This window comes from Paenibacillus sp. 01T47 (genome assembly GCF_056398245.1).
In genome coordinates, this window is record NZ_JBFTPA010000012.1 from 57,672 (window position 1) to 173,014 (window position 115,343).

Below are 115,343 nucleotides of genomic sequence, written 5' to 3' on the forward strand. Positions count from 1 at the left end.
GAAGCTATTGAACGCTTGCTGAAAGCGCGAGACCAATCCGTTTGGATGCTGTTCGGTACACTTCCCTTTTATCCATGCAGTGACAGCAAATCAGAACGTGAACTGCTGCGAAGATTAGCGAATGAGCCAAATGTAACGGTACGCAACGATCCTGACGGCCGCAATCGGCTGAACGTAAACTTGTTTACAGGCGATGTATTTGTAACCGACTTTTCTGACGTACCCGCTTTTGGCAACATCGGTTCGTCCAAATTGGAGGATTTATTTGATAAATGGCTGGACCATTCCCTTGCGCAAAGTGTGAATTGTCACTGCCCGGTCGCTTCATGCTGCGGACCTAACCTCCTTGTTAAGGATATGTACTATAAAGATGTTAATTTTCATGAGCGCAGCGCAGTGCTGGATTAGTATGAAAGAGCTGGTTTAAGAGTGGCGTAAAGTGCATATAAAAGAATAGAGAGGAGGAGAAGCTGTGTCTATTAAGACAATCGTATTTATCGCTTTAGGGTTATTGTTGCTCTATCTGTTTTTTACGGTAGGTGCTCCTTTCTTGCTTGCGCTTGTTGTAGCTATTTTTCTTGAGCCGCTTAATCAGCTGTTTATGAAAAAATTCCGAATGAATCGGCTGGTGGCAGCTACAATATCAAGCAGCCTGTTTACGGTTATTCTCATCGGACTAATCGCGCTGCTTGGCGTGAAAGTGGTAGCCGAATTAATAGCCTTTTTCAAAAAAGTGCCCCAATACTTCGAAAATGCCAATGGGATGGTAGACGATCTCATGTTTCAGGCACAATCGTTATATCAAAACTTCCCTCCTGACGCCATTGAAACGTTAGAGAAATGGCTAATGGAGCTAACGAGTACATTAACGAAAATGGTGGGTACGTTATCGAACACCGTTATCGCTTTCGCTTCGAGCATCCCGGGCATGTTCATCTTCTTTATCGTTTTCTTGGTGGCGGTATACATGATGAGCTTTAGTCTAAATACGATGAAGGCAACGGTGCTTTCATTATTTGAAGAAAAATCGCAGCCTCAGGTCAATGATGTGCTGAACAATCTCAAAAAGTCAATTTTTGGTTTCTTGCGTTCGCAGTTTATTTTGAGTGCACTCACCTACATCATTTCGTTGATCGGTTTGCTCATACTTAATGTCAAATATCCGCTTGCTATCGCGCTGCTTATTATCATTGTTGATATTATGCCGATTCTTGGAACAGGTTCTGTACTTGTGCCATGGGGAAGTTATTTGCTGCTGACGGGCAATGTATTTGTAGGGGTAGGGCTAATTATTCTATTTCTAGTTATTACCGTATTCCGTCGTATCGTAGAGCCTAAAATTCTCGGTGATTCAGTAGGGATCGGCTCATTGTCAGCGCTTGTAAGTCTTTATGTCGGCTTCAAACTCGTCGGTGTTATTGGTGTATTCATAGGACCGCTTGTCGTGATCATCTATATGGCAGCTCGAAGAGCTGGACTATTCCAAATGAAATTCAAGCTATAGCCTTGGAAAAGCCGTGCCAAAGCCGTTGCTAGATACGTATGATACTGCAAAAAAAGCAGATCATGCAGGAGGCATACGAATAAATGGCACCTATTAAAGTTGCAATTGTAACACCAGGCTCCTTCCCGATTCCTTCATCAGGGAGCAGCTCGGTTGAGCGAGTGGTAGAGAAATTTGCCCCGCTGCTTAAGCCTTACGCAGAACCTCGTATTTTTGGAAGACTGAGCAAGCGATTGCCTCGTCAAGGACAATTTAACGGTGTTGTTTGTGAACGGTTTGCAGCGGGCAATAAGCAGCGATATATTCAAGAGGTAGGACATGCGGTTCACCGTTTTTCTCCTCACGTCATCGACGTCGAGAATCGTCCCCAATTTGTGCTAACGATGAAGCGATTGAATCCTGGCAAACGAGTCTGGCTTTATTTGCATTCCTCCACCTTTATTTCACCCTCCTATATTTCTTCTGCAAACTTGCATAAGTGCTTGCAGGCCGCAGATAGAATCATCGTAAATAGCGAGTTTCTAAGGCGAATTGTAGTGTCGAAAGCGCCAGAGGTCGCTTCGAAGCTGCGAGTCATTTATCCTGGCGTAGATACGGCCAGGTTCCCTTCACAATATTCCTCCGAAGGAGCCGCTAAACGGGAGAGTTTAAGGCAAAAGAGAGGATTGAATGGTAAAAAAGTGGTGCTTTTTATGGGGAGGCTTATTCCGCTTAAGGGCGTTCATCATCTTCTCAATATCGTGCCGCAGCTTGCCAAAAGCCACCCAGAGCTCGTCGTTATCATCGTAGGGAGCCCATTTTATGGCTCGCATCGCAAAACGGCTTATGCGCGCAAGCTTGAACAGCTTGGACGCAAATGTCCGGGTCATGTTCGTTTTGTGCCCTACGTGCCACATTCGGAAGTGCCCAGCTGGATGCTCGTTGCCGATGTAGCGGTCGTTCCATCTGGACAGAGGGAGGCGTTTGGGCTCGTTAATGTCGAGGCGATGTCCTGCGGCGTTCCGGTAGTCGCGACACGTGCAGGCGGAATGAAAGAAATTATCCGTAATGGCGAAACAGGCTATTTGGTCAATCAGCTTCATATCGAGCGAGAGCTGCGAGAAAAGCTGCATCTGCTGCTTCGCGATAAACAGCTCAGGCAAAAGCTGGGGCGACGCAGCCGCGAGCGTGTGGAGCAGACATTTACATGGCGTCACACCGCTGATCGATGGGTAAGGCTGCTGAAGGAAAGCGGACTGTAGCAGGCTGTATTTTTCCGCGGTTTGGAAAATAGAGGGTTGACACCCTTCTTTACTAAACGGTATAGTCAAACAAGGAAATCCACTAGGGGCGCCGTAATGGCTGAGATAAAGCGAATCGCTTTGGTCCCTTTGAACCTGATCTGGGTTATGCCAGCGTAGGAAAGTGGGATTGTGCGTTTATGCTTTGCGCGTGAAAGCTCTGCCGGAATCTGCTGAAGCCTCAGCTTATGCGGCATGACTTTATCTGCTTAGGGGAACCCTTGCAAGATAACACTCGCATGACGACACTCTTCGACCGCTCCTTTGCTGGAGCGGTTTTTTTGTTTGGCGCCAGTGAATTGATATAGCTTTGTGGCCGCCATGCACGCTCCAGCGATTGCAGCTCTTGTAGCAGCCTAGCTACTTGTATAGCAGCGGTGTTTTAAACTTTCTCATATGCTTGCGTATGCCTCCAGGAGGAATTCTATTATTCCATTAGGAGGTTTTTGTGATGTCTATTTTTTCTACTCCGCTTCCGGGCAGCCGCAAGGTGTACGTTGAGGGCTCAAAGGGAAACATCCGTGTTCCGATGAGAGAAATTGCACTTGAAGCTAGTACTGGCAGAAATGGTGAAGAGCTGCCGAATGAACCTGTAAGAGTTTATGATGCAAGCGGTCCTTATACCGATGAAACGTATGAGGCAGATGTTCGGCGCGGTTTGCCCGGTATTCGCAGCGAATGGATCTTGGAGCGTGGTGATGTAGAGCCCTATGAGGGCAGGGAAATCAAACCGGAGGATAATGGATTTATTTCTGCTGAAAAAGCAGAGCAGCGAGGCGCGGAACGATTCCCAGGGTTAACGAGGAAACCGCTTCGTGCCAAAAGAGGGCAAAATGTTACGCAGCTTCATTACGCCCGCAAAGGGATCATTACCTCTGAGATGGAATACATCGCTATTCGCGAAGGGATGAGTGCAGAATTTGTTCGCAGCGAGATCGCAGCCGGCCGTGCCATTATTCCGACGAACATCAACCATCCTGAAAGTGAGCCGATGATTATTGGGCGGCAGTTTCACGTTAAAATCAATGCTAATATCGGCAACTCTGCTGTAGCTTCTTCGATTGAAGAGGAAGTGGAGAAGATGACTTGGGCGACGCGCTGGGGAGCCGATACAATTATGGATTTGTCCACGGGGAAAAACATCCATACGACGCGGGAGTGGATCGTGCGAAATTCACCGGTTCCGGTTGGCACAGTACCCATTTATCAGGCGCTGGAGAAAGTGAATGGCAAAGCTGAAGACCTTTGCTGGGAAGTATTCCGCGATACGCTTATTGAACAAGCCGAGCAGGGTGTCGACTATTTTACGATTCATGCAGGTGTACTGCTGCGCTACATACCACTTACGGCAAAGCGCGTTACGGGTATTGTCTCGCGAGGCGGATCAATTATGGCAGCTTGGTGCCTGGCACACCATAAGGAGAATTTCCTATATACGCATTTTGAAGACATTTGTGAAATTATGAAAGCATACGACGTATCATTCTCGCTCGGTGACGGCCTGAGACCCGGTTCTATAGCAGATGCCAATGACGCTGCTCAGTTTGCTGAGCTGGATACGCTTGGTGAGCTAACGAAGATCGCATGGAAGCATGATGTACAAGTGATGATTGAAGGCCCTGGCCATGTGCCTATGCATTTGATCAAAGAAAATATGGACCGTCAGCTAGAGGTGTGCGATGAAGCGCCTTTCTATACATTAGGACCGCTAACGACCGATATCGCGCCAGGTTATGATCATATTACTTCGGCAATTGGTGCTGCAATGATTGGATGGTTCGGCACGGCGATGCTTTGTTATGTAACACCGAAGGAGCACCTTGGCCTTCCGAATAAGGAGGATGTGAAGGAAGGCGTTATTACGTACAAAATTGCAGCGCATGCGGCTGACTTGGCGAAAGGGCACCGGGGAGCTAAGCTGCGTGATGATGCATTGTCCAAAGCGCGATTCGAGTTTCGTTGGCGTGATCAATTCCATCTATCGCTTGATCCAGAGCGTGCGATGGCTTACCACGATGAGACGCTTCCGGCTGATGCTGCGAAATCCGCTCATTTCTGCTCCATGTGCGGGCCGAAGTTTTGCAGCATGCGAATCACCCAAGATATAAGAGAGTATGCCGCGCAAAACGATATGGAAACAACGGAAGCCATTGAAGCGGGAATGAAGGAAAAATCAGATGCATTCAAGGCGGCAGGGAGCAAGATTTATGGTTGATTCTGTTCTTGATGCTTTTGCAGATCGTTATTCGAGGCAAACGAGATTTGCTTTCATTGGAGAGGCAGGCCAGCGGAAGCTGGCCGATGCCTCGGTGCTTATCGTCGGTGTTGGCGCATTAGGCGCTTCACTTGCGCAGCATATGGTAAGAGCCGGTGTCGGGGAAGTTAGGCTGGTAGACAGGGATTTTGTTGAGCCGAGCAACTTGCAGCGCCAAATGCTTTTTGACGAGGCGGACGCGCTGGCTGTGATGCCCAAAGCAGTGGCCGCTGCCAATCGGCTTCGCCAAATTAACAGCAGTGTAAACATTATGGCGACAGTAGCGGATGTGAATGCACAGAACATCGGATTTCTCGCCGGAGGAGTCCATCTCGTCCTTGATGGGACGGATAATGCAGCGACAAGGCTGCTGGTCAGCGACCAATGCTTTAGACAGCGAATCCCATTTGTTTATGGCGGGGTGGCCGGGGCGCAGGGCATGCAGGCAACATTAATTCCTGGAGAGACTTCTTGCTTACGCTGTTTAATCGGAGCAGATGATATGGAGCAGGAGGCGGATACTTGCGATACGGTAGGCGTACTCGCTCCAGCGGTTGAATGGATCGCATCAATGCAAGCAGCTGAGGCGATAAAATGGCTCACTGGCAATGATTCGGCGCTGCGTAAAACGTGGTTGAGCATTGATCTATGGTCATTTCGAATGCGGGAATCGGAGCTGCCGGCATTCAGTACCGAGTGTCCATTCTGTGGTCAAACGCCTGATGGAGCAACTGACGACAAGCGTTGTTTTGAAGCTGATAGAGCGGAAGACACTCAAATAAGCTCTACCGTATTATGCGGTAGGGATACGGTTCAGGTGACGTTAGGCAAGCCGTTTGATTTAAAAGAGGTAGAGCAAACTTTGAGAGCGCTTGGCTGCACGCTCACCGTGAATCGGTATTTAGTGAAAGCGATGATCTCAAGCGGAGAGCAGCTGATTCTCTTCCCAGATGGACGGGTGCTTGTGCAAGGCACAGCGGATGCGGAGAATGCAATTAATCTCGTTAAAACGTTTTTATGAAATGGAAACAAATGATTTGTTTGATGAAAGGTTGTGTTTGAGAATGAGTAGACAAGGCTGGCGGAACTTCAAGCTCTACGCCATTACAGCAAAATCTAATCACCCTGGCAGATCAGTCGTTGAAGTGATGGAGCAGGCGCTGATTGGCGGAGCTCAAATGGTTCAGCTTCGCAACAAAACGGGGACGAGGGAAGAGGTGCTTGAAGAGGCCAAAGCCCTTCGAATACTAACGCGAAAATATAAAGTGCCTCTTATCATTAATGATTATCCTGATCTTGTTCTTGAGACGGATGCTGACGGTGTTCATTTAGGTCAGGATGATATGCCAATTGCCAAAGCAAGAGAATGGCTTGGTACTGACCGCATAATTGGCATATCCACGCATAACCTGCAGCAAGCACTAGCTGCTGAACAGGAGGGAGCCGATTATATCGGCGTTGGGCCAGTGTATCCTACCGAAACAAAGCCGGGCCGTACGGCTGTTACTACGAGTTATGTCAGGGAAGCAGCGCATCATATATCGATACCGTTCGTGGCTATTGGAGGTATCACACTTGAAAATGTTGATGTCGTACTAGCGTCGGGAGCGACACGAATATGCGCAGTTTCAGCCATTGTTGGCCATAATGACCCGGCTAGTGTTTGTCAGGCTTTCTTAAAGAAAATCGATGCCCACCGTTCTGAATATGTTCCTCCCTTTAAGATAGTGAAGATTAATGGCCGCGAGGAGCAGACCAGCGCTAAAACAGTGGAGGAACTGGTCGTCCAGCTGGGACAACAACATAAAAAGCTCGTTATTGAGCTTAACGGTATGATCGTACAACGTGCAAGGTGGGCTGAAACTGAATTACTTGGCGGAAGCTCTATAGAACTTGTACATTTTGTTGGAGGGGGCTGAACATTTTGGGAAATTGGGATCATGAAGATACCCTTCTTATTGGAGGACATGCGCTGCGGTCGCGTTTTTTGTTCGGTACGGGGCGATTTCCAAGTCCTGCTGTTCTGCAACAAGCGCTTGAAGCGTCGGGCTCGGAGGTTATTACGTTCGCGGTTAGAAGGGTTAATCTAGAGAGTGTGGAGGATGATTCGGTACTTCAACACTTTGAAGATAGACAAATGCAATATTTGCCGAATACATCTGGTGCAAGAACAGCGGAGGAGGCTGTTCGAATCGCGCGTCTGGCTAGAGAAGCTGGGCTTGGCAACTGGATTAAGGTTGAAATCAGCGGAGACCATCGAACACTTCTGCCTGACCCTATAGAAACGCTGCGTGCTACGGAGCAGCTTGCGAACGAGGGTTTTATCGTTCTTCCTTATACATCCGATGACCCAATCCTATGCCGGAAATTAGAGGAAGCAGGAGCTTCAGCAATCATGCCTGGAGGATCGCCAATTGGATCCGGGCTCGGATTGCTCAATCCCTATAACCTCGGACTTATTGCGGAGCAGTCGAGGGTTCCAGTCATCATTGATGCGGGTATTGGATCGGCGAAGGATGCTGCGGAAGCGATGGAGCTGGGCGCGGACGGCATTTTGGCTAATACGCCTATCGCTAAGGCACAGGATCCAATTATGATGGCTCGCGCATTTCGATTAGCGATTGAAGCAGGGCGGCTGGCATGGCTGGCTGGCCGCATACCGAAAAAACGTTATGCATCTGCAAGCAGTGATTGGGCAGGTTCATTATTTGAAACAGGAGTTAGCGCAGGAGGGGAACAATAATGCCCCAATCGGTAATTATACTTGGAGGCGGCATTATTGGTTTGTCTTGTGCCTTCGAGTCGGCGCGTAGAGGCATTAACGTAACACTCATTGAGCCAAGCGCACTCGGAGGGCAAGCATCCGGCGCTGCGGCAGGCATGCTTGCTCCATTTTCAGAAAATACGGAGCAGCCCGATCAATTTTTTCAGCTGTGCCTAAGCAGTCACCGCAGCTACCCGGCGTGGATTAAAGCGATCGAGGAACAATCAGGCATGTCGACGGATTGGGTGCAGAGCGGCAGCATTAACGTTTTTATGCATGAAGCAGACGTCTTACCCATACAATCCAGATTGCAGTGGCAAAATGAATGGGGAGCCGAAGCTCAGCTTATTGATGCAGCTCAGCTTAGGAAGCTGGAGCCGAAGCTTGCTCATTCGGCAATTGCTGGCGTATTTACGCCAAGAGAGAGCCATGTGTACGCGCCAAAACTTGTTGCAGCGCTTGAAGAAGCTTGCCGGAGGTTAGGTGTCGTCATCCTATCCCATGCGGGTAAAATTGAAGAGGTTGCAGTTCAACAGAGCGGGGGAGCGTCTGTCCGAGCAGAAACGATGATCAAGAAGGTTCATGCTGATCGGCTAGTCGTCTGCGCGGGCGCTTGGTCGGGCGAATATGAACGATGGTTCGGACTTTCTGTTCCGATCCATCCCATTCGGGGCCAAATCTGTTCTTACGAGCATCAAGAAACTGAAGTTCGCCATATGATCTTCTCCAGTCAAGCCTATTGGGTCGGAAAAAGAAATGCTCGGCTCGTATGCGGTGCTTCTGAAGATGTTGCGGGCTTTGAGACGAGTGTGACAGAACGAGGCATCGGCCGCTTAATTCGCAGCAGCAATCAGCTTTTTCCATTTCTTAAAGGCAAAGAAACCGCGCATCGGTGGGCAGGCTTGCGTCCCGCAACGCGAGATGGAATGCCAATGCTTGGGCAAGTAGAGGGAATGCCAGCCGTTATTATGGCCGCAGGTCATTATCGCAACGGTATTTTGCTAAGTCCAATCACAGCTCATATTGTTGCTGATCTATTGGAAGAAAAACAGGGAGAACCGTCGATCAGCAGATTCTCTCCTAACCGCTTTACGACTATTGCTATGAGAGGAAGACTTTCTACTTGATAAGAAGCCGCATGAAGGCAGCACGATATATCTAAATTATTGCATTGAAAACATATGAAAAATCTGCTATATTGAAAACGAGAATCGTTATCAGTTGAGTGGGTTTTTTTTTATGTCTGGAAACAGACTTCCTTTATGAAGCATTTTTTATCAACCAAAGTATACATACAGAAGGGTAGTATTCAAATGTCTTCTCTATCAAGCAAGAAAGCGCTGGCAGGCACAAAGCTGCGCACACGGCCGCTAGTGGCTACGATTATTTTATTTGGCGGGTTTGCAGCACTCTTATTATCGCTCGCATTATCTATCTCCGTCGGTGCAGCAGATATCAGTCTCTCAACGGTGTGGGATGGTGTATTTCACTTCAATGAGGAAAACATTCAGCATCAAATTATTAAAGAGCTTCGTATGCCGCGTGCGTTAGCCGCTGCTTTGGTGGGAGCAGCTTTCGCTGTCGCAGGTTCTGTTATGCAAGGCATGACTAGAAACCCATTAGCAGACTCGAGCTTGCTTGGAATTAACGCAGGAGCAGGTTTTATGTTGGCGCTTTGCTTCGCTTTTTTCCCTTCGATATCTTATCTTGGACTTATGTTTGTGTGTTTTGCGGGTGCAGCAGTTGCAATGGGACTCGTATACGGAATCGGTTCATTAGCAAAAGGCGGCCTAACACCTGTGCGGCTTACACTGGCTGGTGCGGCTGTAGGGGCATTGCTGCTAGCTATAACAGAAGGCATAGCGATTTATTATAAAATTGGTCAGGATTTGGCTTTTTGGTATGCTGGCGGGGTAGCCGGAACGAAATGGCTGCAAATTCAAATTGTATGGCCATGGGTAGTTGGCGGACTGCTTGGCGCCATTGTGTTATCGCGCTCCATTACATTGTTAAGCTTAGGCGATGATGTTGCTGCAGGTCTTGGACAACGAACTGGTCTAGTTAAAGCAGCAGGCGTCATTATTGTCTTATTGCTGGCAGGTACCGCAGTTTCAGCGGTAGGCTCTATCGGTTTTGTAGGCTTGATTATTCCACATATCTCACGATTCCTTGTTGGTGTCGACTATAGATGGATCATTCCATGCTCGGCGGTTTTGGGAAGTTTACTTATGGTGCTGGCTGATATTGGCGGGCGATTGATTAATCCGCCTCAGGAAGTGGCTATCGGTATTATAATCGCGGTTATCGGCGTTCCGTTCTTCCTCTATCTTGTAACAAGAATGAAGGGAGAATAAGCATGAATACTTACTTTATTACCGAAACCGAACAGCGTAGAAGAAAACGCGCAGTCCTTGTAATGACTGTGCTTAGCGTACTTATTGTTTTATCCGTTATCATCAGTATGAACACAGGATTTATTCGCTTAGCGCCGCTTGACGTATTCAAAACGTTAATTGGATCGGGAACGGCTAAGCAGGAGCTAATTTTATTTGATTTCCGCTTGCCGCGGATTGTCATCTCTATATTAATTGGTGCAGGTTTTGCAGTATCGGGCTGTATTATACAAGGATTATCGCGCAACCCGCTTTCTGATCCAGGGCTGCTGGGTATAAACGCGGGCGCAGGGCTTGCAGTTATCTTGTTTATTTCTTTTTATCCGACGACGGAAAAGGGCTCTATTTTTTTGATGCCGTTTCTTGCATTAATCGGAGCATCGTTTACCGCATTGCTCATTTTTGTACTTTCGTATAAGAGACATCGAGGGTTATTGCCAACTCGGATGATATTGGTAGGTATCGCTGTAGCGGCGGGTATTAGCGCAGCAATGCAGCTTCTGATTTTGCGTCTAACCCCTGAGAAATATCAGTTTTTTGCAGTATGGATGGCCGGGAGCATTTGGGGAACGAACTGGAAGTATGTACTTGCACTGCTCCCATGGTTAATCGTTATTTTTCCAATCGTGCAATATAAGGCGAAAGCATTGAATACATTAAATTTAGGCGATCAATTGGCAGTTGGACTTGGAGCTCAAGTGAACAAGGAGCGGGCATTGCTGCTTGCTGCAGCGGTAGGCCTAGCTGGTTCTTGCGTTGCTGTCGGCGGGGGCATCGGATTTGTCGGACTCATAGCTCCTCACTTGGCAAGAAGACTTGTCGGTCCACAGCATCAAGTATTATTGCCAGCTTCAGCATTTGTAGGCGCGCTGCTCGTTATTGTGGCGGATACACTTGCCAGATGGGCATTCCAGCCAAACGAAATTCCAACAGGCATTGTTGTTGCTGTTATTGGAGCACCTTACTTCTTATACTTATTGTCCAGATCGAAATAGTTAAAACAGTTGAAACAGAAACCGCGGAGAGCAGCATGCTCCCGCGGTTTTTTGTTTGTTAAAAGCCGCATATGTACATTTGTCTGTACTCCTTGTAGCGAGCCCATGGGTACCTGCATATATTACCTATGACATTTCAGGTGGAAGAAGGAGAGGACTATGACAAAAAACAGAAAAGGGAAAAGCCCGAAGGGGCGAAAGCCGCTTTTTTATGTTGATAATCCGAATGCTTCCGAGTTAAAGTGGCTAGATGATTTGAACAGGAAGAAGGCCGCTGTTGCACAAGCACATGCAGCTAAAACATTGATTAAAAAAGAGGAAGAAGAGAAGGAGAAAGCGAGCATTAACGCACTCGCTCTCATCCTTGAGAATCCATCAGAGCAGATGGATTTGGCAGTTGTCACGGTGGAGGACTCTGAGGAGATTGAACAGTTAGAACAGCTTATTCAAGTGGAATTAGAGGAGCAAGCAGAACAGCTGGAACTAGAAGAGCAGCAGGAACAAGTGGGGCAAGTAGAACTGTTGGAGCAAGGGGAACAGCTGGAACAATCGGAACAATCGCAAGAAGAGCAGCAGGAGCAAGCAAGGCTGTTGGAGCTTGGGGAGCAGCTGGAACTAAATGAACAATCGGAACAATTGGAACAATCGCAAGGAGAAGAGCAGCAGGAGCAATTAGAGCATTTGGATACGATGGAACAGCTGCACCAGATTGAAGAGCAAGAGCAGCTCGCTGTCGAAGAGCTTGCCCAGCAGATTGCTCAGTTAAGCTTGGAAGAAAAGTTTGAGAAACTTGATGAGAAATTGGCACCGGAAGGTCCTCCAGCATTTATATACACGGATGATTTGGTAGACTTTTCGGTTACATCAGAGAAAATTGCACCTGGGTCGATCGATAGCAGCAAGCTGGCAGCAGGCAGCGTGCAGGCAAGTATGATTGCCGATTATTCCATTCAGACCATACATTTAGCTGACGGCACAATTAAATCCGCTAAAATTGCGAATGAATCGATTATGGGCGAGCATTTGGTAAACCACTCGATTACTGGAAACAAAATTTTGGATTATTCGATTTCTGGCAATAAGCTTCAAGATGGCAGCATCTCATCAGAGAAGCTTGCGGATCGTACGATCAGCATGGACAAAATTGCAGATGGGTCAATCGAATCCAGGCATTTGAAGTCATTGCTCATTACAACAGACCTGCTTGCCGATCAAGCCATTACTGGCGAGAAAATTAAAAGCGGAACGATCCGACCGGAAAATTTGGCTAATGAAGCCATTGACAACTCAAAGCTTTCTGAAGGAGCAGTGACACACTCCAAGCTTCGTGACTCAGCAGTTACGAGTGAGAAGATAGCCGCAGAAGCGATTGAAGCGGAGCATTTGAAGCCTGGATTGCTGCTATCTGAGCATGTCGCAGTTGGTATTATTCAGGGAAAGCATTTGGCACTCGGAGACATAGCCGCGGAACATCTAGCAGAAGGAGCAGTCGGAACAAGGGAATTGCAGCCAAGAGCGGTAAAAGCAGAACAATTAGCGGACGAATCGGTATCTTCATCTCATCTGCAAGCAGCGGCCGTTCTAAGCTCCCACATTGGAACAGGGCAAATAACAAGTGAGCACATCGCGGATCAGTCCATTAACTCTAGGAAGCTTGCGGATCAATCGGTATCCACCATTAAAATTGTTGATCATTCGATAACCATTTCCAAGCTTTCTGATCAATCCGTTAATGCTCAGAAGCTCGCGAATGACTCCGTTCACAGCCGTCATTTGGGCTCTGGAAGCATTACATCCGACAAAATTGCTGATGGGCAAATATTGCAGGCGCATCTGACAACAGATGCAGTAAACATGAAGCATATTGCAGCAAATGCAATTAAACGGGATCATTTGCAAAGCGGCATTGTTAATGAAGATAAAATCGCGCCATTATCCATTCGTGTTGACCATATTGGTATGGAGGCTGTTGGTACTACTCAATTAGCGGATGCTTCAATAACGCGAAGTAAGCTGGTTGATGGTGCTGTTGATAGTAAAGTCATAGCAAACTTTGCTATTGAATCCCGGCATCTTCAGGATGAATCGGTAACGTTTCAGAAGCTGGCTCCTGAAGTGTTAAGGTCGTATCATTTTACTAAGGGTGCCGTAACGGGTGAAGCGATTTCTTCTGAAGCAGTGAACGGCATGCATTTAAAATCGGAGATCATTGAAGGACGCCATCTCGCAAAGGATGCTGTAGATAACAAAAAGCTGCAAGACGGTTCAGTTACGAGCAGCAAGCTAACGAAAGGCGCTGTCACGGATCAAGCTATTGCTTCAGGTGCAGTTTTTTCGCATCATTTGGCAGATCATACTGTAAATTCATTAAAGCTTTCTCCTGAATCGGTTACGACGGATAAGCTGGCTGATTTAAGCGTCTCGACTGGCAAGCTCGCAGACGGAAGCGTATCGAGTGTCAAGATTGCGTCTCAAGCTATTATGCCAGGGCATCTCGGAGCCAATTTGATTGCTTCCCACCACATACAAGCAGAATCGATTCGCTCGACCCATATTGAAGCTAGTGCAATTGGAGCTGAACATTTGGCTGATCAATCGATCGGAAATGACCACCTTCAAGATGGTGTCATTACATCTGCTAAACTAGCTTACGGCGCTGTGCAATCAAAGCAGATAGCAAATGAAGCGGTGCTTAGCCGTCATTTGGGAAATGCATCCGTGCTTGGAATCCATTTGGGAGAAGGGTCGGTTCATGCCGCGCATTTGGCGGATGATTCGATTACGATTGAAAAGCTGACAGCAAACAGTATTGGACCAGCGCAATTGCAAAACGATTCCGTAGGTGCTGATGTCATAAGCAAAGGTGCTGTAGGTACGGATCATATCGCACCAGGAGCCATTACGTCGGGTAAAATAGCGGAATTGTCGATCGGCGCGAAGCAGCTTAAGCCAGAGTCGGTAAATGCAACGCATTTAACAATAAATAGTGTAAACGAACATGCATTGCAGGATGAGTCGGTGACGAGTGCAAAGCTGGCTCAAGATGCCGTCTCAAGCGAGCATGTACAGCTCGAATCACTTGCCGGCAAACATTTGAAATCCGATTCGATTCAAGGCTATCACGTTCGCAAGGGCACGATTACACTAGCTCATTTGGCTAATGATGTGCTTGTGTTTGATCGAATTGCTGACAATAGTATTTTGGGCAGAAAGCTTAAGGAAGGCTCTATCGACAGTAAGTTGTTGTCAGTCGACAGTGTGGGGACGGAGCAGCTGGCAGACGGAAGCGTGACGACGTCGAAGCTGAAGCTAGGTAGCGTAGGAAAGGATCAGTTGTCGGACGGAAGCGTAACGACATCGAAGCTGGTACTAGGCAGTGTAGGTTCGGAGCAGCTGGCGAATGAAAGTGTGACGACGGCGAAATTAGTACTAGGCAGCGTAGGCACGAAGCAGTTGTCGGACGGCAGTGTGACGACATCGAAGCTGGAACTTGGCAGTGTGGGTACGGAGCAGTTGGCGGACGGAAGTGTAACGTCGTCGAAGCTGGAGCTAGGCAGCATAGGCTCGGCGCAGTTGTCAGATGGTTGTGTGACAAAATCGAAGCTGGAGCTGCGCAGTGTAGGTACGGAGCAGTTGTCGGATCGCAGCGTGTCGACATCGAAGCTGGTACTTGGCAGCGTGGGTACGGATCAGTTGAAGGATGGCAGTGTAACGACATCGAAGCTAGAGCTTCTCAGTGTAGGTACGGAGCAGTTGGCAGACGGTAGTGTTACAAAATCGAAGCTGGTACTTGGCAGTGTAGGCTCGGAGCAGTTGTCGGATGGCAGTGTGACGACGAATAAGTTGGTACGTGGCAGCGTGGGTACGGATCAGTTGATGGATAGCAGTGTGACGACATCGAAGCTGGTACCTGGCAGCGTGAGTACGGAGCAGTTGTCGGATGGCAGTGTGACGACATCGAAGCTGGTACCTGGCAGTGTAGGCCCTGATCAGTTATCGGATGGCAGTGTGACGACGGCTAAGTTGGTACTAGGCAGTGTAGGTACGGATCAGTTGTCGGATGGCAGTGTGACGAAATCGAAGCTGGAGCTTCGCAGTGTAGGTACGGACCAGTTGTCGGATGGCAGTGTAACAAAATCGAAGTTGGTACTAGGCAGTGTAGGCTCGGATCAGTTGTCGAATGGCAGTGTGACGACGACGAAGTTGGTACTTGGCAGCGTGGGTACGGATCAATTGGCGGACGGCAGTGTAACAAAATCGAAGCTGGTACTAGGCAGTGTAGGCTCGGATCAGTTGTCGAATGGCAGTGTGACAACGACGAAGTTGGTGCTTGGCAGCGTGGGTACGGCTCAGTTGTCGGATGGCAGTGTGACGACATCGAAGCTTGAGCTAGGCAGCGTAGGTACAGATCAGTTGTCAGATGGAAGTGTAACTACAACAAAGATCGCGTTAGAGAGCATAGGTTCGGATCAGTTAATGGATGGAAGCGTGACTGCATGGAAACTAGCGTTTGGAAGCGTTGGATCAGAACAGCTGACTGACGGAAGTGTGACAACAGAGAAACTGGCGTATGGCAGCGTAGGTTCGAATCAGCTGATGGACGGAAGCGTGACATCAACGAAGCTGGCATTTGGCAGTGTAAATTCGGAACAGCTGACGGACGGCAGTGTGACGACATCGAAGCTGGCGTATGAAAGCATAGGTTCGGAGCAGCTAGCAGATGGCAGTGTGACAACATCGAAGCTGTCGTATGGAAGTATTGGTTTAGAACAACTGATGGATAGAAGTGTGACATCAGCAAAACTTGCGTATGGAAGCGTTGGTTCAGAACAACTGACGGATAGAAGTGTGACATCAGCGAAGCTTACGAATGGAAGTGTTGGATCAGAACAGCTGACTGACGGAAGTGTGACAACAGAGAAACTGGCGCTAGGCAGCATAGGTTCGAATCAGCTGATGGACGGAAGTGTGACATCAACGAAGCTGGCATTTGGCAGTGTAAATTCGGAACAGCTGACGGACGGAAGTGTGACGACTGCGAAGCTTGCGTATGGAAGCGTAGATTCAGAACAGCTGATGGGCGGAAGTGTAACATCATCAAAATTGGCATATGACAGTGTAGGTTCAGAGCACATGATAGACAGAAGCGTGACGACGACCAAGCTAGCATTTGACAGCGTAGGTATGGAACAGCTGATGGACGGAAGCGTGACATCCGCAAAGCTGGCGAATGGAAGTATAGGTTCAGAACAACTGACGGATAGAAGTGTGACATCAACAAAGCTTGCGTATGGAAGCGTAGGTTCAGAACAACTGACGGATAGAAGTGTGACATCAGCGAAGCTTACGCATGGAAGCGTAAGTTCAGAACAGTTGGCAGACGGAAGTGTGACTACATCGAAGCTGGCTTATGGCAGTGTAGATTCAGAACAGCTGATGGGCGGAAGCGTAACTTCATCGAAACTGGCGTATGATAGCATAGGTTCAGAGCACTTAATGGACGGAAGCGTGACAACGACGAAGCTAGGAATTGGCAGCGTAGGTGCGGAACAGCTGACGGACGGAAGCGTGACAACGACGAAGCTGGGAATTGGCAGCGTAGGAACGGAGCAGCTGACGGACGGAAGCGTGACAACGACGAAGCTGGGAATTGGCAGCGTAGGAACGGAACAGCTGACGGACGGAAGCGTGACAACGACGAAGCTTGCGTATGGAAGCGTAGGAACGGAGCAGCTGACGGACGGAAGCGTGACGACAACGAAGCTGGCGTTTGGCAGCGTAGGAACGGAGCAGCTGACGGACGGAAGCGTGACGACAACGAAGCTGGCATTTGGCAGCGTAGGTGCGGAACAGCTGACGGACGGAAGCGTGACAACGACGAAGCTGGGAATTGGCAGCGTAGGTGCGGAACAGCTGACGGACGGAAGCGTGACAACGACGAAGCTGGGAATTGGCAGCGTAGGAACGGAACAGCTGACGGACGGAAGCGTGACAACGACGAAGCTGGGAATTGGCAGCGTAGGTGCGGAACAGCTGACGGACGGAAGCGTGACAACGACGAAGCTGGGAATTGGCAGCGTAGGAACGGAACAAATTGTTCCGGGAAGCATTACTGCAGATTTGTTGGCACCTGGATTATTGCTGAGCAATAATGTAGAGGGTTCAGCTGCAACTCAAGTAGAGCAGGTTGCAGATGGCTCAATTACTGGAAGGCATATTCAAGAGCAATCCATTGGTCTTTCAGCACTGCGATTTGCACCTGTAATTACTAACGCGAGCCAAGGCATTGTAAAGCAGCAATTTGGGCTTGCGCCTTACAGCTTTGCTGTGCAAGCAGAACAAGTAGAGCTTATCATTCCATTTGATGAGCCTTATGTGGATAATTATTACGTGCTAACCGTAACGACTGACAACCCGGCCTGCTACGCTGTAGTTCATTCGAAAGCTGTGGATCATGCAGTTGTTCTCATCATTCGTACACGCATCAGTCAAGAGCCAGTTGGCCATCTCAACTGGATTTCTATCGGTAAAGGATAAGACGTATTAAAAAGGAGATTGCCTGTAGGTGCAAAATACCGAAGGCAGTCTCTTTTTATACACAATTATAAGACAACTCTAGCATTTTGTTGTCGCAGCATTTTATACACATTCCTTGATAAGCAGTACACTTGCCGTTGCAGATTTCTCTACAAAACATACTATATGATGTTGATGTAAAAAAGATCAAATGACGGATTGGAGAGGTTATCGATGAGACGCAAAAAAAGACCGGTCCGACGTCTCAAAAACAATGTTAGCTTGCGCAATACAGCGAAAAAAAGAGTAGAGAGATATAGGCTGGGTATGAATGAAGGCTATGAGGAAGGATTGAAAGCCGGCATTGAAAGCTATGATTCTTATTTCGAAGGAACTAGCATAATCATTCCCAGTCATAATGAGGTTGAATCGGTAAAAGCATGTGTCGAAGGCATTATGGATCATACCGATTTGCCTTATGAAATCATCGTTATAGATAATGGATCTTCAGATGGCACCGAGCATTATTTAAGACAACTAGACGGCCAAGTGAGGTATCGTATTTTAGCAAAATCGGCAGGCTTCACAGGTGCTGCAAATAAAGGTTTCATGATGGCGAAAGGGACGACTATTTTGCTGCTAAACAATGGGATGCGACCGACTGAAAATTGGCTCGACAATCTATTAATATGCTTGAATAGTGATGCTGGCATCGGAATGGTAGGCCCTGTCTCTATCGGACTGACTGGCAAACAAAAGATGGAATTTCATTATGTTGATTTGGAAGATATGCATGAACTTGCGAGATTAAATAATGCTAGTGATTCATCAAAATGGCATCAAACAGAGCGATTAGCTAGCAGATGCCTGCTCTTTCGGCGCGAGCTGCTGGAGAAAGTGGGCTTTCTCGATGAAGGCTGCCAAGAGTCGCCGTTTGAAGCAGAAGATTATGGCTTGCGAGTGAGATTGCAAGGATATTCATTGGTTTACGCGCGCGACGCCTACATTCATGCCGAACGAAATGATAAGGAGCTGGCGGAGTACAGCGCTAAAGAGTCCGAGGGGCTTGAATCCAAGCATTATTTTATGAACAAATGGAGCGGCTTGGATGAGAAGTTTTTGGACCGAGAGGGAACTGATTTTGAACGTCAAGCCAAGCTTCCTGAATGGGAAGCGGGCATTAGACCGAAGCTTGGGGAGTCGGTATTTTATCCGCAGCAAATGGTCGTAAAAGGTTTTGGAGAAACAATCTATTGGATAGAGGACAGCGTTAGACGGCCCATTCATGGATTATGGGAGCAGCCAGTTAAACGCGTATCTCAGCTTGACTTGTGTCGTTGGCCGATCGGTGAGCCTATCGAGGTGGATGTAGTCATTTCACGTAAAGGCTCGCTATGTTACGGTGATAGCAACGAACTCCAAAATGGCAGCATTTATACAAGTGAGAACGGAAGCAGCTTTTATCTTGAGAATGGCAAGAAACGTATTATTATGAGTAGGCTTGCTGCCGATGGCTGGGGCTTGCAGCCTGGACATAAAGAGAAGCTTTCCGAAGCAGAGTTTCGTATGATTCCCGACGGCTTGCCCTTGATCGCACCGATTACGCTTCGTCAAGCATTGTAACAAAAGGGAAGTATCCACTGCTGCGGAGCACGCATATGATGTAGGAGCAAGGAGGGAAAGTACGATGCAAGCTACAATTACGGAAATTATGCAGCATATGTCTCACGGCAATGTACAAATGGCACGAATGCTAGAAGCAGAACGGCATGTAACGGTTCGCTTATCCGAGATCGTGCAGGCGCTTCCAGACGAGCATCCGAATTTAGGAGGTTTATCTGGCATTCTGGAAAATACGCAAGCGGTGGGTCAGAATATCGTTGCATATTTGAATAGTATCGCAGATTTTCAAGAAACGATTGCTGCTCAGCTTACCTATGTTGTGCGTGAGCTTAAGGAAGCAGACGGGGAAGAATAGAGAGCAAATAAGGAGGTCTAGCTTGCAATGGATCGTGATCAAGCCTATATGCGAATGCTTAGCTCAACGGCTAATATGCAATGGAATATAGCAATTATGCTGGAAGCCAAAGCGGCTGAGGCAGAGAAGATGCGAGGCTGGATATGTAATCATGTGCATACCCACACCTTTAATTCGCACCAAACGCAGCTAGGCCAGTCTATTCAAATGCATGATCAGGTGATTGAGATGATCGATGGAATCGCGAAGCTTAATCAAGGGATCGTGTCTATTATGAAGGCTGTGCTGCAGCAAGAGGAAGAAATGTCAGAGAGCTATGGTGATTCATTATCTCCACTGGGCAAGGGCTTCACCTTTGGTGACAAAAACTGATGGAGATCTTGGGATCTGAACGTGAGGCAAGAGCGGCTTTTTTAGCCTCGCTTGCTAGAAGCCAAGGCGCGCTTGCCCGTATATTAGAAAGTATCGCTGATGTGTCTGATGCTTCACAAGGAACAGTTAAGCTCCTCCGGGACAATGTAAGATCGCTTACCGAACTACAGGAAACGATTGCTGAATCGGTAACAAGCCTTGCTTGGCATAGACGGGTAAAACGGAAGGGTAATCCAACGAAGCCATGGCTACAGCCTGAGCTGCCTATCTATGGCGTTCATTGGTCAGGGGGAGAGGGGATTGTTGAACAATAAGAGCAAAACAAGGAAAAGTGAAAGTGCACGAAGCCCTCGCAAACGGACAGCAAGAAGAAATACGACAAGCAAAAAAACACTACAACGTAGAAAACAAGTACCGAGGAAACGATTTGCCCATAAGGAAACCGAACGAGCTGGACTTGGGCAAACCTTTAATGATGGCTATAACACAGGGTTTGCAACGGGTTTTGAAGATGGACACCAAGCAGCATACGAGAGTCAACCCTAAATGGCTGTAGAAAAACAGCCCTCTACACCATCGGTTCCAAGCGGAATCTAATCGATGGAGTATAGGGCTGTTTAGCATGTTCTAGATGGACCAGCGAAGAACGACGCCAGCTTGAGTTAATCCGCCTCCAAAGCCGTATAGGAGTAAAAGATGTCCAGGCTCAACGAAGCCAGACTTCACAGCCTCGTCTAGAGCAAGCGGAATGGATGCAGCGGATGTGTTGCCATATTGTTTTATACTCGATAAGGTTTGTTCAAGTGAGAAGCCTGTTCTTTCGCAAAGCGATTCTATAATTCGCATATTAGCGCTATGAGGAATAAACCAATTGATTTCTGCCGGTGTATATCCGCTCTTCTCCAATAGCTGCTGAACACCTTCAGCTACATGACTAACCGCCCAGCGATATACTTCCCTGCCATTTTGCACGATTAAACCGTTCGTTTGTATATCATGCTCACCAATTGCGGAAGCTAAACTGCTGCGATAAAGCAGATGACCACGGGCACCATCTGTTTTGGTATATACTGCTTCGATATCGCCATGTCCGTCATGCGAAGCTTCCATAAGAATTGCGCCAGCCCCGTCGCCAAACAAAATACAGGTCGTACGGTCTGTATAGTCCGTAATTTTGGATAACGTTTCTGCGCCAAGCACTAAAATTTTGCGATGTGCTCCAGATAACAACAAGCCATTCGCTAATTGAATGGCAGCGGCAAAACCAGCACAGGCTGCTTGAATATCAGCTGCACCTGCATGGCTGATGTTGAAGTTCGATTGCACCTGAGAAGCTACGCTTGGGAAGACGGCATCTGGGGTAGAAGTAGCCACGATAATGTAGTCAACATCAGTCACGCTTACGCCGTAGCGTTCAATCATATTATGAACAGCTTCAAAGCATAGATCGCTGGTGAACTGACTGTCTGAGGCGATATGACGCTCCTTGATGCCGGTTCGCTGCATGATCCATTCATCGCTCGTCTCCACAAGCTTCTCCATATCTGTGTTTGTTAAAATCCGTTCAGGAACGTAAGTGCCTATCGCGGTAATGACGGCATTCGATTGAATGGCAGATGGTTTTATTTTGTCCATAAATGCACACTTCCTCTCAAAATTAGTACCAAGTACTAGTATCTGATACTAATTTACTTCATCCCTTTTGCTTTGTCAATGCAATGAATAGCGAGTCCCGAAAAGGCGAACGCTAAGGAAGGGTCCGGTGCCTAAACAAAACAAGTTGGAGGATGGCTAAATGCGCAAACAAATCGTTGCTTTGTCTGCAGGTGTGCTGCTAAGCACAATGCTGGCAGGCTGCATGGAAAATCACGGTGAGCTTGGAAATAAAGACATCCGCTCGAACAGTATCCGTTATGATGCAAATGGAAATTTATTAAAAAATAAACGATTCGCCGATGACCAAATGAATGAGAAAAATCGAGTAAATGGACGCAGGCTAAACAGCAATAACGTCATCGGCTCGCATAAAAATTATAGAATGCAAATGAATGAAAAAATGGCTAAGGAGATCACAAATTTAGGTGTAGTCAAATCGTCATACGTGATGATAACCGACCATAACGCATACGTAGCTGTTTCATTAGATGAGATTCAGCCTAAGGTTGAATCCAAAATGCTAAGCCGAACAAATAGTGGGTATATGGGGAAAGAGGGCGTGGAGATTAGCCGGCGCATGAGCACCCTGTCTACAGGAAACCATATGCTTACGGCGCAAGTTAAGGAACAAATTGCGAATAAAGTGAAGCAATTAAATCCGAGCATTGAACATGTATATGTGTCAGCTAATCCTGATTTTGTTGGGCGGATGAATGCGTATATGAACGATGTGAAGCTTGGGCATCCTATACAAGGCTATATTGCAGAATTTAATGCGATGGTCGAACGAATTTTTCCAGCGCAGACTATAGAAAATAAGATGAAGAGCAAAAGCATCAAAGATAGGCGCATGATTTACGACTAAAGGGCAGGTAATCGTAATGAAAACACAGAAACGGCTGGAGGGTTTCAATCTCTGAGCCGTTTTTATTTTGGAATGGCAATGGGTAAAACTATCAGATAATCTTCACCCTATATTTAGACGGATACTAGGGTTTCCTATGAAACAAGGCAATCATAGGATATGACAGGAGAGGAGATGGTCGTACTGCCATGAATGATAATAGACTAGTTATAGCTAGATTGGGAGAGGCATTATGATTTTTGGTACGGTTATACATGCAGAGCACACAGCCAAAGCGATAATGATGGCCAAATCCATTAAGAAACATATGCCTAATGGCAAGGTTATCATTGGTGTGATGGAGGAAACTATGCCTAATGCCGCTGTTGGCTGTCCTTATTTTGATGAGGTCGTGCTCATGAAAGATACGGATGCATATTCCAATATGAAAAAGTTTTTTTTCCAGTACACTCTTCAAGAAGCACAGCGGGCTTGCAAGGCTTTATTGGTGAACTATATATACAAAAAGTATACGAATGAGATAACTATCCATTACTTGGATGCGGATACATGGGTCATTTCGCCATTTGAAGAGCTTGCGGACGGTTTTAATCAGCATCCTATTACTTTGATTGGAAAAGTCATTGATCCAGAGTTTCTGGATTTGGACTGGTTGACGGATGTTAGGAAAAACGGGATCTATGATTCAAGCTTTATGAGCTTTAAACGTCATTTTGTTACGGAAAGCTTCCTGAAATGCTGGCTCAAGCTTAGTGAAAATAATTGTTATTATGATCCAACGATCCATAATTTTATCGATCAAGGATGGCTGGATCAATCGCACACACTCTTTGATGGTGTCTTTTCCTTGCGTGATGCGGGTTATCAGGTCTCTCACAGCAACCTTATGGAGAGATGGGATATATCAAAAACTGCCCCTCATACGTATTCCATTGGTAATAAACCACTGCGCTCTATTCGAATATCCAATAATTTTGAGCTGGCGATCTCATGGATCGAGCATGAGAAGGGGCAGCTATACGGAGAACTAGTCGAAGAATATAGAAATGAATGGATAGAAGTAGAACGAAATACAGCGGCGAGCTCAACCTGGAGCTATAGTCACTTCACTAGCGGAGAAGTGATTGCAGGTCAAACGAGAGCAAAGTTTCGCATGCATTACTATGACAATTCTGAAGTTGAAAATCCATTTTTGCTTTCAAATGGGTACTTTCATTCAGAAGCGTTCAGTACGGATGTGATGGATCAACCGATTCCGTATTACGCGGACGAACCAGATCGGATAAAGCATCGAAACATTATGGTGAAGAAGAGAAGAGCTCGGCGCAAGCTAAGGAAGCCTATCCGCAAAAAACGTCGTCGTTCGTATTGAGGATATCCCTCAAATGAAATGAAAAAATGCACCCGTTAGCCTAGGTGCATTTTTTTGCATTCTTATTTATTTAATCTTGCACGATGCTTCGTGTAACCAAAGTTTGCTTCAACATATTGAATCGCTCTTCTCACTTGCCTCTCGTAAAGTTCGGAGCTTGACATCAACCGATCGATTTCATTCGTTACATTGGAAGGTTCAGCATAAATGGCGGCTTCACCAAAAAGCTCCTTGTAGCTTGGGGGAAGAATAACCGGCACGCCAGCAGCCATCGCCTCAAAAATAACGCGGCCAAACGCTTCGACACAATTGGGATGTGTATAGTAAACAAAGACGTCGAGCCCTGCCAAAAAAGACTTTGGCGAGCGTTTTCCAAATCCAAGCACATGCCAGTTTTGAGGCAGCTTTCCTAATATCCGACGCGGTGTTCTGGCACCGCCAAGAATGTGTATTTCATATTTTGATGAAGCGGGATAAATTTTTAGAAGATCCGTTCGATTGGAAGGCCATTTCACATAAGCATCTCTGGAGTGTCTGCCTATTTTGATCACGCCTCTGTGAGAAGGACGGTTTTTCCGTCTCCATTCCCTCGTATTAATGATGTTTACCCAATCTGCAGAAGCCAATTTAATGTTCTTCAAATCACCTGCATGGTGCTTAAAAAGCGTTTTTCTCACTTGAGGGCCGATTGGATGCCATGTGCTGGATTTTCTGAAAAATTGTTTGACCCGCTGTTCGCAGCGACTAATGTTATAAACTAACCGGCCGTATCTGCCATAATCCTTTCTTGGGGTTTGATTGACGATGACGTGTATTCTCTTTGCCGATACGTTCGGTTTATATCTTCTTCTTACATGAAGAATTCGCGGATGTCTAATAATTAGAGTATCACAGGTAGCTCTGGCGGTTGTATTCAGCATTCGAATGCTCCGCCCATCGACCATACGCTTGATTTTGGGGTTAATTGTACTGGTCTTGCTTCTTGGCTGGCCGGACATGTGAATCAGCCCTGTTGTTAAGCCTGCTCTTTTTTGAGCTTTCATTTCTTCTACGTTGGATGAGGTTGTTCCACCCGGCAATCTAAAGTCAGACATCATAATGACGTCAAAATGTCTGCTGCGCTTGCGGTATTTTCCAGCCATATCGTTACCCCTCTCGAAGCATTTGCTTGCTGCAGATTATCGATAGCATATGCGGCGTTTGAAAGGAAGGTATAAGGCGAATGCAAGGGAAGTACAAAATTGGGCTGTAATCAAGGTGGCTGCATTTTGTATCCAAACTGTCCAAACTATTAATAAGTTGTTTCATATACTATCTAAGCTGATTAAAAATTACTAGAGAGAAGGCGAGAGATTAGAATATGAGCGATTTGCATAATCATAACGCGATTGAAAAGCCGAGAACGGTAGCTATTGTGGGGCTTGGTTATGTGGGTCTGCCACTTGCTCTGCTTTTTGTTCGTAAGGGGTTTAACGTTGTTGGAATTGATTTGGATAGAAGAAAAGTAGAGTCGATTCAATTAGGAAAAAGCTATATAAACGAAATAAAGGATCAGGACATACAAGAAGCGAATTTGTCTGACCGCTTTACCGTTTCAAATGAGTTTCATCTAATGGATGCAGCTGAAGCGATCGTTATTTGTGTGCCAACGCCTTTAACTGCGCATGGAACGCCTGATTTGAGCTATTTGACGCAAGCGGCCAAACAAATCAGCAGTAGACTTAAGCGGCAGCAGCTAGTCATATTAGAAAGCTCAACTTACCCGGGCACTACAAGAGAAGTGCTCCTGCCTGTTTTGAATCAATCCGGGCTTAACGCAGGGATAGACTATCATATTGCCTACTCGCCTGAACGGGTAGATCCTGGAAATAAACATTTTGATGTGGAAAGTATTCCAAAGGTAATTAGCGGCGTAACGCCCGGCTGCTTGGAGCGAGTGAAGGAATTATACAATCAAATTTTTATTCGTGTGCATCCCGTTTCCTCCACGGATACAGCGGAGATGACAAAAATATTGGAAAATGCTTATCGACTAATTAACATTTCTTTCATTAATGAAATGGCCTTAATATGCGATGCAATCCATCTGAATGTTTGGGAAATTATCGAGGCAGCCAGTACGAAGCCATTTGGATACAACACGTTTTATCCCGGGCCTGGAATTGGCGGTCACTGTATTCCGGTGGATCCCTCTTATTTAGCATGGAAGCTGAAGCAGCATGGCATTACTTCTGATTTTATTCAAATTTCAAATACAATAAATGAGGGAATGCCGCTATATATTACACAGCAGCTTGTACATTATTTGGCGCCTAAACCGCTCTCGGAAACGAGGATTATGATATATGGAGTAGCCTATAAGCCAGATATAGCTGATTACAGGGAATCAGCGGCTATTGGTTTGATTCAAATTCTGCATCTAAAAGGTACAGATGTAGTTTACCATGATCCACACGTACCATCGCTGCAAGTAGGTGAGCATACGCTTGTCAGCTTGGAGCTAAGCGCAGAAACACTTTCAAATACAGATTGCGTTATCATTGCTACCGATCATGCTTCTTTGCCGCTGGAACTTGTTTTGGAGCATGCTCCGTTTGTATATGACACCCGAAATGTAGTCAAAGGGATTACGGGCAAATCAAGAATCGTCACGCTCGGAGGCGGCGGATCATGAGAGTATCACTAGCTGTTTATGACCGAGTAAGGAGGCACGATGCAGCGGGCATGGATAAGGAGCATTTTTCCGGTCAGGGGAGGATGACATCAGGTGTAACCATAGTTATAGCAACGAATAAGCCCCTCTTTATGCAAAATCTATTCACTAACTTCAAGCGTCAGCAGTGGAGGGTGAAGGAAATGATCGTGCTGCTCAATAACGATGGCATGAACATTGAACTTTACAAAAAACAGGCCAGCAGCTTTGAAAATGTATCGATATACAAGCTGCCGGCCAAATGGTCGCTTGGGAAATGTTTAAATTACGGCATTAGCAAAGCCAAATATGAGATTATAGCTAAATTCGACGATGATGATTATTATGCTCCGAATTATTTGACTGAGGCGATGATGCGACTTGAAAAGACGGAAGCGGATCTAATAGGGAAAAATAAGTTTTATATGTACTTTAAGCATTCTTCAATGCTGATGCTTGCAACGATGCCTAGTAAAAATAGAGTAGCAGGAGCGACGATGCTGTTCAAAAAAAAGTTGTATCCGGACGTTTCTTTCAAACATCTTCGCAAGGGAACGGATATGAGGTTTCAGAAGGACAGCATCAAAAAAGGCTATAAGCTGGCTTTCACAAGTCCCAGCCATTTTGCAGCAATTAGAAGAGCCAATCAAAAAATGCATACATGGAAGGTTACGAAAAAAACGATTCGATTGCTTCGTGCCAAAAAGATTGCGCAGACGAAGCAATACCGAAGCATAGTCAATCAGGGCAACAAACAAAAATAAGGATGGCAGCGGCCTATCCTTATTTTTTGCTTTATTGCTTCCGCTTTTTATGAAGCTGGTATGCACGCTGTTGAATTTTCAAGTAGTCATGCTCGATGCTCGTATCGTACCAGCGTTCCTTGTATACATATCCGATCGCTTTGCGTGTCATGCCCATCTGATTTAAAGCATCGGTTAATTGAATCTCTCCGCCTATTCCGGGTTTCGTTGTTTTTAATAATTCGAAAATGCCAGGTTCAAGAATATATCTGCCCATGACCGCGAGCTGGGACGGAGGATCATATGCCGGCTTCTCTACTATGGAAGCGACCTCGTAAATTCGGCGCTGAACTTGAACAGCAGACGCTACGCCGTATTGGGACAACAGCTTGGGGTCAACCGATTGCAGTCCAATGACATTGGTTCTGTGCTTCTCGTAGTTTCGAATCAATGGTAGGAGTAAAGAGTTTTGATGAAGGTTTATTTGATCCGGCAGCATAACAGCAAAGGGCTCGTTTGCAGCAAATGATTGTCCAAGCGAAACGGCATGACCAAGACCGAGTGCTTCATATTGACGAATATATTGAATATTGACTTTGGCGGGAGCAATGATAGGCAGCATGCTTTCTTTGTGAATCGTACGCAAATGAGCCTCCAGCTCCATCGAACGGTCAAAATAGTTCATAATTTCTGTCTTATTGCGAGATAATATAATTAAAATGTCGGTAATTCCTGCATCGATTGCTTCTTTAACTACATAGTCGATTGCGGGTCTGTTTCCAATGGGAAACAATTCTTTGGGAATAGCCTTGGTTATGGGTAAATTGCGAATTCCATAGCCTGCGGCAGGAATGATCGCTTTTCGAATCAATTGCATCACCTCTAGTTTTGAATGTCTCTCTAAATCTAGTTTATTAATAAAATATAGATTTGAAGCTTGTCCTTCTTAAAAAAGGCAGCCGTACAAGCCCCTTTATCGTTATGATTTTTGATCAACAACGTCCAAATCTTAGCGCATGTGGTTATCCATCCACTCTTAAATCTTTTAAATTCATATACTTATAAAGGAGTTTCAGTAGAGTGAGGGGAGGTGGACTTCTGGATGAAAGGCGTTATACTGGCTGGCGGGTCAGGCACGAGACTTTATCCGCTAACGAAATTTATGAACAAGCATCTATTGCCAGTCGGAAAGCATCCTATGATATATTATGCGATTAAAAAGCTGGCGGATGCAGGGATTAAAGATATTTTGCTCGTTATAGGAAAACAATCAGCAGGCTTGTATGTTGATTTCTTGGGGAGCGGCCACGAATGGGGCGTCAATCTCGTTTTTAGAGTGCAGGATCAGTTTGGCGGTGTTGCTGAGGCATTAGCTTTGGCAGCTGGGTTCGTATCTGCGGATGAAAAATTTGTCGTTCTGCTAGGAGACAATTTGTTCGAGGATTCATTATCTGAATATATGGTTTCTTTTGAAGCATCATCGGAAGAGGCAAAGGTATTACTTAAGAGAGTAGCTGATCCAGAAAGATTTGGCGTTCCGAGAATGGAAGGCGGGCGAATTGTATCCATTGAGGAGAAGCCTTCGAATCCCGGCTCTAATTATTGTGTAACGGGTATTTATATGTACAACGCTGATGTTTTTAATGTAATTAAGACATTGCGTCCTTCGGGGAGAGGGGAGCTTGAAATTACCGATGTAAACAACTTTTATGCGGCGAGGGGGGCACTCAAGCACAGCATTTTGAAAGGGTGGTGGCATGACGCGGGTACGTTCACTTCGCTGCAGGAAGCGGGATTGCGTCTAGCGGATGAGAAAACACAATAGTAGGCTAGCTAGACTGCGACATTTCCTGTGTCCCAGTCTATTTTTTTGCAACGATTAGGAGAGAAGAAACTTCATGGTAACAGACGCCGTGGCGGTAAAAAGGATCAAACATATTATGAGATAGGGTTGAATGCATAGAGTCACCAAGTATACCGCCATTACAGATATAAGGGGAGGAAAAAAGATTATGAAATTCAAAAATCTTAAGGTCCGACCTAAGATGATGCTGAAGCCAAAAAGGAGAATTGGTAGAAATAGCCGCTTGGTCAAAAATGGAAGGAAAGATTGGCGGGCAGGATCGATAAGCAGCCAGTCAGAAGGCTACAAAGCTGGATGGAAAGACGGCTATCGTGACGGCCGTTGGATTGCTGTAGTAGGCGGCGTCTGTAAGCCGAAAATTGCATACGTCATCCCAGGATGCTCCATTTCCGGTGGCGTAGCGGTTATTCTTCAGCATGCCAACCGCTTGAAGCAGCGCGGTTATGATGTCGTATTAGTTTCCATGGATGGAAATACGCAGGTTAGCTGGCATCCTGTTGAGGTGCCCATCGTCACAGAATCCCGCGCTCCTGCGGATCGTGATATTGTGATTGCGACCTTTTGGGCTACACTCGGCGCTGCAAGAAGAATAGAAGCAAAGAAACGCTTTTATTTCATTCAATCGGATGAATCCAGATTTTATTCGCCATCGTCGGAGCAATCGAAGCTGGCCTATCAAACGTACAAAACGAATGATTTTACGTTTCTGACGATGGCAGGCTGGCTGCAGCGCTGGCTGCAGCGTAAGTTTAATAAGCAAGCGATCTATATCCCTAACGGACTCGATACCTCACTTATGTATGAGGCAGAGCCGCTTGCACCAAAAAGCAGCAAGGTTAGAGTATTGCTGGAGGGCCCTATTAACGTTCCTTACAAAGGAATGAGCGATGCTTTTGCGGCAGTGCGGGATTTGAACTGTGAGGTTTGGTGTGTCAGCTCATCGGGGCGTCCCGCTGCATCTTGGCGCTGTGACCGCTTCTTTGAGAGTGTATCCTATGAAACGATGAAGCATATTTACTCTAGCTGTGATATTTTGCTCAAAATGAGCAGGGTTGAAAGTTTCCTTTATCCTCCACTTGAGATGATGGCTTGCGGAGGCGTTCCAGTCGTTGCTGATGTAACGGGGACGGATGAATATCTGGTCAATCATTATAATAGTTTGGTCATTCCAAATGACATTAGGGCAGCAGCGAATGCAGTACAAAGTTTGATAGCAGACAAGTCTCTGCGCGAACACCTAAGAGCTGGCGGGAGAGAGACGGTAAAGAAGTGGGAATGGGATCGAAGCATAGATTTGTTGGAGCAGGCACTAATTAGAAATGTATAAAGAGTATTCGTTACAGAAAGAGGTGAGATACTTCTGAAGCAGAAACGGAAAATAAACATTTCAGCAGCAAACGAGTGGGGGGCGGGACGCGAATCTGGCTGGAAGCATGGTTACCATGTGGGTACCTGTGAGGCGATAATTCAGAAAATACCGCGGCCTGCAAGCGTGCTTCGATCTCTGCGAGTATTATATGTTCGCGCGGGATTAAGAGGCCCTTTTCCAGATATGGATCAGGCGGTTACGGATGCTCTCAGAGGTATGGTCAGCGAGCTGATCATCGCATCTCCATCGGATAATCTTATTGATCTGGCAAGCAGGAGAAGACCGGATTTAGTGCTCGTACTGCATGGCACTCAGGTGCCAGTCAACCAAATCAAAGGCATTCGTTCGATCGGCGTTAAAACAGCGATATGGCTCGTCGATGAGCCCTACGTAACCGATGTTACAACGGTCATTGCCCCGCAGTATGAATGGCTATTTACCCATGAGTTGGCTGCTATTCCAATCTATCGGCAGCTCGGCTGTCAGGTTCATTATTTGCCGCTGGCAGTTAACCCAGCCGTGTATAAGCCCAAATATGTACCCGCTCATTATCAAAGCGATATTTGCTTTATTGGGAATGCCTTTCATAACAGAGTCAGATTAATAGATCGAATTGCTCCTGCACTAGCACAGCGCGATACAAGAATTATCGGTTTGTTCTGGAAAAGGCTTAAGCGTTACAAAAGCCTAAGCAAGGGCATTCGCATTTCATGGATCAGCTCAGAAGAAGCAGCGAGCTATTACAATGGCGCCAAGATTGTCATCAATATTCATCGTTCCCATGACGACAAGGTGCATAACAAAAATAGCCGCAACCTTCCCGGCCTGTCGATCAACCCTCGTACGTATGAAATTGCGGCTGCCGGAGCTTTTCAGCTTACAGATGTTCGTCAGGACTTAAGCGATTTTTATGTACCTGGAACGGAGCTTGAAACGTACTCTTCACCAAAAGAGCTGGCTGATAAAATTGCATATTACCTGCATGACGAGCAAAAGAGGAATCAAATCGCATTAAGAGGATTTATAAAAACGCTGGAGCAGCATACCTACGAGAAGCGGCTCAGCCAGCTGCTTCAAATCGTCTTTCCATCATGATAGCTAAACAAGATCGTGGGAGGTGAACCCAGATGCGCAAGCGATATTCGCGCAGGCGTATAAAAGCAGTCCGTAAAATAAAGCGAACCAACTTTCAAGCGAGCTATGCAGCTGGTTATCGGGATGGCAGGGCGAGTGGAGCAGCAAGCTATCAGCAGCCTTTTGAAGGCACAAGCATTATTATTCCAACCTATAACCAGTTGAACTATTTACGAAATTGCATAGAGAGCATTCATAAATATACGCCGCAGTCTTACGAAATCATCATTATTGATAATGGCTCAACGGATGGAACGGCTGCCTATTTAAAGTCGCAGGCAGGGCGATTGCGCTATAAAATTTTTCAAGAGAACTTAGGTTTTTCCGGTGGCGTCAATCAAGGCCTGATGATGGCAAAAGGTACGTCGATTCTAATTCTTAACAATGATACGATCGTGACGAAAAACTGGCTGTCGAATTTATTGTCGTGCTTGAACAGCAACCCATCGATTGGTCTTGTTGGTCCGGTAACCAATTATTTGTCGAATGATCAAAAGATTGATGTCAGCTACAAAAACATGAAAGAGATGCAGCAGTTTGCCCAAAATTACAACCATATTAACCCGGTACGATGGAGAAAAACGAATGCCATAATGGGCTTTTGCTTGCTTTTATCCAGAGAGGTGCTTCAGCGAGTCGGGTATATGGATGAGGGATATGTCATTGGGACCTGCGAGGATGTAGACTTTTATCTTCGGATACAATTGCTTGGTCTGGATCTAGTTATTGCGGAGGATACATTCATCCATCATTATGGCAGTGTGACGATGCGTTCGTTTCTGGATGCTTCCTTGCTTAACAACGCTTTTTTTCGTGAAAAATGGGGCGACTGGGATCAGATCAGTAGGCTGGAGTCGGTAATGAATTCGGCATCGCCTAATGAAAAGAGAAAAGGAACAAACTTTTACCCTAGCCATATCGTTGTTAAAGGAACTGATTCGAATGTGTATTGGGTAGAAAATGGATATCGATATATTGTACGGTCTTCAGATTTAATGCATGTGAATGCAGTAAGATTGCCGCAGCTTGATTTATGGAACTGGCCGATAGGAGGGGACATTTCGATTGCAGTTTTGCAGCAGAGAATAGCTGCATTATCGGCGCTCACCACCAATTTCGCTGAGGGCAGTTTAGTAAAAACGCAGGACGGCGAAATGTACCAGATTATACAGGGCAAGCTGCACCGAATGACGACAAAATATGCCTATAAGGCATGGGGACTGGAGCAGCGTTATGTTCGTCCTTTAACGCAGGCCGACAAAAACCAGTATTCGGAAGGCTTCCCTATTGTAGCTCCTCCGATCATTAAGGCTAATAATATATAATTCCAAGTTTAGGAGGACGGCAGCATGCTGACGAAACGAAAAAAAAGTACAGCTATTAAAAAAACGAGCGTCAAAAAAACGAGCGTCAAAAAAACGTTGAACGCCGGCGGGAAATTAAGCAGCCGCAAAAACAAATATGGTGTAAAAAAAGGGAAACGGCGAGGTAAAACATTAAAAAAAGGGTTGAGAAGCGGTGCAAGAGGGAGAAAAAGAAGCGGACCGTTTCACACAGGTTATGAGCAAGGGTATAGAGAAGGGCATTCGAAAGGTTTTGAGGATGCGCATCAAGAGTCTTATATGACGAATCAAGGTGCTGTCCTCTCGCAAGCACAGCCAGAAAGCGCAAATGCATCGCCTTATCTGACTACTCAAATGCCGAGTGAAGCGGAAATTGCGAGCGTAGCCGGATCTCGAATCGGGATTCTTTATATATGCACAGGGAAATACAGTATTTTCTGGGAAAACTTCTATCGGAGCGCCGAAGCTTATTTCTTGCCGGGCTACCAGAAAAACTATTATGTATTCACAGATGCCGAGCACATCGTTGATGAAGAGAGATCGAACATTTTGAAGATTCCTCAAGATAATCTTGGATGGCCGGGCAATACGCTGCTGCGATATGCGATGTTTAGAAACGTGGTGCATCAGCTGCAGCAGGAATGTGATTTTGTATTTTTCTTTAATGCCAATATGCAATTCGTTGATGTCGTAAGAGAAGAAATATTGCCAATTCACGAGGGCATCGTTGCGGTCCAGCATCCAGGCTTCTACAATAAAGCGCGCCACGAGCTTGATTATGAGAAAAATCAACAAAGCTTAGCCTATATTCCGGAGGGCGCAGGAAGCTACTACTATATGGGTGGGTTGAACGGCGGCCGAACGGAGCACTATACGAATCTTATTCGTGTTCTGGATGACAATATTAGAACAGATATGAATAATGGGATCAATGCCGTTTGGCATGACGAATCTCATTTAAATAAATATTTAATCGACAAATCTCCTAAAGTGATGAATCCATCCTATGGTTACGTGGAGGGCCAGCAGCTTCCGTTTCCAATGAAAATATTAATTCGCGATAAAAACAACTTCGGCGGCCATAGCTTTTTGAGAAGCTAGCGGCATAAAAAAACGTAAGCGGTTCGGATTTTTCCGAGCTGCTTACGTTTTTTTGTGGATGAATGAAAGGAACAGCTATTAAAAGATGTCTACCTGCTCGTGGCATGCGGCTGGGATATAGTTTGCATATTTGTTTACGTTTATACGATCACCGTTCTCAAATAGCAAAGCAAGCTCTTGCGGCGAGTATTCCTTATTGCTTCCTGAGCGGTTGGCATACACATTCTGAACGACGTTGAGCGGGTTGCAAAACGCTAAGGATACTTCGCTGCATGCTAGAAACTGGCGCCCCTCAGACAGCTCCTGCGCACGTCCTGCCATACATCCTTCAAGCGTATTGGGGTTGGAGAAATCCAAGTTTCTCAGATGCGGAAGAAGATGAGTTGTGCGGTATACCGAGCTGGAAACTTCAATCGGATAGCCGAATTCATACTGCGCCGATGTCCAGTCAAACTTGCGATAGCCATACTCGATAATGTGATGCCATGGAATAGACTGTTCAGCACTCATCGTGTAGCAGTAACGAATGTTTGGTCCCAGTCTTAAGGAAAAGCCAATCAAATCGTTGTGCGCAGCTAATGTGTTCATGACGGACTGCAGCGTGAAATCGCGAACGAACAAGCAATCATCCACGATGAATAGAACATAGGTATAGGGTTCCATCGAAGCGATAACCTGCTCTTTGAATTGCTCCTCTTTAATAAATTGCACCAACGGGTATTCGTTTTTGAGTCGTTCATATTGTGATTCATAAAAATCGCTCGATGTCTTGTAAAGGACCTTCATGTGAAAATTGGAAATATCGAGGGCATGCAAGTAAAGCGATCGCAGGGCTGCATCCAGCTGGAGGGCTCGATCCTTGCTGAAAATAATACCCGTCAGCGGTATTAAAATAGGCGCTGCCCCTCCGTCGCTTGGCTGTTCAACAAGAGTAGAAGCAGGAGCAGTAGGAGCTATTGGAGCAGCTGGTACTTTACGGGCGAGGATGCCGCGTTTCCATCCTCTTGCTCGTTTGTTTATTCGATTTGACCGCAGCAGCTTCTTCCCCTTGCGAGAAGCTCTGCGACGCGTATTTGCGGACGTGCGATTTATTTTTTTACTTTGTCGTTTCATCCGCTTATTCGCAGCTGGTTTTCGTTTGACAACGGTTTGAGACAAGCGTTATCCCTCCTTATTTTCAAGAAACCTCGTTCAATGTATTCTATGTCGATAATTTGGCATGGTACGGGCAATCGATAGGCGTGAAGCGCCTGTATTCCATTGCTTGATCGCATCTATTAAATTTTCACAGACTGGGTATTCATCAGAACAACAAACTATTGAATGAATAAACATAGGAAGATGGCAAAGTATATTTGAGAGAAAGAGAGGATGTTTCTATGCGGACGATAGATAAAAATACGAAAGTGGTCATTCTAGCAGGTGGGTTCGGCACTAGAATAAGCGAGGAGTCGCTCATGAAGCCAAAACCGATGATCGACATTGGGGATAAGCCAATCTTATGGCATATCATGCAAACCTATGCGCATTACGGCTTTACTGATTTTGTGATTTGTTTGGGCTACAAAGGTTATTTCATCAAAGAATATTTCTATCATTATTTTTTGCATCACTCGGATGTGACCTTTGATTTATCGAATCGAAACGAAATGACAATTCATGAATCTTCCATTGAACCTTGGAAAATCACGTTGGTCGACACAGGCAAAGAAACGATGACGGGCGGCAGGCTAAAGCGAGTTCAGCCGTATTTAGGAAACAAAACATTTATGCTGACGTACGGCGACGGGGTTTCGGACATCGATATTGGCAAGCTGTCAGCTTTTCACTGCTCTCATAACAAGCTGGCTACAGTAACGGCTACGCAGCCAAGCGGCAGATTTGGCGCTCTCGATATAAAGGACAGCAACAAGGTTATTGATTTTATGGAGAAACCAAAAGGCGACGGGAGCTGGATTAATTCAGGTTTTTTCGTAATGGAACCGCAGCTGCTTGATTATATTGAAGGCGATCATACAAATCTGGAGATGGACTGCATGCAGAAGATAGCTAATGATGGACAACTTATGGCTTATAAGCATGAGGGGTTCTTTCAGCCGATGGATACGCTTAGAGATAAAAACTATTTAGAAGGTTTATGGAAATCAGGAAAAGCGCTATGGAAAAAATAAAGGAGTGTCCATGATGAATCCAAGCTTTTGGCGCAATAAAAAAGTGTTCATTACTGGACACACCGGCTTTAAAGGCAGCTGGCTTTGCTTGTGGCTGGCAGCGATGGGCGCCAAGGTGACTGGTTATGCGCTAGCACCGCAGCAGCAGCCTAATTTATATGAGCTTTGCAATATCGATGCGATGATTCAGTCCGTTACCGGTGATATTAGAGATTCAGCAAGGCTGAGCAAGGTTTTGTTAGCTGCTGAGCCTGATATCGTTATTCATATGGCAGCTCAAGCTCTGGTTAAGCCCTCCTACGAAACGCCTGCTTATACTTTTGAAGTCAACGTCATGGGTACGGTTAATCTGCTTGATGCGGTAAAGCTTGCTGTGGAGAGTGGAGCGGGCATTAAGGCGGTTGTTAATGTAACGACAGATAAAGTGTATGAAAATCAAGAATGGGCATGGGGCTATAGGGAGAGCGATAGGCTGGGCGGTTATGATCCATATTCAAACAGCAAAGCTTGCTCGGAGCTTGTTACAGCCTCTTATCGCAATTCCTTCTTTCATAGCAAAGATGAGAAGGTTCACGGTGTCGGCATTGCAACGGCAAGAGCGGGCAATGTCATCGGGGGCGGAGACTTTGCTCAGAATCGCTTAGTTCCAGATATGGTTCGTGCCTTCATGGACGGCAGTGCGGTGAGCATTAGAAACCCGCATGCTGTAAGACCTTGGCAGCATGTACTTGAGCCTTTAAGCGGATATTTGCTGCTTGCAGAGAAACTTTATGCGAACGGATCAGAGTATGCGGAAGGTTGGAATTTCGGTCCTCGCGATGAGGATGCAAGGCCGGTAGGCCAGGTTGTTGAACAACTTGGTGCGAAATGGGGCGGCGTAGTAGTGCATACGGATACAGGCAAGCACCCGCATGAAGCCCATGAGCTGAAGCTGGACTGCTCGGAGGCGCAGCGGCGCTTAGGGTGGAAGCCAAGATGGACCCTTGATCAGGCGCTGAATAAGGTGGTTGAGTGGACGCTTGCCTATCAAGGCAACGAAGATATTCGGCAGGTTTGTTTGAATCAATGGCATGAATATGCAGGGAAAACAAGCTGAGGGGGGAGATCGATGATAGAAAAAAATTCCCGTGCAGCCTTAACAGCTTTAGTCACCGGAGCCACGGGTTTTATTGGCTCACACCTCGTTCGAAAGCTTTTGGCGGAAGGGTGGAAGGTGCACATTATCGCTAGAAATGAATCGAGCCTTAAGCAACTGGAGGATGTCCAGGGTGCTATCATCATACATCGGCATGATGGGACGATTGACAGTATGTTCGCAATTGTCGAGTCTGCAAAGCCCGATCTTGTTATTCATTTAGCATCCTTCGCCACAGTTACTTATGCGCCAAGACAGGTAGAAGAGATGCTGACAAGCAATATTCTTTTCGGTACGCAGCTAATGGAGGCGATGTTGTCGCAGCACGTTTATGCATTCATTAATACGGGAACCTTCTCACAGCATTTTGACAATAAGCTTTATAGTCCAAAATCGCTGTATGATGCCTCAAAACAAGCGTTTACGGATATTTTAGCTTATTATTGTGAATCGTCGCCGTTACGTGTAATTACGCTGGAGCTGTTCGATAATTACGGTCCAAACGATACGAGATCCAAAATCATTTCGTTGCTGCTGAAGGCTGGAAAGGAACATAAACCGCTTGCGATGTCACCTGGAGAGCAGCTGATTGATATTGTACACATTGATGATGTTGTTGAAGCTTATATGCTCGCAGCCCAGCAGCTGCTAAATGAAGGGGCAGTTAAGAACGAGGTTTATTCCGTTTCTTCACAGCAGTCCATTCCACTGAAGGAGTTAGCGGGCATTATCGAAAAAATAATGGATGTACCGTTACAGGTGAATTGGGGAGGACGACCCTACCATCCGCGAGAAATTATGATTCCATGGAACAAGGGGGTAACCGTGCCGAAGTGGAAGCCAAAAATAACACTAGAGGAGGGAATTAAAAGATTAATAGAGCAACAGCAATAGGAATGAGAATAGATTGCTGTTAAAAATGAGGAGGGTAAATAAAGATGAGAATCTTGCTTTGTTATGAGGCGGATGAGGCAGCTGCGGGCAGTAAGGCAGCCGGTCAGCTCACCGCTGCGCTCCATGATTTACTCGTTCCAATAGGCGCAGTAACGCTGTTCAATGCCTCATATTTTGATCAGCGGATACTGCAAGGTCAAAGCTACGATCTGTATGTAGGTGCATCCTATCATCTCTCACGTATAAAAGGGCTATGCCATATAAAGAAAAGTATATTGATAACGACAGGGCTGCATCCACAAGAAATCAACCACAGCACGTCTAGATTAAAGGCTGGCCATAACCTGCCAGATGATGTTTTCGATGAGACTGCTGCACCGAATGTTGACGAGCTGGAACAGTCTATCAAACAAGCTGATTTCATTATCGGAATCGGAAATATTGAAACCTACAATTCTTACATCAAACGCGGACTGCCAAAATGGAAATTAAAAATGTTGTTAGGCGGGATTGCTGCTTTAGATCAACCTAATACGTTGCCATCTTCGGAAAATGTAAAAACGGGGCAAAGAAGAGTGTACACGTATAGCGCTCCAAAACTCGGATTAAGCAATGGTTTTGAAGCCGTCTTTCTACTCTTCTCGAGTTCAGACATCGCGAGTCAAAATTTGGAGCTGCATGTTGTAGGGCAGCCTGCAAATAGGTTTTTCAACAACAGGCTGCTGCAATTAAAAGCTGTGCTCGGTGATAAGCTGTTTGTTCACGGTGAAGAGCTTAATGAAGCCCAGAGCGCAGAGCTGCTCTCGAACACTGATTTTATCGTTTACCCCTCGTTAGGCCAATATGATTCTTCGATTATACAGGGACTAATCCACGGCGCTATACCGCTTGTAACCGCGCAGTCCGGCATCGATTTTTCACCCATCGGAGTATTCGACCCATTGGATCATTTGCAGCAAAAACAGCTGCTGCAGCGCACGCTTCAGCTGAGCGATCAAGAGATTGTGTACTGGAAAAAGAAGACGATTGAATATGTAAAGGAATATCACCTTCCTTATAAGCAGGTGCTGGACAAGACGATTAAGGATTGCCTGAACGGGAATTTATATCCGAAAATAAGCATTACGCTGCCTGTTTTCAATAAAGAAGCGACGATTGTTCCCCTAATAGCGGAGCTGCACCGTGCTGTGAGCGAATATAAAAATGCTGAACTCCGAATTATTTTCGATGGCTGCTACGATCAAAGCGAATATGTGGTGAAGCAATTCTTTCAGACCGTTCAAGTGGATTACAGTATTGCTTATGAAACGACGCCTAACATTTTTGAGATTAAAACGAACAACATCGGCTTAAAAAAATCATCCGGTGCTTATTGCGTCATTCTGCAGGATGACAATTATGTTTACGATAAAAATATCTTTTACGAGGTTGTACAGTTTATGGACAGAAATACGAGTTGTGCCATTGTCGGCTGTTTATCCGGCGTTAACTTTTACCCGAGAGGAACGACGCTTAGCGGACCTGGGCAAATCTCGTGTTCTGCAAACGAGGTGTATTGGAGGCAGGATGAGAAAGCAGATCCGAATTTGAAAAACCGTGTTTTTGAAGTGGATGCTTGCATGCGCGGACCGCTCGTCATTCGAAAATCATTTTTGGAGCAGTATGGATACTTGGATGAATGCTATGCGCCTTTGTATCAAGATGACATGGATATTTGCTTTCGGGCTAAGCATTACGGCTACAAGGTGTATTGCATGATGTCCGATGTAGAGAACCGTTCTTTGACAATGGCCCATTACGATACAGGGATGAGCAGGATGTTCCAGGAGGTGATGGAGCGAAATACGAATATTTTTTATGCAAGATGGACGCCGAGTACAAACAAAGATTATGCATGGATTCATCGAACTCGCGTTGATGGATCATAGGTTAGAAGGAAGTGGTCATGAATGATTTATTTAGTAAGTTTTGCATCACCAGAATTTCAATCCTATCAAGATAGACTAAACGCGACTGCGCTGCAATTTGGCGTTGATCGTGTCATTTCATATCATCCAAGCGATCTCGAAGGAACGGCTTTTGCTCGTAACAATGCAGCAATTTTGCAGCATGAGAAAGGTTTTGGCTTATGGTGCTGGAAGCCGTATATTTTACTGGACTCTTTATCGAAAATGGAAGAAGGAGCGCTGGTGCTGTATTCGGACGCGGACACGCGGTTCACTAATCCATTGTATCCGCTATTTGCCCACTGCGCCGATAACGGCGGATTTTCTTTTTTTAAAACAGCCTATTATTTAAATAAAAGCTGGACCAAAAGAGACAGCTTCGTGTTCATGCAGTGCGACAGCTCGGGGTATTGGGAAGCGGAGCAGGTCTGGGCTGGATTTTTTATGTTTTACAATAATGAGAAAAGCAGAAGCCTATTAGAAGAATGGCTGTTTTATTGCCAAGATTATAAAGTGATTTCGAATGCTGAAAATAGCAGCGGCCTGCCGAACTTCCCGGAATTTATCGATCATCGTTACGACCAGTCGATTCTTTCGCTGTTGACAGTTAAATACAGCTTGCCGGTGACAAAGGATATGTATCATTATTTTATGTTGCCAGACAGGAAAGTTACACCAGAATGAAAGGAGCTTGCCCGATGAATGTGAAGGTCAGCATAGTAATCCCGTGCTTGGATGAGGGTAGATTTATTGAACAAACCGTCGATTCTTGCTTAGCTTCTTCCTATTCGGAGATTGAAGTAATCGTCGTGGATTATGGATCAACAGAGCCAGCGACGATCGATCTAATAAATAGTTTAAATAAACCAAAGACGAGAGTCATTTATGAGAGGAACAGTGGACTCCCGGCTGCGAGGAATGCGGGGATTAAGGCAGCACAGGGCGACTTCATCGTATCGCTGGATGCAGATGATTTGCTCCATCACAGCTTTCTTGAGAAGGCGATTCGCCTGCTTGAGCAAAATCCAATGGCAGGCATTGCTTCGCCAGGCTATCATACTTTCGGGGCTGTTCATTATAGCTGGGAGCCGCCGGTCTTTCATTTTGGCCGCTTGTTAGCTGAAAATATTATATGCATAAGCGCTCTCTTTCGGAAGCAGGCTTGGCTTGAAGCTGGCGGCTATAACGAGGGGATGACGGATGGTTATGAGGATTGGGACTTTTGGATTTCGCTTTCGAAAAAGGGCTGGACCAGTATAGCTGTAAATGACGCCCCGCTGGCTTATCGTGTATTAAGCGCCGATTCCGATGGTTCCATGTATGATCTGCTCCGTAAACAAGTTGTGAATAACCATCCAGAGCTTTTTCACGAAAACCGCTTGGATAAGCTATGGCTCAGCTGGCTGTGCGACGAATGGGAGGTTAGGAGAATGCTGCGCAGGCGGCTTGGTCAAGATCTTGAGCTCGCGCCAATCGTAAGCATCGTCATTCCCTGTTACAATTACGGCCAATACGTGGAGGAGGCCGTAGATTCTTGCTTAAACTCGACCTTTCAAGAGATTGAAATTATTGTCGTAAATAACGGCTCTACTGACCCGTACACGATCGAAGTTCTGCAACGCCTTCAGCGGCCAAAAACGAGAGTCATTCATGTTCAGACGAATATTGGTCTGCCGTATGGACGAAACGTTGGCATACGCGAAGCAAGAGGGAAATATATATTGCCCCTTGATGCGGACGACAAAATACAGCCTACTTTAATAGAGAAGGCTTACCGCATATTAGAAGCGAGACCGGAGGTTGGCTTCGCAACTGTCGGCTTGGAGTATTTCGGCGATCAATCGTGGGTTTGGATTCCGCCTGAATTTGATTTTAACCGCTTGCTCTCTGAAAATATTGTTTGTGTCACCTCGCTTGTTCGCAAAAGTGCTTGGTTATCAGTAGGCGGTTACAATGAAGCGATGATACACGGCTATGAGGATTGGGATTTCTGGATTTCGTTATGCGAGAGGGGCTGGCGTGGGACTGCCATTCATGAAGCCTTGTTATTATACCGGCGTCATGGCCATTCGTTGTCCTATGATGCGGGACAGAAGCACGCGATGATTGTTCAGCAAATACGAGCGAATCATCCGAGATTATACTGAAACAGCGACATTGTTGAAAGAACGATGAAGATGCCCTAAGGCTTTTGTCCAAACCATCTGCATCTATCAATCATTGTATAGTAGTGAGTGTGTAGAAGGAGGTGGGAAGGTGCCAAAGGTAACGGTTTTGATGCCGGTTTATAACGGTGAATTGTTTTTGCGCGAAGCAATCGAAAGCATTTTAAATCAGACATTTCAAGATTTTGAGTTTTTAATTATTGATGACGGCTCCAAGGATCAGAGCGCCGCAATCATTGCCTCTTACTCGGATACAAGAATCCGTTTCTTTAGCAATGGATCAAACTACGGACTTATTTTCACGCTGAACAAGGGGCTTGTTCTTGCTCAAGGCGAATATATTGCTAGAATGGATTGTGATGACTTTGCTTTTCCTGATCGTTTGGCAAGGCAGGTTGAGCATATGAATCAATACACGGATATCGGCCTTTGCGGTACAGCGATGAAATATATGCATACCGATATTTGGGTTAAGCATCCAACCGATCATGAGGACATTAAGGCAGGGCTTTTGTTTTATTGCTCTCTAAATCATCCAACGGTCATGATGCGGAGCTCCGTCGTTAAGAGCTACTCGCTTTATTATGACTATCAGAGTCCACATACGGAGGATTATGAGCTGTGGACGAGAATGGCGCAATTAACCCGTATCACGAATATACCTGATGTTCTGCTTCATTACCGCATTCATAGTGAGCAAATAGGCGCGAAGCATAATGCGGAACAACAAGAGATCGGGAAAAAAATTGTATTCAATCAGCTGATTCAGATGGGGCTTCTGCCTACCGAGGATGAGCTTAATCTTCATATGAACGTATGCGAGAGACGTTTGCAGGCAACAGACGGTTTTGTTCAAGGGGTGACAAGCTGGTTCGATAAGCTTCGGGCAAAAAATATCGAAACAAACCATTATTCCCAGCAGAGCCTTGAAAATGTATTGAATTCGTATTTTGCTGAGGTTTCAAGCTATTATCATGCTAATCTGCCAGTTACCAAACCAGCTTCAAGCATAAGGAGAACGAAGCCGTTAAGAAGAAACGGACGTAAAAGGTTAGGAAAAAAAACAACCGGCATGCGAAGAAAAAAAAGTAGTAAAGGTGCATCAAGCAGGAGAGCTGTCAGCCGGAGCAAGCGCAAGGGGAGTGTCCAGCCACGGAAAAAAGGGAGCGCAATAAAAGGAAAGAAGCGGGCATCATAAAAACAAAAGCCACAGCGACTAGGGATAGTCGCTGTGGCTTTTGTTTTTATAACCGTATTTATTGCTGATCGATATACCATTTCACGGTCTTCTCTAACCCTTCCGGCAAATCCGTCTGTGCCTTGAAGGAGAATAGCTGCTCTGCTTTGGATGTGTCAAGGCATCTTCGCAGCTGCCCGTCGGGTCTGCTTGCATCCCATCGTATATTTCCGGTGTAGCCTGTTTTCTCCGCAATTAAATGAACGAGCTCTTTAATCGAGATTTCGCGGCCTGTGCCAATATTGACAGGCTCTTCGCCATTAAACTGCTCTGCGGCTTGCAGAATAGCTGTTGCTGCGTCCTCCACATATAAAAACTCTCTTGTTGCAATCCCTGTGCCCCAAACCTCAATGTAATCAGCATTCTGTTCTTTCGCCTCTAAGCATTTCCGAATAAGCGCAGGAATGACATGCGAGGTTTCCAGATCAAAGTTATCTCTGGGACCATACAGATTAACGGGTAGAAGGAAGATGGAATTAAAGCCGTATTGCTTGCGATAAGCTTGAGACTGAACGAGCAGCATTTTTTTGGCTAAGCCATAAGGTGCGTTTGTCTCTTCTGGATAGCCGTCCCACAGCTCTTCTTCCTTGAATGGAACATTGGCAAATTTGGGGTAAGAGCAAATCGTTCCGCAGGCTACAAACTTTTCGACGCCATGAAGACGAGATGCCTCTGCGAGGTGGATGCCCATCGACAGGTTGTCATAGAAGAAAGAACCTGGATTTGCGCGATTGGCTCCAATCCCACCTACTTTTGCGGCCAAATGAATGACGATATCCGGTTTATAGTCTTGAATGACGGACAAACATGCGGCCTGGCTAGTTAAATCATATTGCCGGCTCCTCGGTACAACAACGTCTGCTGCATCGTATTTAGCAAGCAGCTCGACGACATGCGAGCCTAAGAAGCCGGAGCCTCCGGTGACCATAATTTTTTTACCTTTCAATTGACTCATTATCAGCCTCCGACCTTTCCTATTTAACCTGAATATATAATTCTACTTATCAGATTATGTAATCGGCTCTTAATGTGAGCATGTCTTTGCCTATTTATAGAATAGAGTTTGAGAAGCTTCCATTACGTCCATACCAATTCGTTTGAGAGACATACTATGTTACTAATTGGGATGATAGGGAAGGGGCAGATGCTTTGAAGATTGCTTTTGTAACAGGGATTACGGGACAAGACGGCGCATATCTAGCGGAATTGCTGTTAGATAAGGGATATATTGTACACGGATTGCAGAGAAGAAGCTCTCTGCCGAATACCGGAAGAATCGACCATTTGTTGAATGATTCCAGCATTAATGAACAAAGATTTTTTCTTCATTATGGAGACCTAACGGATTCTTTAAACATAGTGCGAATTATTGAACAGGTGAAACCGGATGAAATTTATAACTTGGCAGCGATGAGCCATGTTCATGTCAGCTTCGATACGCCAGAGTATACAGCCAACGCAGATGGCATCGGAACGCTGCGCATACTGGAAGCTGTACGACTGCTCGGGCTTACGCAAAAAACAAAAATTTATCAAGCCTCCACATCTGAGCTTTACGGGCTTGTTCAACAAATTCCGCAGCATGAGAATACACCGTTTTATCCCCGCAGTCCTTATGCAGTTGCCAAGTTGTATGCCTATTGGATCACAGTAAACTACCGCGAGGCCTACGGCATGTTCGCGTCCAACGGTATTCTCTTTAATCATGAAAGTCCTTTGCGAGGAGAAACATTCGTTTCACGCAAAATAACGAAAGCCGTAGCCCGTATAGCGCATGGACTGCAAGACAAGGTTTACTTAGGAAATTTAAATGCGCAGCGAGACTGGGGACACGCAAGAGATTACGTCGAGGCGATGTGGCTGATTCTTCAGCAGAGCGAGCCGGAAGACTTTGTTATTGCAACAGGATACACGACAGAGGTTAGAGAGTTTGTTCGTCTTGCTTTTGCCGAGATCGGTGTGGAAATAGCATTTAAAGGGGAAAAGGAAGACGAAGTGGCCTATGTAAAGGCATGCCATAATCCAGCCTATTCGCTTCCGGTCGGCAAGGAGGTTGTTGCCGTGGATGCCAAATATTATCGGCCTACCGAGGTTGAGCTGCTGCTCGGAAGTCCTGAGAAGGCAAAGAAACAATTAGGGTGGACACCTAAATATGACGTTCAAGCGCTTGTTAAAGAAATGGTTATGCAGGATATGAATGCACTAAAAGGAGCGCGAGGCTAATGAAAATAATTTTGCTCTCGGGAGGCTCCGGCAAACGATTATGGCCGCTTTCGAACGGCTCGCGAACGAAGCAATTTTTAAAGGTGCTCAAAGGGGAGAACGGCGAACGAGAATCGATGGTTCAACGGGTGTGGAGACAGCTGCAAGAGGCTGGTCTTGAGGCTTCATCCTATATCGCCACATGCTCCTCTCAGGTGGATTTGATTAGAAGCCAGATTGGCAACCAAGTTCCGATCATCGTGGAACCGGAGAGAAGAGATACCTTTCCGGCTATTGCTTTGGTTTCCGCTTATTTGAATTCAATAGTGAAAGCTTCTAAGGACGAGATCGTATGCGTGCTGCCTGTAGACCCCTATGTAAATACAGATTTTTTCAAAAAGATCAAGGAATTAGAGCAGGTTTTGAGAGGAACGAATGCGGAGGTTGCCTTAATCGGATCACGTCCGACTTATCCTTCTGAGAAATATGGCTATATGATTCCATCTCCTATGAATCTCGCATCACAGACTAATAATAGCATCGTGATTACAAGTTTTGTCGAGAAGCCGCCAGCGTTGATTGCCAAGGAGTTAATAGACAATGGTGCACTATGGAATTGCGGCGTGTTTGCCTTCAAGCTTGATTATTTGCTCTCGCTTCTACGCGATCGGAATTACCCAACCTCCTATCAACAATTATCCCGCCAATATGCTGCGCTGCCCAAAAACAGCTTTGATTATGAAGTGTTGGAAAAAGCGAAGCAGCTCAGAGCCATCGCATATGAAAATGAGTGGAAGGACCTCGGCACATGGAACACGCTGACGGAGGAAATGGATACGAATGTAATTGGGCAGGGTCTTATAAGCGACGATTCGAACAATACGCATGTGCTTAATGAATTGGATATTTTGGTGACGGTGCTTGGTTTATCGAACATTGTTGTAGCAGCAAGTCCGAATGGCATTCTCGTATCCGATAAATCTGCGAGTCCCCGCATTAAGGAAATGATGCAGCCTATCGATCAGCGACTGATGTACGAGGAGCTCCGCTGGGGCTGGTATCGCATTTTGGACGTATTTAAGCTGGAAGACAACCGAGAGACGCTCGTGAAAAAAATTGTGGTTCATACAGGAGAGCATTATGTTCCGGGTCCATTGCCCTCTCGAAGGGTTATATGGACCGTTCAAGCCGGCAAAGGCGTAGCGATTGTGGATGGTAAGCCGCTAAACGTCGCTCCCGGGGATTGCTTGGAAATGGAGTCGACAACAAGCTACAGCATAGCCGCTTTAACGGAGCTTACTTTAGTGGAAGTACAAATAGAGACGACGAGCGGAGTGGACGTATGACATTTAGAAAAAGGATGCTGTTCTTATCCATCATCGACAGTTTACTGCTCCTCGGCAGCTGTCATTCTCTACGCAGCGGAGTTACTGTTTTTCACAGATGAACAAATTCCTTTTCTGATGCTTGTGGTGCTGGGACTAACCTCTGCGGCGCTGCTCGGCGGTTTTCGAATATGCTTTATGAATGTGATGGAACATGCCAAGGCATCAAAGGTTACGAGAAAAAAAGCGTTAATCGTTGGCGCAGGCGCTGCAGGCACGATTACAGCTAAACAGCTGCTGCTTTATGACATTGCAGAGCTTACGCCAATCGGTTTTATTGACGATAGCAGCAAAAAACAAAATTACGAAATTTACGGCATTCAGGTTTTGGGCAAGCGAGAGGATATTCCGCATATCATCGGTACGTATGGCATAACAGACATCATTATCGCCATACCTTCAGCTCAGAGCGAAGAGCTGGACAGCATCGTTGCGATCTGCAAGCAGACTCCAGCTTATGTAAGAATATTGCCGCGAATGAAGGATATCATTTTAGGACGAAATCAGGATAGCAAAGCTAAAGAGCTGGATCTGAAGGAACTCCTGGGCAGAGAAATGATTAACGATTCGTTAATTGATGTGAAGAGTTATATTCAAGACAAAATCGTGCTTATAACAGGTGCAGGCGGATCAATTGGCGGCGAGCTCGTCAACCAGGTTGCGAAGTGTAATCCCCACAGCATCATATTGCTTGCGCACGGAGAAAATAGCATTCACCTTATCGAGTGTGTAATGAGAGAAAGATACCCGGATCTCCTCCTTCATAGCATCATTGCAGACATTCAGAATGCACCTGAGGTGGAATATGTATTCCGCCGGCATCAGCCTCATATTGTATTCCATGCTGCCGCCCATAAGCATGTCCCGTTAATGGAAAATAACGCTTCAGCAGCCGTCAGAAATAACATATTTGGCACGCTGAATGTTGTAGATAATGCGATCATGGCTGAAGTGCAGCGATTTGTATTCATCTCTACCGATAAAGCGGTGAATCCAATTAATGTGATGGGAATGACGAAGCGAATGGCAGAAATGCTTGTGCAGTCCAAAGCAAAAAGCAGTGCTACGATCTTCTCGATTGTTCGATTCGGCAATGTACTGGAGAGTAGAGGCAGCGTAATCCCCATCTTCAAGAAACAAATCGCAGCAGGCGGGCCGGTAACGGTGACGCATCCGGATATGGTTCGATTTTTTATGACGATACCAGAAGCGGTTCACTTGGTTCTTCAAGCAGGCGCATTGTCAAACGGCGGGGAAATCTTCGTGCTCGACATGGGCAAGCCGGTGAAAATTGATGACCTTGTGAAAGCACTGATTCGTTTTGCCGGTTATAAGCCGGAGCAAGAAATGAAAATCAAATATACAGGCATGCGCCCTGGCGAGAAATTACCAGAATCGCTATTTTACGAGAAGGAGAGCATACTGCCAAGTCTGCATCCTCGAATTTTTATAGCTTCGCCGCGAACACTCGATGAAGAGCAGCTGCGGTCGGATCTAAAGAGGCTGGAGTCGGCGATTGTTTTCGAGCAAGGTGAAATTAAAAGTATTTTAGGGAAAATTTTGAAAAAGCATGGGTTAGATGAAGATGAGCACGGCGATGCAGAGTGATGCGAGCAATTGATGATTGTGTAAAAAAAGCACATGAAAGCAATCGATTGGCGCTTGCCATCATCAGATCTACCGCGAGGCATAACAACCCGCCGTTTATCATTGGACCTGCCAGAGAATCGCAGACTTTTGTAGCCTGTTTCTATATTGTTGCAGAGCGTGAGCATGTAAAGGCTATTTGTGAATACGCCGATGGTAAGGTCGATTACATTTTCATTGATGCCGAAGCTAAAAACGCGGAATCGGGTGATTTTCTGACTGTCGCCAAAGCATGTGTGCTGCAGAGTGAGATAAAAGCCTATAAAGGAAACGATATTACCTCGCTGGCTTGTGATCTTCTAATCAACGAGCTGGTTCCAGAGCTTAAGCAAAAGAAGGTCTCGATTATTGGCGCGGGAAACTTAGGCTCAAAGCTTGCGTTGACGCTCGCCGAGCGAGGTGCTGACGTTTTCATCAGCAGGAGAGATCAGCAGGGAGCAATCATTGCGCAAGCTTTGAATGCCATTCTTCCAAGGTACAGCACCGGGCGGATATACAATGAGAACAACATCGCGGAATCCGTCAAAAATTCTGATATTCTTATAGGCTTTACGCAGGGGCTCCTTGTTATAGACGAGGCTGCGGTCACAACCTTAGCTAAGCATGCGCTTATTGTGGACGGCGGCATCGGAACGGTTAAGGAGGCTGCGATCGCAACAGCTAGGCGATTAGCGATAACCATTATTCGGCTCGATGTGGGCATTGCGTTTTCTTATGTCATTGATGCGATGTTGAATACAGAATATTTTATGAGGCATATCGCTGGAACAAGAGTTATAGAAGGCAAAAGCTATGTGGCGGGAGGCATGATCGGCGAGAAAAACGATATCGTTGTTGCGGATATAAGAAAACCTTCAGAAATCGTAGGCATAGCCGATGGAAAGGGTGGTATGCTGCCTCCAGCTTCAAGCTGAATCGAGAGTGCTTGCATGCAGAAAAACATGCATTTCATTGTGGCATTTCGCGCATCCCATTAGGGATGCTTTTTTATTATCGCTGTCGACTTTTCCGTCGTGCTAAAAAAGCGGTGGAAATTTCACTTTTTCATTGACCATGAAGTTAATATCACATAGAGTTAAGTTGTATTTCATTATAAAATGGACAACTTTATTCCAAATATGAGGTGGAAATCGGAACGATGATGAATATGTTTAGTCGCGCTACAATAACCATCCTTCTCCTAACCTTTCTATGGCCAGCGGCAGTATCAAACGCAGCAAGCAATCTACTTAACAATGCCGGTTTTGAAAATGTTGCGGAGGGAGCGCCTTCAGATTGGACGCATGATGCGTATTTGAAGGAAGAGCAAATTACTTCGTATACGATTGATAATACCGAAGCGCATACAGGAACCTATTCAGCCGTGCTTGAGAACAAGCAAGCTAATCACTCGCGGTGGACACAGACGATAAAAGTAAAACCAAAAACAACATATAAATTTTCTGGGTACGTGAAGACGGAACAAGTAGGCTTGGATGCAACAGGAGCTCTATTTTTCGTTGAAGGCGTAGCAGTAACTTATCCTGAAGTGAAGGATACAAATGGAAAATGGGCGTACGTTGAGTTTTATGCGAAGACGGGCCAGGACCAGAAGAGTATTACGTTCAGCGCTAGTTTAGGCGGATACGGGAGTATTAATACCGGGAAAGCTTATTTTGATGACGTCAGTGTAGAGAAAGTATCTAAGGCGCCATCCGGTGCAGAGGTGTTCAGCTTAGTCCCTACGGAGACAAGCCAAGGAACTGAAGCATCGACTTCGGGCGGCTCAGTCCTTCCACTTATTTTGTTTGGTGCACTGTTCACCTTGTTTTTTGCACTTATCTATAAGAAGCTGTTTCGTGAGCGAAGCTGGCTTGACGAGAAACAACATTTACATAAAACCATTCTTGTATTCGTGTTCCTCGGCGCGCTAATTTTGCGGCTTTGGATTGCTGTTTCAAGCAGTGGTTATGCGAATGATATCGCTTTGTTTATGGCTTGGGCTGACCAAGCTGCGAAGCAGGGGCTTTCTGGATTTTACCATTCGGGAATGTTTGTAGATTACCCTCCCGGCTATATTTATATTCTGTATGTATTAGGTTTAATAAAAGATATGCTGTCGCTAGATTCAGGATCAAATGCGGCATTGCTTCTATTTAAGCTCCCGGCGATACTAGCCGATTTGGCTGCTGCTTATTTCATTGTCCAAATAGGCAAGAAGAAAGCTGGCTATTCGATAGCGTTAGGATTAGCGCTTCTTTTCTTATTCAATCCAGCTATTATTGTGGATTCTGCCGCATGGGGGCAAGTGGATTCAATATTTGCGCTGGCACTCGTGCTGGCTATTCATGGACTGGTCGAAAATAAAATAGAGCGCGCTTCGGTTTTGTTTGCTATTGCAGCGCTTATTAAGCCGCAGGCATTTATATTCATGCCTGTGCTGCTGTTGTGGTTCGTATATCGCAAAGATTGGAAGAAGATTCCGGTCAGCGCATTTTACGGCTTCACTACGTTTATATTGCTCGCTTTGCCTTTCTTCTGGGGCAACAGCGGCTTGTCGGGCCTCATTAAGCTGTATTCAGGAACCTTGTCTTCTTATCCGTACGCGACGCTAAATGCATTCAACTTCTATGCGTTAAGCGATGCGAATTGGAAGCCGATTACGGATACGTGGCTGCTGTTTTCGTTCAAAACATGGGGGAATATCTTCATTTTTGCAGCCGTAGCGATTTCCGCTTTTTTTGCACTGTTAAAGCGAGACAAGGAATCGTCAAAGCGCTCTTATTTTATAGCGATGGTGCTTATCGTTGTCGTATTTATGGGTGTAACGAAGATGCATGAGCGTTATCTGTTTCCAGTAATGCTGCTTGGAATCTTTGCTTTTATACAATCGCTCGATCGCAGGATGTTGATGGTGTATTTCGGATTTAGCTTGACGAGCTTCATCAATATTGCTTATGTGCTTGACTACAGCAAAGTGAGCACGAACGTGCCTTTTAATGGAATTGTTCTATTGTGCTCGTTAGCAAATGTTGGATTGATGCTTTACTTGTTATATATCGGATATGATAATTATGCACGCGGAAGATTGAAGCCTATCGCCCCGCTGCTGGAGGAAGAACGCAAGCAGTCGGATCACAAGACACTAACAGCTTTCAAAGCTGAAGCGATCTCAAGAGTGAAGCAAGAGAATGAACGACTCGTTCGCAAGGATTGGATATGGATGGGTGCGATTACGCTAATTTATGCGGTCGTCGCTCTATTCCAGCTTGGTGAGATGAAGGGGCCTACAACCGCATGGCAGCCATCGTCCGTTGGTCAAAGCTTTTACGTTGATTTGGGCGAGGTTAAGCAGCTTGATCGCATCAACAGCTTTGGCGGAGTTGGAACAGGAAAATACAAATATGAATTTAGTCAAAATGGGACCGACTGGGACAATCTCATGGAAGTCGACAGCAGCCATGTTGCTGTATTTACTTGGAACAGTCAGCCCGCGGCGCTCGCAGCTCGGTATGTGAAGCTTACGACGGTTCAAACAGGCTTCTCCATGCATGAGATGGCTATTTACGAGCAAGGCAACAAAATACCGTTATCAATCGTCGGAATAAATGATGAGCAGGCGAAGGATGCCAAACGAGGCAGCGTACCTTTGCTCTTTGATGAACAGCAGCGCGCGAAATATGAAGCGACTTATATGAACGGATCTTATTTTGATGAAATTTATCATGCCCGTACTGCTTATGAGCATATGGAGCATATTGTAGCTTACGAGAATACACATCCACCGCTTGGCAAAATTATAATTGCGATCGGTATTAAGCTGTTTGGGCTTAATCCGTTTGGCTGGCGCATTGCCGGCACGCTGTTTGGCATTGCAATGCTGCCGTTAATGTATGTATTCGCGAGAAGGCTGTTTAAAACGACTGTTTATGCTGGTGTGGCGACTGCCTTGCTAGCAGCAGATTTTATGCATTTTACGCAGACTAGAATTGCAACGATTGACGTTTACGGCGTGTTTTTCATTATGCTGATGTTTTATTTCATGCACAAATATTATTCCTTAAGCTTCTACAAGGTAAAGCTGAGTGTTACTTTGCTGCCGTTGTTTTTAGCCGGTCTCTTTTTTGGAATCGGAGTAGCTTCCAAATGGATTGTGCTCTATGGGGGCGCAGGCTTAGCTATTATGCTCGGTTTATCTTTATTTGATCGTTATAAGGAGTATGCAGCTGCCAAGCGAGTTCTGAAAGAGAACAAAAAAGAGTCTGGCTTTAGCCAAGACAAGCTGCAGCATATTATAAACGTATTTCCTCGTTATACGATCATAACGCTTGCTGTATGTCTCGTATTTTATATCGTTATACCGCTTGCGATTTATGCGTTATCCTACATTCCAGTACTGACTGTAATGGATGAAGGATATACCTTGAAAAGTCTAGTTGATTACCAGAAGCATATGTTCAGCTATCATAGCAAGCTGGTATCAACGCATCCATTCTCATCCTCATGGTGGGAGTGGCCGTTCATGAAGAGGCCGGTATGGTATTACTCAGGCGACAATATGGCAGCAGGTATGAAATCCACAATTGTAGCGATGGGCAATCCGCTTATTTGGTGGGCAGGCATTTTTGCGATGGCAGCGACGATATGGATGAGTATCAAACGGAAAGATAAAGCGATGTATACGATATGGATTGCGTTTCTAGCACAGTACGTGCCTTGGATGCTTGTAACACGTCTAACATTCCTTTATCACTATTTTGCAATGGTGCCGTTCATTATTCTGAGCTTGGTCTATATGTTTAAAATAATCGAAGAGAAACGGCCAAACTTTAAGCTGATTCGAAATGTTTTTGTAGCAGTAGCGATATTGTTGTTTGTGATGTACTATCCTGCGCTATCCGGTATGACTGTAAAGACCTGGTATGTAGAGCATGTTCTGCGCTGGTTCCCAAGCTGGTTATTTTAAAATATAAGAAAGTATATCGTTTTCTCATACTTATCTTATATTTCACCGTCAAGGCTACTTCAGCGTCTAAGGACGCCGAAGGCGTTTTTGCTTGAAGAAAGGGGTATCTGGATGAAACAATCGGCTGTAAAATACAGTATTATCGTTCCTATGTACAACGAAGAAGAGGTTATCGAGCATACGTACGAGCGGCTGAAGCTGGTCATGGACAGCACGAACGAGTGTTATGAGCTTATTTTCGTCAACGATGGAAGTAAAGATCGTACAGTCGAATTAATTTCCATGATCTGCGATTTCGATCCAAATGTCCGAATGATTAATTTTTCACGTAATTTTGGTCATCAAATCGCGATTTCAGCGGGGATGGATTATGCGCAGGGTGATGCGATCGTCGTCATTGATGCGGATCTACAAGATCCTCCAGAGGTCATTATCGATATGATCGCCAAATGGAAGGAGGGCTTTGAGGTTGTTTATGGCAAACGTCTTAAGCGCAAAGGCGAGACGATGTTCAAGAAAATAACAGCTAAGCTGTTTTATCGCACGCTGCGCAGCTTAACGAATGTGGATATTCCCGTAGATACGGGGGATTTCCGTTTGATCGACCGGAAGGTATGCGATGTGCTGCGCGGCTTGAAGGAAAAAAATCGGTTCGTTCGCGGCTTGGTTAGCTGGATCGGTTTCCGTCAGACGATGGTCGAATATGAACGGGAAGAACGTTTTGCAGGCGAAACCAAATATCCGCTGAAAAAAATGATTTCTTTTGCCATAGACGGAATAACCTCCTTCTCTTATAAACCTTTGAAAATTGCCACCTATGTTGGCTTTACATTATCAATAACGAGCTTCTTGTATTTGTTAGTCGTTATATTCCAGAAGCTGTTTACGGGCACCACGATTGCTGGCTGGGCTTCCATTGTGGCAGTAAATCTATTGTTTAACGGCATTATATTGATGCTCTTAGGCATAATCGGGGAATATATTGGCCGGATTTATGAAGAATCCAAAAACCGCCCTTTATACATCGTTCGCGAAGCTCAAGGGTTTCCTGCGAAAGAAGACAATCAATCCTCAGAGTCTGCTGAACAAGATCGGGTTAAAAAATATGTCTAACGCAACATCAAAACGAGCAGCTAGAGGATTCATCGCACAATTTGTAAAATTCAATTTAGTTGGACTTCTTAATACGTTAATCGATTTTCTTATGTTTTCACTCCTCATTTGGTTTGGTGCGTATTATTTACTTGCACAGGTGATCGCATACGGAGCCGGAATGATTAACAGCTATGTGCTAAATAGCCGATATACTTTTAGGAAGAGGGAAAATGAAGCTTCAAGCCCGCAGCAGCTAAATAGAGGTATGAGATTCATCGTATGGAACGGTATCATACTAGGTATTACTTTACTGCTGCTTATGGCCTTGAACGAGTGGTGGGGTTTGAATGAGGTCGTCTCAAAGCTGATTGTAACGGTGGTAACCGTTGCGCTTAACTTTTACGGAAGCAAGAAATGGGTTTTCGAGGTGAAAGGACCACAGACTGAGGCCAGCTAGCGGAAGGTGGGGAAAAATGAAAAGAATACTGTCTTATGCATTAGTGATTGTAGGTATTCTCATATTGCTCTATCCAAAAGCGAATGAATGGTACGAGAACCGTCAGCAGGATAAGCTGATGGCTACTTGGGATGAGGCGAGCTTTGATGTGAGCGCAGAGCAGCAAGCGCAGCAGCAATATGAGCAATTGACGGATCTCTTCAACGAGCAATCCGCAGCGACCGAGACGCCGATTCAATCGCCGACGGAAGCAGCTACACCAGAAGCAACTCCTACAGAGGCGCCAAAAGCACAGAAGATTGCCCCCATTGCAACGATTAAGATTGATAAAATAAAGCTTAAGCTGCCTGTCGTTGAGGGAGCCACCCAGAAGAATATGAAATCGGCTACAGCTCACTTAAAGGAAACAACAGCAATAGGCAAAGTCGGCAACGCAGCTATAGCCGGCCATCGGATGCGCTCTAAGGGAAGGCTGTTTAATCGGCTTGGGGAAGTTGAGGTCGGAGATAAAATCGTCGTGGATACAAAAGATGAAAGCTTTACATATACCGTTTATAAAGTATCCATTGTAGATCCGACTGATGTATCTGTTCTTAATTACAACAATAAAGATAAGCTGCTGACTTTGATCACCTGTGATCCCATAGTAAACCCCACGCATCGGCTCATCATTCATGCAAAAATATAAAGGGCAGCAGAGCCCATTTTCCCTTCATAACAGCACCAATGGTATCGCCCCTTCATAGTATAAGTTGACTGTATCCCTTAACCTTGTTAAACCATAAAAACCCGCGCAAGGAGGGGTGACAAACATTGAAGGGTAGCGACCATAAGAGCAAGTTTTTATTGACGCATCGTGAACGCGAGGTATTCGAGCTGTTAGTACAGGACAAGACAACAAGAGATATTGCACAACAACTATTCATCAGCGAGAAGACCGTCCGCAACCATATTTCTAATGTCATGCAAAAGCTGAACGTAAAAGGTCGTTCACAAGCGGTTGTCGAGCTAATCAAGCTTGGTGAATTACAAATCTAACATAGCAACCTAATCGGACAGCACTGTGACAAGGTGCTGTCTTATTTTTTTAAATCGATTAATGGGCAATTATTGAAATTGATTATCTAATTATGGAAAATAAACCAGCTAGGAAAGAGGTATTTGTCGAATCTCGTCGAATAATTAGTAATATCATAAATCAAAGAAGGTATCGCTGTGTCGCTTTTACATGTAAAACAAGCTATCCAAAAGAGAAAAGTGAGCCTGACGACGCTAATGATTGGTTTAGTCTCTGTTTCGGTTTTACTCATGTTAACCATTTTGCTTTTTGCATCCTACCAGTCCAAGAAACAAGCGTTGTATGAAACAACACTTACACTTAATCTTTCAACCGCATCAAAAATGAGCATGACAATGGATTCATTATTTGAGTCGATGCGAAGCAGTCTTAAAAACGCGGCAGACTTTTATTCTTTGAATAGTGTTATGAAGCAATCAGATTCCGGAAAATATCTTGATCTCATTCGCAATAGCAGCAACTATTTTAATTCGATTGTCGTAGTTGATGAGAATGGTGTCATGCGTACACTGTCCCCTTCGTCGATTGGCAAGGCAGGCGAGCCTATAAAAACAGCCGCTGCGAAGGAAGCATTGGCATCACGAAAGCCATATTTGTCAAAGCCTTATACGAGCGCGACAACAAAAAATCTCATGGTGTTTATTAGTGAGCCTTTGTTTGATCAAAAGGGTGTGTACCGGGGCTATATCGGTGGAAGCCTCTATTTGCAACAAAATAACGTTCTAAATATGATATTCGGTAATGATAACCTTGACCATAACGGTTCCTATTTCTATGTAGTAGGTTCAGATGGCCACTTGATGTACGATCCTGACAAAAGTCAGATTGGAAAGGATAGTACCTCGAATCTGATCGTTCAGAAGTTGATTAAGGGGCAGAGTGGACAAGAGCTCGCCGTAGATGAAGATGGTGTGAAATGGCTTGCCGGTTACTCCTACGTCCCTGAGAATCAATGGGGGGTCGTTGTGCTTTCACCAATAAGCATAGTGAAGGAGCAGTTGAACAATCATATACAAGCGATCCTATTATACACGCTCATACCCTTTATTCTTTTGATGCTCGTGACGACCTTTCTTGCCCGCCGATTGGCTAAACCTTTTGTAACGCTTGCGAATATCGTCAGCAAAATGGGAAAAGAAGAAGTTCCCATACCCGCCATGAAGCATCATTGGAACAGAGAAGCCGATTTATTAACGAGCACGGTCATACTTGCTATGAACGGTATTAAAACGGAAACCGATCGGTTGACACAAGCGGCTATGACGGATGCTTTGACCGGATTAAATAATAGAAGAACGTTAGAAACGATTATGAAAAAATGGATAGAAGAAAAGAAACCTTACTCCATTGTCGTCCTGGATATTGATCGCTTTAAAACCATTAATGATACATATGGGCATCAGGAAGGTGACAGAGTGCTTCAGCATTTGGCAGACATTGTCAGGTTTTCTGTAACACCTGATGACCTTTGCAGCCGTTATGGAGGGGAAGAGTTCGTTGTCCTGCTGCCGAATGCCGCGCCGTATGTTGCCTTTGAAACTGCTGAGCGGATTCGTACAACGATGGCGAGCAGCGAAAATCATCTCAAGCAGATGGTTACCGTTTCGCTTGGCGTAGCTCAGTTTCCTTCCCATGCACAAACAGCAGATGAATTATTTTCACTTGCAGATCAAGCTCTCTATAAGGCCAAGCACGCTGGAAGAAACCAGACGGTAATGGCTGACTAGTATGCTGCCTCTGAAATTTCTGATTATTATCAATTATTGATGTACTGAAAAGGAATAAGCTAATGAAACCAGACCTAGTGTATACAAAAAAAAGAATGATTTATTTTATCGTTTTATCCATTGCAATCATAAGTATGCTTGTCGGACTTAAACTCATCTCCACCTATCACTATACAACGAAGTCAGCGGAGATCACGCTGGCGAAGCAGTATACGGAAATCGCTACGGATGCAGCAAAGGGTTTAGATAAAGTTGCTTATAAGCAATTTCTACTAACCAAAACGGATGATGAGAATCGCAAAAAAATAAAGCTGTATTTAGAGGAGTATCGGAAACGTATAAATGCGCTCTATATCTATATTCTGCTTTTAGATGATACCGATGTTTCCAAAGTAATGGTTAACGCATTTCCGCCTCATATAAAAGATATACCGATTGGTTTTCCTTGTACCGTTCCTACTAATCAAGTGGAGATGGCTAAAAAAGGGTTAAAATATTCCACAGGAGTGTTACATGATAGGATAAGCGAATCCTATATGTCCGTCGGGGTTCCTTTCTTTGATGAGGATGGCACGGTGCTTGGTGTTGTGGGGATCGATATCGCTGCAAAGGATTTAGGCCATGTGGGCAAGTATGTTGTCCAAAATAATATGTTTATTTTCGGAGTGGATGTCCTGTTTGCTTTATTGCTGCTCGCTGGTGTATATGTGCTTAATAAATGGTACAAAGCCAGGCTTCATCAGGACATGCGTGAATCCGAGAAGCTATACATTTCCGAGTTGGGCAAAATTGTAGAGACCATCAAATCAAGTCGTCATGATCTCATGAATCATCTCCAGGTGTTGAATGGATTAATGGACATCCGAAGGTATGATAAGGCACATGATTATTTAAAACAGCTAACCGAGGAATCCAAAACGCTAAACCTATCGCTGCATATAAAAAATCCGATTTTAATGGTGCTGTTCCAGAGCAAGAGGGAGCTGGCGCATTCGAAAAATATAATCATCAGCTTCGCTACAGATTATGATGCATTCGATAAAATAGAGTCGATGGACTTAGTCAAATTATTTTCTAATTTGTTGGATAATGCGATTGAAGCGGTGGAATCAAATGCTGGGTATATATCGCAGGAGATTCAAGTGCAATGTAAAGTGGAACATGGAAAATATATATTTATAATCGAGAATCCAGCCGTGCTTACGGATGAGGAGCAAAAGTGTTTCTTCCAATATGGTTTTACTACGAAAGCAAAGGGTTCTGTTTTACGAGGAAACGGTCTCTCTATAGTAAGGAGAACGGTGGAGAAATATAAGGGTGAGCTTAAATTTCAATATGAAGAAGGCAAGGTTCGTATTCAAATCCGAATCTAAATAAAAGAGGCTGTACCGCATTCTGATGCAGTACAGCCTCTTTTGCTGAAATTTTATTTTAATCCAGAAACATGCTGCTCCACATAGCCTTTAACCTCTTCAGCTGAGCTTAGTGCCAGAACGGCCTGAGCTATCTGCTTCATTTCCTGCTGAGATAGATTTGCGAGCAAAGCGCGAGCAGGAAGTATTGCACTTGCGCTCATACTAAACTCGTCTAAACCTAGACCGAGCAGAATCGGCAGTGCATGCTTCGAGCCCGCCATTTCACCGCACATCCCCACCCATTTGCCATGAGCATGAGCGGCTGTAATAACACGATTAATAAGCTGTAAAATAGCTGGATGAAGCGGATCGTTTAGATAGGAAAGCTTAGGATTCATACGATCTGCAGCAAATGTGTACTGAACTAAATCGTTTGTTCCGATACTGAAGAAATCAACTTCCTTGGCAAATAAATCCGCTAGCAGAGCCGCTGCTGGAATTTCGATCATGATGCCGGCTTCGATCCCAGAGTTAAAGGGAATACCTGCTTCGGTCAGTTCCTGCTTTGTTTCTTCCAGCATAGCTTTAGCTTGGCGCCATTCACCCAGTGTAGCAATCATAGGGAACATAATTTTTAAGTTGCCGTATGCGCTGGCTCGCAAAATCGCCCGAAGTTGTGTCTTGAACATATCCGGTCGATCCAAGCAGATACGAATGGCACGGTAACCTAGGAAAGGGTTGTCTTCCTTAGGCAGGTTGAGGTATGCAATTTCCTTGTCTCCGCCAATATCTATCGTTCGAATGACGATAGGCGCATCGTTTCCAAACGCTTCTGCTGCTTTGCGATAAGCTTCAAACTGTGTATCCTCGGAGGGCAGCCCAGCTGCGTCCATATATAGAAACTCGGTACGAAAGAGTCCGATGCCTTCAGCTCCTGCCGCAGCGGCAAGCTCTGCATCCTTAACTAAGCCGATATTTGCTACAAGTTCAACCTGTACGCCATCACTGCTTACGGAAGGCTGATTCATAAAGGTTTGATAAAATTGCTTGCTTTCAAGCTGCTGCTTCTGCAATTGTGAATATCGAGTTAACGTTTCATTATCGGGGTCCACGTAAATATGCCCATCTGTCCCGTCAATGATGACGGTTTGGCCGTTTTTCACTGCCTGCTCCATGGAGCTGCCGATTCCGACAATAGCAGGAATGCCGATAGACCTTGCAATAATGGCAGAGTGGGAAGTACGCCCGCCTGCTTGTGTTGCGAAGCCAATCACTTTGCTTGGATCAAGCTGAGCCGTATCTGAAGGTGTTAAATCTTCTGCAAACAGAATGATAGAACCTGACTCATCATTCAAGGATGTTGATGAAATGCCTTGCAGCTTGTTTAATACACGCCGACTTACGTCACGAATATCGGCTGCTCTTTCCTTCAAGTAGGGATCATCCAGCCCGCCAATCATTTCTGCAATCTCTTCAGAGGTGTTGAAAAAGGCGAATTCAACATTGATCCGTTCGGATCTGACGATCTCTTTCGAGCGATCGATGAGCTCTTCATCCTCGAGCAGCATCAGATGCGCTTCAAATATTTCTGCCTCATGCTCTTTGTTCTGAGCAATCAGCTTGGCATGGATGGCTTCAAGCTCTTCATGAGTTGAAGCAATTGCAGCTTCAAAACGTTTAATTTCATCGTCCAATCGATTGTCTTCCAAATGAACTTTCTCGATCTGGATAGGTTTTGTAGACAATACTTTAGCTACGCCGATCGCATATCCAGGAGATGCGGCAATTCCTTGAAGCATCATCTCTTATTGCCCCTTTTCTGCATGCGCCTCAATAGAGACAAGAATCTCTCCAATAGCAGCTACAACAGCCTCAGCGTGCTCACCCTCAGCAGAAACGGCAATGCTGTCTCCAAGTTTTGCCCCAACGGAGATGACATGAACTAGACTTTTGGCATTGAAGCTTTTGCCATCCTTCTCTAGTGTAACTGTTCCTGTGAATGCCTTTGCTGCTTCAACGATCTTGCGTGCTGGTCTTGCATGTATGCCAAATGGATTTTGTATAACAAAGCTGTTTTTCATCATTTTTCACTCCTAATATGTTTGTTGTTACATTATTTTTTTGATTTCGTCTTTCAATTGCTCGGACTGCGTGCCGAATATAACTTGCACTGCGCCCTTGCCTAAACGGATAATACCTGCTGCGCCCATGCCCTTGAGCTGTGTATCATTGACAATCGATTCATCCTTTACGACTAAGCGAAGACGTGTAATACAAGCATCTAGACCGACAATATTTGAAGATCCGCCGAGCGCATGCAGCACATTTTCTGCTTTACTGCCAGATGCGGCTGCAGTCTTTTCTTTGTTATCGACTTTGTCCTCGGCTGTCTCATCTTCGCGACCTGGCGTCTTAATATTGAATTTGACGATGATAAAGCGAAATAAGAAATAATACACGACGGCAAAGGCAAGGCCCACCGGAATAATGAGCAGCGGATTCGTCGCAAGCTGATAATTGATCGCATAATCGATAAAGCCTGCTGAGAAGCCAAACCCATGCCTAACCTCCAGCTGGTAGAGGATGAAGCCGGATAACCCTGTCAAGATGGCATGAATGACAAATAGAAATGGTGCTGCGAACATAAAAGCAAATTCAAGCGGTTCTGTGATCCCTGTCAGGAATGAAGCGAATGCCGTACCAATAAATATGGAAGCAACGAGTTTGCGCTTCTCTTTGCGAGCTGTATGGATAATCGCAAGCGCCCCTGCTGGCAGTGCAAACATCATAATCGGGAAGAAGCCAGTCATAAACATGCCCGCTGTTTTGTCTCCAGCGAAAAAGCGATACAAGTCACCGTGCACTACTTTGCCAGTTGCATCTGTATAGTCACCGATTTGAAACCAAGCGATGGAGTTAATAACATGATGCAAGCCGGTAGGAATAAGCAGTCGGTTTGCTGTAAGAAAAACAAAGGAGCCGATTCCGCCAAAACCAACGACCCAGCGGCCAAAAGTATCCAGTGCCATTTGAACAGGACCCCAAACAAGACCGAGCAAGAGAGCGACGATAACCATAACGAGCGAGGTTATGATAGGGACAAATCGTTTGCCGCTGAAGAAGCCAAGCCAGTCGGGCAGCTTGATCGTATGGAATTTTTTATATAAGTACGCTGAGATCAAACCAGCAATAATACCGCCAAGGACGCCCATGTTGAGTTCAACGTCTTTTCCAACAATGTTGGTAAAGACGAGCGGCACTTTAATTTGAACGGTTACAAGAACTTGGTACGCAATAACGGCAGCCAATGCGGCAACTGCATCACCAGCAAGTCCGATGGCAACACCGACGGCAAATATGAGCGGTAAGTTATCGAAAATTGCGGCGCCGCCAGCAGCAAGAAACGGTGCGATGTATTGATTAATAAACTCTCCTGCGCTGCCCATGTGAAAGTCTTTCACATAGTCAATATTACCGAAACGAAGCAAGATGGAAGCCGCTGGAAGAGCGGCGACTGGAAGCATTAATGCTTTACCTATTTTTTGTAGGAAGGCTAGCATAGTTATTCGTCCTCTTTTCTGATCCAATGTAGGGGTGTTTCTTTAGCCGTTCATAGATGCCTTAAGCAGAAGCTCTTTGCCAGCTGTGACAGAACCGCTGGTGAGCAAATGTTCCAACTGCTTCACATCATCCTCGTTTGCGACAACGATGGGTGTGATGGATGGATAACCTGCAGCTTCGATTTTGGCGCGATCAAATGTTATAAGTGCATCACCGGCTTGAAAGGTGTCACCTGAAGCTACATGAGCCTCAAAACCATCGCCATTTAGTGCTACAGTATTGATACCGATGTGAATGAGAAGCTGCAGGCCTGATGCATGCTCAATAATAATGGCATGATTGGTATGAATAAGATGAGATACAGTACCATCGAAAGGTGCGACGATTGTCCCTTCAGACGGCTCAATCGCAAGTCCGTCACCCATATGTTTGCCTGCGAAAGCTTCATCAGGAACAGCGGTTAACGGTACGACCTTTCCTGACAAGGGTGCTGATACTTCAATTGTTTTTTGTTTTGACTTTCCAAAAAGTTTAGATAGCATAATAATATCCTCCTAGTGTTGGTCTGCTTGTTTAATAAGTTGCCCTACCGGTACATTGTGAATTCCAGAATAAACATGAAACGATAAAAACCCTATTTCTTCTTCCGGGATGCCGACGTGGAATTGCTCACTTATCCACTCAGCCAATTTGGCGGCAATTTCGAACTCTAAAGGAAAGCTCTGTTTCGTCTCGTTTAGAAAGGGATTTACAATATCCATGCCATTGTGAAGCCGATAAACAGCAAATTGGATGTGGCTCGGCAGTGTGAAATATAGTTTCGGGTTTACTTCGACACCCGTTTTCTGCTTGATGTAATCGGCTATTCGCTCTGTCATATCAATGATGGTTGGATCGATTTCTTCAAGATACGTGTGATATTTCTTCATTTGTTCGGAATCATCCAAACGAAATCGTTTTTCTATGCGGTTATCGGTTCGATCAATGATTTGTCCGGCTTTAAGACTGAACCCTAATCCTTTGCCAAAAATGACGTATTCTTTCTCTGTTTGCACATCAATTGTTAATAACACATTGTTGCCGATTGCGCGTTCAACCCGAAAGGCGCGAGCCATACTTGAAATCCCTCCTTTGTCATTAAGGTGCCCATCTGGCAAAAAAAAGAGCCAAGAAAAGAAAACCGTTCTAAAAGGAAATTAGAAGGTAATCAGTTCTTGGCTCATGCCTCTTTTAGTGAGTAACACGCCAATTTCATATGATTGATCGTTTTAATCGATAAAATGATGTTGAACACCATTCATTTGAATATTAACATCATAAGAATGTAAAACGCTTTCGTCAAGAGGGTATTCACTTGAAAAATATCACTTTCATCATTTTCAATAACCGTCAGTGGAGTGGCCGAGCTCCTCAGAAAGCTCCATTCCTTCGTTTGCAGGCGTGGTTCCAACGTGTTTTGTGCTGTTGCCGAGCTTATCGGTTGTCTGTAGTCCTTCCTTCACACGTTTGCCATATTCGGGATCCGCTTCTGTGAAATGTTGAATCATTTGATCACGAATAACTGTGCTGCATGTGCTGAGTGCATCTACCAAATTTTCGATGAGCTCATCCTTCTCCCAGTCCTCGAATTTACGATAGGTCTCCCCAGCTTGTTTGAAATTGTTTTGGCGATCGATAGGCTGTTTTACAAGTTTTGCGGAATAGGAGGGCTCATGAGGTTCACCCGGCTTTGGGGCTTCCGTTAATCCGCCCATTGTAGACGGCTCGTAATTGACATGCGGATTTCGGCCGGGTGCAATGTCGATATAGAAAGCCATTTGCCCGTCACGCTGATTGGTCGCGACACGTTTCTTCGGTGCGTTGATCGGTAATTGAAGGTAGTTGGAGCCGACACGGTGACGCTGAGTATCGGAATAGGAAAACGTCCGGCCCTGCAGCATCTTATCGTCAGAGAAATCTAGACCATCAACGAGTACGCCTGTGCCAAAAGCCGCTTGCTCGACTTCTGCAAAGTAGTTTTCCGGGTTTTTGTTTAAGACCATCTTCCCAACGGGCAGCATCGGGAATAATTCAGGGTCCCAAAGCTTTGTGTCGTCCAGCGGGTCAAAATCAAGCTCTTCATGCTCGTCATCGCTCATCCACTGCACTTGTAATTCCCAAGCTGGATATTCACCACGTTCGATGGCTTCATATAAATCTTGGGTTCCGTGATTGAAATTTTTCCCTTGAATTTGCTCTGCTTCGCTTTGTTTTAGGTTGCGAATGCCTTGAAGCGGCTCCCAATGGTATTTGACGAGTACGCCTTCGCCTGCGGCATTAATCCATTTGTATGTATTGACGCCGGAGCCCTGCATTTGCCTATAGTTTGCGGGTATTCCCCAAGGCGAGAACAAAAAGGTAATCATATGGGTAGCTTCCGGCGATTGAGATACAAAATCAAAAAAACGTTCCATACTTTGTACATTGGTGACTGGGTCGGGCTTGAATGCATGAACCATATCAGGAAATTTCATCGCATCCCGTATGAAAAATATTTTCAGATTGTTGCCGACAAGATCCCAGTTGCCATCTTCAGTATAAAACTTGGTAGCGAACCCGCGCGGATCGCGCAGCGTTTCTGGTGAATGGCCTCCGTGAATAACGCTGGAAAAACGAACGAATACGGGCGTACGCTTGCCCGGCTCTTGAAATAGCTTGGCTCTCGTATATTTTGCAATCGGCTCTTCGCCAAGCTTGCCGTAAGCCTCGAAATAACCGTGCGCACCTGCGCCGCGGCCGTGCACAACACGTTCTGGAATACGTTCTCTGTCAAAATGAGATATTTTCTCGATGAAATGATAGTTCTCCAGTGTCGACGGACCACGATTGCCAACGGTACGAATATTTTGATTGTCTGAGATCGGGTGACCTTGCCGATCAGTTAATGTCGAATCTGGTGTCTCATTCGTCGCCATGATGTTTTCATCCTCCAATTTAATGCAATTGATATTTCTAGCGTGTAGTTTAAGTCATACAAGTTTTTATTATTCATACATTAGATATAGTAATGAAATGCTATTTTTGCTCGAAAAATGTGAAGATTATGGTATGATAGAACCATATTTGTACAATAAATGATGGATTTGCTTACGAATTGAATGTTTAATTACAAAGCGTGCAGGAGGATCATATGTTAAAATTTAGTCTTTTAATATTTTTATTTTGGTTGTTTGGCAATCCGTTTATAGCCATTCTTGTCATGCTTCTCCTGCTGTATGTGCTTGATCGTCGGTTTGTCGGGTTAATGCCAAGCATATTTAAACCACTAAAAAGAATATCAAGAATAAAAAAACTGAAACAGCAAATTGATCGGTCGCCAAATGATGTGTCCTCCAAGCATGAGTTGGCTCGTCTTTTAATTGAGAGAAAGAAGTATAAAGAGGCTTTGACATGGCTTGTCCCGCTGCAGCCAATGCTTGATGAATCAGCTGAATTTTGGGATGACTTAGGGACTAGTTATTTATATACCGGTGATGAGGAAAATGGGGTAGCAAGCATACTTCGGGGGCTGGAGCTTAATCCACGCGTCAAATACGGTGCACCATACTTGAATCTAGCGGCTCATTTCTCGAATGGCCAAACAGAGCAAGCGCTTAAGCATATCCAATCCTTTCAATCGATAAACTCCTCATCTTGCGAGGCATATGATCAACTTACTATGATATATAAGAAATTAGGCAATACGGCTGAAGCTAAAAATGCCATTGAAGAAGGACTTCGAATTTATCGTATGCTTCCTCGTTACAAAAAGCGGCAGGAGCGCAAGTGGGCTGTTCGATTGTTTTTCAAAAAATGGACGGTTTAATCTAGAACGAAATACTAGCGCTTTGGTTGATATTCATGTATTTGTAATCATTTGTTAGTGATTGTCATATTGTCGTTTAGTTTAGGATGATCCATAATGGAAGCTATAATAAATAGAAGGGCAAGATGCTTGAGATGCAACGCAACATTTGGCTTGTGGCGATTAGTATTATCGTCGTTTTAGTTTTATTAAATAATACGGCTTATTATTTTCTCACAAAAAAAACGCTGGAAGATTCCTTTAATGAAGAGCTTCTAACACATGCCAAGCGGCTGGAGATTTCGCTCGAGCAATCCCGCGAAGGCTCGGAACAGTTTCAAAACCAGATTGGACGTGAACTTCGCGCCGCCTCGATTGCAATTCAATATGCGCTTGATCCCGATATTGAGAAAGTAACGACGGAGCAGCTCATGGAGCTGCGCGATAAGCTGGACCTAAGCCACATTACCCTTCTCAAAAAATTGCCTGATGACATTGTTTTATACAAATCATCCAATGCTAAGCAAACCAATATTAGTACAAAAGAATGGAAGCCATGGTACGAGGTGTTTAACCAGCTATTCGAAAACAAAAATGCATCGGTAAACTGGCTTGGACAATCCCTTCCGAACTTCTGGAGCGGACCTTATGAGGTATCTGCAACAAATGTGGATAAGCTTAACAAATGGGGTTACTACTACGACGGAGCTACGAACTATATTATTGATCCTTATGTAGATTATGAGCGACAACAAAAGTATGAGAATGCGACAGGTGTTCACCGCATGATTGAAAATTCAATTCAAAGCAGCGATTCATTGCTTGAAATTGCTTTTATTAATCCGGAGACATTTCCTGATGGGAAAAATACGATTAATCCGCAAGGCGAGGTTCAAGGTCATAAAGTGCAGGAACCGATCTTTTATGGCACGTATAATATTAAATCAAAGCAGGATACGAATTTAGTCCGTAAAGCTTACTTTTCTAAGAAGACGGTCACCTTAAGAGAGAATATCGGCGGCAAAGAGATTTTCAAAATGTATATTCCGGTATTTGTTAATGAGGATGGTATTAATATTACCGATCGTGACGGTCAGCCTATGAATAGCTATGTGCTAATGATGACCTCTGATTATCACGTCATTCAGGATAAGCTGGACTCTCAGTTTCTGAATTTAGGCATTATCATTTTAATTGTCACCTTTTTCAGTTTGTTGATAGCTGTATTTGCGATGAGATATTATAGGCATTCTCGCGACAAGGTTGTTCGCGTCACGCAGGAGACCTATGTGGAAGAGATTAATCAAATGTTCCAGTCTATTCGAGCGCAGAGGCATGATTTCTTGAATCATGTCCAGACCATTCACTCTCTCGCAGAGCTTAACAAATCGCATGAGCTCGTTGCTTATACGAAGGAGCTGACCGGTGATATTCGATTAATGAACGATATTATCAATATTGGCAATCCGGCCATAGCAGCTTTGGTTCGTTCCAAAATTTCACAAGCAGAAAGCAACAAAATTCAATTCAGCTGCTCCTTTACCGGACTGAATATGCAGGAAATGGGCGTTAGAACGCTTGATGTCAATCGTATGCTTGGCAATTTGATCGATAATGCTTTTGATGAGGTATTGAAATACTCGGAGGATCGACGCCATGTTACGCTTATCGGCAAACAAACGGCGGATATGCTGGAATTTACGGTAACAAATAATTGTGACGATGCGGAGCTTGCCATTTCGAATCCTATATTTGAAGCGGGTTATTCCACTAAGCAGCAGGATCATCAAGGCTTAGGCTTATCGATTGTAAAAACGATTGCGAAGCAATATAAAGGTGATGTTTATGTGGCTGCAGAGCCGGCTGGGAAATTAACGTTTACTGTGAAGATGCCATTATAATATAGTTTTGTGCCTTGCCGAGCGGAGATCTTCGCCGGTAAGGCTTTTTTTTTGCTGCTGCTTATTTCATTTGCAATTGTAATCCAGCTTTTAACGTCAAATGATGGCACCAGCCTTATTGGCTTGGTATAATAGTAAGAATGCAAGTGAACGGAAAGGAAGCGGGTGAATGTCTATGATGCACCTCAATGAAAAGCTGCACGCGCTAATTGAGGAACAACTGAACGTCCATGTTGAGACAACGATTATGAAGCGGGGCTGGCATTATTACATGGAAGGTAAAGTGAACAGCGCGAATGAGGGGAGCCATGATCATCTTTATGGGGTCGTGCAAGGATCGGATCTTTATGCGGTCATCCTTGATGCTGGTCAGTTGCGTTATAGCTCATGTACTTGTCCCTATACAGGATTTTGCAAGCATATGGCTGCTGTTTATTTTCAATATTGCAGTCAGCAGGAGGGGGGACATACAATGGCGGAGCGATCCTATTTTCGCTTGCTGGGGTTGTCTTCCGCGAGTGCGCTGCTCAAAAATACACAAGCTGCAGCACCGCCGCCCGAAGCAGCGCCTGCTTTGCCTCGCGAGCCCGGTGAACAAGCGTCAGCTGAGGAGTGGCTGGAATGGATGGAAGTGACACATGGCGACGTTTGGCGGAAATGCCGGCACTCTCTCCATGCCCTTCAACCATTATTGTCCTCATTAAAGGGGCTGGCTAAGGATTGGGAAAAAAGGATGCAGCGTTTGCATTGGTCAACAGCCATCATCTTTGTGCTGGAGCAAGCAGAGCGAGCGATCAATACGGTGGACTCGTTCAGCAGATATTATCATGAAATGTCGTTCATCCGGATGGCAGAGCCTTGGGTGGAGCATTTATATACATTGATATCCGAGCTAACTCCCGAAGCAATGGAGCTGCGGGAAGAAGCTTGGGCGGATGCATTAATCGCTCGTGTGAAAGTGTGGGCATCAAGTACTGAAAAGCAGCTTTTTGACTGGGAGTATATCTACTTAGTTTTATGCGAGAAGCTTTCAGAGAGCCGCAGCTGGTTTGAGCGGGAGTTAGCTTCGATGGTTGATCTGTCGATGAATGAAGATGTCGAAGACGTCAATAAGGCATTTTTGCATACTGCGATTGGCATCATGTATTTTTTTGACAAACAGGATGAGAAGGCAATTGCTCATTTTGCATTAACAAGCTTTGAGCGCTCTCAGAAAGTGATGTATCCTTGCGCCGCACAGCGGATGGAAGAAGGGAAATGGGAGCTTGTAGAGCAGTGGATGAGCTTCTTGTTCGAGCGAATCAATAAATCGAAAAATGGCCGTTCGGTGGGACCCTTCGTTACATTATGCCGAAGAGCAGATCTTGACCGGCCTGAAATGCTGATATGGACCGATTATATGAAGCAATTGCTGCCCCATTCTTATTCAGAATTATCTGACCATTGGCTCGACCAGAAGCGTTATGATGAATGGGCTGATTTACAAATGCTGATTGGATCAAGCCCTGAGGATGTAGGCGCTCATGCGCTTCGAGAAATTGCTAAGCTTGCGCCTCGCGCGCTAATGCCCATGTATCATCAATCGGTTGAATCGTCTATCCAATCACGGAACCGTCAAGGCTACCGAATTGCGGTTAAGCAGCTTAAGAAGCTGGAGCGGTTATATAAAGCGGATAAAGATGAAGTGAGATGGAATCAATATATTTCTGGACTTGTAAGTAAGCATCAGCGATTGCGAGCATTTCAGGAAGAGCTGTGGAAAGGGAAAATAGTTACATGAGAACTTACATTGGCGCGCGCAAGTTGACGATAGACGGATTTTGGAATGAAGAAGAGGGTACGTCCATTTGGTTAAGCGCTGTCGATCGCAAGGATTCTGCGGATGGCAAGCTGCGATCCTTATTGTTCGCATGGCACAAGGCATCTTGGTATGGAGCGGATGTAGAGGAAGTCAGTGTTGGAGAGCGTAAGATGCTGAAGGTCCCGCCGCTCCTTGCCATTGATTATTTATCCTCGCCTCAGCATGTTCGCCTTCTTCAAGTAGAGTGGACGGAGCGTTTGACGGTCTTGATGCAAATGGCAGAGTTAATAAGAATTGCGCTTCTTAATGGTTGGTATATGCCTGATTGGGAGCGTTGGACGGAAGAGAAGCGAAGCTGGAGAATGGCTATTCCTGAGCAGGATACCGAGCGCAACCAGCAATGGAATGCTATTGTAGCAGCTGCTAATCAGAACGGCGATAAAGGAATTGAACAGTGGATTAGCGGAGCAATTGAGCAAATGATTGAAGAAAACGAACAGGCTGCACAGGCTTGGAGGGAAATAGGCAATGCTTCTGGAGAAGCGGTGCTGAGGAGAAAAGCTGTTGATGAGGAAGATTGGCTCATTGCCATTGGGCTTAGGAAGGATGTCCTTCCATTCCGAATTGCGCTTCAGCTAGTGGAGCCGCAGGAGTCATCCATTTGGAGGCTTCGACCCGCTCTGCAAAATCGTGATGGTGGACCGTGGCTGCCTATTCGCCAGAATATCAGTGAGGATAGCTGGGAAGCGGATACGGATGATGGACAAATCATTCCGCAAGAATGGCTTCCGCTTCTAGATGGCAAGCTGGCTAAGGAGCAGCAGAAATGGATGAATGCTCTTCCTGATCTAACAGAAGCGGAAAATGACGGCAAGCTAAGATACACCTTATCGGATAATGAAGCATGGAAGTTTCTTGAGCATGCAAGCGTTCAACTGCTGGAGGCAGGTTGTCCGGTCTTATTGCCTAGCTGGTGGGAAGCGGTTCGCAATCGCAAGCTTCGTTTGAAAGCGAAGATGAAATCTTCAGTAGGCTCAGCTGCCCAGCCTATGTTTGGACTTGATCAAATCGTACAATTTGATTGGAAGCTGGCTCTTGGTGATGTGAATTTGACCGAAGCCGAATTTCTGCAGTTGGCAGAGCAAAACCGTCGTCTCTTCAATGTCGGCGGCGAATGGGTTCATTTGGACCCACAGGATGTGACGCAAATTAAACAGTGGCTGAAGCGGATGGGTAAGCGCAAAGGACTATCTTTCCGTGATGTGCTGGAAATGCATTTAAGAGGCGGCATCCCGCTCGATGACAGCGGTGAGCTTGATTCTTCTATGGACACGGAAGTTGAGCTGAATGACCATTTAACGGCATGGCTCACGCAGCTGCAGCAAATTAAGGAAATACCGCAGGCGGAAATTCCAGCTACGTTTTTGGGAGAGCTTCGACCATACCAGCATGAAGGCGTATCGTGGCTGCTTTTTCTTAGGAAATTCGGGCTTGGCGGTGTGCTTGCAGATGATATGGGACTCGGAAAAACGATTCAATTTATGGCTTACCTTGTCTATATTAAGGAGAAGAAGCTTCAAATGGGAGGGCCTTCGCTGCTTATTTGCCCAACTTCAGTAATAGGCAACTGGGAGAAGGAGCTCGAGCGTTTTGCACCTTCGCTTAATGTCATGCTGCATTACGGCAACAAACGGGAGAAAGGCGAATCATTCCGCGATTCCGTTTCAGGGGCAGATTTGGTCATAACTTCTTACTCCTTGGCACAGCTGGATGAAGAAGATTTGTGTTTAGTGGATTGGGATGCTCTTTGCCTCGATGAAGCGCAAAATATTAAAAACGTATATACAAAACAATCTACAGCAATAAGGAGACTGCCTTCGAATCATCGCCTGGCACTGACAGGAACGCCGATGGAAAATCGATTGACAGAGCTCTGGTCGATCTATGATTTTATAAATCCAGGTTATCTTGGCAATATGACCGAGTTCCGCAAGGAGATCGTTACACCGATAGAGAAAACACGAGATGAGAAGCTTATTGCTGGCCTTCAAAGCTGGGTAAAACCATTCATGCTGCGAAGAATTAAGAAGGACCCTTCGATTCAGCTGTCTTTGCCGGATAAAAATGAAACGAAGCTGTATATGACGTTGACAGCTGAACAAGGCGCGATGTATGAAAATTTAGTCGCAGACCTTCTTGAGAATTTGGATAAACTAGGTCCAATGCAGCGCAGAGGGCTCATTCTTGCAGCTTTAACCAAGCTGAAACAATTATGTGATCATCCTTCCCTGCTTAATCATGAGGATACCGCGGCTTTATGGGAAATAGAACGTTCGAATAAAGTAGCAAGGCTGCTTGAAATGTGCGAGGAAATAGCTGCCGAAGGTGAACGCTGCCTTATCTTTACCCAATATATCGATATGGGGCACCAACTGAAGCAGCTGCTTGAGGAGCGAATAGGTTTGCCGGTTCCTTATTTGCATGGCGGCGTGCCTAAGGTGAAGCGGGATCAAATGATTGAGCAGTTTCAAAATGCGGAGGAGCCGTGCTCTGCATTTGTCCTTTCACTAAAAGCGGGGGGAACGGGTCTTAATCTGACCGCTGCAAACCATGTTTTCCATTTTGACCGGTGGTGGAATCCTGCCGTTGAGAACCAAGCGACCGACCGGGCATTCCGAATCGGCCAGACGAAGAAGGTTCAGGTGCATAAGTTTATTACACTCGGAACGCTTGAAGAGAAGATCGACGAGATGATTGAGCGAAAGCAGTCGCTTAACGATCAAGTGGTCGGTCAATCGGAGCAGTGGATTACGGAAATGTCTACTGAGGATCTTAGGGAGCTTTTTGCACTGCGAAAAGGCTGGCTAAAGGGATGAGGGATATAATTGTCGGATGGCAGTTTACGTGCAAAGCAAGAAAAATTGCAGCTTGAAGGTCAAAAAACGAATAGTGAAGATAAAACATCACATAATGAAAACAATATTATAGTGGAAAATAACCATATACAAGGTTCTATTCCAGAGTGGCAGCGATTTTATGAGGTTGTTAGAGGGATAACGAAGGATATGCGTTACTAAAACGTAAGATTAATTTACATAGCCCGTCGGGAAAAGTAACCCGACGGGCTATAAGATTTTATCCCTCTTTTGAAAAATGAGAGAATTGTCTCCCTAACTCGTCGTTTTTTTGACCTCCTTTGAATTGGTTCTGCAGGACTATAATAAATGTGCGAGGCAAACAAGCAACACCATAAACGAGGAGGTCTTCCCAATGAAAAAGAGATCTACACTAATTGCCACTACGCTGCTTTCCCTTATGATTGTCGCATCGGCGTGCGGCGGTAACAATGCTGGTAAAGGAAATGAAGGCGCTGCAACAAATGCACCAACGAATGCAGCAACGGATGCTCCAGCAACCGATGCACCAGCAAAGGACGTAACATTGTCCCTTCGCCACACTCAAATTAAAGAAACAAGCAAAACTCGTTTGAAAATTCTTGAAGATGTTGTTGCAAAAACACAAGACGAAAATAAAGGTCTTACTTTCAAGCTTGAAGGTATCGACGAGATCGTTAACCGCGATCAAAAGCTGAAAGCAGAAATGGCTGCTGGCAACCCTCCTGATATTTTTGAAGTATTCGGTGGAGCAGACCTTAACCTTTATGTAAAAGCTAACCGCATGCTTGACTTGACACCAATCATTGCAGAACTTGGCCTCACAGACAAATTTGCAAGCTTGGACGAGTTCACTGTAGATGGCAAAGTATATGGCCTTCCTTTCGGCGGCTATAGCGAAGCGATTTTCTATAACAAGAAAATTTTCTCTGAGCTAGGCTTGGAAATTCCTACAACTTGGACGCAATTGGTTGAAATCTCCGAAAAAATCAAAACAGCTGGCTACACACCACTTGGTTTGGCTGCTAAAGACGGCTGGGTAAACGGTATGCTTTGGAACACAGTTATGGAGCGTAACGTTGGTATCCAAGCATTCAGCGATGTTGTTGCTGGTACTGCAAAATGGACTGATCCTAACTTCGTTAAAGGTCTAGCTTCTTATGCTGAACTTGTTAACAAAGATTTCTTCACTAAAGGTGCTCTAGGTCTTGCATACGCAGATCAAGGCGCGCAATTGCTTTCCGGTAAAGCAGCAATGGTATTCACAGGAACTTGGGATGCTAACCGCTTCTCAGGCGACGAAGCAGGCGACCTTAAAGGTCAAATCGGTTACTTCGCATTCCCTTCAATCGAAGGCGGCGCTGGCGACCAAACATCAATCAATGCATCATACTCAAACGGCTTTGGTTTCTCTGCTACACTAACTGAAGATCAAATTGCAGCAGTTAAGAAATTTATCGCTAACTTCTATTCTGAAGAGGTTCAAAAACGTACTTTGGTAGAAGACAAATTGCTTCCTTCTTTGAAACTAAGCGATCTATCTGGTGTTGATCCGCTTACAACTGAAATCTTGACGGTTATGGCTAACGCTTCCAGCTCATGGAAAGCTTATGATGCAATCGTTCAACCAGCAGTAGGCGCTGACATTAACGTTGGTATTCAAGAGCTTATTGGTAAAGTAAGCACACCAGAAAAAGTAGCTGCAAAAATTCAAGCATCGCAAGATAAAGCGAACGCAGCTAAGTAATCGCAACACATTACATTCGATCCTGCTATGCAAGAGGGTGTGCTTCCTTCCTGGAGGGCACCCTCTTTTAACGCTAGGACAAAAGGAGGACATTATGAACAGAGCGCTCAAAAATCCGATTACTTACGTGGCGTTCATTATTCCGACGCTTGCTTTATATGCTTTGTTTTTTGTTTATCCCGTTATCGTATCTTTTTTTTACGGTTTCTTTCGTTGGGATGGCATTACTGAGAAGGTGTTTATCGGATTTGATAACTTTACGAGATTGTGGCAGGATGAAATTTTTAGAAAAGCACTTTTAAACAACTTTTATTTCATGGCGTTTTCCCTAATCGTGAACATTCCGCTCGTCTTCTTGATTTCGATCATTATTAGTAAAGTTAGACGGATGCGTGACTTTTACAAATCGGCCGTGTTTGTGCCGGTTGTTATATCGACGGCTACTGTAGCTATTTTGTTCGGCGTTTTGTACAACTATGATTCAGGAATGATCAATCAATTAATTCGTCTTGTTGCACCAGAAAGCTGGGCGCGCGAATGGTTGTCGGATCCCAAGCTTGCAATGCTCTCGATTCTTATCGCGAATGCATGGCAAAATATCGGCTTCTTCATAGTACTTTGTTTGGCAGCAATTCTAAACATTCCGAAAGAAATTATCGAAGCTTCTAAGCTGGATGGCGTAACCGGCTGGCAAGAAACATGGATGATCACATTGCCGCTTGTAAGACCAATCCTATTTGTAATGCTGCTTCTTTCTGTTTCGGGAACGATGAAGGTGCTTGATATCGTACAAATCATGACGAACGGCGGTCCTTTCCAATCCACAGAAGTTATGGCGACTTATATGCTTAAAGTTGGCTTCCGCTCTCTTGAACTTGGATATGGCAGCGCGATCGGTGTTGCGATGTTCATTATTATTTTGATTCTTACGGGTATTTTACAGCGCATCACAAAAAGCGAGGAGGTGCAGTACTAATGGAACGTTCCCGAGGCACACAATGGTGGATGCATACATTTTTAATGGGGTATGTTGCAGTAGTGCTCTTCCCTCTGTTATGGTTATTCATGTCATCTTTCAAAACAAACCGTGAAATAACAGTAAATACATGGTCTTTGCCAACTAGTTTTAACTTTGATAACTATATCGCTGCTTGGGAAACGGCTAATATTGGTAAATATGCGCTGAATAGTACAATTGTAACCGTTGCAGCTTGTGTATTGACGCTCCTTTTTGCAGCGATGACTTCATTTGCGATTGCGCGGATGAAATACACGAAGATGAATAAAGCTGTTTATAATTTCATTTTACTTGGCTTAATCGTCCCAGCAGGTGCATTGTTTATCCCGTTGTACCGTTTAATTCAAAAGATCCATTTGTTTGGACAGCCATTATATGATACGCATTGGTCATTAATTTTGGTATACACCACATATGCTTTGCCGATAACCGTGTTTATTATTTATGCATTTATGCTTTCGATTCCAAATGAGCTTGAGGAAGCTGGCATTATGGACGGGCTAGGCGCAAGCGGTCTGTTCTTCAGAATTATTATTCCGATTTCAATGCCGGCACTAGTTACTGTATTTATTTTAAATTTCATTGGCAACTGGAACGAATATATTTTGTCCCAACTATTTATAACATCTGAATCACTCAAAACACTGCCAACGGGTATGGCAACCTTTAATGATGGCTATCGCACAAACTTTGCATCGCTGTCTGCTGCGGTAATCATAAGCATTATTCCGGTCCTGGTTGTGTATGTGTTCTTGCAGCGTCAAATCATTGAAGGTATGACTGCAGGCAGTGTGAAGGGATAAGAAAGAAGGAGCCTCCTAGATGAACTTGAGACCGAAATTGATGCTTGCATTCATATTTCTGATCGTCATTCCGATGATTGGCCTCGGCATATTCTCATTTATTAACTCTGAGACGCTGCTGGAGAAAAAGTATAGCGAGCAAACCGAAATTTCGCTCAGGGCTGTAGGAGGCAATATTCATTATTTCTTTCGAGAGCTTGATCAGCTATCCGATGGTAATTTAACGAGCACAGAGGTGCAGGAAACACTGAAATACAGCTCGTATAATTCCAATGATGCCGGCACGCTCATTCAAATTAACCAAGCAGAGAAAGAAATGAAACGGATTTTGTTCCAACACCCTGCTGTCAGCTTTGTTGTGCTGTATGCGAAGGATGGGACGATGTTCCGCTCTTACCGCAACGATCCGACGACGTTCAAGCCTATTTCCTTTGATATGCTCAAGCAGCATTCCGTCTATAAGGATGTTATGAATCTTGGCGGACGTCCGCTTTGGATTGGACCTTATGAACAGCGTGAGCTGACAGGTGTTGAACCGCCTCTATTTACACAAATTCGTGTCGTTAAGGATATTGAGTCATTTAATGATTTGGGCGTAATGATTACGCAGTACAAAACGGAAGAAATATCGAGCATGCTCAAAACCTTTCAAAACCCGCAATCCAATGCAGCCGAAACAAGATACCTCATTGTCAATAAAGCAGGCCTTATTATGCTAGACAGCAAAAAAAAGATGGATGGTCATAATATAAATGAACAGACCGATTCATTGCCTCAGCACACGAATAACTACAACAGCTCGCGAGAAAAGTTTGAAGGTATAGACAGTCTTGTTTCTTCCTATCAATTGGATCGCAATGGTTGGATACTTGTGTCCATAAAGCCTTGGGATTCACTTACTAACGAAAATGTTCGGTTTGTCCAGTGGATTGGGATGATTACGGTCCTTGGTTTGCTATCAGCGGTGTTGTTCAACGTCTTTTTTGTTAACCGAGTAGCGAAAACGATCATTAAAGTTGTTCGTAAAATGAGATTGGTTGAGCAGGGGTTGCTTGATATTCGAGTAACCGCTCAAGGTAAGGATGAAACCGTTCTACTGGCCAACAGCTTCAATAGTATGGTTGAGCGAATCGGCAATTTGCTTAGTGAAGTGCGCAGAGAGCAGGCACGTAAGCAGCATGCGGAAATGATGCTTATGCAGGCACAGATTAAACCGCATTTCCTATTTAATACGCTCGAATCGATTAATGCTCTTGCAGCACAAAATGAAGGCGCAAAAATTATGTTGATGGTGCGCAGATTAAGCAATTTGCTTCGCACAAGCATGCATCAATCCGAAGAAATAAGGATCAGCCAAGAAATTGAGCATGTCCGCAGTTATTTGGAAATACAGAAATACCGCTTCGAGGAGCTTTTCTCATACGAATTGAATGTCCCGGCAGAAGCACTTGATTTCTCCATACTAAAGCTTTCGCTTCAACCGCTCGTAGAAAATAGCATTCAGCATGGGTTTGATGGTTATGAAGACGGACAAGGCAGGATATCAATTGATGTAACTGCTGAGCCTCATCAGATCGTCATTATGGTTCGTGACAACGGATTAGGCATGAGCTCCAGAGTGCTGACTAAGCTGTCAGCAGAGTCAGACTCTGAAAGTAAGCAGACGGATGCTGCGCAAATGGGTGAGAGAAGAGGACTTGGATTACGAAATGTTGCAGATCGCTTGCGCATACATTATGGTCCTGCGTTCGGTTTGTGGATTTGTAGTCAAGAAGGCAGCGGGACCGTTATTCGCTGTGTAATTCCGAAGAGCAGAGGTGATCAGCTATGACGGGTAAAGTACTCCTAGTTGACGATGAGGCACATATTACGAGAAATTTAGAAAAAGTTATTCCCTGGGAAATGCTAGGGCTTACCGTTGGCGGTACAGCTAAAAATGGTGTTGAAGCGTTAGAGCTTATGGAGCAGCAACACTATGACTTATTGCTGTGCGATATTCGCATGCCGGTTATGGATGGTTTGGAGCTTGTTCGGCATATCCGTGATAAAGCAATGGCTTGCGATATTATTATGCTGTCGGGATATCAGGATTTCGCTTATACGCGAACAGCAATTCAATTTGGCGTCAATGATTATGTGTTAAAGCCTATACCTTATGATGAATTGACTGGTGTTATTGCTAGAGTAATGTCTACTCAGCGCAGTAAGCAGAAGCTGCAGCAGGAAGAGAAGCAGAAGCTCGGCCGGATGATCGATCTCGCTAGCGAGAAAATTTTGTACGATATTATTATGGATTATACCGATGTTACTGCAGATAATTGGCTCTTGACCGGAGATGAACAGCAGCTCAAGCGGCAGCAGTTCGTCTTAATTGTGCTTGATCTTGATGTAAGCTCGGAGAAGACGAAGGATTGGCGTGACTGGTCCGATAAGGAAAGAAAGCTGTGGAATTTTGCTGTATGTAATGTACTGCGTGAGAAGCTGCAGCAAAATGGGCTGCATCATGCGGTCATTCAAATTCGAGATGGTGAGTGGTGTGTACTCATTGAAACGGAGAAAACGGCTGAATTTGATATTGCCTTCATTAAAAACTGGGCAGACATGTTGTTGTCTGCGATTAAGAGCCATGTAAAGCTGCATTTATTTGCAGGTATTTATCATAAGTTTGCAGCGGTTGCTGACTTATCCCAAGCCTATAAGCTAGTACAGCAAGGGATGCAGCTTACGCCTGTCCATGACATTATCGCTATTTATCCATCCGCTCAGCAAAAATCATCGCAAGCAGATCAAGCGTTTTGGGATACTGCGGAGAAATTAATTGGAGCGGTTAAACGCGGGGATACGATAAGCGTAGACAGCGAGCTTCAAAGTATTACGCTGCTGTTGCAGCGAATGAATGAGCCTTCATTAAATCGTGTCAAGCCGCTGCTTCATTTCTTTGTCCTGCATCTTATGCGTGAGATGAAAGAAATGGGCGTATTTACTCGCGAGCAAGAGGATATGCTTTGGCGCAGATTGGATCGCCGCTTTGGCATTAAGGATTTATTATCAGTTATTCGTCAAGTTACGAATACGGTTTCGGAGAAATCTATGGATAAGAAAAAGCAATCGGAACGTTCAATGGCTGAAGCGAAAGCCTTTTTGGACCGCAATCTTTATCGCGATCTAAGTGTTGAAGAAACGGCAACTCATGTCGGTTTAAGCACCTCTTATTTTAGTTTATTGTTCAAGCAGACTTTTGGCGAAACGTTTATCGAATATGTAACGCGGCAGCGGATGGAGCGCGCGAAGGCGATGCTTGGGGAATCACTCAAGAGCGTTGCACAAATCGCGAAGGAAGTCGGTTATGCGGAGCGGCGATATTTTACAAAAGTGTTTATGAAATATACAGGTGAGAATCCTACCGATTATCGTACGAGACGGCAAGAGGGCGGACAACATAACGAGGCTTTGAATGAGCCGTCGTAATAGGGTTGATAAGTGAAGGGACGGGGAAGCATTGACGACAACGCGTGAGTGGGATAACTGGAGCTTGAAGAAGAAGGTTGGACAATTATTTGTATTTGGTTTTCATGGCTTTGAGCCAACGGCGCAAATCAAGCAGTTAATTGAAACGAGCGGCATTGGCGGAACGATCTATTTTTCCCGCAATGTGAAGGATGCTAAGCAGGTGCACAAGCTTAGCGGCGAGCTTCAAAGCATCGCAAGAAAAGCTTGCAATCCGCCTCTATTCGTAGCGATTGATCAAGAAGGCGGCATGGTTGCAAGACTAGTTGACGGTGTAACGCTTATGCCGGGCAACATGGCACTTGGTGCAACCAGCGATAAGGAGAGTGCTAGAGAAACAGCATTTGTATGTGGTGAAGAGCTTCGTCAATTGGGTGTTACGATGAATTATGCGCCTTGTATTGATGTTAACAATAATCCGGATAATCCTGTTATTAATGTACGTTCGTATAGCGACCGTTCTGATGTTGTTGCGGAATTCGGAGCAGCCGCAGTAACTGGCTATCAAGCTGCACGAGTTGCTGCGACTGTTAAACATTTTCCAGGGCATGGCGATACGGCGGTGGATTCCCATCATGCGCTGCCGATATTGCTGCATGGGCGTGATCGGTTAGACGCGATTGAGTTGAAGCCGTTTCTGGCTGCAATTGAAGCAGGCACGGATTGCATTATGACAGCGCATGTTTGCTTGCCGGCGCTTGATCCATCGGGCGTGCCGTCGACTTTGTCTGAGCCTGTCATCACGGGTTTACTGCGCAAAGAGCTTGGTTATGACGGGATTGTTGTGACAGATTGTTTAGAGATGGATGCGATTGATAAAACCTATGGTCCAGAGCAGGGCGCTATTAAAGCGCTGCAAGCGGGAGCCGATATGGTGCTGATCAGCCATACATTTGATAAACAATGGGCTGCCCTTGAAGCCGTTGTGCGTGCTGTTGAGAACGGTGAGCTTGCAGAAGCTCGTATTAACGAGGCGCTTAATCGGATTATGACACTTAAGGAGAAGCTTGTGCTTGAGGAGCCTTTGCTGCCGTGGTCACAAGTGGAATGGGGAATTGGTACGGAAGTAAATCGAGCGGTTGCAATTAAATGGAGCGAGGCTTCAGTTACATTAGTAAAAGACGATGGGCCATTGCTGCCATTAAGCCGCGAGAAAAGCACGCTCGTATTGTGGCCCAAAATTGTCCCTGTTTCGGTGGCTGACGAAATGCTTTCAGGTGACGGCTCATTAGGTCACTTTCTTGGAGAGTATGGAGCTAATATCGTCGAGCGTCAAATGGAAGATGATCATCCACTCGCTGATTTGGAAACATTCTCACAAATCGTCGTTGTCACTTACGACGCTTCCAAGCATCCGGTAGAGCGCGATATTGCACGCGAGGTCGTAAAATTGGCACCGGAGCGTACGATAGCTGTGTCGGTTCGGAACCCGCTTGATCTATTGCTATACCCGGAAGTAAAAACGTACATGGCAGTGTATGAGTGTCGTCCACTCGCGCTAGCTGCTGCTGCGAGAGTATTGTTAGGTGATCTTATGCCGCAAGGCAAGCTGCCGTTAGAAATATCGGCTGCATACCCATTCGGCTGGAGTGCTGCTGTTCATAGCTAATATAAACCAAAGCTGGGCCGCGAGATATATCTCGCGGCCATTTTGTATTGAAGACTTATTGTCCAATTAAATTGGAATAGGTTAAGTCATGCAAAATATAAGCCAGGAAAAAAACAACACAGTCATTCTCATAGCGATGCTGAACCTTCACCAGCTGGTTATAATAAGTATCAGCGTAATGAGGGTTATTTCGCATCTCAAGGCTTGCTTTGATTAAGGCGTCCAGCTTGTCGGAAATATCAACGAGTTCACCATTTGCATCTGCTGATTTGCTGTGTACTATGAATTCGGTCATATCTTCATGAAAAAACGATGGAAGCTTATTAATCATGAACTGAGCGGTTTCTTTCTCGTATTGCTCGAAAGCGTGCTTAATGTCTGGATTATTGTGCTTGAAATTCGATACAACATCGCCGGATAAAGCTTCAGGCAAATCATGAAGGGCAGCTTTGGCGAGCAGCTTATAGAGATCGATATTTTTATTGCCGAAACGCTCGATTTCAAGCAGCCCATTAAACAAAGCAAGTGAAGCGACTCGGAAGGAATGTGTCGCATCATTGTCTGGAACGAGATTATAGCTGCCGTTCCATCTTTTTACGGTATCGAGATTCATAATGTATTGGATAAATTCATAAAAGCCATCATGTTTATCGTATTCATCGAGCAGCCAGTGTATGGATGGAAGCTCTGTGCTTCGCAGCACTTGTTCGAGCTCCTTATATTTGGCATGAAAAAAAGGATTCGTGTCATAACGAGATTCTCTGTGACAATACAAATAGGCATCCAGCGTATCGATGGCATCAACTAATCGTCCAATAGGTGAATCATCTTGCGCATGGACGATAAAATCGAATGCTTGAGCCTGTAGAGACTTGGATAGGTACGAGACAATCTCCTTGCTAAGTTCCATTTCGAAGTCTCGGATATGATTCATAACGAGCGATTCTTTTTTGGTGACATGCTTAATGGAGCCGGTGCCCGTGTTTTTGAGATCACCCCATAAGCATCTTCCTACAAGCTTCAGCTTATCTAACGGCTGCTTGAATATTTTTTCTTCAATAATACCAATCAAAATAGACAATGCAGCGCATCTAAAGCTATGAGCGGAGGCGTTATCCTCAAATCGTGGAGCATATTCGCTCCATCTAGGTACATATTGCATCCGAATGATCGTATTGGTGAATTTACCGTTTTTCATAAATCGGGCTCCTTTTTAATCGAAGTTCAAGAGTTTCCGTTCATGTGCGGAGTGTCTATGTTATTATATAGCTTATGTACAAAATCGACTAGAAGAGGTAAATGAGGGAAAGATCATGCGTGAATGGGGTTTAGCTTTTAACCAGCAATTTGAGAGATGGATGTTCATCATTATTCCAGGATCGTTGATACTTGGCTTTCTATTTGCAACACAGCTTCAGCCTTTTATTGAAATGGTTCCTTACTTATTTGCCTATGTCACGCTAACGATGGCCATTGGCTGCGGATTAGGACAATTGCGAGAGGTATTGAAGCGGCCGGGCATTATGGGGCTTACCTTTTTGATTGCTCATGTCGTATCTCCGCTGGTAGCTTATGGACTTGGGGCACTCGCATTTGGTGCGGATTCGCCCTATGTGGTGGGCCTCGTTTTGTTTACGCTTATACCAATCGGAGTGTCTACCGTGCTGTGGGTTGGCATGTCAGGAGGCAGCGTTCCGCTTATGCTTGCCATGGTTGTGCTCGATTCAGCGCTTAGTCCACTGGTAGTTCCGGCGGGTATCCATCTGTTTTTTGACTCCGCTGTTGAAGTGAAGGCAGGACCTATAATTGTTGATTTACTCGTTATTATTGTACTTCCTACGATCATTGGCGTCGCCCTTAATCAAATGAGCCGAGGACGTATTCAAAGTATCGTGCAGCCCTTTACAGCACCGCTTTCCAAGCTTTGTTTCGTCGGTGTTGTCGCGTTAAATGCATCGGCTATTGCGCCTCATTTAGGAGAGCTGAAGCAGGATATGCTGCTGCTCGTTCCGATTGTTGTGCTGCTGGTTAGTGCTTGTTACGCCTTCGGCTACATTGGAACGGCGCCGCTTCGCAAACGCGAGCAGCAGGTGACCGTTTCCTATGCAACAGGAATGCGCAACATTTCTCTTGGCATTGTGCTGGCGCTCGGTTATTTCAGTCCAATAGCTGCTGTGCCTGTTGTGTTGTCGATTCTTATTCAGCAGCCTTTAGCAACTGTGTACCATTATGTTTTACAAAAACTTAATAATCACAAGGGTAGCGAAAGTACTGCGACGCATGTACCATAAACGATGTGTGCATGATTAAACATAAGGAGTGAATGTTAATGAACAGCTTCCGCACTAGGCTGACGCTCATCATGATTGCGATGATCGCATTATCGGTCAGTGCAGCAGGATTATTTATGGTCAAAACGTTCAAAGAAAACCATATCAAAGCGCTTGAAGACAATATGGTTCGTGAGATGCAGATCATCTCGGCAAAAATGAATTGGAAATCAGGTGAAATTTCCTCCTTATATGACTATTATACAAATGAGGCAAAGGAGCTCCAGCGTTATGCGGGTGCTCGAGTAACCTTTATTCGCAATGACGGTGTCGTGTTAGGTGATTCAAATGGAGATCCTCGGGATATGGACAATCATTTAAACCGTACCGAAATTAAGGAAGCATTGGCTACAGGAACAGGAAGATCGATTCGGGCTAGTGAAACGGTTAGACAAAATATGATGTATGTCGCTATTCCTGTAACGGTGGTGCCGGGTCAAGCGCCTGATGTGATTCGCCTTGCGATGAGTTTGAAGGAAGTTGATGAAAGCATACGTCAATTGACGATGATGCTGTTCTTAGGCTTGCTTGTACTTTTCCTTATTGCAGCTTTTATTAGCTACCGCCTGGCACTTGGTCTGACAAAACCGCTGGAGCAAATTACAAAGGTTGCTAAACGCATCAAAAATATGGATTATTTGGCAAGAGTAAAAGTGATGAAGCAAGATGAAATTGGTGAGCTTGGAAATGCTATTAATGCGATGGCAGACAGCTTGCAAGTTCAAATGACGCGTATCCAACAAAATGAGAATCAGCTTGAGAGTGTTCTTGATAATATGATTAATGGAATCGTCATGATCGACCTAAATGGAAAAATCGTATTGATGAACAGACGTGCAGAGGAAGTGCTCGGCTTCTCCGCTCGTGAGCTCGTTGGCCGTCATTATGCGGAAGCGAAGCAGCAATACGAGCTGTCGCAAATGATTCAAGAGGGTCTTAAAAGCAAACAGCATCTGCGTGAGGAAATTACGTTTTATTTTCCAGAGGAGAGGCTGCTGGAGCTTAATCTGGTGCCGATTCATCCGGAGGGCAATGATTTCTCTGGTGTGCTGCTTGTCCTGCAGGACGTTTCCGCTATTCGCAGGCTGGAGAGGATGCGCAGTGAATTTGTCGCAAACGTCTCTCATGAGTTGAAGACGCCGATTACTGCAGTAAAAGGTTTTGCTGAGACGCTGCTTGGCGGCGCGGTTAACGATGAGGAAACAGCACGTTCTTTCTTGCAAATTATATTTGATGAGTCAGATCGGCTTAACCGATTGATCGGAGATATATTGGAGCTGTCCAAAATCGAGTCACGGCGAGTGCCGCTAGTGTTCTCGCCTGTAGAAGTGGATACGTTCGTTCACAAATCGATTAAGCTGATGGAATCAGAAGCGGTTCGCAAAAGAATTGAGCTCAGCATGAACATCGAGCCAGGTCTTTATGTTGAAGCCGATGAGGATCGTTTGCGTCAAATCATTATGAATTTGTTATCGAACGGGATTAACTATACGCCTGAAGGGGGCAGAGTATCCTTAAAGGTTGAAGGTTTGGGCGATGATCATATTCGCATTCAAATTAGCGATTCCGGCATCGGTATTCCGAAAAAGGATTTGCCGCGTATATTTGAACGGTTTTATCGCGTTGACAAAGCACGTTCGCGCAGCTCAGGCGGTACGGGGCTTGGATTATCGATCGTTAAGCATCTCGTTGAGCTTCATAAAGGTACCATTACAGTAACAAGTGACGTTGGTGTAGGATCTACATTCACGATCGAGCTGCCTGTACTGCAATAGAAAAAAAGATTTACCTATTCTTCATGAATCCGTGATAAACTAAAGCTAAACGTTCTAAATATGCGGATGCGGCGTCTTTGGCGCCGCCATTCGCCAGGTTGGAGGTAACATGTCGCATAAAGTGCTCGTCATTGAAGATGAACCGACATTAGCAAGGCTTCTGTCGTACAATTTGACCCAAGAGGGCTATGAAACGACCGTTATCGATCATGGCGGGGAAGGCTTGCAGACGGCTTTGCAGCGTAATTTCGATTTGGTCATCTTAGATATCATGCTTCCTGGCATGAACGGCTTTGAAATATTAAACCGTCTTCGCCAAAATGGCGTAAGAACACCGGTCATTATTTTAACAGCTCGCAATGCGGAAGAAGAGGTTGTGCAAGGACTGAAGCATGGTGCTGATGATTATATTACGAAGCCGTTTGGCGTGGCTGAACTTCTAGCACGCGTATCCGCGGTGCTTCGTCGGACACAGCTTGATGATAGCAAGCCGATCGAGTCTTCAGAGAAAGTCATCACAGCTGGTGATTTGTCCATCTATCCCGAGAAGTATGAGGTCATCTTAAACGGCGATACGATTCCGCTTAGACCGAAGGAGTTCGAGGTTCTGCTTTATTTAGTACAGCGTCCAGGCATGGTAATTACGAGGGATGATCTTATGAATGTCGTGTGGGGCTTCGATTATATCGGCGGCCAACGTACGGTTGATGTTCATGTGAGCTCATTGCGGAAGAAGCTGGAGCTTGGTCAGCAATCTGTACAAATCGAATCGATCCGTGGTGTAGGTTATAAACTCGTTATGCCAAAAAAGCTCGTTACCCCGAAATTATAGGGTGGACGAGCTTTTTCTAATGAAAGTATATCATTTGCTCCTACTTATCTTATATTTCTCCCTCAAAGCTGCTTTCATCCAAAGGACGCTGAAGGTATTTTTGGTTGATAAGCAGATTATTGCCGGTTAAGCACAAGCATCTTACGCTGGAATTGCTTAGGCGAGCAGTCGTTGTATTTTTTAAACATTTTATAAAAATGTGCCATATTCGGCATCCCGATTCGCTCGCCAACCTCCGAAATGCTCAAATCCTTCGTCAGCAATATTCGTTCTGCCCACTTCACCTTGCGATAATTCACATATTCCGTAAAGGAAAGCCCGATCGTTTTTTTGAAATATTTTACGAAGTAATAATAGCTCATATTGGCGATCTTGCAAACCTCTTCAACTTGGATACGATCCGTCAGATGATTTTCGATATAATCGAGCACTGGTTTCAGGCGAATGCGCTCAAAATTATCTTGCTCAATCAACACTTTGCGGCTGTCGTTGCGGAGCAAAAGCAGCAATATTTGCTTGACTAAAACGCTGACTGCCAGCTCATAGCCTGTTTCTTTATGTGTCGTCTCGTGCAATAGCTGATGAATGTAAGAGACAGCTTGCTGTTTTGCCGTGTTGTTTTCTTGGAAAATATAATTCGCTTTACTGAGCGGTGTTTGGGTTTCTGAGAAGTACCGCATATAGGGAATCGTGCTTTGATCAAAAAACGGTTCCAGATCGAATTGAAGCACAATATAATCGAGCAAGTTATGGCTGCGATCGGAGTGCAGCTCCGAAGCTCCGATAAGCACGATGTCGCCAGAAGTCAGGTGAAAGCTTTCTTCATCGACGTAAACGTCCAGCTCACCCTCAAGAATGAGCAGCAGCTCAACCTGTTTATGATAATGCCAGTTTGTATAACCGTCCAGACTGCGAATGGGGCGAAAAACGCGCAGCGACAGCAATGGGTTTTCGTATGCGACTTTTTCATTTATTGCTTCCAAATCTAATGTTACCCCCTTGGCGCTGCATGACAATATCCTTATTGTAGTGAATGCTTTCACCATTAGCAATAAGGGAGCGGTATAAATGATGCGCGATTGCTCATTTATCGTTAAAATAGATATAACTTAGCAAGTATACGGAGTAAGGGATTAACAGAGAGGGCTGGACGACATATGGAACGGGATTCGATAAGGGATTATGGTTTGGAAAATGTGCTGCTGCTCGACCGAATGAATGAGCTGGATGAATTAGATGTGTTATATCCCTTTGCGCTGGATGAGCTACTTTGCAGAAAAACAGGGCAGGGAGGTCCAGCCATTTGCCATATTTGGCGTCACCCAAGAGCATTTGTTATGGGGCTGCGCGACAGCCGATTGCCAGGCGCTGCCGACGCTGAAATGGCTCTTCAATCGGAAGGCTGGTCTACTGCTGTGCGCAATTCGGGAGGAGCTGCGGTACCGCTTGATTTGGGGGTCATTAATATATCGCTGATCATGCCGAAAAAAGCGCTGGACTCCTTTCATTTTCATGATGATTTTGAAAAAATGTATGGGCTGATTCGTCATGCATTACAGGAGACGGGCTGCAAGGTTGATAAAGGGGAAATCAAAGGCGCTTATTGTCCTGGCGAATTTGATTTGAGCATTGGCGGGTATAAATTTTGCGGCATCGCACAGCGTCGGCAGACGCATGCCTTTATTGTACAAGCCTTTATTGTAGCGGATGGATCTGGCCAGGAGCGGGCCAGCTTCGTTCGATCCTTCTATGATAAAGCTGCACAGGGGGAAAACGAAAACGATTATCCGCTTGTGGCTGCTGAAAGCACGGCTAGTTTGGAGCAATTGACACCGCTTGGCACAGGAGCCGGAGAAGCTTTTGTCAAAGCGGTCAAACGAGTCATAGCTTCGCAGCAGACGGAAGCGGGTATGAGAGAAGCAGAGTCGAAGCTTGTAATGCCGACAAAAGAACAAATCATGGAAATGGCCAAATTATTGCGTTCCAGGTATGCGATCCCAACTCAATAAATTACGCTAACGTTCCGTTTTACGGATGAGCTGATTGACGACCTCTGAGAAAATAAGACCAATTGCAATGGCTCCTGAGAGCATGAATGCTTTTACGGCTAGCTGCACGGCAATGTCATAATTGTCTTCCACGACGTTTCTCATAGCATCGTAGGCGAGTCCGCCGGGAACTAAAGGAATAATGCCGGATACGCTGAAGACGATGATGGGCGTTTTGTATAGCTTTGAGAATAGCTGGCTCACTACGGTTACGATAAAAGCAGCAATTAGCGTCGCAGGAATGGTATCCAGCGACAGCTCTGTGCAGGAAATATAAATGAACCAGCCTATCATGCCAACAACGCCGCAGTGCACAAGCGTTCGCTTCGGTACGTTGAAGATGAGGCCGAAGGCTGCTGAAGCTATAAAGCTAGTGACTAGCTGTTCTATTATCGACAACGTAATACACCTCCGAATTTGCGAAATATAAGAAAGTATATCATTTTCTATTACTTATCTTATATTTCACCGTCAAAGCTACTTCAGCGTCTAAAGTACGCCGAAGGCGTTTTTGCTTGATTAATAAAACGAGAGCACCGCGGCGATTCCCGCACCCACAGCGAATGCTGTGAGAAAAGCTTCTGCTCCCTTCGAAAGCCCTGATACAAGGTGGCCAGCCATCAGGTCTCTGACTGCTGCTGTAATATGCAAGCCGGGCACAAGAGGCATAACAGAACCGATAATAATTTTATCGAGGTCAAATCCATATCCTTTATGTACAAACAGCACGGACAAGGTGCCGATCAGCAAAGCCGTAATAAACTCGGAGAAAAATTTGATCGGCACGATTCGATGCAGTTTAACTGAAAAACCGAAGCTAATGCCGCTGATGAGCACAACAGGGATGAAGTCGCGCCAGCTGCCTTGGAACATGATAAGAAAACAGCCGCTCGCTATAGCAGCAGCTATGATTTTCATCCAAACCGGATAAACGAAAGCGTTAGAGTCTATTTCTTGTAAAAGTCGGTGTGCATCGCCAGCAGCCAGCGTGCCGGTGCTAATTTTTCTGGAAATATCGTTGACTAAGGATACCTTAAGCAAATTCGTCGAACGCTCGGAAATACGAATGAGCTTCGTCATCTGGGATGAACCGTCAATGGCAAATATAATACCGGTCGGCGTGACGAAGCTATGGGAGTTCTCTATGCCGTAAGCAGCTGCAATTCGGGACATCGTATCTTCGACACGATAGGTTTCGCCGCCGTTTTGCAAAATGATTTTGCCGGCCAATAAACAAATTTGTGTAATCTCGTGGCTATTGATGATGCTTTTATCCATTGCGGCCTGCCTCCCCATTCCGAGCGAAGTTGTTCTTTATCCTGTTCTTATTTGCTGCTTTTGGTTTGATGCTCGAATTCAGCGCGAATTCGTGCGAGCAGCGCAGGATCGGCAAATACGTCGTATGCGGTTGCAGCTAGCATTTTGGCACCAAATAACATGCCGTCCAGCGCATATTCGGTCATTGCCGCATCACGAAACGCCTCCGTATGAAGCAGCAAACGATCTTGTACCACCTTGACGTAAGGATGAATAGCTGGACAGCGAACGGAGACGTTGCCTAAATCAAGCGAGCCATGATCCTTGCCGATTTCCATATCCTCAGGGCGAATGCCTGCCTTGATCAGATTCGTATTGAACTGCTCGGACAATGCTTCATTAGTAAGCAGCTCGTCATAAGAGTATTCGAAATGATTTGTTGTAACGGTGCAGCCCGTCTGCAATGCGGCCCCATCTGCACAGCGCAGCACTTTCGCAGTGAGCTCGTTTGTATAAGTGCGTGAAGCCGAGCGGACATAAAATTTGGCCGATGCATAATCAGGAATAATGTTCGGCGCCTTGCCGCCGTTGTCAATAATACCATGAATGCGCGCATCGCTGCGTGTTTGTTGGCGCAGCGCATTAACACTATTGAATAGCTGAAGAACAGCATCCAGCGCATTAATTCCTTCATATGGACTTGCAGCTGCATGCGCGGCTAGACCATGAAATTCAAACTGCACGGCATCCAGCGCTAGTGATTCGCCTGAACGTTCAAACGTATAGTATGGATGCGCCATTAAAGCGAAGTCGCAGTCATCGAATAAACCTGCCTCTGCCATTGGTACTTTCGCTCCGCGTGTTTCCTCAGCTGGCGTACCATAGATGCGAATTTTTCCGCCAATGCCGCTGTTTATCAAAGCCGCTTTAAGTCCGACAGCTGCTGCCATGCTCATAGAGCAGATGAGATGATGTCCACAAGCATGTCCGATTTCTGGCAGAGCATCATACTCGCATAAGAAGCCAACTGTCGGGCCAGGGCTTCCTGTATCATAAACACCAATAAAAGATGTTTCAATGCCTAAAATACCACGTTCAACCTCAAACCCGTATTTTGCAAGCTCCGTACAGAGCAGCTCAGAAGCAAAAAACTCCTCATGTCCAAGCTCTGGCCGGCTGCCCACCGATCGTGATATCGTGCGAAAAGCGTCCGCATATAGATCAATTTCATTAAATATAAGATTTTTATCGGTCATTATATTTTTTTACCTCCTGAAATGAAGTGAAACCTATGAATTCGGCTGTATGTTCGGAATAGGTCGGCTCCCAACAGCGGAAAGTCTGCTATTAGCACGTATGTGTTCTTACAACCTCCGAAGTAGCCTAGCTATGTGCCTGTAAGAACCTACAGGTTCTTATGGAGCCCGTCAGGCGTGCTGCCAGCAGCGGAAAGTCTGCTGTTAGCACGTATGTGTTCTTACAGCCTCCAAAGTAACCTAGCTATGTGCCTGTAAGAACCTATAGGTTCTTACGGAGCCTGTCAGGCGTGCTGCCAACAGCGGAAAGTCTGCTGTTAGCACGTATGTGTTCTTACAAGCTCCAAAGTAACCTAGCTGAGCGTCTGTAAGAACCTATAGGTTCTTATGGAGCCCGTCAGGCGTGCTCTAGCAGCGGAAAGTCTGCTGTTAGCACGTATGTGTTCTTACAACCTCCGAAGTAACCTAGCTGAGCGTCTGTAAGAACCTATAGGTTCTTATGGAGCCCGTCAGGCGTGCTGCCAGCAGCGGAAAGTTTGCTGTTAGCACGTATGTGTTCTTACAGCCTCCGAAGTAACCTAGCTGAGCGTCTGTAAGAACCTATAGGTTCTTATGGAGCCCGTCAGGCGTGCTGCCAATAGCGGAAAGTCTGCTGTTAGCACGTATGTGTTCTTACAACCTCCAAAGTAACCTAGCTAAGCGTCTGTAAGAACCTATAGGTTCTTATGGAGCCCGTCAGGCGTGCTGCCAGCAGCGGAAAGTTTGCTGTTAGCACGTATGTGTTCTTACGGCCTCCGAAATAACCTAGCTGAGCATCTGTAAGAACCTATAGGTTCTTATGGAGCCCGTCAGGCGTGCTGCCAACAGTGGAAAGTTTGCTGTTAGCACGTATGTGTTCTTACAGCCTCCGAAGTAACCTAGCTGAGCGTCTGTAAGAACCTATAGGTTCTTATTGAGCCCGTCAGACGTGCTGCCAACAGCGGAAAGTCTGCTGTTAGCACGTATGTGTTCTTACGGAGCCAACTCCGATCCACACAACTGTGCCCCCACATCAACGCATGCCGTGAATTTTTTTAAATTGCTCCGGGCTTAACCCTTCGAGCCGTCTAAAGACGGAGCTGAAGTAGCTAGGGGAGTCGAAGCCGACGCGCTGGGAGATTTCGTGCATCTTGATCTCGCTTTCGCGGAACATAAGCTCCTTGCTCCGATTGACGCGCTCTCGGTTTACGTATGCCATTGGTCGCATTTTCAAAGCTTTCTTAAAAAGTAAGCATAGATACTGCGGTGTTACATCGATACAGCTTGCTAAATCCTTTATCGTAATAAGCTTGCTGTAATTAGCTTCAATATAATGAAGAACAGGCTGCAGCTTCAAGTAGTTTTGTTCTACCGAGTGTGAGCTTACAAGAATAACCTTCATTAAATCAAGTAAAAACATGTAAACCAGCTTAGAGCACTCGAGACCGAGAAAGGATCGGCCGGATTGCGTCATTGCGTAAATGTTTTTCATGTGGGTAACAATCATATCATGATCAGCAGTCGAATAAACACCGGATTGTGTAATTCCAGCCTGCCTGAACAGCTTGTCGGACAAATCGCCTCTAAAGCTCATCCAAATGATTTCCCAAGGCGCTTGTATTGAAAAATATTGATGCTGCTCGTTCGGAAACAGGCAGAACCCTTGCCCAGCTCGAACGGTCATTTGTTGATCGCCAACATGGAGCTCGCCCGAGCCGCTAATGACTTGCAGCCATTGAAAATGAGGATAGCCGTTTGGACGGTCAATCGGCTCTTGATCGCTCCAATGCCCGATACTCGTGAGATAAACCGGGAGTGTCTTGTCTGTCTCTGTCAAAATCGGAAAAACCATCGTGTCGATAGCGGTGTCCTCCTGTTTCATATTTTTATAATAATGCGAAAATACTGTTATATAGTTGGTTCGATGAACAAGATATAATATGAATATCATTATAGTATAACCAATAATAGCTGCAAGCAAGACGAAAATGGAGGCAGATGAGATGAGTATGAAATTTCCCCCGATAAGTGCAAAAATTCCGCAAATGCTGCATGGTGCAGATTATAATCCAGATCAATGGCAGAAGTATCCTGAGGTGCTGGAGGAAGACATCCGCCTCATGAAGCTTGCACATTGCAACGTGATGTCTGTAGGCATTTTTGCATGGATGGCGATCGAGCCGGAGGAAGGCGTATTTACATTTGAATGGCTGGACACGTTGCTTGATAAATTTGCTGCTAACGGCATCTATGCCTTGCTTGCTACACCAAGCGGAGCACGCCCGGTTTGGATGTCTCAAAAATATCCGGAAGTGCTGCGCGTTGCACCTAACGGAATTCGTAATTTGCATGGTGCGCGTCACAACCACTGCTTCAGCTCACCTGTATATCGCGAGAAGGTAACGATCATGAACTCGAAGCTGGCAGAACGTTATTCGGATCATCCTGCGGTCATCGGCTGGCATATATCAAATGAATATGGTGGCGAATGTCACTGCTCGTATTGTGAAGACGCTTTCCGCGACTGGTTGAAAAATAAATACGGTACACTAGAAGCACTTAACGATGCTTGGTGGACGACGTTCTGGAGCCATACGTATACCGATTGGAGCCAAGTCGAGTCGCCAACCGAGCGTGGCGAGAAAGCGGTTCACGGCCAGAATGTTGACTGGAGAAGATTCGTTACGGATCAAACGGTTGATTTCTGCCACAACGAAATAGCTCCGCTGCGCGCCGCTAACAGTGAGCTTCCGATTACGACGAACTTTATGCTTGATTTTGAGCCGCTTAACTATTGGAAGTTTACAGAGCTGCTCGATATGATATCGTGGGATGCTTATCCAACTTGGCATGACAATGGCGGAGATGACAGCGAGCAAGCGGCGTGGATTGGCTTCAACCATGATGTGTTTCGTTCGCTTGGCGGCGGAAAGCCGTTCATGCTGATGGAAAGCACGCCGAGCATGACGAACTGGCAGCCGATCAGCAAAGTGAAGCGTCCAGGCATGCACATGCTGTCATCGCTTCAAGCGGTTGCACATGGCTCAGATACTGTTCAGTATTTCCAGTGGCGCAAGAGTAGAGGCTCAAGCGAGAAGCTGCATGGTGCAGTAGTGGATCATGTCGGCCATGAGCATACTCGCGTTTTCCGCGATGTGGCTGAGCTTGGCGAAGCTTTGGAGAAGTTGACCGAAGTAGTAGGTACAACTGTGAAGCCAGAGGTAGCGCTTATCTATGATTGGGAAAATCGCTGGGCAGTAAAGGATTCGCAAGGTCCGCGCAATAGCGGTCTTCATTATGAAGAAACGGCTAAACGCCATTATCGTCCGTTCTGGGATCTGGGTGTGCCAGTGGATATTATTGATTCGGAATGCAGCTTTGATTCGTACAAGCTCCTTATTGCTCCTATGTTATATATGGTGCGTCCGGGTGTAGGCGAGCGCATTGAACGTTTTGTTGAAAATGGCGGTACTTTCATCGCTACTTATTGGACAGGTATCGTCGATGAGAACGACCTATGCTTCCTAACAGGTTTCCCAGGACCGCTGCGCAAGACGCTTGGGATCTGGTCCGAGGAGATCGATTCGCTGCATGATCATGATTCCAATCAGGTCGTGCTGAAGGACGGAAATAAGCTTGGACTGAGCGGCCAATATACAGCACGCGAGCTGTGTGATCTCATCCATCTTGAAGGTGCGGAGGCACTTGCTGTATATGGAGAGGATTTCTATGCGGGTCGCCCTGCCTTAACGGTAAATCATTTGGGTGCAGGCAAAGCCTATTATGTTGCATCGCGCAACGAAGCAGCTTTTACAAACGATTTTCTGACTCGAATTATTGATCAAGAGGGGATCAAGCGAGTTCTTGATTCCGAACTGCCGCATGGCGTAACTGCACAATTAAGAACAGATGGCGTGAACGACTACGTCTTTGTATCCAATTTCAATGCAAATGAGTCTTCGGTTGCTTTAGATGCTCAGCAGTATACAGATTTGTTGACGGGTGCGGCTCTAAACAACAGTGTTGAATTGAAGCCTTATGGCTGCCGGATCTTGAAACGAGCTTCGAAATAATACTAGCCTCATAGAAAAGCTGTGTGAAGCGTACAGGAAACTGTACGTGGATCGCAGCTTTTTTGTTGTTTAGTCATAAAGACTCTCTTATTGGAAAATTCAATAGGCATGTTTTTACGGAAATTAAAAAATATATTGTCGAATTTAACATTCCGATAACATTTCTACCTAATTCAATTGATGCTTGCGACCTATAGTGAGTGCATAAGGAAAAAGAAGGAAGGGTGAGGGTGAAGTGACAGCGACTGTTCTAGATAAAGAAAAACAATCAGCTATCGAGAAAAATGAGCGTACTGCTCCAAACACACCACTTAACGGAAACGTGCAACAACCGATTGAGGTAAAAGGAACCGATGAAAGGACTGTTAAGCAAGCGGAGCAGCGTGCTGATGAAAGAACAATGCATCCGGTAAAAGCAGAAACAACGCGCCTGCATCATTTTTTGCGTCAGGCTCCAACAATAGACGCAGAGCATACATGCCGGCAGACGATCGCTGTGTTTAAGAAGCATCCGGAAAGTGAGTGCATTATCGTAACTGGGGAGCAAGGGGCTCCTATCGGTCTGATGATGCGCAATCGGTTCTTCCTGAAGCTAGGCCATCGCTTTAGCGCAGATTTGTATGATGACAAACCAATTACAAAGCTTATGGATGCGAGTCCGCTCGTAGTCGATTATGATTATGCACCGCAGCAGCTCATTGACAGCGCATTAAGCCGCCACGAGAGTGTGCTTTACGATTGTGTCATCGTTACGTTAAAAAATAAGCTTGCAGGTATATTGACTGTGTCGGACATGCTCAAGATTTCCCGGCTGCTGCAGCAGGAAGCCGTTGATGCGCAAATGAGTACGATTCGCTCAGCAGAGCAGCGGGTGAGAGAGATCGAACAAGCCGTCAGCAGCGTTCGCAAGTCAACTGAACAAGGCGAGTCAATGTCTGTAGATATGGTCGATTTGACCCTAACCGGCAAAAACGAGCTGGATAAAGTAACAAAAGCTTTTAACGCCATGACGCTGAGTTCTGAGCTTCAGGAGAAACGGATGAATGAGCTTCAATCTGAGGCGGGGTCTATCAGCAAAGTTTCTTTATTAATAAAAGAACTGGCAGAGATGAGTAATCTACTCGCGCTGAATGCTTCTATAGAAGCAGCCCGTGCAGGGGAGCATGGGCGCGGGTTTGCGGTAGTAGCTGGTGAAGTGATGAAGCTGGCAGGCCAAACGAAGCAATTTGCGAACGAAATTACGACGTTAACAAAAACGATAGTTGATGCCATTACGCAAACGACAAGTCTTGCTCATTCGGGACGAATGGAGACGATCGCAAGCGAAGCGAATATCAATCAAGCCGTGGAGGTGTTTAATCATCTTTTCCGAGCGGCAGCTGATAATCGCAATAGCGCGAAGCAAATTGGCGTTTTATCGGAGCAGGCACATCAGCAAGCCGTTCATATCGCAGTCGAAATGAAAAAATTACAGCAATCTTATTTTTAACATGGAGTTTACAAAAACAGAATACGAGGTTTACAAACGGCTAGTAGTATAAGAGGCACGGGGATGAACCCTTACAGACATAATAAGAGGAGTGGTAGAGTTGTTAAAGAAAAAAGGGTTTAAAGGAATTCTAATGTTGTCGATGGTGACGCTGCTCGTATTCGCAGCTGCATGTGGTAATAATAGCGGAAATAAAGGTTCTGAAAATACAGGATCTAAGAATAACACTGCAACTAACGCACCAGCTGGTGAAGATGTGAAATTGTCAGGCGAGATTAAAATTGATGGTTCAAGCACAGTGTTCCCACTTACAGAAGCAGCAGCTGAAGAATTCAACAAAGAGCACAAAGATGTACGAGTACCGGTTGGCGTATCTGGCACAGGCGGCGGCTTTAAACAATTTTGCGCAGGCGAAATTGCCATTGCAGATGCTTCCCGTCACATCAAGGATGAAGAAGCAGCAGCTTGTAAAGCAGCTGGCATCGAATATACAGAGCTTTCTGTAGCATTTGACGGTTTGTCTGTTGTTGTAAGCAAAGACAATGACTTCATCGACCACTTGACAGTTGAAGAGCTGAACAAAATCTTTACAACTGGCAGCACAGTAACAACTTGGAAAGACGTTCGCGACACTTTCCCTGCTGAGCCGATCGTAATGTTCTCACCAGGCGCTGATTCCGGAACTTATGACTACTTTAATGAAGCTATTCTTGAAAAAGCAGGCATTCGCAATGATAAAGCAATCAGCTTCTCTGAAGATGACAACGCACTTGTTCAAGGCGTAGCAGGCAGCAAATACGGCATTGGCTACTTCGGTTTTGCTTACTTTGAAGAAAACCAAGATAAATTGAAAGTTGTTCCTGTAGACGGCGGCAAAGGCGCTATTGCACCAACTTATGACACAATTAAAGACGGCACTTATGCTCCATTGTCCCGTCCGCTCTTCATCTATGCAAACAATAAAGAGCTTGAGCGTCCAGAAGTGAACGCATTCGTTAAATACTATATCAACAACATCGGTACTTTTGCTGGCGAAGTTGGTTATGTATCCCTTCCAGATGAGCAATACGCAACTGAAGCAGCAAAAATTAAATAAGTAACAAACGACCTGATGAAAATGTGTGGTGTCTCGAGGGACATCACCTTTTTATCGGCACAAATGTAAACGAATTGTAAAGGCAAGAAGGAGGACGCTGCAATGCCAAGCCAAGGGCTGCAAACGGTCAGTAAGGCTCAAACAAACAGCAAGGAAGTCTATGATTTCAAAAATAAACGCGTAAGCATCATGAACAAATTGATGCCAATCCTATTGTTCCTGTGTGCATCCGTATCTGTTCTAACTACAATAGGTATTGTCGTCACACTCATCTCAGAGACCTATCAGTTTTTTCAAAAAATACCGATTTTTGATTTCTTGTTTGGGACCAAATGGTCACCGTTAATTCCGCCCAAAAGCTTCGGCGTTTTGCCGCTCCTGTCAGGCACGCTCATGATTACGTTTATCGCTTGTTTAGTCGCTATCCCTCTAGGGCTTGCAAGTGCCATTTACTTATCAGAATATGCACCGAAGCGGGTTCGTAAAGTAATTAAACCGATATTGGAGGTACTCGCAGGAGTTCCAACCATCGTATATGGTTACTTTGCTCTTAGCTTGGTTACACCTCTTATTCAAAGTATTTTTCATAGCGCCGGCGTGTTCAACGCATTAAGTGCCGGTATTGTTGTCGGTATTATGATTATTCCTATGGTTTGCTCGCTAAGTGAGGATGCGATGTCCTCTGTACCGCGCAGCTTGCGTGACGGCGCTTATGCGCTTGGCGCAACACGGTTCGAGGTTGCTTTGAAAATCGTTGTGCCAGCAGCCTTTTCGGGTATCGTGGCTTCTGCCGTACTTGCTTTCTCAAGGGCGATCGGCGAGACGATGATCGTTACGGTAGCGGCAGGCTCTACACCTAATATGACGGCTAATCCGCTCGAGAGCATCCAGACGATGACCGCTTATATCGTTCAGGTCAGCCTTGGGGATACGCCGCATGGAACGGTTGAGTATGGATCGATCTTCGCGGTCGGCATGACGTTGTTCGTCATTACATTCCTACTCAATATTCTTGCCCAGTACATTGCAAGAAGATTCAGAGAGGAGTACTAAGATGAACATATTTCTAGATGCTAACCGCAAGCAAATTGCTAATCGGCGGAAAAAGGATTGGATGCTTCATATCCTGTTCGTCGCCGCCACTTCCATCGGCGTTCTCGCGCTTTGCGCGTTAATCGTAGATATTTTGATCGACGGTATTGCAAGGCTCCAGCCTGATCTATTCACGAACTTCCCGTCTCGCAAAGCGGACGGTTCCGGAATGAAGTCGGCGCTGGTTGGTACGATTTACATGCTGCTTATTATGGCGCCTATTTCCTTTATTTTTGGAGTAGGAGCTGCGATTTTCTTGGAGGAATATGCGAAAAAGGGCCGGATTACCCGGATGATTCAGCTTAATATCAGTACACTAGCGGGCGTTCCGTCCATCGTATACGGTATTTTGGGCTTAACCTTGTTCGTACGACTGCTCGCTCTTGATCGCAGTCTCATTGCAGGGGCGCTCACGATGACGCTGCTTGTGCTTCCTATTATTATCGTATCTGCACAAGAAGCGATTCGTGCCGTTCCGAAATCACGCCGTGATGCTTCGTTCGCTCTAGGCGCGACCAAGTGGCAGACCGTTTCTCGCTCTGTTATGCCCTCAGCTCTTCCGGGCGTACTAACTGGCGTCATTCTTGCTATGTCTCGTGCAATTGGAGAAACGGCACCGCTAGTTATGATCGGAGCATTAACGTATGTTGCCTTTTTGCCAGAAGGTCTTAAGGATTCGTTTACGGTTATTCCTATTCAGGTGTACAACTGGTTGTCCAAGCCACAGCTTGAATTTAAGGAGCTTGCGGCCAGCGGTATTATCGTTTTACTAGCGCTGCTGTTGCTAATGAACTTTTCGGCTATTTTGCTTCGCAACAAGTATCAGAAGAATATTTAGGAGGAAAACGATATGGAAGCACTTATTAATATTAACAAGCTGAATTTGTTTTACGGCGCTTTCCACGCTTTGAAGGATGTAACACTAACGATACCTGAGAAAGCAATCACTGCATTCATCGGTCCATCCGGCTGCGGAAAGTCAACTTTGCTTCGTACACTAAACCGTATGAACGATATGATTCCGGGCACTCGGATCGAGGGTGGTATCGCCATTGGCGGTACTGAAATTTACTCGAATGAAGTGGATGTTGAAACACTGCGCAAAAAGGTCGGCATGGTATTCCAACAGCCGAACCCATTCCCGAAATCAATCTATGATAACGTGGCATACGGTCCTCGCCTGCATGGTATTACTAGCAAGCGCGAGCTCGATGAAATTGTAGAAACAAGCTTGAAATCCGCGGTATTGTGGGATGAAGTAAAGGATCACTTGAAACGTTCCGCTTTCGGTTTATCTGGTGGACAGCAGCAGCGCCTTTGTATTGCCCGCGCACTTGCAGTAAACCCAAATATTTTGCTTATGGATGAGGCGACATCAGCGCTTGACCCGATTTCCACGCTGAAAATTGAAGAGCTTGCTCAAGAATTGAAAGATAAATACACAATCGTGATGGTTACTCACAACATGCATCAGGCAGCCCGCGTATCCAATCAAACGGTGTTTTTCTTGAATGGCGAGGTCGTTGAATACTCGGATACGGAGAAGCTGTTCTCCAATCCAACCGATCAGCGCACAGAAGATTATATAAGCGGACGTTTCGGCTAAACCAAACGGATCGTGGGAGAAAACTTTTATTCAAGAGGCTTAATCATATCATTTTGTCCTTGCGAATGATGTTGTTTTACAAACCTTGTAGGGGGAATGCCGTTCATGATGACCACGCGTAAAGAGTTTGACCAAGGACTAGAGCATCTTCATAATTTGCTGATTGATATGGGTACTTTTGTTGAAAAAGCGCTCGTAGAATCGATGGAAGCATTAAAAACCGTTGATGTTGACCGTGCGAAGCAGGTCATAAAGCTGGACCCGTCGCTAAACCAAATGGAAGAAAAGATTACGGAAATCGGCTCGAAGCTGATCGCTACGCAGCAGCCTGTTGCCAAGGATTTGAGAAGAATTCTGTCCTCGTTTAAAATCGCAAGCGATTTGGAGCGTATGGGCGATCTCTCCGTTGATATTGCTAAGGTTGTATTGCGTTTAGAGGGTCAGGAGCTAATAAAACCGTTAATCGATTTGCCGCGTATGGCAGAAATTGTTCAGCTTATGACATACGAGTCCATTCAATCGTTTATTCAAGAAAACGTAGACCTGGCTTACAAAATGGCGAAGGACGACGATCAGGTTGATGCCCTATATGGACAAATTACGCGCGAGCTTTATTCCCTTATGATGGAAAATCCTCGCAACATTACACAGTCATCGCTTCTCACTCTCGTCGGACGTTACCTCGAAAGATTCGGTGATCACGCAACGAACATCGGTGAGAGCGTCGTTTATCTCGTAACGGGCAATCGTCCGGATTTGAACGTATAACCTACTTAAAACATACTTAAGACCGCCCACGCTTAGCTGCTGGACGGTTTTTTTGTTTAGGAGAAAAGCACTAAGAAAAATGTCGAATTTTACCGCAAGTTAATCCTTTTATGCATCTCTATTCACAATTGGCTGGTAAAGTAATACATAAAGGAACTGAAATAGACGATAGTCGATTGAGGGGATTGGCATGAATGGAGTCGGGGTTGGTTTATTCAATCGAGATATGCTCCGCAGCATAAAAGAGCGCTGGCATGAAGGCGGAATTGGTGTCATCTACGTCCGTTTTCGCATTGGGAACACAGCAGCAGAATCAGCATTGCAGCTATGGGAGGGCACGGAGGCAAGGCTTTTCTGGCGTCAGCGCCTTGAATGGGATTACTTTTATTTATTTGATCGGCAGCAGAAGGATGAACCGATCATTCGAGTGGTCGAGAAAGCGATGGAGCGGCTTATTGATAGGCTAAGGAAGTCTGATGCAAAAAAAGAAGACGGGGCTTTCTCAGACACCGATCTGGAGGTAAGCATAGGTCTTTCAACGGCATACCCTCCAGCAACCGGCCGTTCCTCGGAGTCGGTTGTTTATCGGATGATTCTTGATGCGATGGAGCAAAGCGCATATAACGTTACTCTCGGAAGGAACCGCCAAGAATCTCTATCCGAAGGCAAACCGAAAATAGAAAACTACGGTCAGATCATCGGAGCAGGCGAGCCAGTGCAGCAGCTGCATTTGCCGGGGAACCATAGCCGAACCGTTCGAATTGGCGGGCTTGCTGCACCTTTTCCGATATTTCCTGCCCGGGCCAGGGTGTCCGAGGTTGCTTATTTTTTCGATACGAATGCGAAGGCGCAAGGCGCGGTCATTGTCGATAAAGGCAGACCAATTGGCATCTTAATGAAAGAGAAGCTGCATCAAATGTTAGCCGGCCAATTCGGGCTGCCTCTTTATTGGAACAGACCGATTGAGCGGATTATGAACAATCAACCGCTTATTGTGGATGAGCAGCTTACTGTCGAGCATGTATCTCAGCTGGCAATGGCAAGGGATTTCTCACAGCTATACGATGTCGTTCTTATTACGAAGGATGGACAGATGGCAGGAGCAGCTACGATCAGGTCTATTTTGGAATGCATGACGGCGCTTCGCACGGAGGCAGCACGAACAGCTAATCCGCTTACGGGGCTGCCGGGGAACGAGGAAATTCAGCTGGAACTGAGCCAGCGGATCGGACAAAGTGAGCCGTTTGCTGTTGTCTATGCGGACTTGGACTATTTTAAATGGTATAACGATTCCTTGGGTTTTGGGCTCGGTGATAATTTGATTCGCTATTTGGGAGATATTCTGCGTATGGAGCTTGATCAGCTCGGAGCAGGCGACGACTTTGTTGGACATATAGGCGGAGATGATTTCATTGTGGTAATGAGAGCAGATTCGGCCGAGCAATTATGTCAGGCTATGATTAAGCGTTTCGATAGCGGGATTAAAGCATTTTACGGCGGCGCCCAAGTAACGACAGTTGAGGATCGAGAGGGCAATCTCATTGATCAGGAGGGTGTAACGCTTTCTTTGTCACTCATGTTATGGGATGGCAGAGTAGCGCTTACGGCAGATGATATTCCGAGGATTGCGGCAAAGCTGAAGAAACAAGCGAAAGCTCTTAAAGGCAGCGTCTATGTCATGGATCAAATTATAGGAATGCATCATGGAGAGGAACGGAACGGAAATTGAGACAACTACGGGACATATGGCGGCTAAACGATACGGAAAACGTGAGCTCGGGTCATCTTGGTATTATTTATTTATCATGGCAGTTTCCTACGGATGTTCGGAAAAATCATTTATCCGCGCAGCATGAGAAATGGCGTGTTTTTGCAGAGAATGAGGTGAAGGCTGCATTTGGAAGCTCTTTACTATATGAAGGGCTGCAATGGATGAAGGAGGATTTATTTATCCATATGCGTTTGCCAGCCGGGCATCAAATGCTGCAGGAGGACTGGCTTCTTGAGCTGGCCTATAAGCATACCGCTGATTGGGAGAAACAATTTGCAGAGGAGATCTGCTATGAGGGGCTAGCTGATGTGTTTGGGAAGCTCCATGTTGGTGTATCTGTCGTACCCAATGACAATGACCCTGTGGATGGCCTCGTCTGGTATGATGCGATGAAAAAAGCAATTTTGCACGGGCAATCTGCAGGATCGATGGAACGAAGCTTGAAGCGCCGAGCGCTGGAACGAGTCATTAGCGAGCGGCTTATTCAGCCAGTATATCAGCCTATCGTATCGCTGCAGCGCGAAGGAGAGGTATTTGGCTTCGAAGCGCTATCACGTACGCAGGATCAAACTTGGTTTAATGGACCTATGGAGCTCTTTCAGTGTGCTGAGCAGGAAGGATTGACTTATAGCTTGGATAGACTGGCTAGAGAAAAGGCGATAGACGGCTGTCTGAGGCTCATGCCAGGGCAAAAGCTATTCATCAATGTGATGGCGCAAATTATGGAGGATCCAAGCTTCTCGCCTGGCCAAACACTCAGTCTGCTGGAGCAGCATAAGCTATCGCCCCATCATGTCGTATTTGAAATTACAGAACGAAGCTCAATCGCGGATTTTGGCTCTGTGAAGAAGGCGCTGGAGCATTACCGAAGCCAAGGTTATCAAATTGCAATTGATGATGTTGGAGCGGGTTATTCGTCATTGCAATCTATCGCTGAGCTGCGACCTGATTATTTGAAGGTGGATCGGTCGATTATTCAGAATATCCACTTGGATGAGATGAAAGAGCATATTTTGTACACGCTGGTTCAGATTGCAGCAAAAATGGATATTTCCATAATTGCCGAAGGCATAGAACTTGAAGCGGAGCTTGCGAAGGTGCGTGAGATGGGGATTGAATATGCTCAAGGTTATTTATTAGGCAGGCCTGCTCCATTTCATTCCATGATGATGTAACCGATACAAAAAAGGGCTATCCCATCGCAGTGATGCTTGGGAATAGCCCTTTTTGTGGTATACTTAAAGGTATGAATGTTACATAAAGAAGGTGTTGATTCCTTATGGAAAAATGGATGCTAATTGACGGAAACAGTATAATCTACCGTGCATTTTTTGCTTTGCCGCCGCTTACGAATTCGGCGGGCAATCACACGAATGCGATTTTTGGGTTTACAACGATGCTGCTTAAGCTGCTTGAACAAGAAAAGCCGACTCATGTGCTGGTTGCATTTGATGCCGGCAAGGTCACTTTTCGCCATGAAGGTTATGCGGAATATAAAGGCGGCAGACAAAAGACACCGCCAGAGCTGTCAGAACAATTTCCAGTGCTTAAGGAGCTGCTTCAAGCCTTTAGCATTTCGCAGTTTGAGCTGTCCGGTTATGAGGCCGATGATATTATCGGTACGCTAACGAAGGCAGCTGACGAGAAAGGTGTAGAAACTTTTGTCGTTACTGGAGATAAAGATATGCTGCAGCTTGCTTCAGACAAAGTAACCATTGCGGTAACACGCAAAGGCGTTAGTGATGTTGAACTTTACACACCAGAGACGATCCAAGAGAAATACGGCCTTGTGCCGATGCAAATTATCGATCTTAAGGGGCTCATGGGGGATACCTCTGACAACATCCCTGGTGTTCCGGGCGTAGGCGAAAAAACGGCGCTTAAGCTGCTTCATGAGCATGGATCCGTTGAAAGCGTGCTTGATAACTTGGACAAGCTGAAGGGCAAGCTGAAGGAAAACATTGAGAGCCATAAAGATGATGCTACGATGAGCAAGCGCTTGGCGACGATCTTCCGTGAAGTGCCTATAGAAAAGTCTATCGATGACATTCGTTATGCCGGGTATGATGGTTCGAAGCTGGCTGAGGCGTTCCGCAAGCTGGAATTTAAATCATTAATTGATCGCCTGGAGCTAGGTGCTGAAGCGGGTGATATGGATAAGGAAGCCGAAGCTGCTGCAGCTGATTTGAATATTAATGTGATCGAATCAGAAAAAGACGCAGAGATGCTGGAGAAGCTTATTCAACTGCTCCAGAAGTCGGACAAAAATGGCTTGTATATCGAAGCCATTGGGGAGAATCCGCATCATGCCGAGCTGATTGGCCTTGCTATCGCTACTGATGAAGCTGTGTTTGTAATGCCATATTCAGTGCTTAAGCAGCCTTTCGCAGCGAAGCTTCGCGACTGGCTCGAACAAGCGGACAAGCCGAAATACGGCTTTGATCTCCATAAGGTGGAGCTGGCACTCAAATGGAGCGGAATCAGCTTCGAGGGTTCTGCTTTTGATGTGCAGCTGGCAGCATATTTGCTCGATCCTACAGAAGCAAGCCAGACATTAAGCGGCATTAATGAGAAGCAAGGCTTGTCGACACTGCCGCCGGATGAAGCTGTTTATGGCAAAGGCGCGAAATTCAGAGTGCCTGATGCCGATACGCTTTACCGCCATTTATCGCTGAAAGCGGAAGCGGTTCGGAAGCTCGTGCCTCTGTTAACCGAAGAGCTAAGCAATACGGGCATGAGCAAGCTTTATTTTGACATGGAGCATCCATTGTCCCGCATTCTTGCAGGGATGGAGTTTCAGGGCATTAAAGTAAAGTCGGAGGAGCTGGAGGCGCTTGGCCGTAATTTGGAGAGTAAGCTGACAACAATCATTAGCAGCGTGTACAAGCTTGCTGGTACGGAATTTAATATCGGATCGCCAAAGCAGCTGGGTGAGATTTTATTCGAGAAGCTTGGCCTGCCTGCTAAGAAAAAGACGAAAACAGGTTATTCGACGGATGCTGAGGTACTGGAGGAGCTTGCTCCTTATCACGAGATTATTCCGCTTATCCTGCATTATCGTCAGCTCTCGAAGCTGCAATCTACTTATGTAGAGGGCTTGCTTAAAGAGGTGCGCAAGGAAACAGGCAAAATACACACGTATTATCGCCAGACCATTGCAGCTACCGGTCGTCTAAGCAGTCAGTTCCCTAACCTGCAGAACATTCCGATTCGTCTTGAGGAAGGACGCCAAATTAGGAAAGCCTTTGTACCGTCCGAGCCGGGCTGGTCCATCGTAGCAGCTGACTATTCACAAATTGAGCTTCGTGTGCTCGCACATATTGCTGATGATGAGAATATGAAGGAAGCGTTCATTAAGGACATGGATATTCACACCAAAACCGCGATGGATGTATTCGGCGTAACTGCCGAGGAGGTTGATTCCAACATGCGTCGTTCGGCAAAAGCGGTCAACTTCGGCATCGTGTATGGCATCAGCGATTTTGGCTTATCGCAAAACCTTGGCATTTCCCGTAATGAAGCTGGAAAGTTTATTGCAGATTACAAGGAAGTTTTCAAAGGCGTTCGCCAATATATGCACGATATCGTTCAGCAAGCGAAGCGCGACGGGTATGTGGCTACACTGCTTGAGCGCAGGCGTTATCTGAATGACATCAATGCTTCTAATTTCAACTTGCGATCCTTTGCTGAACGTACGGCGATGAATACACCGATTCAAGGTACTGCGGCAGATATTATTAAGCTGGCCATGGTCCATATGGATGCTGCGCTGCGCGAACGCAAGCTGAAGAGCCGCATGCTGCTGCAGGTGCACGATGAGCTCGTGTTCGAAGTGCCGCAAGAGGAGCTGGAGCTGATGAAGACGCTTGTGCCTGAAGTGATGGCTGGAGCGCTCAAGCTTGACGTTCCTTTGAAGGCCGATATGAGTTTCGGTGACAATTGGTATGAAGCAAAGTAACCCACTGGCGGGCAGTTTCGGGTATAATGGTTGTTGAGGTGAGGAGAAATGCCTGAATTGCCAGAGGTAGAAACAGTAAGAAGAACATTAATTGAACTTGTAGCGGGAAAACGAATCCAATCAGTAACCGTTAGACTCCCGCGTATTATACAGCGTCCAGCAGAACCTGAACAGTTCGCGGATGCGCTTGTCGGACATACGATCCAGACGGTTGAGCGGCGCGGCAAGTTTTTGCGGATCATCTTGGACGGGCTCGTACTTGTATCGCATTTGCGAATGGAAGGCCGATATGGGGTTTTCCCATCGGAAGAGCCGATTGAGCTGCATACCCATGTTATCTTTCATTTTGAAGATGGCACGGATTTGCGTTATAAGGACGTTCGCCAGTTCGGTACGATGCATTTATTCCAAGAAGGGCAGGAGCTTGAGCTTCCGCCGCTTAACAAGCTTGGTATAGAGCCGCTTGAGCCAGCTTTTACGCTAGAAGCGCTTCGCGGAAAACTCGAGAAACGCGCGACTAAGATTAAGCCGCTATTGCTTAATCAAGAGCATATTGTCGGTTTGGGCAACATCTATGTAGACGAAGCTTTATTTCAAGCACGCATTCATCCGGAGCGAACACCTAACACATTGAAGCCGGCCGAATGGAAGCGACTTTATGAAGCGATACGCTCGACACTGGGAAATGCGGTTGAAGCAGGCGGTTCGTCCATTAAATCGTACGTTAATGGACAAGGCGAGATGGGAATGTTTCAGCATCAGCTGCTTGTATACGGCAAGAAGGATGAGCCTTGTCCAACCTGTTCAAGACCGATTCATAAATTTGTCGTTGGCGGCCGAGGTACGCATATTTGCAATAAATGCCAGACATTGCAAGCATCAGGAAAATAATACGAATCGCAGCAAATGTTAACCAGCATGCACAGTCAAATACTCCCCGCATATGATAAGTGTGTTACGAACAATAGGCGGATGTCTACTTACAGCTTCTTGTAAGCCGGATCGCCGCTGTGCGGGGAGGGACTAAAACATTGTTCGCGCATGTAGTTTCACTATTAGTTCTTGCTGTTGCTGTTAGCGTAGACGGTTTTGGTGTTGGCGTTACTTACGGTTTGCGGAGGATCCGCATACCGATCGTGTCAATACTGATTATTGCTTGCTGCTCTGGTATTATTATTTATTTGTCCATGCAGGTTGGCGGATTGATAACCACGTTCCTGTCTGAATTCGTTGCGCGTCTCATTGGCGCATGTGTCCTCATGCTGATTGGTGTCTGGGCGCTATTGCAGCTTAGACGAAACAAACAGCAGCAGGATGATGTGAGGCATGAGCACGTAGAAACCGCAGTACAAGAAAGTGCTGCTTCGGCAGAAGCTGGCGCAAAAACACATGCCGGAGAGATCGCGAGTGCTGCGCTTGTCGTTATGGTAGAGCTGAAGCGTCTAGGGCTCGTTATTCAGATTTTGCGCACGCCACAGTCGGCTGACGTCGATAAATCAGGCACCATCTCTGCATCGGAGGCCGTCATGCTTGGCTTTGCATTATCACTTGATGCATTTGGAGCTGGACTTGGGGCTGCGTTGATCGGATTGCCTTCCTTACTTACGGCTTTAACGATAGCGGCGGCAAGTGCGCTTTTTCTTGTTGGCGGTATCCGTTTTGGCTTTCGTTTCTCCGCTTGGAAAGGCATGCAGACATTAGCTATGCTGCCAGGCATATTATTAATCATAATCGGAATCATGAAGCTGTTATAATTTGAGGTGAAAAGGATGATAATCGGATTAACCGGCGGTATTGCCAGCGGCAAAAGCACAATCGCAAACATGCTCGTCGAACGCGGTGCGCTGCTGGTCGATGCCGATCAAGTCGCAAGGGAGGTTGTACTTCCCGGGGAACCAGCATTAGAGGCAATCGCCTCTACGTTTGGACAAGCTGTCCTTGAAACAGACGGTTCTCTTAACCGCAAAGCTCTCGGCGAAATTGTGTTTCGCGATAAACAATCACTAGCAAAGCTTGAATCCATAACCCATCCAGCTATACGGGCGCGGATGCAGCAAACCATACATACTTACGCAGAGCAGTATCCAGAACGATTAGTAGTAGTTGACGTGCCGCTGCTATACGAGACGAAGCAGGAGCATCTGTACGAGGGCATATTGGTCGTATATGTACCCGCGGAGCTTCAAAAAAAGCGCTTAATGGAACGAAACCAATTGCCTGAGGAAGAAGCAAGCCGGCGCATCGCATTGCAAATGGATATTGAGCAAAAGAGACTGAAAGCGGATTGGGTCATCGATAACAGCGGATCGCTGGAGGAGACGCAGCATCAGCTGGATGAATTTTGGAAAAGTAAGTGTATGCCATGAGGGTATTCCAAAAGAAAAGGGTGCTGCTCGTCCTGCTGCTTGGTTTATTGACGATTTTATTTCTCAAATCAGATTGGCTTGCGGAGTGGATGTATCCGGTTCATTACAAAGAAGACATTCGTGCAAGTGCTTCTAACTATGGCGTTGAGTCGCATTTAGTGGCCGCGATTATTCGCAGTGAAAGCAATTTTCAGACAGGCAAGGAATCGAAGAAGGGTGCACTGGGCTTAATGCAAATTATGCCTGATACGGCTGCATGGGTCGTTCAAAAAGCAGGATTTCAAGCCGTAACGGATGACATGCTAATGAATCGTGCAGACGTTAGCATTGAGGTTGGTGCGTGGTATTTAAGATCTCTTAATCAACAATTTGATCAAAATAAGATAGCTGCAATTGCTGCATACAACGCGGGTCCAGGAAATGTTCGCAAGTGGCTTGATTCGGGGACTTGGGATGGAACAATCGAATCGGTTAAAGAAATTCCGTTTGGAGAAACTAGACACTATGTGCAGCGAGTCATTTACTATTATAATAAGTATAAGGACTTATATCCTAGTCTTTAATGGATGATCCTTAACGATAACGAAAATAAATGAAGCCTTGGAGGCTCGTCTCTTCATGGACGAGCCCTGCCAAAGCTTCGGTTATTCATACAACTTTTAATGAATCATTATTTGTATTGACCAGCAAGGGATTGCTCGGCAATTTGCACTAGGCGACGGGTAATGTATCCCCCGATGGAGCCTGCGTCTTTTGTAGCCATGTTGCCGTAGTATCCGTCTTGCGGAATTGCGATGCCTAGCTCTTGAGCAACTTCATATTTCATTTGGTCAAGGGCAGCTGTCGCTTGTGGCACTACCAATTGGTTACTGCTGCGGGATGCGCTCATGTATGTTCACCTCCTTGCGGTTGGTAAAAGTATTATGTGCAAAAATCTGAACTTCATTACAGGAATTACATGGAAATTAAAATTTTTTTTCGAAGAGTCCATTTTTGAGGCTCAAGCGACTAAGAAAGGAGGCAATACGCATCATGAAATGCCCATACTGCGACTATGCCGGAACGAAAGTATTAGATTCAAGGCCCGCCAACGAAAACAAATCCATTCGCCGCCGCCGTGAATGCGAAAAGTGCAGCCGCCGCTTCACGACATTCGAAATGATTGAAGAGACGCCTCTGATCGTCATCAAAAAAGATGGCAGCCGTGAAGAGTTCAGCCGTGACAAAATATTGCGGGGTCTTATCCGCGCCTGCGAGAAGCGTCCGGTTCCAGTGGAGCGCCTAGAGGTAATCGTATCCGAGGTTGAGAAGGAGCTGCGCACAACGGCACATGCCGAGGTTGATAGCAGCGATATTGGTGGAATCGTTATGAACGAGCTTTATCCTGTAGATGAGGTAGCTTATGTCAGGTTCGCATCTGTTTATCGCCAATTCAAGGACATAGATATGTTCATGAAGGAGCTCAATAATTTGCTGTCCAAACACCCGCTCAATGGTATGATAGATAAAGATTGACAGTTTTGACGACCCTATGCTAAGATCAATCTTGTCGTCATTTGGGGCCTTAGCTCAGCTGGGAGAGCGCATCGCTGGCAGCGATGAGGTCAGGGGTTCGATCCCCCTAGGCTCCACCATAATAAACCATTCAAACCACTTCTGTTGAAGTGGTTTTTTTATTATTTGGTGGAGCCTAGCAAGGGGCAGATCGCGCGCACGAAGCGTCAGTGTAGGAGCACGGCATCGAAATTTACCGCTGAGCAGTGCATCATTGAAAAAGCTTCTGTGAAAGTTTAATCAAAATTTCGATACCCCGAGGTTCAGTCCGCGCGGACGTAATGAAGTGAGTGGGCATCGAAGGAAAGTAGTAAGAAAAGCCAATAAAAAAGCAGTACCACCACTATAAAAGTGTTGATACTGCCATATTCAGTGGTAATTGTTTTACTAGTTAGAATTTACTTGCTACTTTAAGAGCTTTTTCAAGACCATCCGCAATTATCTCTTCTGCTTTTTCTGGGAATTGATTGTGGCCTTCTATCACAATTGTCTCTGTATCATTTACTCCGAAGAAGCTCATCATACTTGCTACATATTTAACAGCCATTTCAACGTCAGCTTTTGGTCCTTCAGAATATACACCGCCACTAGCGTTTAATAATGCAATTTTCTTATTCCCCATAAGTCCCACTGGACCGTCTGGTGTATATTTAAATGTTTTACCTGCTCGGTTTAAATAATCAATATATGTGTGTAGCACAGCTGGGATTGTTAGGTTCCATAATGGGAAACCAAACACAACTTTATCAACAGCAAGGAATTGATCTAAATATTTATCAGCAACAGCTACTGCTTTTGCTTCTTCTGCTGTTAACGCAAGTCCTTTACTCGTTTTAAAAGTGCCATTAATCATATCTACGCCTACATATGGCAATTCTTCCTTGTATAAATCAAGCTCTATTATTTTATCATTTGGATGCGATTCTTTGTAACTCGCAAAAAATGCATCATATAATTTTACACTGACTGATTGATTTGCTGGGCGATTGTTTGCTTTTACGAATAAAACTGTTGTCATTTGTTCCTCCTGGTGTTCACTACTCTAAGGTGTTTTATTTTTAATTACTAAAAAGTTCATCATATTGGCTTCACAATATCTTTTTGAATCTATACTCCATATCCCCACCCATAGCTGCAGGTGTATCACCAGTTTCTCTGAAATCATGGGTATAAATTTGTTCAAACGGACCCAAATTTACTTGCTTATAAAATTCATAACAAGGGAATCCATCGTGTTCCCCTTGAATGTCGACAATACCATCTTTTTTGACAAGTACAGTTAATAGATAGTCAACAGGAGGTGCTAATACATTTAATGGGTTGCTAGCACTTGCACTCATTTGAAATTTGACCTCGTCTGACTCCCATACAATATCCGTGCACAAAATGCCTTCCGTACTAGCTTTTCCTGATCTTTTATTAATGGAACCATCAGGAGTTGTGATTTTTTCTGTTGTTATGCCAGTATTCACATATGTGAAAATTTCTTTTTTGTAGAAATCTACAATTACTTCTTGTTCAATTCTTGAACGCAAAGTGTTTACTGCATAAGGTGTAAACTCACGTGAGTCACCTTCGAATTCGATTGTGTTACCCGTTTGAATATCTTTCCTAGGTTCAGTCCAAGATGTTGGAATAAATACACTTGCTCTAACTTTAACGATAGTAGTCATGAGAATACACCTCTGTAATGTTTAATATTATTTTTCGTATGGTTAAATGCTTGCTTTTCCTTTAATATTTGCTGTTTACAATCTTCTACTTAATATTTATTTCTAGAGTGTCGCTTTGAAATTGTATTCCATTTCCCCAGCTAGCGCTGCTGGAGTGTCACCAGTTTTTCTGAAATCATGTGTATATATGAATTCAAATGGACCGAAATCTGTTTGTTTATAAAATTCATAGCAAGGGAACCCATCATGGAAACCTTCGATATGTGCATCCCCACTTTTGTTAACGTTTATAGTTAATACATAGTCAGCTGCAGGTGCTGCTGTATTCAACGGATTGCTGGCACTTGCCCTCATTTCAAAAGAAACATCATCAGCGCCCCACATAACATTCGTACATACAATGTTTTGTGTATTTGTTTTTCCTTTTTTATGTTCGATAGAACCGTCTGGATTTGTAATTTTCACAGTCGTAATACAAGCATCTGCAAATGTGAAAATTTCTTTTTTATAAAAATCAATAATCACTTCTTGCTCTAATCTTGATCTCATTGTATTTACAGCGTAAGGTGTAAATTCGCGTGCATCACCCGTATATTCGAAGATCCTTCCAGTTGAAGGATCTTTAATAGGTTCCAACCAAGCATACGGTGCAAATACACTTCCTCTAATTTTAACGATATTAGCCATAAGAACCCTCCATAATTTATTAATTTTGTCTCGGTGAATTCTATTTCTTTCACAATCGTAATATAGTCAACTTGATTGACTATATTATGCATAGTACAATGAACTCTGAACAAAGTCAACCTAGTTGACTTTATTGAAGGAGGTAATATGTATGAATAATCAATTTTTTAGTGAATTAGATCTTACATCCCTTTTGTCATTATCTTTTAGTGTATCGATTAATGAACTACATAACAGATTGAGTGAATTGGGATTTGATGATATTAGACCTGTACATGGTTTTATGTTTAAATGTATCAATCCTAATGGAGCAACAGGTATAGAACTAGCCGAATATTTAGGAGTTACAAAGCAAGCTGTGAGTAAAATGGTGGATTATCTCGAGCAATGTGGTTATGTAATACGCAAAGCTCATCCCACTGATAATAGAGGGAAAATTATTATTTTGACCGAACGAGGTTGGTTAGTAGTGAAAGCAAAAGAGAAGATTCTAACTGAGATTGAGCAACGTTGGATTGAAAACATTGGAGCAGAACGACTGCAAATGATCAAAGAAGATTTATCAAAATTAATTTATGGAGCAAATGAAGGTAATTTACCAACAAGAGTAAGACCTGTGTGGTAATCATAGAAAATTAAAACCTCTTCTATGATTGAACTGCACCCCCAAAAATAGACATTAGAAAAAAAACTGGGTTAATCTAAACTATTTTAGGGGGTGTTTGGCATTGGCTACAAAAGGACAGAAGTTTAAACGTTACAGTTAGGAGACCAAGCTAAAAGCAATCGAGCTAAAGCTAGGTGGCAAAACAAAAAGGGAGATAATAAAGGTATTGGGGATTGAAGATGAAGGTCAGATTAAGATATGGATGCGTAAATACAAGCAACTCGGAGAGTACAGGCTTATGGATAATAGAGGGCGCCGTATGTAGGACGTGTAGCGGAGAATAAACTTAATCGTGATTTTACAGCCGACAAACCCAATCAGAAATGGGTCATGGATATTACTCAGTACCGCGTGTTCGATCAGAAGATTTACCTGTACGTTATTAAGGATTTGTTTAATACTGAAATTATTGCTTATCACATGAGTTTCAACAATGAAAATCCGTTGGTATTAATAACGTTTGAAAAGGTATTTAACAAGCTGACTCCGGTTGAGTACCGTCGCCAGCTTGTTTCCTAGGGCTTTTTTCAATGTCTATAAAATCGGGGCTTGACCATGCAGCATAGGTTTTTTTATTGTCTACAAAATGGAGTCTTGTTCAGACTGCTGCACTGATTATTTAACTATCGTTCTCCGATTGTACATTTGTTGCCCTAAGGCCTTGCGGTAGCAGTTGATAGCCTCTAGTCGTTCAGCTCATTCACAGAAAAGGGTTAATATTTGTAATAT

Annotated in this window: 96 protein-coding genes, 1 tRNA gene, 3 pseudogenes and 1 riboswitch (2 of these 101 cut by a window edge); of the genes and pseudogenes, 78 read left to right on the top strand and 22 right to left on the bottom strand. The window is 45.2% G+C overall.

The window, feature by feature from the left end:
- The 16 genes from yfkAB to AC1DOV_RS21930 all read left to right on the top strand — a co-directional run.
- A protein-coding gene (gene yfkAB / locus AC1DOV_RS21855; RefSeq protein ID WP_076270262.1) for a radical SAM/CxCxxxxC motif protein YfkAB crosses the window boundary here: on the top strand, positions 1–408 show its 3' portion. The gene continues 732 nt to the left of window position 1, outside the view; only the last 408 of its 1,140 coding nucleotides appear in the window; the start codon falls outside the window, past its left edge; it ends in the stop codon at positions 406–408.
- 64 nt (positions 409–472) lie between these two features.
- The gene (gene ytvI / locus AC1DOV_RS21860) at positions 473–1,504 is read left to right on the top strand and encodes a sporulation integral membrane protein YtvI (protein WP_076270261.1); all 1,032 of its coding nucleotides are present in this window, start codon (positions 473–475) and stop codon (positions 1,502–1,504) included.
- Positions 1,505–1,587: 83 nt separating this feature from the next.
- On the top strand, positions 1,588–2,745 hold the full coding sequence (locus AC1DOV_RS21865; RefSeq protein WP_076270260.1) for a glycosyltransferase family 4 protein: 1,158 nt from the start codon (positions 1,588–1,590) through the stop codon (positions 2,743–2,745).
- 74 nt (positions 2,746–2,819) lie between these two features.
- Positions 2,820–2,924, top strand: a riboswitch (TPP riboswitch).
- A 311-nt stretch (positions 2,925–3,235) separates the two neighbouring features.
- Entirely contained in the window at positions 3,236–4,999 is a 1,764-nt protein-coding gene (gene thiC, locus AC1DOV_RS21870; protein WP_477551060.1) for a phosphomethylpyrimidine synthase ThiC, read from the top strand.
- The gene (locus AC1DOV_RS21875; RefSeq protein WP_477551061.1) at positions 4,992–6,059 is read left to right on the top strand and encodes a ThiF family adenylyltransferase; all 1,068 of its coding nucleotides are present in this window, start codon (positions 4,992–4,994) and stop codon (positions 6,057–6,059) included. The genes thiC and AC1DOV_RS21875 overlap by 8 nt, the downstream gene beginning before the upstream one ends.
- Positions 6,060–6,102: 43 nt before the next feature.
- The gene (thiE, locus tag AC1DOV_RS21880) at positions 6,103–6,957 is read left to right on the top strand and encodes a thiamine phosphate synthase (RefSeq protein WP_477551062.1); all 855 of its coding nucleotides are present in this window, start codon (positions 6,103–6,105) and stop codon (positions 6,955–6,957) included.
- 5 nt (positions 6,958–6,962) lie between these two features.
- Positions 6,963–7,781: a thiazole synthase gene (locus AC1DOV_RS21885; protein WP_441885417.1), complete on the top strand. Its 819-nt coding sequence runs from the start codon at positions 6,963–6,965 to the stop codon at positions 7,779–7,781.
- Positions 7,781–8,929, top strand: a complete 1,149-nt coding sequence (thiO, locus tag AC1DOV_RS21890) for a glycine oxidase ThiO (protein WP_477551063.1) — start codon at positions 7,781–7,783, stop codon at positions 8,927–8,929. The genes AC1DOV_RS21885 and thiO overlap by 1 nt, the downstream gene beginning before the upstream one ends.
- A gap of 186 nt (positions 8,930–9,115) precedes the next feature.
- Positions 9,116–10,156: a FecCD family ABC transporter permease gene (locus AC1DOV_RS21895; RefSeq protein WP_339204068.1), complete on the top strand. Its 1,041-nt coding sequence runs from the start codon at positions 9,116–9,118 to the stop codon at positions 10,154–10,156.
- A gap of 2 nt (positions 10,157–10,158) precedes the next feature.
- Complete coding sequence (locus AC1DOV_RS21900; RefSeq protein WP_477551064.1) at positions 10,159–11,190, top strand: FecCD family ABC transporter permease; 1,032 nt, start codon at positions 10,159–10,161, stop codon at positions 11,188–11,190.
- A 159-nt stretch (positions 11,191–11,349) separates the two neighbouring features.
- Positions 11,350–17,727, top strand: a complete 6,378-nt coding sequence (locus tag AC1DOV_RS21905) for a WIAG-tail domain (protein ID WP_477551065.1) — start codon at positions 11,350–11,352, stop codon at positions 17,725–17,727.
- A gap of 213 nt (positions 17,728–17,940) precedes the next feature.
- The gene (locus AC1DOV_RS21910; RefSeq protein ID WP_477551066.1) at positions 17,941–19,329 is read left to right on the top strand and encodes a glycosyltransferase family 2 protein; all 1,389 of its coding nucleotides are present in this window, start codon (positions 17,941–17,943) and stop codon (positions 19,327–19,329) included.
- Positions 19,330–19,393: 64 nt separating this feature from the next.
- The gene (locus tag AC1DOV_RS21915) at positions 19,394–19,684 is read left to right on the top strand and encodes a nucleoside-diphosphate sugar epimerase (RefSeq protein WP_076270251.1); all 291 of its coding nucleotides are present in this window, start codon (positions 19,394–19,396) and stop codon (positions 19,682–19,684) included.
- 27 nt (positions 19,685–19,711) lie between these two features.
- Entirely contained in the window at positions 19,712–20,056 is a 345-nt protein-coding gene (locus AC1DOV_RS21920; RefSeq protein ID WP_477551067.1) for an alpha-helical endospore appendage domain-containing protein, read from the top strand.
- Entirely contained in the window at positions 20,056–20,370 is a 315-nt protein-coding gene (locus AC1DOV_RS21925) for a hypothetical protein (protein WP_477551068.1), read from the top strand. Before AC1DOV_RS21920 ends, AC1DOV_RS21925 begins: the two co-directional genes overlap by 1 nt.
- Positions 20,357–20,602 (top strand): hypothetical protein, encoded by a 246-nt coding sequence (locus tag AC1DOV_RS21930; RefSeq protein WP_441886803.1) that lies wholly within the window; start codon positions 20,357–20,359, stop codon positions 20,600–20,602. Before AC1DOV_RS21925 ends, AC1DOV_RS21930 begins: the two co-directional genes overlap by 14 nt.
- An 81-nt stretch (positions 20,603–20,683) precedes the next feature.
- On the opposite strand, the gene AC1DOV_RS21935 is transcribed toward AC1DOV_RS21930, so the two are convergent.
- Positions 20,684–21,691 carry a beta-ketoacyl-ACP synthase 3 gene (locus AC1DOV_RS21935; RefSeq protein WP_477551069.1) on the bottom strand — a complete coding sequence of 336 codons (1,008 nt, stop codon included), beginning with the start codon at positions 21,689–21,691 and terminating at the stop codon, positions 20,684–20,686.
- Between the two features lie 160 nt (positions 21,692–21,851).
- Here AC1DOV_RS21935 and AC1DOV_RS21940 point away from each other — a divergent pair, with 160 nt between their 5' ends.
- Together AC1DOV_RS21940 and AC1DOV_RS21945 are read left to right on the top strand one after the other, a co-directional pair.
- Positions 21,852–22,577 (top strand): YhcN/YlaJ family sporulation lipoprotein, encoded by a 726-nt coding sequence (locus tag AC1DOV_RS21940; protein ID WP_477551070.1) that lies wholly within the window; start codon positions 21,852–21,854, stop codon positions 22,575–22,577.
- A gap of 232 nt (positions 22,578–22,809) precedes the next feature.
- Complete coding sequence (locus AC1DOV_RS21945; RefSeq protein WP_477551071.1) at positions 22,810–23,949, top strand: hypothetical protein; 1,140 nt, start codon at positions 22,810–22,812, stop codon at positions 23,947–23,949.
- A gap of 62 nt (positions 23,950–24,011) precedes the next feature.
- Here the strand turns inward: AC1DOV_RS21945 and AC1DOV_RS21950 are convergent, their stop codons facing one another.
- A complete protein-coding gene (locus tag AC1DOV_RS21950; RefSeq protein ID WP_477551072.1) occupies positions 24,012–25,091 on the bottom strand; it encodes a glycosyltransferase in 1,080 nt (359 codons plus the stop codon).
- Positions 25,092–25,309: 218 nt separating this feature from the next.
- Between AC1DOV_RS21950 and AC1DOV_RS21955 the strand changes: the two genes are divergently transcribed.
- Both AC1DOV_RS21955 and AC1DOV_RS21960 read left to right on the top strand, forming a co-directional pair.
- Positions 25,310–26,623, top strand: coding sequence for a nucleotide sugar dehydrogenase (locus AC1DOV_RS21955; protein WP_477551073.1), 1,314 nt, complete (start codon positions 25,310–25,312; stop codon positions 26,621–26,623).
- Entirely contained in the window at positions 26,620–27,405 is a 786-nt protein-coding gene (locus tag AC1DOV_RS21960; protein WP_477551074.1) for a glycosyltransferase family 2 protein, read from the top strand. Before AC1DOV_RS21955 ends, AC1DOV_RS21960 begins: the two co-directional genes overlap by 4 nt.
- 31 nt (positions 27,406–27,436) lie before the next feature.
- On the opposite strand, the gene AC1DOV_RS21965 is transcribed toward AC1DOV_RS21960, so the two are convergent.
- Complete coding sequence (locus AC1DOV_RS21965) at positions 27,437–28,255, bottom strand: UTP--glucose-1-phosphate uridylyltransferase (RefSeq protein ID WP_477551075.1); 819 nt, start codon at positions 28,253–28,255, stop codon at positions 27,437–27,439.
- Between the two features lie 231 nt (positions 28,256–28,486).
- Here AC1DOV_RS21965 and AC1DOV_RS21970 point away from each other — a divergent pair, with 231 nt between their 5' ends.
- From AC1DOV_RS21970 to AC1DOV_RS21990, 5 genes are all read left to right on the top strand, one after another.
- The gene (locus AC1DOV_RS21970; protein ID WP_441886782.1) at positions 28,487–29,209 is read left to right on the top strand and encodes a sugar phosphate nucleotidyltransferase; all 723 of its coding nucleotides are present in this window, start codon (positions 28,487–28,489) and stop codon (positions 29,207–29,209) included.
- Positions 29,210–29,396: 187 nt separating this feature from the next.
- Complete coding sequence (locus AC1DOV_RS21975; RefSeq protein ID WP_477551076.1) at positions 29,397–30,575, top strand: glycosyltransferase family 4 protein; 1,179 nt, start codon at positions 29,397–29,399, stop codon at positions 30,573–30,575.
- A gap of 225 nt (positions 30,576–30,800) precedes the next feature.
- Positions 30,801–31,712 carry a CgeB family protein gene (locus tag AC1DOV_RS21980; protein ID WP_477551077.1) on the top strand — a complete coding sequence of 304 codons (912 nt, stop codon included), beginning with the start codon at positions 30,801–30,803 and terminating at the stop codon, positions 31,710–31,712.
- 32 nt (positions 31,713–31,744) lie between these two features.
- On the top strand, positions 31,745–33,076 hold the full coding sequence (locus AC1DOV_RS21985; RefSeq protein ID WP_477551078.1) for a glycosyltransferase family 2 protein: 1,332 nt from the start codon (positions 31,745–31,747) through the stop codon (positions 33,074–33,076).
- A 24-nt stretch (positions 33,077–33,100) separates the two neighbouring features.
- A complete protein-coding gene (locus AC1DOV_RS21990; protein ID WP_477551079.1) occupies positions 33,101–34,195 on the top strand; it encodes a family 6 glucosyltransferase in 1,095 nt (364 codons plus the stop codon).
- Between the two features lie 78 nt (positions 34,196–34,273).
- Here AC1DOV_RS21990 and AC1DOV_RS21995 read toward each other — a convergent pair whose 3' ends face one another.
- Positions 34,274–35,353, bottom strand: a complete 1,080-nt coding sequence (locus AC1DOV_RS21995) for a hypothetical protein (protein ID WP_477551080.1) — start codon at positions 35,351–35,353, stop codon at positions 34,274–34,276.
- 221 nt (positions 35,354–35,574) lie between these two features.
- Between AC1DOV_RS21995 and rfbF the strand changes: the two genes are divergently transcribed.
- The 7 genes from rfbF to AC1DOV_RS22030 all read left to right on the top strand — a co-directional run bounded on the left by rfbF (position 35,575) and on the right by AC1DOV_RS22030 (position 43,704).
- Positions 35,575–36,366, top strand: a complete 792-nt coding sequence (gene rfbF, locus AC1DOV_RS22000; protein ID WP_477510612.1) for a glucose-1-phosphate cytidylyltransferase — start codon at positions 35,575–35,577, stop codon at positions 36,364–36,366.
- Between the two features lie 10 nt (positions 36,367–36,376).
- Positions 36,377–37,462, top strand: a complete 1,086-nt coding sequence (rfbG, locus tag AC1DOV_RS22005; protein ID WP_441886761.1) for a CDP-glucose 4,6-dehydratase — start codon at positions 36,377–36,379, stop codon at positions 37,460–37,462.
- A gap of 12 nt (positions 37,463–37,474) precedes the next feature.
- On the top strand, positions 37,475–38,395 hold the full coding sequence (locus AC1DOV_RS22010) for an NAD-dependent epimerase/dehydratase family protein (RefSeq protein ID WP_477551081.1): 921 nt from the start codon (positions 37,475–37,477) through the stop codon (positions 38,393–38,395).
- A gap of 44 nt (positions 38,396–38,439) precedes the next feature.
- Positions 38,440–40,323 (top strand): glycosyltransferase family 2 protein, encoded by a 1,884-nt coding sequence (locus tag AC1DOV_RS22015; RefSeq protein ID WP_477551082.1) that lies wholly within the window; start codon positions 38,440–38,442, stop codon positions 40,321–40,323.
- Positions 40,324–40,344: 21 nt separating this feature from the next.
- Complete coding sequence (locus tag AC1DOV_RS22020; protein WP_477551083.1) at positions 40,345–41,025, top strand: hypothetical protein; 681 nt, start codon at positions 40,345–40,347, stop codon at positions 41,023–41,025.
- Positions 41,026–41,039: 14 nt separating this feature from the next.
- Positions 41,040–42,488 carry a glycosyltransferase family 2 protein gene (locus tag AC1DOV_RS22025; RefSeq protein WP_477551084.1) on the top strand — a complete coding sequence of 483 codons (1,449 nt, stop codon included), beginning with the start codon at positions 41,040–41,042 and terminating at the stop codon, positions 42,486–42,488.
- A 109-nt stretch (positions 42,489–42,597) separates the two neighbouring features.
- Positions 42,598–43,704, top strand: a complete 1,107-nt coding sequence (locus AC1DOV_RS22030; protein ID WP_477551085.1) for a glycosyltransferase family 2 protein — start codon at positions 42,598–42,600, stop codon at positions 43,702–43,704.
- A gap of 58 nt (positions 43,705–43,762) precedes the next feature.
- Here AC1DOV_RS22030 and AC1DOV_RS22035 read toward each other — a convergent pair whose 3' ends face one another.
- On the bottom strand, positions 43,763–44,698 hold the full coding sequence (locus AC1DOV_RS22035; RefSeq protein WP_441886743.1) for a GDP-L-fucose synthase family protein: 936 nt from the start codon (positions 44,696–44,698) through the stop codon (positions 43,763–43,765).
- Positions 44,699–44,892: 194 nt separating this feature from the next.
- Between AC1DOV_RS22035 and gmd the strand changes: the two genes are divergently transcribed.
- The 12 genes and pseudogenes from gmd (at position 44,893) to AC1DOV_RS22095 (ending at position 59,652) form a co-directional block, all read left to right on the top strand.
- Positions 44,893–45,966, top strand: a complete 1,074-nt coding sequence (gene gmd, locus AC1DOV_RS22040; protein WP_441886740.1) for a GDP-mannose 4,6-dehydratase — start codon at positions 44,893–44,895, stop codon at positions 45,964–45,966.
- Positions 45,966–47,291, top strand: a complete 1,326-nt coding sequence (locus AC1DOV_RS22045) for a sugar phosphate nucleotidyltransferase (protein ID WP_477551086.1) — start codon at positions 45,966–45,968, stop codon at positions 47,289–47,291. Before gmd ends, AC1DOV_RS22045 begins: the two co-directional genes overlap by 1 nt.
- 57 nt (positions 47,292–47,348) lie before the next feature.
- Positions 47,349–47,792 (top strand): annotated as a pseudogene (locus AC1DOV_RS22050) (nucleoside-diphosphate sugar epimerase/dehydratase); the annotation flags it as partial.
- 15 nt (positions 47,793–47,807) lie between these two features.
- Entirely contained in the window at positions 47,808–48,938 is a 1,131-nt protein-coding gene (locus AC1DOV_RS22055; RefSeq protein ID WP_477551134.1) for a UDP-N-acetylglucosamine 4,6-dehydratase family protein, read from the top strand.
- Entirely contained in the window at positions 48,938–49,891 is a 954-nt protein-coding gene (locus tag AC1DOV_RS22060; protein WP_477551087.1) for a hypothetical protein, read from the top strand. The genes AC1DOV_RS22055 and AC1DOV_RS22060 overlap by 1 nt, the downstream gene beginning before the upstream one ends.
- Positions 49,892–50,115: 224 nt before the next feature.
- Positions 50,116–53,922, top strand: coding sequence for a phospholipid carrier-dependent glycosyltransferase (locus AC1DOV_RS22065; RefSeq protein ID WP_477551088.1), 3,807 nt, complete (start codon positions 50,116–50,118; stop codon positions 53,920–53,922).
- Between the two features lie 111 nt (positions 53,923–54,033).
- Entirely contained in the window at positions 54,034–55,035 is a 1,002-nt protein-coding gene (locus AC1DOV_RS22070; protein WP_430061252.1) for a glycosyltransferase family 2 protein, read from the top strand.
- Entirely contained in the window at positions 55,028–55,474 is a 447-nt protein-coding gene (locus tag AC1DOV_RS22075) for a GtrA family protein (protein WP_477551089.1), read from the top strand. Before AC1DOV_RS22070 ends, AC1DOV_RS22075 begins: the two co-directional genes overlap by 8 nt.
- Before the next feature lie 16 nt (positions 55,475–55,490).
- A complete protein-coding gene (locus AC1DOV_RS22080) occupies positions 55,491–56,162 on the top strand; it encodes a class D sortase (RefSeq protein ID WP_430061254.1) in 672 nt (223 codons plus the stop codon).
- 125 nt (positions 56,163–56,287) lie between these two features.
- Complete coding sequence (locus AC1DOV_RS22085) at positions 56,288–56,512, top strand: helix-turn-helix domain-containing protein (protein ID WP_006040330.1); 225 nt, start codon at positions 56,288–56,290, stop codon at positions 56,510–56,512.
- Between the two features lie 177 nt (positions 56,513–56,689).
- On the top strand, positions 56,690–58,279 hold the full coding sequence (locus tag AC1DOV_RS22090; RefSeq protein WP_477551090.1) for a sensor domain-containing diguanylate cyclase: 1,590 nt from the start codon (positions 56,690–56,692) through the stop codon (positions 58,277–58,279).
- A 62-nt stretch (positions 58,280–58,341) separates the two neighbouring features.
- A complete protein-coding gene (locus AC1DOV_RS22095) occupies positions 58,342–59,652 on the top strand; it encodes a GHKL domain-containing protein (RefSeq protein WP_477551091.1) in 1,311 nt (436 codons plus the stop codon).
- A 53-nt stretch (positions 59,653–59,705) separates the two neighbouring features.
- On the opposite strand, the gene ptsP is transcribed toward AC1DOV_RS22095, so the two are convergent.
- From ptsP to AC1DOV_RS22125, 6 genes and pseudogenes are all read right to left on the bottom strand, one after another.
- Complete coding sequence (ptsP, locus tag AC1DOV_RS22100) at positions 59,706–61,436, bottom strand: phosphoenolpyruvate--protein phosphotransferase (RefSeq protein ID WP_477551092.1); 1,731 nt, start codon at positions 61,434–61,436, stop codon at positions 59,706–59,708.
- Positions 61,437–61,439: 3 nt separating this feature from the next.
- On the bottom strand, positions 61,440–61,718 hold the full coding sequence (locus AC1DOV_RS22105; protein WP_477551093.1) for an HPr family phosphocarrier protein: 279 nt from the start codon (positions 61,716–61,718) through the stop codon (positions 61,440–61,442).
- A 24-nt stretch (positions 61,719–61,742) separates the two neighbouring features.
- Positions 61,743–63,194: an N-acetylglucosamine-specific PTS transporter subunit IIBC gene (gene nagE / locus AC1DOV_RS22110; protein ID WP_477551094.1), complete on the bottom strand. Its 1,452-nt coding sequence runs from the start codon at positions 63,192–63,194 to the stop codon at positions 61,743–61,745.
- A gap of 42 nt (positions 63,195–63,236) precedes the next feature.
- Positions 63,237–63,737: a PTS sugar transporter subunit IIA gene (locus tag AC1DOV_RS22115; RefSeq protein ID WP_477551095.1), complete on the bottom strand. Its 501-nt coding sequence runs from the start codon at positions 63,735–63,737 to the stop codon at positions 63,237–63,239.
- A gap of 12 nt (positions 63,738–63,749) precedes the next feature.
- On the bottom strand, positions 63,750–64,310 hold the full coding sequence (locus tag AC1DOV_RS22120) for a PRD domain-containing protein (RefSeq protein WP_076270213.1): 561 nt from the start codon (positions 64,308–64,310) through the stop codon (positions 63,750–63,752).
- Positions 64,311–64,574: 264 nt separating this feature from the next.
- Positions 64,575–66,140, bottom strand: a pseudogene (locus AC1DOV_RS22125) (catalase); the annotation flags it as partial.
- Positions 66,141–66,364: 224 nt separating this feature from the next.
- Between AC1DOV_RS22125 and AC1DOV_RS22130 the strand changes: the two are divergent.
- From AC1DOV_RS22130 to AC1DOV_RS22180, 11 genes are all read left to right on the top strand, one after another.
- The gene (locus tag AC1DOV_RS22130; protein WP_477510630.1) at positions 66,365–67,039 is read left to right on the top strand and encodes a tetratricopeptide repeat protein; all 675 of its coding nucleotides are present in this window, start codon (positions 66,365–66,367) and stop codon (positions 67,037–67,039) included.
- A 125-nt stretch (positions 67,040–67,164) separates the two neighbouring features.
- Positions 67,165–68,919 carry a sensor histidine kinase gene (locus AC1DOV_RS22135; RefSeq protein WP_477510631.1) on the top strand — a complete coding sequence of 585 codons (1,755 nt, stop codon included), beginning with the start codon at positions 67,165–67,167 and terminating at the stop codon, positions 68,917–68,919.
- Between the two features lie 169 nt (positions 68,920–69,088).
- A complete protein-coding gene (locus AC1DOV_RS22140) occupies positions 69,089–70,699 on the top strand; it encodes an SWIM zinc finger family protein (protein WP_477551096.1) in 1,611 nt (536 codons plus the stop codon).
- Complete coding sequence (locus AC1DOV_RS22145) at positions 70,696–73,596, top strand: DEAD/DEAH box helicase (RefSeq protein WP_477551097.1); 2,901 nt, start codon at positions 70,696–70,698, stop codon at positions 73,594–73,596. Before AC1DOV_RS22140 ends, AC1DOV_RS22145 begins: the two co-directional genes overlap by 4 nt.
- A gap of 9 nt (positions 73,597–73,605) precedes the next feature.
- Positions 73,606–73,797: a hypothetical protein gene (locus AC1DOV_RS22150; RefSeq protein WP_441909232.1), complete on the top strand. Its 192-nt coding sequence runs from the start codon at positions 73,606–73,608 to the stop codon at positions 73,795–73,797.
- Between the two features lie 193 nt (positions 73,798–73,990).
- Positions 73,991–75,361, top strand: a complete 1,371-nt coding sequence (locus tag AC1DOV_RS22155) for an extracellular solute-binding protein (protein ID WP_339204019.1) — start codon at positions 73,991–73,993, stop codon at positions 75,359–75,361.
- Between the two features lie 94 nt (positions 75,362–75,455).
- Positions 75,456–76,337 (top strand): carbohydrate ABC transporter permease, encoded by an 882-nt coding sequence (locus AC1DOV_RS22160; protein ID WP_076270206.1) that lies wholly within the window; start codon positions 75,456–75,458, stop codon positions 76,335–76,337.
- The gene (locus AC1DOV_RS22165; protein ID WP_076270205.1) at positions 76,337–77,182 is read left to right on the top strand and encodes a carbohydrate ABC transporter permease; all 846 of its coding nucleotides are present in this window, start codon (positions 76,337–76,339) and stop codon (positions 77,180–77,182) included. The genes AC1DOV_RS22160 and AC1DOV_RS22165 overlap by 1 nt, the downstream gene beginning before the upstream one ends.
- Positions 77,183–77,201: 19 nt before the next feature.
- Positions 77,202–79,013 (top strand): cache domain-containing sensor histidine kinase, encoded by a 1,812-nt coding sequence (locus tag AC1DOV_RS22170; RefSeq protein WP_339204018.1) that lies wholly within the window; start codon positions 77,202–77,204, stop codon positions 79,011–79,013.
- The gene (locus tag AC1DOV_RS22175; RefSeq protein WP_477551098.1) at positions 79,010–80,650 is read left to right on the top strand and encodes a response regulator transcription factor; all 1,641 of its coding nucleotides are present in this window, start codon (positions 79,010–79,012) and stop codon (positions 80,648–80,650) included. Before AC1DOV_RS22170 ends, AC1DOV_RS22175 begins: the two co-directional genes overlap by 4 nt.
- A gap of 31 nt (positions 80,651–80,681) precedes the next feature.
- On the top strand, positions 80,682–82,298 hold the full coding sequence (locus AC1DOV_RS22180; RefSeq protein ID WP_477551099.1) for a glycoside hydrolase family 3 protein: 1,617 nt from the start codon (positions 80,682–80,684) through the stop codon (positions 82,296–82,298).
- Positions 82,299–82,353: 55 nt separating this feature from the next.
- Here the strand turns inward: AC1DOV_RS22180 and AC1DOV_RS22185 are convergent, their stop codons facing one another.
- A complete protein-coding gene (locus tag AC1DOV_RS22185; RefSeq protein ID WP_076270201.1) occupies positions 82,354–83,496 on the bottom strand; it encodes a YfbR-like 5'-deoxynucleotidase in 1,143 nt (380 codons plus the stop codon).
- 115 nt (positions 83,497–83,611) lie between these two features.
- Here AC1DOV_RS22185 and AC1DOV_RS22190 point away from each other — a divergent pair, with 115 nt between their 5' ends.
- The 3 genes from AC1DOV_RS22190 (at position 83,612) to AC1DOV_RS22200 (ending at position 87,235) form a co-directional block, all read left to right on the top strand.
- The gene (locus AC1DOV_RS22190) at positions 83,612–84,589 is read left to right on the top strand and encodes a bile acid:sodium symporter family protein (RefSeq protein WP_083682411.1); all 978 of its coding nucleotides are present in this window, start codon (positions 83,612–83,614) and stop codon (positions 84,587–84,589) included.
- A gap of 38 nt (positions 84,590–84,627) precedes the next feature.
- Positions 84,628–86,403, top strand: coding sequence for a two-component system histidine kinase PnpS (gene pnpS, locus AC1DOV_RS22195; protein WP_339204014.1), 1,776 nt, complete (start codon positions 84,628–84,630; stop codon positions 86,401–86,403).
- A 109-nt stretch (positions 86,404–86,512) separates the two neighbouring features.
- Positions 86,513–87,235, top strand: coding sequence for a response regulator transcription factor (locus AC1DOV_RS22200; protein ID WP_076270199.1), 723 nt, complete (start codon positions 86,513–86,515; stop codon positions 87,233–87,235).
- A gap of 116 nt (positions 87,236–87,351) precedes the next feature.
- Here the strand turns inward: AC1DOV_RS22200 and AC1DOV_RS22205 are convergent, their stop codons facing one another.
- Entirely contained in the window at positions 87,352–88,218 is an 867-nt protein-coding gene (locus tag AC1DOV_RS22205) for an AraC family transcriptional regulator (protein WP_339204013.1), read from the bottom strand.
- 174 nt (positions 88,219–88,392) lie between these two features.
- Between AC1DOV_RS22205 and AC1DOV_RS22210 the strand changes: the two genes are divergently transcribed.
- Entirely contained in the window at positions 88,393–89,244 is an 852-nt protein-coding gene (locus tag AC1DOV_RS22210) for a lipoate--protein ligase family protein (RefSeq protein WP_477551100.1), read from the top strand.
- Between the two features lie 6 nt (positions 89,245–89,250).
- Here AC1DOV_RS22210 and AC1DOV_RS22215 read toward each other — a convergent pair whose 3' ends face one another.
- From AC1DOV_RS22215 to AC1DOV_RS22230, 4 genes are all read right to left on the bottom strand, one after another.
- A complete protein-coding gene (locus AC1DOV_RS22215; protein WP_477510637.1) occupies positions 89,251–89,682 on the bottom strand; it encodes a threonine/serine exporter family protein in 432 nt (143 codons plus the stop codon).
- A 120-nt stretch (positions 89,683–89,802) separates the two neighbouring features.
- Complete coding sequence (locus AC1DOV_RS22220) at positions 89,803–90,561, bottom strand: threonine/serine exporter family protein (RefSeq protein ID WP_441885909.1); 759 nt, start codon at positions 90,559–90,561, stop codon at positions 89,803–89,805.
- A 47-nt stretch (positions 90,562–90,608) separates the two neighbouring features.
- Positions 90,609–91,796, bottom strand: coding sequence for a M20 family metallopeptidase (locus AC1DOV_RS22225; protein ID WP_477551101.1), 1,188 nt, complete (start codon positions 91,794–91,796; stop codon positions 90,609–90,611).
- 1,051 nt (positions 91,797–92,847) lie between these two features.
- Positions 92,848–93,765 (bottom strand): helix-turn-helix transcriptional regulator, encoded by a 918-nt coding sequence (locus AC1DOV_RS22230; RefSeq protein WP_477551102.1) that lies wholly within the window; start codon positions 93,763–93,765, stop codon positions 92,848–92,850.
- A gap of 52 nt (positions 93,766–93,817) precedes the next feature.
- Between AC1DOV_RS22230 and AC1DOV_RS22235 the strand changes: the two genes are divergently transcribed.
- The 14 genes from AC1DOV_RS22235 (at position 93,818) to AC1DOV_RS22300 (ending at position 110,596) form a co-directional block, all read left to right on the top strand.
- Positions 93,818–95,887, top strand: a complete 2,070-nt coding sequence (locus AC1DOV_RS22235) for a beta-galactosidase (protein ID WP_477551103.1) — start codon at positions 93,818–93,820, stop codon at positions 95,885–95,887.
- Positions 95,888–96,122: 235 nt separating this feature from the next.
- On the top strand, positions 96,123–97,376 hold the full coding sequence (locus AC1DOV_RS22240; RefSeq protein ID WP_477551104.1) for a methyl-accepting chemotaxis protein: 1,254 nt from the start codon (positions 96,123–96,125) through the stop codon (positions 97,374–97,376).
- 100 nt (positions 97,377–97,476) lie between these two features.
- Complete coding sequence (locus AC1DOV_RS22245; protein ID WP_441885896.1) at positions 97,477–98,472, top strand: PstS family phosphate ABC transporter substrate-binding protein; 996 nt, start codon at positions 97,477–97,479, stop codon at positions 98,470–98,472.
- A gap of 189 nt (positions 98,473–98,661) precedes the next feature.
- On the top strand, positions 98,662–99,525 hold the full coding sequence (pstC, locus tag AC1DOV_RS22250) for a phosphate ABC transporter permease subunit PstC (protein ID WP_256711019.1): 864 nt from the start codon (positions 98,662–98,664) through the stop codon (positions 99,523–99,525).
- Between the two features lies 1 nt (position 99,526).
- On the top strand, positions 99,527–100,402 hold the full coding sequence (gene pstA, locus AC1DOV_RS22255) for a phosphate ABC transporter permease PstA (RefSeq protein WP_076270190.1): 876 nt from the start codon (positions 99,527–99,529) through the stop codon (positions 100,400–100,402).
- 12 nt (positions 100,403–100,414) lie between these two features.
- Positions 100,415–101,170, top strand: a complete 756-nt coding sequence (pstB, locus tag AC1DOV_RS22260) for a phosphate ABC transporter ATP-binding protein PstB (RefSeq protein ID WP_308999341.1) — start codon at positions 100,415–100,417, stop codon at positions 101,168–101,170.
- Between the two features lie 108 nt (positions 101,171–101,278).
- Complete coding sequence (gene phoU, locus AC1DOV_RS22265) at positions 101,279–101,938, top strand: phosphate signaling complex protein PhoU (RefSeq protein ID WP_076270305.1); 660 nt, start codon at positions 101,279–101,281, stop codon at positions 101,936–101,938.
- A 190-nt stretch (positions 101,939–102,128) separates the two neighbouring features.
- Complete coding sequence (locus AC1DOV_RS22270) at positions 102,129–103,667, top strand: GGDEF domain-containing protein (RefSeq protein WP_477551105.1); 1,539 nt, start codon at positions 102,129–102,131, stop codon at positions 103,665–103,667.
- Entirely contained in the window at positions 103,664–104,884 is a 1,221-nt protein-coding gene (locus tag AC1DOV_RS22275) for an EAL domain-containing protein (protein ID WP_477551106.1), read from the top strand. The genes AC1DOV_RS22270 and AC1DOV_RS22275 overlap by 4 nt, the downstream gene beginning before the upstream one ends.
- 104 nt (positions 104,885–104,988) lie before the next feature.
- Positions 104,989–107,667: a DNA polymerase I gene (gene polA, locus AC1DOV_RS22280; RefSeq protein WP_441885888.1), complete on the top strand. Its 2,679-nt coding sequence runs from the start codon at positions 104,989–104,991 to the stop codon at positions 107,665–107,667.
- A 48-nt stretch (positions 107,668–107,715) separates the two neighbouring features.
- Entirely contained in the window at positions 107,716–108,558 is an 843-nt protein-coding gene (mutM, locus tag AC1DOV_RS22285) for a DNA-formamidopyrimidine glycosylase (protein ID WP_477551107.1), read from the top strand.
- A gap of 140 nt (positions 108,559–108,698) precedes the next feature.
- Positions 108,699–109,421 (top strand): MntP/YtaF family protein, encoded by a 723-nt coding sequence (locus AC1DOV_RS22290; protein WP_076270184.1) that lies wholly within the window; start codon positions 108,699–108,701, stop codon positions 109,419–109,421.
- A gap of 15 nt (positions 109,422–109,436) precedes the next feature.
- Positions 109,437–110,033 carry a dephospho-CoA kinase gene (gene coaE, locus AC1DOV_RS22295; protein ID WP_441885881.1) on the top strand — a complete coding sequence of 199 codons (597 nt, stop codon included), beginning with the start codon at positions 109,437–109,439 and terminating at the stop codon, positions 110,031–110,033.
- Entirely contained in the window at positions 110,030–110,596 is a 567-nt protein-coding gene (locus AC1DOV_RS22300; RefSeq protein WP_441885878.1) for a lytic transglycosylase domain-containing protein, read from the top strand. The genes coaE and AC1DOV_RS22300 overlap by 4 nt, the downstream gene beginning before the upstream one ends.
- A 107-nt stretch (positions 110,597–110,703) precedes the next feature.
- Here AC1DOV_RS22300 and AC1DOV_RS22305 read toward each other — a convergent pair whose 3' ends face one another.
- On the bottom strand, positions 110,704–110,922 hold the full coding sequence (locus AC1DOV_RS22305; RefSeq protein WP_053377233.1) for an alpha/beta-type small acid-soluble spore protein: 219 nt from the start codon (positions 110,920–110,922) through the stop codon (positions 110,704–110,706).
- A 143-nt stretch (positions 110,923–111,065) separates the two neighbouring features.
- On the opposite strand from AC1DOV_RS22305, the gene nrdR reads away from it, so the two are divergent.
- Both nrdR and AC1DOV_RS22315 read left to right on the top strand, forming a co-directional pair.
- Positions 111,066–111,548, top strand: coding sequence for a transcriptional regulator NrdR (gene nrdR, locus AC1DOV_RS22310; protein WP_053377232.1), 483 nt, complete (start codon positions 111,066–111,068; stop codon positions 111,546–111,548).
- A 43-nt stretch (positions 111,549–111,591) separates the two neighbouring features.
- A tRNA-Ala gene (locus AC1DOV_RS22315) sits at positions 111,592–111,667 on the top strand.
- Between the two features lie 311 nt (positions 111,668–111,978).
- Here AC1DOV_RS22315 and AC1DOV_RS22320 read toward each other — a convergent pair.
- The 3 genes from AC1DOV_RS22320 to AC1DOV_RS22330 all read right to left on the bottom strand — a co-directional run bounded on the left by AC1DOV_RS22320 (position 111,979) and on the right by AC1DOV_RS22330 (position 113,947).
- Positions 111,979–112,605 carry an FMN-dependent NADH-azoreductase gene (locus tag AC1DOV_RS22320; RefSeq protein WP_477551108.1) on the bottom strand — a complete coding sequence of 209 codons (627 nt, stop codon included), beginning with the start codon at positions 112,603–112,605 and terminating at the stop codon, positions 111,979–111,981.
- A gap of 70 nt (positions 112,606–112,675) precedes the next feature.
- Entirely contained in the window at positions 112,676–113,260 is a 585-nt protein-coding gene (locus AC1DOV_RS22325; protein ID WP_441880826.1) for a DUF3238 domain-containing protein, read from the bottom strand.
- A gap of 102 nt (positions 113,261–113,362) precedes the next feature.
- Positions 113,363–113,947 carry a DUF3238 domain-containing protein gene (locus tag AC1DOV_RS22330; RefSeq protein ID WP_441880827.1) on the bottom strand — a complete coding sequence of 195 codons (585 nt, stop codon included), beginning with the start codon at positions 113,945–113,947 and terminating at the stop codon, positions 113,363–113,365.
- 151 nt (positions 113,948–114,098) lie between these two features.
- Here AC1DOV_RS22330 and AC1DOV_RS22335 point away from each other — a divergent pair, with 151 nt between their 5' ends.
- The 3 genes and pseudogenes from AC1DOV_RS22335 to AC1DOV_RS22345 form a co-directional block, all read left to right on the top strand.
- On the top strand, positions 114,099–114,572 hold the full coding sequence (locus tag AC1DOV_RS22335) for a MarR family winged helix-turn-helix transcriptional regulator (protein WP_441880828.1): 474 nt from the start codon (positions 114,099–114,101) through the stop codon (positions 114,570–114,572).
- A gap of 160 nt (positions 114,573–114,732) precedes the next feature.
- Positions 114,733–114,879 (top strand): hypothetical protein, encoded by a 147-nt coding sequence (locus AC1DOV_RS22340; RefSeq protein ID WP_441880955.1) that lies wholly within the window; start codon positions 114,733–114,735, stop codon positions 114,877–114,879.
- A 53-nt stretch (positions 114,880–114,932) separates the two neighbouring features.
- Positions 114,933–115,133, top strand: a pseudogene (locus AC1DOV_RS22345) (DDE-type integrase/transposase/recombinase); the annotation flags it as partial.
- A gap of 181 nt (positions 115,134–115,314) precedes the next feature.
- Here the strand turns inward: AC1DOV_RS22345 and AC1DOV_RS22350 are convergent.
- Positions 115,315–115,343, bottom strand: the final stretch of a protein-coding gene (locus tag AC1DOV_RS22350) for a M56 family metallopeptidase (RefSeq protein WP_477551109.1). Its footprint extends 1,615 nt past the window's final position; only the last 29 of its 1,644 coding nucleotides appear in the window; its start codon lies off the right edge, out of view; its stop codon occupies positions 115,315–115,317.

Coding starts and splice junctions, on each gene's coding strand:
- AC1DOV_RS21865 (WP_076270260.1), top strand. CDS start 1,588: ATGGCACCTATTAAAGTTGCAATTGTAACACCAGGCTCCTTCCCGATT.
- thiC (WP_477551060.1), top strand. CDS start 3,236: ATGTCTATTTTTTCTACTCCGCTTCCGGGCAGCCGCAAGGTGTACGTT.
- AC1DOV_RS21875 (WP_477551061.1), top strand. CDS start 4,992: ATGGTTGATTCTGTTCTTGATGCTTTTGCAGATCGTTATTCGAGGCAA.
- thiE (WP_477551062.1), top strand. CDS start 6,103: ATGAGTAGACAAGGCTGGCGGAACTTCAAGCTCTACGCCATTACAGCA.
- thiO (WP_477551063.1), top strand. CDS start 7,781: ATGCCCCAATCGGTAATTATACTTGGAGGCGGCATTATTGGTTTGTCT.
- AC1DOV_RS21895 (WP_339204068.1), top strand. CDS start 9,116: ATGTCTTCTCTATCAAGCAAGAAAGCGCTGGCAGGCACAAAGCTGCGC.
- AC1DOV_RS21900 (WP_477551064.1), top strand. CDS start 10,159: ATGAATACTTACTTTATTACCGAAACCGAACAGCGTAGAAGAAAACGC.
- AC1DOV_RS21905 (WP_477551065.1), top strand. CDS start 11,350: ATGACAAAAAACAGAAAAGGGAAAAGCCCGAAGGGGCGAAAGCCGCTT.
- AC1DOV_RS21910 (WP_477551066.1), top strand. CDS start 17,941: ATGAGACGCAAAAAAAGACCGGTCCGACGTCTCAAAAACAATGTTAGC.
- AC1DOV_RS21915 (WP_076270251.1), top strand. CDS start 19,394: ATGCAAGCTACAATTACGGAAATTATGCAGCATATGTCTCACGGCAAT.
- AC1DOV_RS21920 (WP_477551067.1), top strand. CDS start 19,712: ATGGATCGTGATCAAGCCTATATGCGAATGCTTAGCTCAACGGCTAAT.
- AC1DOV_RS21925 (WP_477551068.1), top strand. CDS start 20,056: ATGGAGATCTTGGGATCTGAACGTGAGGCAAGAGCGGCTTTTTTAGCC.
- AC1DOV_RS21935 (WP_477551069.1), bottom strand. CDS start 21,691: ATGGACAAAATAAAACCATCTGCCATTCAATCGAATGCCGTCATTACC.
- AC1DOV_RS21940 (WP_477551070.1), top strand. CDS start 21,852: ATGCGCAAACAAATCGTTGCTTTGTCTGCAGGTGTGCTGCTAAGCACA.
- AC1DOV_RS21945 (WP_477551071.1), top strand. CDS start 22,810: ATGATTTTTGGTACGGTTATACATGCAGAGCACACAGCCAAAGCGATA.
- AC1DOV_RS21950 (WP_477551072.1), bottom strand. CDS start 25,091: ATGGCTGGAAAATACCGCAAGCGCAGCAGACATTTTGACGTCATTATG.
- AC1DOV_RS21955 (WP_477551073.1), top strand. CDS start 25,310: ATGAGCGATTTGCATAATCATAACGCGATTGAAAAGCCGAGAACGGTA.
- AC1DOV_RS21960 (WP_477551074.1), top strand. CDS start 26,620: ATGAGAGTATCACTAGCTGTTTATGACCGAGTAAGGAGGCACGATGCA.
- AC1DOV_RS21970 (WP_441886782.1), top strand. CDS start 28,487: ATGAAAGGCGTTATACTGGCTGGCGGGTCAGGCACGAGACTTTATCCG.
- AC1DOV_RS21975 (WP_477551076.1), top strand. CDS start 29,397: ATGAAATTCAAAAATCTTAAGGTCCGACCTAAGATGATGCTGAAGCCA.
- AC1DOV_RS21980 (WP_477551077.1), top strand. CDS start 30,801: ATGGATCAGGCGGTTACGGATGCTCTCAGAGGTATGGTCAGCGAGCTG.
- AC1DOV_RS21985 (WP_477551078.1), top strand. CDS start 31,745: ATGCGCAAGCGATATTCGCGCAGGCGTATAAAAGCAGTCCGTAAAATA.
- AC1DOV_RS21990 (WP_477551079.1), top strand. CDS start 33,101: ATGCTGACGAAACGAAAAAAAAGTACAGCTATTAAAAAAACGAGCGTC.
- rfbF (WP_477510612.1), top strand. CDS start 35,575: ATGCGGACGATAGATAAAAATACGAAAGTGGTCATTCTAGCAGGTGGG.
- rfbG (WP_441886761.1), top strand. CDS start 36,377: ATGATGAATCCAAGCTTTTGGCGCAATAAAAAAGTGTTCATTACTGGA.
- AC1DOV_RS22010 (WP_477551081.1), top strand. CDS start 37,475: ATGATAGAAAAAAATTCCCGTGCAGCCTTAACAGCTTTAGTCACCGGA.
- AC1DOV_RS22015 (WP_477551082.1), top strand. CDS start 38,440: ATGAGAATCTTGCTTTGTTATGAGGCGGATGAGGCAGCTGCGGGCAGT.
- AC1DOV_RS22020 (WP_477551083.1), top strand. CDS start 40,345: ATGATTTATTTAGTAAGTTTTGCATCACCAGAATTTCAATCCTATCAA.
- AC1DOV_RS22025 (WP_477551084.1), top strand. CDS start 41,040: ATGAATGTGAAGGTCAGCATAGTAATCCCGTGCTTGGATGAGGGTAGA.
- AC1DOV_RS22035 (WP_441886743.1), bottom strand. CDS start 44,698: ATGAGTCAATTGAAAGGTAAAAAAATTATGGTCACCGGAGGCTCCGGC.
- AC1DOV_RS22045 (WP_477551086.1), top strand. CDS start 45,966: ATGAAAATAATTTTGCTCTCGGGAGGCTCCGGCAAACGATTATGGCCG.
- AC1DOV_RS22055 (WP_477551134.1), top strand. CDS start 47,808: ATGAAGGATATCATTTTAGGACGAAATCAGGATAGCAAAGCTAAAGAG.
- AC1DOV_RS22060 (WP_477551087.1), top strand. CDS start 48,938: ATGCGAGCAATTGATGATTGTGTAAAAAAAGCACATGAAAGCAATCGA.
- AC1DOV_RS22065 (WP_477551088.1), top strand. CDS start 50,116: ATGATGAATATGTTTAGTCGCGCTACAATAACCATCCTTCTCCTAACC.
- AC1DOV_RS22070 (WP_430061252.1), top strand. CDS start 54,034: ATGAAACAATCGGCTGTAAAATACAGTATTATCGTTCCTATGTACAAC.
- AC1DOV_RS22075 (WP_477551089.1), top strand. CDS start 55,028: ATGTCTAACGCAACATCAAAACGAGCAGCTAGAGGATTCATCGCACAA.
- AC1DOV_RS22080 (WP_430061254.1), top strand. CDS start 55,491: ATGAAAAGAATACTGTCTTATGCATTAGTGATTGTAGGTATTCTCATA.
- AC1DOV_RS22095 (WP_477551091.1), top strand. CDS start 58,342: ATGAAACCAGACCTAGTGTATACAAAAAAAAGAATGATTTATTTTATC.
- ptsP (WP_477551092.1), bottom strand. CDS start 61,436: ATGATGCTTCAAGGAATTGCCGCATCTCCTGGATATGCGATCGGCGTA.
- AC1DOV_RS22105 (WP_477551093.1), bottom strand. CDS start 61,718: ATGATGAAAAACAGCTTTGTTATACAAAATCCATTTGGCATACATGCA.
- nagE (WP_477551094.1), bottom strand. CDS start 63,194: ATGCTAGCCTTCCTACAAAAAATAGGTAAAGCATTAATGCTTCCAGTC.
- AC1DOV_RS22115 (WP_477551095.1), bottom strand. CDS start 63,737: ATGCTATCTAAACTTTTTGGAAAGTCAAAACAAAAAACAATTGAAGTA.
- AC1DOV_RS22120 (WP_076270213.1), bottom strand. CDS start 64,310: ATGGCTCGCGCCTTTCGGGTTGAACGCGCAATCGGCAACAATGTGTTA.
- AC1DOV_RS22130 (WP_477510630.1), top strand. CDS start 66,365: ATGTTAAAATTTAGTCTTTTAATATTTTTATTTTGGTTGTTTGGCAAT.
- AC1DOV_RS22135 (WP_477510631.1), top strand. CDS start 67,165: ATGCTTGAGATGCAACGCAACATTTGGCTTGTGGCGATTAGTATTATC.
- AC1DOV_RS22140 (WP_477551096.1), top strand. CDS start 69,089: ATGTCTATGATGCACCTCAATGAAAAGCTGCACGCGCTAATTGAGGAA.
- AC1DOV_RS22145 (WP_477551097.1), top strand. CDS start 70,696: ATGAGAACTTACATTGGCGCGCGCAAGTTGACGATAGACGGATTTTGG.
- AC1DOV_RS22155 (WP_339204019.1), top strand. CDS start 73,991: ATGAAAAAGAGATCTACACTAATTGCCACTACGCTGCTTTCCCTTATG.
- AC1DOV_RS22160 (WP_076270206.1), top strand. CDS start 75,456: ATGAACAGAGCGCTCAAAAATCCGATTACTTACGTGGCGTTCATTATT.
- AC1DOV_RS22165 (WP_076270205.1), top strand. CDS start 76,337: ATGGAACGTTCCCGAGGCACACAATGGTGGATGCATACATTTTTAATG.
- AC1DOV_RS22170 (WP_339204018.1), top strand. CDS start 77,202: ATGAACTTGAGACCGAAATTGATGCTTGCATTCATATTTCTGATCGTC.
- AC1DOV_RS22175 (WP_477551098.1), top strand. CDS start 79,010: ATGACGGGTAAAGTACTCCTAGTTGACGATGAGGCACATATTACGAGA.
- AC1DOV_RS22185 (WP_076270201.1), bottom strand. CDS start 83,496: ATGAAAAACGGTAAATTCACCAATACGATCATTCGGATGCAATATGTA.
- AC1DOV_RS22190 (WP_083682411.1), top strand. CDS start 83,612: ATGCGTGAATGGGGTTTAGCTTTTAACCAGCAATTTGAGAGATGGATG.
- pnpS (WP_339204014.1), top strand. CDS start 84,628: ATGAACAGCTTCCGCACTAGGCTGACGCTCATCATGATTGCGATGATC.
- AC1DOV_RS22200 (WP_076270199.1), top strand. CDS start 86,513: ATGTCGCATAAAGTGCTCGTCATTGAAGATGAACCGACATTAGCAAGG.
- AC1DOV_RS22210 (WP_477551100.1), top strand. CDS start 88,393: ATGGAACGGGATTCGATAAGGGATTATGGTTTGGAAAATGTGCTGCTG.
- AC1DOV_RS22220 (WP_441885909.1), bottom strand. CDS start 90,561: ATGGATAAAAGCATCATCAATAGCCACGAGATTACACAAATTTGTTTA.
- AC1DOV_RS22225 (WP_477551101.1), bottom strand. CDS start 91,796: ATGACCGATAAAAATCTTATATTTAATGAAATTGATCTATATGCGGAC.
- AC1DOV_RS22230 (WP_477551102.1), bottom strand. CDS start 93,765: ATGATATTCATATTATATCTTGTTCATCGAACCAACTATATAACAGTA.
- AC1DOV_RS22235 (WP_477551103.1), top strand. CDS start 93,818: ATGAGTATGAAATTTCCCCCGATAAGTGCAAAAATTCCGCAAATGCTG.
- pstC (WP_256711019.1), top strand. CDS start 98,662: ATGAACAAATTGATGCCAATCCTATTGTTCCTGTGTGCATCCGTATCT.
- pstA (WP_076270190.1), top strand. CDS start 99,527: ATGAACATATTTCTAGATGCTAACCGCAAGCAAATTGCTAATCGGCGG.
- pstB (WP_308999341.1), top strand. CDS start 100,415: ATGGAAGCACTTATTAATATTAACAAGCTGAATTTGTTTTACGGCGCT.
- phoU (WP_076270305.1), top strand. CDS start 101,279: ATGACCACGCGTAAAGAGTTTGACCAAGGACTAGAGCATCTTCATAAT.
- AC1DOV_RS22270 (WP_477551105.1), top strand. CDS start 102,129: ATGAATGGAGTCGGGGTTGGTTTATTCAATCGAGATATGCTCCGCAGC.
- polA (WP_441885888.1), top strand. CDS start 104,989: ATGGAAAAATGGATGCTAATTGACGGAAACAGTATAATCTACCGTGCA.
- mutM (WP_477551107.1), top strand. CDS start 107,716: ATGCCTGAATTGCCAGAGGTAGAAACAGTAAGAAGAACATTAATTGAA.
- coaE (WP_441885881.1), top strand. CDS start 109,437: ATGATAATCGGATTAACCGGCGGTATTGCCAGCGGCAAAAGCACAATC.
- AC1DOV_RS22300 (WP_441885878.1), top strand. CDS start 110,030: ATGAGGGTATTCCAAAAGAAAAGGGTGCTGCTCGTCCTGCTGCTTGGT.
- AC1DOV_RS22305 (WP_053377233.1), bottom strand. CDS start 110,922: ATGAGCGCATCCCGCAGCAGTAACCAATTGGTAGTGCCACAAGCGACA.
- nrdR (WP_053377232.1), top strand. CDS start 111,066: ATGAAATGCCCATACTGCGACTATGCCGGAACGAAAGTATTAGATTCA.
- AC1DOV_RS22320 (WP_477551108.1), bottom strand. CDS start 112,605: ATGACAACAGTTTTATTCGTAAAAGCAAACAATCGCCCAGCAAATCAA.
- AC1DOV_RS22325 (WP_441880826.1), bottom strand. CDS start 113,260: ATGACTACTATCGTTAAAGTTAGAGCAAGTGTATTTATTCCAACATCT.
- AC1DOV_RS22330 (WP_441880827.1), bottom strand. CDS start 113,947: ATGGCTAATATCGTTAAAATTAGAGGAAGTGTATTTGCACCGTATGCT.
- AC1DOV_RS22335 (WP_441880828.1), top strand. CDS start 114,099: ATGAATAATCAATTTTTTAGTGAATTAGATCTTACATCCCTTTTGTCA.